This window comes from Pelomonas sp. Root405 (genome assembly GCF_001425165.1).
Lineage (GTDB): Bacteria > Pseudomonadota > Gammaproteobacteria > Burkholderiales > Burkholderiaceae_C > Pelomonas.
This window is the reverse complement of record NZ_LMDU01000017.1, coordinates 113,391-225,052: the sequence shown is the minus strand read 5'-3', so window position 1 is coordinate 225,052 and position 111,662 is coordinate 113,391. Positions and strand designations below refer to the sequence as shown.

General features: G+C 66.7%; 105 protein-coding genes (1 of these 105 only partly in view). 60 read left to right on the top strand and 45 right to left on the bottom strand.

The window, feature by feature from the left end:
* Nucleotides 1–448: 448 nt before the first annotated feature.
* A complete protein-coding gene (gene ychF, locus ASC81_RS25405; protein ID WP_056273936.1) occupies nt 449–1,540 on the bottom strand; it encodes a redox-regulated ATPase YchF in 1,092 nt (363 codons plus the stop codon).
* A gap of 123 nt (nt 1,541–1,663) precedes the next feature.
* Between ychF and ASC81_RS25400 the strand changes: the two genes are divergently transcribed.
* The 11 genes from ASC81_RS25400 to ASC81_RS26775 all read left to right on the top strand — a co-directional run bounded on the left by ASC81_RS25400 (nt 1,664) and on the right by ASC81_RS26775 (nt 11,625).
* A complete protein-coding gene (locus ASC81_RS25400) occupies nt 1,664–2,785 on the top strand; it encodes an FAD-dependent monooxygenase (protein ID WP_056273934.1) in 1,122 nt (373 codons plus the stop codon).
* A 17-nt stretch (nt 2,786–2,802) separates the two neighbouring features.
* The gene (locus tag ASC81_RS25395; protein ID WP_056273931.1) at nt 2,803–3,534 is read left to right on the top strand and encodes a DsbC family protein; all 732 of its coding nucleotides are present in this window, start codon (nt 2,803–2,805) and stop codon (nt 3,532–3,534) included.
* Between the two features lie 4 nt (nt 3,535–3,538).
* The gene (locus ASC81_RS25390) at nt 3,539–3,976 is read left to right on the top strand and encodes a DUF3429 domain-containing protein (RefSeq protein ID WP_056273927.1); all 438 of its coding nucleotides are present in this window, start codon (nt 3,539–3,541) and stop codon (nt 3,974–3,976) included.
* Nucleotides 3,976–5,694, top strand: coding sequence for a M61 family metallopeptidase (locus tag ASC81_RS25385; protein ID WP_056273923.1), 1,719 nt, complete (start codon nt 3,976–3,978; stop codon nt 5,692–5,694). Before ASC81_RS25390 ends, ASC81_RS25385 begins: the two co-directional genes overlap by 1 nt.
* Nucleotides 5,695–5,701: 7 nt before the next feature.
* On the top strand, nt 5,702–6,769 hold the full coding sequence (locus ASC81_RS25380; RefSeq protein ID WP_056273920.1) for a DUF3108 domain-containing protein: 1,068 nt from the start codon (nt 5,702–5,704) through the stop codon (nt 6,767–6,769).
* Nucleotides 6,766–7,554: an enoyl-CoA hydratase gene (locus ASC81_RS25375; RefSeq protein ID WP_056273919.1), complete on the top strand. Its 789-nt coding sequence runs from the start codon at nt 6,766–6,768 to the stop codon at nt 7,552–7,554. The genes ASC81_RS25380 and ASC81_RS25375 overlap by 4 nt, the downstream gene beginning before the upstream one ends.
* A 187-nt stretch (nt 7,555–7,741) precedes the next feature.
* Nucleotides 7,742–8,113 carry a DUF4148 domain-containing protein gene (locus tag ASC81_RS25370; RefSeq protein WP_056273916.1) on the top strand — a complete coding sequence of 124 codons (372 nt, stop codon included), beginning with the start codon at nt 7,742–7,744 and terminating at the stop codon, nt 8,111–8,113.
* 105 nt (nt 8,114–8,218) lie between these two features.
* Nucleotides 8,219–9,244: a substrate-binding domain-containing protein gene (locus tag ASC81_RS25365; RefSeq protein WP_056273913.1), complete on the top strand. Its 1,026-nt coding sequence runs from the start codon at nt 8,219–8,221 to the stop codon at nt 9,242–9,244.
* Nucleotides 9,245–9,252: 8 nt separating this feature from the next.
* Nucleotides 9,253–10,395: a sugar ABC transporter permease gene (locus ASC81_RS25360; RefSeq protein WP_056273911.1), complete on the top strand. Its 1,143-nt coding sequence runs from the start codon at nt 9,253–9,255 to the stop codon at nt 10,393–10,395.
* Nucleotides 10,392–11,135, top strand: a complete 744-nt coding sequence (locus ASC81_RS25355; RefSeq protein ID WP_056273906.1) for an ATP-binding cassette domain-containing protein — start codon at nt 10,392–10,394, stop codon at nt 11,133–11,135. Before ASC81_RS25360 ends, ASC81_RS25355 begins: the two co-directional genes overlap by 4 nt.
* Before the next feature lie 94 nt (nt 11,136–11,229).
* Nucleotides 11,230–11,625 (top strand): DUF2845 domain-containing protein, encoded by a 396-nt coding sequence (locus ASC81_RS26775; RefSeq protein ID WP_082536824.1) that lies wholly within the window; start codon nt 11,230–11,232, stop codon nt 11,623–11,625.
* Nucleotides 11,626–11,680: 55 nt separating this feature from the next.
* On the opposite strand, the gene lysS is transcribed toward ASC81_RS26775, so the two are convergent.
* Nucleotides 11,681–13,186, bottom strand: a complete 1,506-nt coding sequence (gene lysS / locus ASC81_RS25350; protein ID WP_056273904.1) for a lysine--tRNA ligase — start codon at nt 13,184–13,186, stop codon at nt 11,681–11,683.
* Between the two features lie 115 nt (nt 13,187–13,301).
* Between lysS and ASC81_RS25345 the strand changes: the two genes are divergently transcribed.
* Genes ASC81_RS25345 through ASC81_RS25285 form a run of 13 tightly spaced genes read left to right on the top strand, consistent with a single transcriptional unit; the run spans nt 13,302 to nt 25,181 of the window.
* Entirely contained in the window at nt 13,302–14,360 is a 1,059-nt protein-coding gene (locus ASC81_RS25345; protein WP_056273901.1) for a Gfo/Idh/MocA family protein, read from the top strand.
* Between the two features lies 1 nt (nt 14,361).
* Complete coding sequence (locus ASC81_RS25340; protein WP_056273898.1) at nt 14,362–14,949, top strand: acyltransferase; 588 nt, start codon at nt 14,362–14,364, stop codon at nt 14,947–14,949.
* Nucleotides 14,950–14,969: 20 nt separating this feature from the next.
* Entirely contained in the window at nt 14,970–16,076 is a 1,107-nt protein-coding gene (locus ASC81_RS25335) for a DegT/DnrJ/EryC1/StrS aminotransferase family protein (protein WP_056273982.1), read from the top strand.
* Nucleotide 16,077: 1 nt separating this feature from the next.
* Nucleotides 16,078–17,289 carry a lipopolysaccharide biosynthesis protein gene (locus tag ASC81_RS25330; RefSeq protein ID WP_056273896.1) on the top strand — a complete coding sequence of 404 codons (1,212 nt, stop codon included), beginning with the start codon at nt 16,078–16,080 and terminating at the stop codon, nt 17,287–17,289.
* Complete coding sequence (locus ASC81_RS25325; RefSeq protein ID WP_056273894.1) at nt 17,286–17,855, top strand: acyltransferase; 570 nt, start codon at nt 17,286–17,288, stop codon at nt 17,853–17,855. The genes ASC81_RS25330 and ASC81_RS25325 overlap by 4 nt, the downstream gene beginning before the upstream one ends.
* On the top strand, nt 17,852–18,928 hold the full coding sequence (locus tag ASC81_RS25320; RefSeq protein WP_235533782.1) for a glycosyltransferase: 1,077 nt from the start codon (nt 17,852–17,854) through the stop codon (nt 18,926–18,928). The genes ASC81_RS25325 and ASC81_RS25320 overlap by 4 nt, the downstream gene beginning before the upstream one ends.
* Nucleotides 18,925–20,151, top strand: coding sequence for a glycosyltransferase family 4 protein (locus ASC81_RS25315; protein ID WP_056273891.1), 1,227 nt, complete (start codon nt 18,925–18,927; stop codon nt 20,149–20,151). The genes ASC81_RS25320 and ASC81_RS25315 overlap by 4 nt, the downstream gene beginning before the upstream one ends.
* Nucleotides 20,148–20,822 (top strand): class I SAM-dependent methyltransferase, encoded by a 675-nt coding sequence (locus ASC81_RS25310; RefSeq protein WP_056273889.1) that lies wholly within the window; start codon nt 20,148–20,150, stop codon nt 20,820–20,822. The genes ASC81_RS25315 and ASC81_RS25310 overlap by 4 nt, the downstream gene beginning before the upstream one ends.
* A gap of 32 nt (nt 20,823–20,854) precedes the next feature.
* Nucleotides 20,855–21,097: a CopG family transcriptional regulator gene (locus ASC81_RS25305; protein WP_056273887.1), complete on the top strand. Its 243-nt coding sequence runs from the start codon at nt 20,855–20,857 to the stop codon at nt 21,095–21,097.
* Nucleotides 21,097–21,531, top strand: coding sequence for a TA system VapC family ribonuclease toxin (locus tag ASC81_RS25300; protein ID WP_056273885.1), 435 nt, complete (start codon nt 21,097–21,099; stop codon nt 21,529–21,531). The genes ASC81_RS25305 and ASC81_RS25300 overlap by 1 nt, the downstream gene beginning before the upstream one ends.
* Nucleotides 21,528–22,688 carry a DegT/DnrJ/EryC1/StrS aminotransferase family protein gene (locus ASC81_RS25295; protein ID WP_056273882.1) on the top strand — a complete coding sequence of 387 codons (1,161 nt, stop codon included), beginning with the start codon at nt 21,528–21,530 and terminating at the stop codon, nt 22,686–22,688. The genes ASC81_RS25300 and ASC81_RS25295 overlap by 4 nt, the downstream gene beginning before the upstream one ends.
* Before the next feature lie 8 nt (nt 22,689–22,696).
* On the top strand, nt 22,697–23,284 hold the full coding sequence (locus ASC81_RS25290) for a sugar transferase (RefSeq protein ID WP_056273879.1): 588 nt from the start codon (nt 22,697–22,699) through the stop codon (nt 23,282–23,284).
* A gap of 13 nt (nt 23,285–23,297) precedes the next feature.
* Entirely contained in the window at nt 23,298–25,181 is a 1,884-nt protein-coding gene (locus tag ASC81_RS25285) for a nucleoside-diphosphate sugar epimerase/dehydratase (RefSeq protein ID WP_056273877.1), read from the top strand.
* Between the two features lie 4 nt (nt 25,182–25,185).
* Here ASC81_RS25285 and ASC81_RS25280 read toward each other — a convergent pair whose 3' ends face one another.
* Together ASC81_RS25280 and ASC81_RS25275 are read right to left on the bottom strand one after the other, a co-directional pair.
* Nucleotides 25,186–25,938 carry a hypothetical protein gene (locus ASC81_RS25280; RefSeq protein WP_056273874.1) on the bottom strand — a complete coding sequence of 251 codons (753 nt, stop codon included), beginning with the start codon at nt 25,936–25,938 and terminating at the stop codon, nt 25,186–25,188.
* 43 nt (nt 25,939–25,981) lie between these two features.
* Entirely contained in the window at nt 25,982–27,670 is a 1,689-nt protein-coding gene (locus ASC81_RS25275) for a GspE/PulE family protein (RefSeq protein ID WP_056273871.1), read from the bottom strand.
* A gap of 123 nt (nt 27,671–27,793) precedes the next feature.
* On the opposite strand from ASC81_RS25275, the gene ASC81_RS25270 reads away from it, so the two are divergent.
* Nucleotides 27,794–28,741: an FkbM family methyltransferase gene (locus ASC81_RS25270; RefSeq protein WP_082536823.1), complete on the top strand. Its 948-nt coding sequence runs from the start codon at nt 27,794–27,796 to the stop codon at nt 28,739–28,741.
* A gap of 157 nt (nt 28,742–28,898) precedes the next feature.
* Here the strand turns inward: ASC81_RS25270 and ASC81_RS25265 are convergent, their stop codons facing one another.
* The 24 genes from ASC81_RS25265 to ASC81_RS25150 form a co-directional block, all read right to left on the bottom strand.
* Entirely contained in the window at nt 28,899–30,602 is a 1,704-nt protein-coding gene (locus tag ASC81_RS25265) for a hypothetical protein (protein WP_056273865.1), read from the bottom strand.
* A gap of 273 nt (nt 30,603–30,875) precedes the next feature.
* Nucleotides 30,876–33,323 (bottom strand): type II secretion system protein GspD, encoded by a 2,448-nt coding sequence (locus ASC81_RS25260; RefSeq protein ID WP_056273863.1) that lies wholly within the window; start codon nt 33,321–33,323, stop codon nt 30,876–30,878.
* Nucleotides 33,320–33,805, bottom strand: coding sequence for a hypothetical protein (locus ASC81_RS25255; protein ID WP_056273861.1), 486 nt, complete (start codon nt 33,803–33,805; stop codon nt 33,320–33,322). Before ASC81_RS25255 ends, ASC81_RS25260 begins: the two co-directional genes overlap by 4 nt.
* A complete protein-coding gene (locus ASC81_RS25250) occupies nt 33,802–34,497 on the bottom strand; it encodes a hypothetical protein (protein WP_056273858.1) in 696 nt (231 codons plus the stop codon). The genes ASC81_RS25255 and ASC81_RS25250 overlap by 4 nt, the downstream gene beginning before the upstream one ends.
* Nucleotides 34,494–35,555: a hypothetical protein gene (locus ASC81_RS25245; RefSeq protein ID WP_056273856.1), complete on the bottom strand. Its 1,062-nt coding sequence runs from the start codon at nt 35,553–35,555 to the stop codon at nt 34,494–34,496. Before ASC81_RS25245 ends, ASC81_RS25250 begins: the two co-directional genes overlap by 4 nt.
* A gap of 15 nt (nt 35,556–35,570) precedes the next feature.
* Nucleotides 35,571–36,593: a type II secretion system protein GspK gene (locus ASC81_RS25240; RefSeq protein WP_056273852.1), complete on the bottom strand. Its 1,023-nt coding sequence runs from the start codon at nt 36,591–36,593 to the stop codon at nt 35,571–35,573.
* Nucleotides 36,590–37,240, bottom strand: coding sequence for a prepilin-type N-terminal cleavage/methylation domain-containing protein (locus tag ASC81_RS25235; protein WP_156392426.1), 651 nt, complete (start codon nt 37,238–37,240; stop codon nt 36,590–36,592). The genes ASC81_RS25240 and ASC81_RS25235 overlap by 4 nt, the downstream gene beginning before the upstream one ends.
* Nucleotides 37,237–37,677 carry a type II secretion system protein gene (locus ASC81_RS25230; protein WP_056273850.1) on the bottom strand — a complete coding sequence of 147 codons (441 nt, stop codon included), beginning with the start codon at nt 37,675–37,677 and terminating at the stop codon, nt 37,237–37,239. Before ASC81_RS25230 ends, ASC81_RS25235 begins: the two co-directional genes overlap by 4 nt.
* The gene (locus ASC81_RS25225; protein ID WP_056273848.1) at nt 37,674–38,111 is read right to left on the bottom strand and encodes a type II secretion system protein; all 438 of its coding nucleotides are present in this window, start codon (nt 38,109–38,111) and stop codon (nt 37,674–37,676) included. The genes ASC81_RS25230 and ASC81_RS25225 overlap by 4 nt, the downstream gene beginning before the upstream one ends.
* Nucleotides 38,112–38,121: 10 nt before the next feature.
* Nucleotides 38,122–38,580: a type II secretion system major pseudopilin GspG gene (gspG, locus tag ASC81_RS25220; protein ID WP_056273844.1), complete on the bottom strand. Its 459-nt coding sequence runs from the start codon at nt 38,578–38,580 to the stop codon at nt 38,122–38,124.
* 2 nt (nt 38,581–38,582) lie between these two features.
* Complete coding sequence (locus ASC81_RS25215; RefSeq protein WP_235533786.1) at nt 38,583–39,605, bottom strand: type II secretion system F family protein; 1,023 nt, start codon at nt 39,603–39,605, stop codon at nt 38,583–38,585.
* 197 nt (nt 39,606–39,802) lie between these two features.
* Nucleotides 39,803–40,840 (bottom strand): glycosyltransferase, encoded by a 1,038-nt coding sequence (locus ASC81_RS25210; RefSeq protein WP_056273838.1) that lies wholly within the window; start codon nt 40,838–40,840, stop codon nt 39,803–39,805.
* The gene (wecB, locus tag ASC81_RS25205) at nt 40,837–41,976 is read right to left on the bottom strand and encodes a non-hydrolyzing UDP-N-acetylglucosamine 2-epimerase (RefSeq protein ID WP_056273834.1); all 1,140 of its coding nucleotides are present in this window, start codon (nt 41,974–41,976) and stop codon (nt 40,837–40,839) included. Before wecB ends, ASC81_RS25210 begins: the two co-directional genes overlap by 4 nt.
* On the bottom strand, nt 41,973–43,202 hold the full coding sequence (locus ASC81_RS25200) for a lipopolysaccharide biosynthesis protein (protein WP_056273829.1): 1,230 nt from the start codon (nt 43,200–43,202) through the stop codon (nt 41,973–41,975). The genes wecB and ASC81_RS25200 overlap by 4 nt, the downstream gene beginning before the upstream one ends.
* Nucleotides 43,202–44,209 (bottom strand): hypothetical protein, encoded by a 1,008-nt coding sequence (locus ASC81_RS25195; RefSeq protein WP_056273826.1) that lies wholly within the window; start codon nt 44,207–44,209, stop codon nt 43,202–43,204. The genes ASC81_RS25200 and ASC81_RS25195 overlap by 1 nt, the downstream gene beginning before the upstream one ends.
* Nucleotide 44,210: 1 nt before the next feature.
* The gene (locus ASC81_RS25190; protein WP_056273823.1) at nt 44,211–45,005 is read right to left on the bottom strand and encodes an FkbM family methyltransferase; all 795 of its coding nucleotides are present in this window, start codon (nt 45,003–45,005) and stop codon (nt 44,211–44,213) included.
* Nucleotides 45,002–47,059 (bottom strand): glycosyltransferase, encoded by a 2,058-nt coding sequence (locus tag ASC81_RS25185; RefSeq protein ID WP_056273820.1) that lies wholly within the window; start codon nt 47,057–47,059, stop codon nt 45,002–45,004. Before ASC81_RS25185 ends, ASC81_RS25190 begins: the two co-directional genes overlap by 4 nt.
* Nucleotides 47,056–49,047, bottom strand: a complete 1,992-nt coding sequence (gene asnB, locus ASC81_RS25180; protein WP_056273818.1) for an asparagine synthase (glutamine-hydrolyzing) — start codon at nt 49,045–49,047, stop codon at nt 47,056–47,058. Before asnB ends, ASC81_RS25185 begins: the two co-directional genes overlap by 4 nt.
* An 11-nt stretch (nt 49,048–49,058) precedes the next feature.
* The gene (locus ASC81_RS25175) at nt 49,059–50,261 is read right to left on the bottom strand and encodes a glycosyltransferase (protein ID WP_162245966.1); all 1,203 of its coding nucleotides are present in this window, start codon (nt 50,259–50,261) and stop codon (nt 49,059–49,061) included.
* 13 nt (nt 50,262–50,274) lie between these two features.
* The gene (locus tag ASC81_RS27280; protein WP_162245965.1) at nt 50,275–51,228 is read right to left on the bottom strand and encodes a glycosyltransferase; all 954 of its coding nucleotides are present in this window, start codon (nt 51,226–51,228) and stop codon (nt 50,275–50,277) included.
* 72 nt (nt 51,229–51,300) lie between these two features.
* Nucleotides 51,301–52,305, bottom strand: coding sequence for an EpsG family protein (locus tag ASC81_RS25165; protein ID WP_056273812.1), 1,005 nt, complete (start codon nt 52,303–52,305; stop codon nt 51,301–51,303).
* Nucleotides 52,302–53,711, bottom strand: a complete 1,410-nt coding sequence (locus ASC81_RS25160) for a lipopolysaccharide biosynthesis protein (protein WP_056273808.1) — start codon at nt 53,709–53,711, stop codon at nt 52,302–52,304. Before ASC81_RS25160 ends, ASC81_RS25165 begins: the two co-directional genes overlap by 4 nt.
* A gap of 6 nt (nt 53,712–53,717) precedes the next feature.
* Nucleotides 53,718–54,821, bottom strand: a complete 1,104-nt coding sequence (locus ASC81_RS25155; protein WP_156392424.1) for a Wzz/FepE/Etk N-terminal domain-containing protein — start codon at nt 54,819–54,821, stop codon at nt 53,718–53,720.
* A 2-nt stretch (nt 54,822–54,823) separates the two neighbouring features.
* Nucleotides 54,824–56,596 carry an SLBB domain-containing protein gene (locus tag ASC81_RS25150; RefSeq protein WP_056273805.1) on the bottom strand — a complete coding sequence of 591 codons (1,773 nt, stop codon included), beginning with the start codon at nt 56,594–56,596 and terminating at the stop codon, nt 54,824–54,826.
* 465 nt (nt 56,597–57,061) lie between these two features.
* Between ASC81_RS25150 and ASC81_RS25145 the strand changes: the two genes are divergently transcribed.
* Nucleotides 57,062–58,192: a glycosyltransferase gene (locus tag ASC81_RS25145; RefSeq protein WP_056273802.1), complete on the top strand. Its 1,131-nt coding sequence runs from the start codon at nt 57,062–57,064 to the stop codon at nt 58,190–58,192.
* A 27-nt stretch (nt 58,193–58,219) separates the two neighbouring features.
* Nucleotides 58,220–59,701 carry a DEAD/DEAH box helicase gene (locus tag ASC81_RS25140; RefSeq protein WP_056273799.1) on the top strand — a complete coding sequence of 494 codons (1,482 nt, stop codon included), beginning with the start codon at nt 58,220–58,222 and terminating at the stop codon, nt 59,699–59,701.
* On the opposite strand, the gene ASC81_RS25135 is transcribed toward ASC81_RS25140, so the two are convergent.
* Nucleotides 59,698–60,459: an SAM-dependent methyltransferase gene (locus ASC81_RS25135; protein WP_056273797.1), complete on the bottom strand. Its 762-nt coding sequence runs from the start codon at nt 60,457–60,459 to the stop codon at nt 59,698–59,700. The two genes, ASC81_RS25140 and ASC81_RS25135, sit on opposite strands and share 4 nt — an antisense overlap.
* Nucleotides 60,456–61,031: a Maf family nucleotide pyrophosphatase gene (locus ASC81_RS25130; RefSeq protein WP_056273794.1), complete on the bottom strand. Its 576-nt coding sequence runs from the start codon at nt 61,029–61,031 to the stop codon at nt 60,456–60,458. The genes ASC81_RS25135 and ASC81_RS25130 overlap by 4 nt, the downstream gene beginning before the upstream one ends.
* Nucleotides 61,032–61,063: 32 nt before the next feature.
* On the opposite strand from ASC81_RS25130, the gene ASC81_RS25125 reads away from it, so the two are divergent.
* The 22 genes from ASC81_RS25125 to acpS all read left to right on the top strand — a co-directional run bounded on the left by ASC81_RS25125 (nt 61,064) and on the right by acpS (nt 80,129).
* Nucleotides 61,064–61,615 (top strand): DUF177 domain-containing protein, encoded by a 552-nt coding sequence (locus tag ASC81_RS25125; protein WP_056273790.1) that lies wholly within the window; start codon nt 61,064–61,066, stop codon nt 61,613–61,615.
* A gap of 191 nt (nt 61,616–61,806) precedes the next feature.
* Entirely contained in the window at nt 61,807–61,992 is a 186-nt protein-coding gene (gene rpmF / locus ASC81_RS25120; RefSeq protein WP_056204281.1) for a 50S ribosomal protein L32, read from the top strand.
* Nucleotides 61,993–62,103: 111 nt separating this feature from the next.
* Nucleotides 62,104–63,198 carry a phosphate acyltransferase PlsX gene (gene plsX, locus ASC81_RS25115; protein ID WP_056273787.1) on the top strand — a complete coding sequence of 365 codons (1,095 nt, stop codon included), beginning with the start codon at nt 62,104–62,106 and terminating at the stop codon, nt 63,196–63,198.
* Nucleotides 63,195–64,193 (top strand): beta-ketoacyl-ACP synthase III, encoded by a 999-nt coding sequence (locus tag ASC81_RS25110; RefSeq protein ID WP_056273785.1) that lies wholly within the window; start codon nt 63,195–63,197, stop codon nt 64,191–64,193. Before plsX ends, ASC81_RS25110 begins: the two co-directional genes overlap by 4 nt.
* 57 nt (nt 64,194–64,250) lie before the next feature.
* Nucleotides 64,251–65,198: an ACP S-malonyltransferase gene (gene fabD, locus ASC81_RS25105; protein ID WP_056273782.1), complete on the top strand. Its 948-nt coding sequence runs from the start codon at nt 64,251–64,253 to the stop codon at nt 65,196–65,198.
* A complete protein-coding gene (gene fabG / locus ASC81_RS25100; protein WP_056273780.1) occupies nt 65,198–65,941 on the top strand; it encodes a 3-oxoacyl-ACP reductase FabG in 744 nt (247 codons plus the stop codon). Before fabD ends, fabG begins: the two co-directional genes overlap by 1 nt.
* Nucleotides 65,942–66,030: 89 nt before the next feature.
* Complete coding sequence (acpP, locus tag ASC81_RS25095) at nt 66,031–66,270, top strand: acyl carrier protein (RefSeq protein WP_056204266.1); 240 nt, start codon at nt 66,031–66,033, stop codon at nt 66,268–66,270.
* A gap of 34 nt (nt 66,271–66,304) precedes the next feature.
* Complete coding sequence (fabF, locus tag ASC81_RS25090) at nt 66,305–67,549, top strand: beta-ketoacyl-ACP synthase II (RefSeq protein ID WP_056273778.1); 1,245 nt, start codon at nt 66,305–66,307, stop codon at nt 67,547–67,549.
* 204 nt (nt 67,550–67,753) lie between these two features.
* Nucleotides 67,754–67,981: a hypothetical protein gene (locus tag ASC81_RS27450; RefSeq protein ID WP_157581028.1), complete on the top strand. Its 228-nt coding sequence runs from the start codon at nt 67,754–67,756 to the stop codon at nt 67,979–67,981.
* Nucleotides 67,978–68,562 (top strand): sigma-70 family RNA polymerase sigma factor, encoded by a 585-nt coding sequence (locus ASC81_RS25080; RefSeq protein ID WP_056273772.1) that lies wholly within the window; start codon nt 67,978–67,980, stop codon nt 68,560–68,562. Before ASC81_RS27450 ends, ASC81_RS25080 begins: the two co-directional genes overlap by 4 nt.
* Nucleotides 68,556–69,098 carry a hypothetical protein gene (locus ASC81_RS25075; RefSeq protein ID WP_056273768.1) on the top strand — a complete coding sequence of 181 codons (543 nt, stop codon included), beginning with the start codon at nt 68,556–68,558 and terminating at the stop codon, nt 69,096–69,098. Before ASC81_RS25080 ends, ASC81_RS25075 begins: the two co-directional genes overlap by 7 nt.
* A gap of 80 nt (nt 69,099–69,178) precedes the next feature.
* The gene (locus ASC81_RS25070) at nt 69,179–70,648 is read left to right on the top strand and encodes a Do family serine endopeptidase (RefSeq protein WP_056273765.1); all 1,470 of its coding nucleotides are present in this window, start codon (nt 69,179–69,181) and stop codon (nt 70,646–70,648) included.
* A gap of 513 nt (nt 70,649–71,161) precedes the next feature.
* Entirely contained in the window at nt 71,162–72,970 is a 1,809-nt protein-coding gene (gene lepA / locus ASC81_RS25065) for a translation elongation factor 4 (protein ID WP_056273762.1), read from the top strand.
* A gap of 40 nt (nt 72,971–73,010) precedes the next feature.
* Nucleotides 73,011–73,988 (top strand): signal peptidase I, encoded by a 978-nt coding sequence (gene lepB / locus ASC81_RS25060; RefSeq protein WP_056273759.1) that lies wholly within the window; start codon nt 73,011–73,013, stop codon nt 73,986–73,988.
* Between the two features lie 71 nt (nt 73,989–74,059).
* A complete protein-coding gene (locus ASC81_RS25055; RefSeq protein WP_235533780.1) occupies nt 74,060–74,383 on the top strand; it encodes a DUF4845 domain-containing protein in 324 nt (107 codons plus the stop codon).
* A gap of 25 nt (nt 74,384–74,408) precedes the next feature.
* Nucleotides 74,409–75,113, top strand: a complete 705-nt coding sequence (gene rnc / locus ASC81_RS25050; RefSeq protein WP_056273753.1) for a ribonuclease III — start codon at nt 74,409–74,411, stop codon at nt 75,111–75,113.
* Nucleotides 75,110–76,027 carry a GTPase Era gene (gene era, locus ASC81_RS25045; RefSeq protein ID WP_056273750.1) on the top strand — a complete coding sequence of 306 codons (918 nt, stop codon included), beginning with the start codon at nt 75,110–75,112 and terminating at the stop codon, nt 76,025–76,027. The genes rnc and era overlap by 4 nt, the downstream gene beginning before the upstream one ends.
* A gap of 34 nt (nt 76,028–76,061) precedes the next feature.
* On the top strand, nt 76,062–76,814 hold the full coding sequence (recO, locus tag ASC81_RS25040) for a DNA repair protein RecO (RefSeq protein WP_056273748.1): 753 nt from the start codon (nt 76,062–76,064) through the stop codon (nt 76,812–76,814).
* Between the two features lie 126 nt (nt 76,815–76,940).
* On the top strand, nt 76,941–78,392 hold the full coding sequence (locus ASC81_RS25035) for a hypothetical protein (RefSeq protein ID WP_056273745.1): 1,452 nt from the start codon (nt 76,941–76,943) through the stop codon (nt 78,390–78,392).
* A complete protein-coding gene (locus tag ASC81_RS25030; protein WP_156392423.1) occupies nt 78,379–78,900 on the top strand; it encodes a hypothetical protein in 522 nt (173 codons plus the stop codon). The genes ASC81_RS25035 and ASC81_RS25030 overlap by 14 nt, the downstream gene beginning before the upstream one ends.
* A gap of 48 nt (nt 78,901–78,948) precedes the next feature.
* Complete coding sequence (locus tag ASC81_RS25025) at nt 78,949–79,719, top strand: pyridoxine 5'-phosphate synthase (protein WP_056273740.1); 771 nt, start codon at nt 78,949–78,951, stop codon at nt 79,717–79,719.
* On the top strand, nt 79,716–80,129 hold the full coding sequence (acpS, locus tag ASC81_RS25020) for a holo-ACP synthase (RefSeq protein ID WP_056273738.1): 414 nt from the start codon (nt 79,716–79,718) through the stop codon (nt 80,127–80,129). The genes ASC81_RS25025 and acpS overlap by 4 nt, the downstream gene beginning before the upstream one ends.
* On the opposite strand, the gene ASC81_RS25015 is transcribed toward acpS, so the two are convergent.
* The 3 genes from ASC81_RS25015 to ASC81_RS25005 form a co-directional block, all read right to left on the bottom strand.
* Entirely contained in the window at nt 80,117–81,793 is a 1,677-nt protein-coding gene (locus tag ASC81_RS25015; RefSeq protein ID WP_156392422.1) for a hypothetical protein, read from the bottom strand. The two genes, acpS and ASC81_RS25015, sit on opposite strands and share 13 nt — an antisense overlap.
* Nucleotides 81,794–81,912: 119 nt before the next feature.
* Nucleotides 81,913–83,442: an oligopeptide:H+ symporter gene (locus ASC81_RS25010; protein ID WP_056273732.1), complete on the bottom strand. Its 1,530-nt coding sequence runs from the start codon at nt 83,440–83,442 to the stop codon at nt 81,913–81,915.
* A gap of 96 nt (nt 83,443–83,538) precedes the next feature.
* Nucleotides 83,539–86,526, bottom strand: coding sequence for an Rne/Rng family ribonuclease (locus ASC81_RS25005; protein ID WP_056273728.1), 2,988 nt, complete (start codon nt 86,524–86,526; stop codon nt 83,539–83,541).
* Nucleotides 86,527–87,139: 613 nt separating this feature from the next.
* On the opposite strand from ASC81_RS25005, the gene ASC81_RS25000 reads away from it, so the two are divergent.
* The 9 genes from ASC81_RS25000 to ASC81_RS24960 all read left to right on the top strand — a co-directional run bounded on the left by ASC81_RS25000 (nt 87,140) and on the right by ASC81_RS24960 (nt 95,446).
* A complete protein-coding gene (locus tag ASC81_RS25000; protein WP_082536826.1) occupies nt 87,140–88,141 on the top strand; it encodes an RluA family pseudouridine synthase in 1,002 nt (333 codons plus the stop codon).
* Nucleotides 88,141–89,418, top strand: coding sequence for a hypothetical protein (locus ASC81_RS24995; protein ID WP_056273721.1), 1,278 nt, complete (start codon nt 88,141–88,143; stop codon nt 89,416–89,418). The genes ASC81_RS25000 and ASC81_RS24995 overlap by 1 nt, the downstream gene beginning before the upstream one ends.
* An 11-nt stretch (nt 89,419–89,429) precedes the next feature.
* Nucleotides 89,430–90,095: an HAD family hydrolase gene (locus tag ASC81_RS24990; RefSeq protein WP_056273718.1), complete on the top strand. Its 666-nt coding sequence runs from the start codon at nt 89,430–89,432 to the stop codon at nt 90,093–90,095.
* Nucleotides 90,088–90,474 (top strand): Rieske 2Fe-2S domain-containing protein, encoded by a 387-nt coding sequence (locus ASC81_RS24985; RefSeq protein ID WP_056273715.1) that lies wholly within the window; start codon nt 90,088–90,090, stop codon nt 90,472–90,474. Before ASC81_RS24990 ends, ASC81_RS24985 begins: the two co-directional genes overlap by 8 nt.
* Nucleotide 90,475: 1 nt before the next feature.
* A complete protein-coding gene (locus ASC81_RS24980) occupies nt 90,476–91,468 on the top strand; it encodes a S49 family peptidase (protein ID WP_156392421.1) in 993 nt (330 codons plus the stop codon).
* A 9-nt stretch (nt 91,469–91,477) separates the two neighbouring features.
* Nucleotides 91,478–93,091, top strand: coding sequence for a gamma-glutamyltransferase family protein (locus ASC81_RS24975; RefSeq protein ID WP_056273712.1), 1,614 nt, complete (start codon nt 91,478–91,480; stop codon nt 93,089–93,091).
* A gap of 2 nt (nt 93,092–93,093) precedes the next feature.
* Nucleotides 93,094–93,468 (top strand): PPC domain-containing DNA-binding protein, encoded by a 375-nt coding sequence (locus ASC81_RS24970; protein WP_056273710.1) that lies wholly within the window; start codon nt 93,094–93,096, stop codon nt 93,466–93,468.
* A gap of 125 nt (nt 93,469–93,593) precedes the next feature.
* Nucleotides 93,594–94,865: an MFS transporter gene (locus ASC81_RS24965; RefSeq protein WP_056273707.1), complete on the top strand. Its 1,272-nt coding sequence runs from the start codon at nt 93,594–93,596 to the stop codon at nt 94,863–94,865.
* Entirely contained in the window at nt 94,862–95,446 is a 585-nt protein-coding gene (locus ASC81_RS24960) for a GNAT family N-acetyltransferase (protein WP_056273704.1), read from the top strand. The genes ASC81_RS24965 and ASC81_RS24960 overlap by 4 nt, the downstream gene beginning before the upstream one ends.
* 39 nt (nt 95,447–95,485) lie before the next feature.
* Here the strand turns inward: ASC81_RS24960 and puhE are convergent, their stop codons facing one another.
* The 12 genes from puhE to bchF are packed head-to-tail and all read right to left on the bottom strand — an operon-like array spanning nt 95,486 to nt 109,540.
* Nucleotides 95,486–96,253, bottom strand: coding sequence for a putative photosynthetic complex assembly protein PuhE (gene puhE, locus ASC81_RS24955; RefSeq protein WP_056273701.1), 768 nt, complete (start codon nt 96,251–96,253; stop codon nt 95,486–95,488).
* A gap of 26 nt (nt 96,254–96,279) precedes the next feature.
* On the bottom strand, nt 96,280–97,356 hold the full coding sequence (gene acsF / locus ASC81_RS24950; RefSeq protein ID WP_056273698.1) for a magnesium-protoporphyrin IX monomethyl ester (oxidative) cyclase: 1,077 nt from the start codon (nt 97,354–97,356) through the stop codon (nt 96,280–96,282).
* Nucleotides 97,340–97,810, bottom strand: a complete 471-nt coding sequence (puhC, locus tag ASC81_RS24945) for a photosynthetic complex assembly protein PuhC (RefSeq protein WP_056273695.1) — start codon at nt 97,808–97,810, stop codon at nt 97,340–97,342. The genes acsF and puhC overlap by 17 nt, the downstream gene beginning before the upstream one ends.
* Nucleotides 97,811–97,820: 10 nt before the next feature.
* Nucleotides 97,821–98,531 (bottom strand): photosynthetic complex putative assembly protein PuhB, encoded by a 711-nt coding sequence (puhB, locus tag ASC81_RS24940; RefSeq protein WP_082536818.1) that lies wholly within the window; start codon nt 98,529–98,531, stop codon nt 97,821–97,823.
* The gene (gene puhA, locus ASC81_RS24935) at nt 98,528–99,292 is read right to left on the bottom strand and encodes a photosynthetic reaction center subunit H (protein ID WP_056273692.1); all 765 of its coding nucleotides are present in this window, start codon (nt 99,290–99,292) and stop codon (nt 98,528–98,530) included. The genes puhB and puhA overlap by 4 nt, the downstream gene beginning before the upstream one ends.
* A 9-nt stretch (nt 99,293–99,301) precedes the next feature.
* Nucleotides 99,302–100,756 (bottom strand): BCD family MFS transporter, encoded by a 1,455-nt coding sequence (locus tag ASC81_RS24930; protein WP_056273688.1) that lies wholly within the window; start codon nt 100,754–100,756, stop codon nt 99,302–99,304.
* Nucleotides 100,753–101,454 carry a magnesium protoporphyrin IX methyltransferase gene (gene bchM / locus ASC81_RS24925; RefSeq protein ID WP_056273684.1) on the bottom strand — a complete coding sequence of 234 codons (702 nt, stop codon included), beginning with the start codon at nt 101,452–101,454 and terminating at the stop codon, nt 100,753–100,755. The genes ASC81_RS24930 and bchM overlap by 4 nt, the downstream gene beginning before the upstream one ends.
* A complete protein-coding gene (gene bchL, locus ASC81_RS24920; protein ID WP_200946984.1) occupies nt 101,454–102,359 on the bottom strand; it encodes a ferredoxin:protochlorophyllide reductase (ATP-dependent) iron-sulfur ATP-binding protein in 906 nt (301 codons plus the stop codon). The genes bchM and bchL overlap by 1 nt, the downstream gene beginning before the upstream one ends.
* A gap of 2 nt (nt 102,360–102,361) precedes the next feature.
* Entirely contained in the window at nt 102,362–106,174 is a 3,813-nt protein-coding gene (locus ASC81_RS24915; protein WP_056273679.1) for a magnesium chelatase subunit H, read from the bottom strand.
* Nucleotides 106,146–107,708: a ferredoxin:protochlorophyllide reductase (ATP-dependent) subunit B gene (gene bchB / locus ASC81_RS24910; protein ID WP_056273674.1), complete on the bottom strand. Its 1,563-nt coding sequence runs from the start codon at nt 107,706–107,708 to the stop codon at nt 106,146–106,148. Before bchB ends, ASC81_RS24915 begins: the two co-directional genes overlap by 29 nt.
* Before the next feature lie 12 nt (nt 107,709–107,720).
* Complete coding sequence (locus ASC81_RS24905; protein WP_056273671.1) at nt 107,721–109,004, bottom strand: ferredoxin:protochlorophyllide reductase (ATP-dependent) subunit N; 1,284 nt, start codon at nt 109,002–109,004, stop codon at nt 107,721–107,723.
* The gene (gene bchF / locus ASC81_RS24900) at nt 109,001–109,540 is read right to left on the bottom strand and encodes a 2-vinyl bacteriochlorophyllide hydratase (RefSeq protein WP_235533778.1); all 540 of its coding nucleotides are present in this window, start codon (nt 109,538–109,540) and stop codon (nt 109,001–109,003) included. The genes ASC81_RS24905 and bchF overlap by 4 nt, the downstream gene beginning before the upstream one ends.
* 413 nt (nt 109,541–109,953) lie before the next feature.
* On the opposite strand from bchF, the gene ASC81_RS24895 reads away from it, so the two are divergent.
* Nucleotides 109,954–110,844: a B12-binding domain-containing protein gene (locus tag ASC81_RS24895; protein ID WP_162245964.1), complete on the top strand. Its 891-nt coding sequence runs from the start codon at nt 109,954–109,956 to the stop codon at nt 110,842–110,844.
* Nucleotides 110,845–110,938: 94 nt separating this feature from the next.
* Nucleotides 110,939–111,662: the start of a transcriptional regulator PpsR gene (gene ppsR, locus ASC81_RS24890; RefSeq protein WP_082536817.1), read on the top strand. The gene runs 749 nt beyond the window's last position; only the first 724 of its 1,473 coding nucleotides appear in the window; it begins with the start codon at nt 110,939–110,941; its stop codon lies beyond the right edge, outside the window.

Genomic DNA, 111,662 nt, shown 5'->3' with positions numbered 1-111,662 from the left:
TGATAGTGCGGATTCCCGTGTGAAAGTAGGTCATCGTCAGGCTATTTACCCAAGCCAACGCCCAGTCTCGATAAGAGATTGGGCGTTTTGCTTTGCGCGGCGGATTTGATATTTGTGCCGCAATTCGAGAATGTGCGGAGTATCCGAGACGGGTGAATGCGGCGGAAAGTAACCAGGGGCGCGAGCGCCGGAGCGGCGGCTGCGACACAAGCCCACTTGCACCTCACCGCCGGGATGAATCAGTGCCACTCCGTTGGCATGGATGCCGAACTCGGGCGGCAGAAGCGCCCCAGACCTTGGCTGGTTCCATGTGCTGGCTCCTTAGCGCTTTCAGCCATTAGGCGGCGCAGTGAATAGCGCGCGTGCTCGTGGGGGGGCGTGGCCATCGATGCCCTTTGATCGCGGGCGCAATCACAAGCCCGCCGAAGGCCCTGGCGCCCTGCCGAGCTCAGACGTTGAACAAAAAGTGCAGGACGTCTCCGTCCTTGACGACGTACTCCTTGCCTTCCGCGCGCATCTTGCCCGCGTCCTTGGCACCTTGCTCGCCGCGGAACTGGATGAAGTCGTCGTATGCGATGGTTTGAGCGCGGATGTAGCCGCGCTCGAAGTCCGTGTGAATAACGGCCGCAGCTTGAGGCCCGGTGTCACCGATGTGGATGGTCCACGCGCGGACTTCCTTAACGCCGGCTGTGAAGTAGGTCTGCAGGCCAAGCAATTTGAAGGCGGCGCGGATCAAGCGGTTGAGGCCCGGCTCGTCCTGACCCATCTCGGCCAAGAACATCGCGCGATCCTCGTCCTCCATCTCGGACAACTCCGACTCGGTCTTGGCGCAGATCGCCACAACCGGACCGTTCTGTGCCGCCGCGTACTCCTTCAAGCGATCCAGGAACGGGTTGTTCTCGAAGCCGTCCTCAGCGACGTTGCCGACGAACATGGCCGGCTTGGCCGTGATCAGGCAGAGGGGTTTGAGGATGCCCAGCTCTTCTTTGCTGAAGTCGATGGTGCGCACGGGCTGCGCCTGGTCCAGCGCCGCTTGACACTTTTCCAGTACCTTGACCAACGCGATGGCTTCCTTGTCGCCGGCACGGGCAACCTTGCTGTAACGGTGCAGGCTCTTCTCGACAGTGCTCAGGTCGGCCAGACAGAGTTCCGTCTGAATCACTTCGATGTCGGAAATCGGATCGACCTTGCCATTCACGTGAATGACGTTCGGATCCTCGAAGCAGCGCACGACGTTGACGATGGCGTCCGTCTCGCGGATGTGCGACAGGAACTGGTTGCCCAGGCCCTCACCCTTGCTCGCCCCGGCGACCAGACCGGCGATGTCGACAAACTCCACCACGGCCGGTACGACGCGCTCGGGCTTGACGATCTCGGCCAAGGCCGCAAGGCGGGGGTCAGGCAGCTCGACGATGCCGACGTTGGGCTCGATGGTGCAAAACGGATAGTTCTCGGCGGCGATGCCGGCTTTGGTCAAGGCATTGAAAAGCGTGGACTTGCCGACGTTGGGCAGGCCCACGATGCCGCATTTGAGGCTCATGGCAGGGCTTTCTGTGGGGAGGCATCCGGCGGCGGGCCGGTGCCGAAGTGCGTGATTTTAGTCGGCCGGGCTCACGCTCTCCCGCCGCTCTAGGCGTTCGCACCCGCTGCCTACAATCGCCGCATGCAAAGCGTGGATGTATTGGTCAAAGGGCGGGGGGCAGTCGGTAGCTGCCTCGCGCTCAGCCTCGCCGCCCAAGGCTTGACGGTCGGCTTGACTGGTACGGTTGAGGCACCGCGTACTGATGACGTGCGTACTTATGCCCTGAACGCCGCGTCCGTGCAGTTGCTGAGGGACCTGAAGGTTTGGGACGGCTTGCCGGCTGATGCCGTCAGCCCGGTCTACGACATGGTCATCTGCGGCGACGCGGCTGCCGACCTGCCTGCCGGTCGATTGAGCTTTTCGGCTTGGCAGCAAGGACTCCGTGAGCTGGCCGTCATCGTTGACGCCGCCGCGCTCGATGCCCAGTTGGCAACGGCATTGCGGTTCTCGCCCCATGTTCACAACGTCAACACCAGCACGCCTGCCGCGCTGACCGCCTTGTGCGAAGGCCGCGAATCCGCAGCGCGTGAGGCGTTGGGCGTCGAGTTCAAGCCCAAGGCCTATGGCCATCGAGCCCTCGCGACACGACTCGTGGCGGACCGCCCGCATCTAGGCGTCGCCCGCCAGTGGTTCGGCGCTGGCGGCGAAGTGCTGGCCTTGTTGCCATTCGAAAGGCCCAGCTCGTCGCAGTCCTATGGTCTGGTCTGGTCCTGCGCCGAGGAGCGTGCTCAGGCGCTGCTGGCTCTACCGCAGGCGGACTTCGAGCGCGAGCTCAATGCAGCGACGGCGGGGGCGGCGGGCATGCTGTCCTTGGCCGGCGCCCGAGCAACCTGGCCACTCGCGCTGGCGCGTGCCGAAGCGGTCAGCGGACCAGGCTGGGCGCTGCTGGGGGACGCAGCACACCTCGTTCATCCGTTGGCCGGCCAAGGGCTGAACCTGGGCCTTGGCGACGTCGCGGCGCTGTCGCAAGTGCTTGCGGCGCGCGAGCCCTGGCGCCCTCTTGGCGACGAGCGTCTGCTGCGTCGCTATGCCCGCGAGCGCCTCGCCCCGACCTTGGCAATGGGTGAGATGACCGACGCGCTGCAGCGTCTCTTTGCCCATCCTTCGCCTGCCGTCCGTGGTCTGCGCAATCGCGGACTGGATGCGCTCAACCAACTTACCCCCGTCAAGCGCTGGTTGACCCAGCGGGCCCTCGGGCTCTGACTTCTTTCCTGGACGTCATCGTGCTGCACCGTTTCCTTCTGCCCGCCGCCCTGCTCCTGTCTAGCCTCACTGCCGCCGCCAACGAGGCCGCCATCCGCAAGGCCGTTGCCGAGCGCATGCCCAATGCGCCGAAGATCGACGAAGTCAGGCCGGCCCCGATGCCTGGCCTGTGGGAGATCCGCATTGGCAACGAAATCCGCTACACCGACCCGACGGGCACCTACCTCATCGAGGGCGAGCTCATCGACCTCAAGGCCAGGAAGAATCTGACCGACGAGCGCGTCGCCCAGCTCAACCGGGTCGATTTCGCTGCGCTGCCCTTCAAGGATGCCGTGGTCTGGAAGAGTGGCAACGGCAAGCGCCGCCTCGCCGTCTTTGCGGATCCGAACTGCGGCTACTGCAAGCGCTTCGAAAAGTCCCTGCAAGACCTCAAGGACGTGACGGTCTACACCTTCCTCATTCCCATCCTGGGCGGCGATTCAGCGGACAAGACGCGCGCCATCTGGTGCGCCAAGGACAGCACGAGCGCCTGGCTCGGCTGGATGCTGCGAAACGAACAGCCGCCCAAGGCGCCCGCCGCCTGTGATGACGGCGCCATTGAGCGCAATCTCGCGTTGTCGCGCCGCATCCACGTGAACGGCACGCCCGCCATCCTGCTCGAAGATGGCAACCGCATCCCCGGCGCGGTCGGCGCGGTCGAGCTCGAGAAGCGCCTGCAGGCCCTCGCGGCGCCGACCGGCAAATCCTGAGCCGATGAGCGCCGACCATCGCCAACTCGCGCATCGGCTGGCCTACGCCGGACTCATTCCGTTTGTCGTCGGCTGCGCGCTGATCTGGCTGATCGGCGACCGCGACCTCGACCAACACGCCTTTGTCAGCCTCGCCATGTCGGCCTACGCCGGCCTGGTAATTTCATTTCTGGGCGGCATTCACTGGGGCCTGTCGTTCGCGCGCGGCCTGCCTGGCCGGCAGCCGCTGGTCTGGGGCGTTTTTGCGTCGTTGCTCGGCTGGCTGGGTGTGTTGATGGCGCCCTATGCGGGGCTGGCCCTGCATGGCGGTGTGCTCATCGTCTGCTATGCGATCGACCGACGCGTCTATCCGCAACTGGGTGCGGGAGACTGGCTGACGCTGCGCTTTCGGCTCACCGCCGTCGCCGCGCTGAGCTGCTTCCTCGCCGCTGCGGGCAGCTGATGACCGGACCGAGCTACAAGGTCGAGCTGGCCGACATCGCGGCGCATCGTTTTCGCGTCACGCTGACGCTGGCGTCGCCGGCAGCCGAGCAGGACTTCAGCCTGCCGGTGTGGATCCCTGGCAGCTACCTCGTCCGCGAGTTCGCCAAGCACCTGAGCGGGATGACCGCCCGCCAGGGCGACCGCGACTTGGCCATCGAGCAGATCGACAAGGCCAGTTGGCGCGTGCGCTGCATTGGCGGGGCGCGAGCCAAGGCACTGGTGCTCAGCTACGACGTCTATGCCTTCGACGCGTCGGTGCGCACCGCCTGGCTGGACAGCCAGCGCGCCTTCTTCAATGCCAGCAGCGTCTGCCTGCGCGCGCATGGCCGCGAGGCCGAGCCGCATCGCGTGGAACTGGCGGGCGTACCCAGCGGCTGGCAGATCGCGACGGAGATGCGCGAGCAACAGGGCGCTTACGAGGCCGCCGACTACGACGAGCTGCTGGACCATCCCTTCGAGATCGGCCCGCATTGGCAGGGCGAGTTCAAGGCTGCCGGCGTGCCGCACCGCATCGTCGTCGCTGGTGCCTGGCCCAGCTTCGACGGTGAGCGCCTGCTGGCCGATGTGCAGCGCATCTGCGAGGCGCAGATCGCCTTCTGGGGCAGCGCGCCTTTCGAGCGCTACAGCTTCCTGCTGTGGGCCCTGGACGATGGCCATGGCGGCTTGGAGCACCGCGCCAGCACGGCGCTGATCTGCGCGCGGCGCGAGTTGCCGACGGCCGCCGAACCCGCAGCGCCGAGCGACAACTATGTGCGCCTGCTCGGCCTGTTCAGCCACGAGTACTTCCACGCCTGGAACGTCAAGCGCCTGCGTCCAGCGGAGTTCGCCCGCTTCGACTACCAGCGCGAGAACTACACCGAGCTGCTGTGGTTCTTCGAGGGCTTCACCAGCTACTACGACGAGCTGATGCTGTGTCGCGCCGGCCTGGTCGACGCGCCGCGCTATCTGAAGCTGATGCAGGCGTCCGTCAACGGCGTGCTCGCCGCGCCGGGCCGACGTGTGCAGCCGCTCGCGTCCGCCAGCTTCGAGGCCTGGACCAAGTACTACCGGCCCGATGAGAACAGCATCAACTCGACGAGCAACTACTACGCGCAAGGTGCGTTGGTGGCGCTGTGCCTGGACCTCGTCTTGCGCGCGCGCGAGTCCAGTCTGGACGCGCTGATGCAGCGGCTGTGGCTGGACAGCGCGGGCGGCCCCGTCAGTGAGGCCACGATCCTAGGTGCCGTGCGCGCGCTGGGCGGAGAAGAGGCCGCCGACAGCCTGCATGCCTGGGTGCATGGCACCGATGAACTGCCGCTGCGCGAGCTGCTGGAGAGCCACGGCATCGCCTGGCGCGACGAGGGCCGCCAGACGGTCGCTCAGCGCCTGGGCCTGCGGGTGCGCGAGGCGGCGTTGACGGGCATCCATGTCACGCACGTGCTGACCGGTGGAGCGGCCGCAGCGGCCGGGGTCAATGCGCGTGACGAGATCATCGGCTGCAACGGTTGGCGCCTGCGCCGGCTGGACGACGCGCCGGCGCTGCTGGCTGCGGGCGATGCGCGGCTGCGCCTGCTGGTCAGCCGCGACCAGCGCCTGGTCGACCTCGCCGTGGTGTTGCCACCGGCGCAGCCGGCGGCTGTGGCGCTGACGCTGGCCGACGGCGCGCAGGTCATGCGGCGTCGCTGGCTCGGCGCCTGAGCCTGGCATGAAGACGCCGCGGCCACCGTGGCTGATCGTGGCGGCCGTGCTGGCCGTGCACCTGCTGCTCGGCCGCGAGGTGCAGCGCATCCACGATGGCTGGGTCAGCGAAAGCCCGCCGACCACGCCCGCCCGCATGCAAGTGGAATTCGTGCAGGAGATGGCGCTGCAGACGCCGCCCGCTGCGCGGCCGGTCCCGCCGCCACCGCCCGCACCCCGACCCGTGGCCAGTCCGGCAACGACTGCGGCCTCGGCCCCGCAAGAGCCGGCATCCGCACCAGAGCCAGCGCCCGAGCCAGCCCCTGCGCCCGAAAGGGTCGTCGAGGCGGCGCCTGCTGAACTCGCTGCGCCAGCCGCTTCTGCCGCACCGAGTGACGAGCCCGGCCCCGAATGGCCGCTGTCCACCCGGCTGAGCTACGAGCTGACCGGCAATTACCGCGGGCCAGTCACTGGCCAGGCGCAAGTCGAATGGCTGCGCAAAGGCCGCGACTACCAGATACATCTCGACGTCGGTGTCGGCCCCAGCTTCGCGCCGCTGATCACCCGGCGCATCAGCAGCCACGGCCGCCTGACACCAGGCGGCATTTCGCCGCAGCGCTATGACGAGGAGACCAAGCTGATCTTCGGCGAGCCCCGGCGCCTCAACCTCACCTTCCTGGGTGGGGAGCAATGGGCACCTGGCGGACGCGGCGCGCCGCAGGACGCGGTCAGCCAGTTCGTGCAACTGACCTGGCTCGCGCTGACCGGCCGCGAAACCCTGGAAGCAGGGCGCGTCATCCAGTTGCCGCTGCAATTGCCCAGCGGCCCTTACGACTGGCAGTACGAGGTGGTGGGCGAGGAGGTGCTCAACACGCCCATGGGCCCGCTTGCGGCCTGGCACCTGCGGCCCCGCCAGCCGGCTCGTGGCAACGACCTCGCTGCCGAGGTCTGGCTCGCGCCCTCGCTGCAATACCTGCCGGTGCGCCTCGTCATCCGCCAGGATGCCGGCACCTACATCGACCTCATGCTCAAGAGTGCGCCGCTGCAGGCCGCGCCAGAATCAACCGACGGCATCCCAAGGAGACTCTCGCAATGACCTACGAATGCATCATCACCGCCGTCCATGGCGACGGCCCGCGCAAGACCGGACTCATCACGCTGAACCGCCCCAAGGCGCTGAATGCGCTCAATGACCAGTTGATGGACGAGATGGGGGCGGCGCTGCTGGCCTTCGACGCGGACGACGGCATCGGCTGCATCGTGCTGACCGGCTCCGAGCGCGCGTTCGCGGCCGGCGCCGACATCCCCACCATGCTGCCGCACACCTTCGCCAGCGCCTTCAAGAGCGGCCTGATCTCCAAGAACTGGGAGACCATCCTGCAGGTGCGCAAGCCCGTGATCGCCGCGGTAGGCGGATTTGCCTTGGGTGGCGGCTGCGAGCTGGCCATGATGTGCGACTTCATCATCGCGGCCGATACCGCCAAGTTCGGCCAGCCGGAGATCAAGCTCGGCATCGTGCCGGGCGCCGGCGGCACCCAGCGCCTGCCGCGCGCCGTCGGCAAGAGCAAGGCCATGGACATGCTGTTGACGGCGCGCATGATGGGCGCCGCCGAGGCCGAAAGTGCTGGCCTGGTGTCGCGCGTCGTGCCGGCGGACAAGCTGATGGAAGAGGCGCTGGCCGCGGCAGAGACCATCAACGGCTTCAGCGGCCCCTCGGTGATGCTCATCAAGGAGCTGGTCAACCTGGCCTATCAGGCGCCGCTCAGCGACGGCGTGGCGGTGGAGCGGCGCTACTTTCATGCGCTGTTCGGCAGCCATGACCAGCGCGAAGGCATGGAAGCTTTCCTGGCCAAGCGCGCGCCGGACTTCGCGCATCGCTGAACGCATTTCTGTCGCGAATCGATGACGAACTAGGGGTGAATGTTTGCGAAAGTTGAATAGTCAGTTCGTGCGAGCCTAGTGTTTCTACTTAGGATGCCTGCTTACAGTTCAGCCCATGGACACCGCGGTCGCGATGTCCAAGTGAACCGAAAGCAGGACGTTCCTGCAAGAACTGAAGGAGCCCGTCATGAGCAAGCTGTCCACCATCGTCGCCGCCACCCTGTTGATCGCCGCCGGTGCCGCATCCGCCCAAACCGCCCCGCTGACCCGCGAAGCCGTCATTGCCGAGCTGATTGCTGCCCGCAACAGCGGCGAACTGGCCGCCTTCCAAGCTGAAAAAGGCATCGACGCGCCGACACCCGCCGCTGCCAAGGCCGCCGCGATTGCCACCGTCCAGCTGCCCCGCCAGGCCGTTCTGACAATCAAGCCGACCGAAGTCCGTGCTGACCAGAAGCTCGCCGCTGCGCTGGCCGCTGATCACGGCGAGAACGCCGCCCGCGAACTGGGGGATTTCCCTGCACCGGTCGCTCGCCGCGCCTCTGCGCTGGCCAGCCGTTGAAACAAAGCGGTTTCAAGCTGATGAAAGGCGACCCGAGAGGGTCGCTTTTTTGTTGTCTGCGTTCCTAGAATCCGCGGCCCGGACAGAACGGGCGTTGGAGACAAGATGCGAATGCAGCAAATGTGGGCAGCGACGACGCTGCTGATGGCCTCGATGACAGCGTTGGCTGCCGGTCCGGTGGTGGGCGTGAGCTGGTCCAACTTCCAGGAAGAACGCTGGAAGACCGACGAGGCGGCGATCAAGGCCGAACTGGCACGCCTTGGCGGCAGCTACCTGAGCGCCGACGCGGGCGGGTCGCCCGAGAAGCAGATCGGCGATGTGGAGTCCTTGCTCGCCAAGGGCGCCAAGGTGCTGATCATCCTGGCGATGGACAAGGACGCTATTCAGCCGGCGTTGAACAAGGCCAAGGCACGCAAGGTGCCGGTCCTGGCCTATGACCGCCTCATCGAGGCGCCGGAGGTTTTCTACCTGACCTTCGACAATCGCGAGGTCGGCCGCCTGCAGGCCAAGGCCGTGCTGGCAGTCAAGCCGCAGGGCCGCTACGTAATGATCAAGGGCTCGCCCAGCGACCCCAATGCCGACTTCCTGCGTGCCGGCCAGCAGGATGCGCTGGCCGACGCCGTGAAGAGCGGCGCCGTGAAGATCGTCGCGGAGGAATACACCGACGGCTGGAAGCCGGAAGTGGCGCAGAAGAACATGGAACAGATCCTGACGCGCCTCAAGGGCGGCGTCGACGCCGTCGTGGCCAGCAACGACGGCACGGCGGGCGGTGCGATCGCCGCTCTTGCTGGGCGTGGCCTCAGGGGCGTGCCCGTCAGCGGCCAGGATGCCGACCACGCGGCGCTGAACCGTATTGCGCTGGGCACGCAGACCGTCTCGGTCTGGAAGGACTCGCGTGCGCTGGGCAGGGAGGCCGCGGCGGCCGCCGTCCAACTGGCTGCCGGCAAGAAAGTCGATGGTGCGACAGCCTGGGCGGGTGGTGAACGCAAGGTTTCGCTGCAAGCCAAGTTCCTGGCGCCTGTGGCCATCACGCAGGCCAACCTCGACCAGGTCATCAGCGCCGGCTGGGTGCCCAAGGCGGTGGTTTGCAAGGGTGTCGACGCGGCCAAGGCGCCCGCGGCCTGCAAATAGGAGACGGCATGAGCGCCCAGACCCAGCGGCTTGCCGTCATGGCGGCCGTGCTGGTGGCGATTGCCATCGGTTTTCACGTGCTCACCGGCAGCTTCCTGACGGCGGAGAACCTCTACAACATCGCGCAGCAGACGGCGGTGGTCGGCATCGTCGCCAGCGGCATGGCGCTGATCATCGTCGCGCGGCAGATCGACCTCGCGGTGGGCTCGCTGCTTGGCGCGGTCGGCGTGCTGATGGCATGGCTGCAGTACACGCAAGGCTGGTCCGTCGGTGCGTCGCTGCTGGCCGGCCTGGGCCTGGCGCTTCTCGTCGGGCTCTTCCAGGGCTGGCTGTCGTCGGTCATCGGCATCCCATCCTTCGTCGTGACCCTCGGCGGCCTGGTATCGCTTCGCGGCGTGGCCTTCCTGATCGCGGATGGCAAGACCCAGCCCGTCAGCGAACCATGGCTGCTGGCGCTGGGGGGCGGCATCGACGGCTCGCTGGGTGAGCGTGGCAGCTGGCTGCTGGGCATCGGCCTCATCGCCGTGCTGTGGGGCTGGCAGGCCGTGCAGCGGCAGGCGCAGCAGCGCGCTGGCGGCGTGCCGAGCGACATCAGACATGAGCTGCTCAAAGGCGCCATCGCGGCGGTGGCGGTGTTCGGTTGCGTGGCCGTCTTCAACGCCTACCGCCTGGAAGGCCAGGAGCACGGGCAAGGCCTGCCGTTGCCGCTGGTGATCTGGGTGGTGGTCGTGCTGGTGCTGGGCTTCATTGCCAAGCACACGCGCTTCGGCCGCTACGTCTATGCGATTGGCGGCAATCCGGATGCGGCGCGCTTGGCCGGCATCCCGGTCAAGCGCGTAATGATCCAGCTGAACCTGCTGCTGGCGGCCCTTGTGGCACTGGCGGCCGTGGTTGCCATGGCGCGGCTGAACGCGGGCACCAACTCGATGGGCACAGGCATGGAGCTGACCGTCATCGCGGCGGCCGTCATCGGCGGCGTGAGTCTGGCCGGTGGCAGCGGCAGCGTCGGCGGCACAGTGCTGGGCGCCCTCATCATCCAAAGCATCGACAGTGGCCTGCTGCTGACCGATGTCGGCATCGGCTGGCGCATGGTGGTGCTGGGTCAAGTGCTGGTTGCCGCCGTCGTCTTTGATCGCGTGGTGCAGAAATGACGGCTCTGCTCGAAGTGCGCGATGCGCGCAAATCCTTTGGCGGCGTGCACGCGGTCGACGGCATCAGTCTGAGCCTCGCGCCCGGCGAGGTGCTGGCCGTGCTGGGCCACAACGGCGCCGGCAAGTCCACGCTGATGCAGATGATCGCGGGCGCCCTGCCTTTCGATGGCGGTGAATTGCTGCTGAGTGGCGAGCGGGCGAAGTTCGCCAGCCCGGCCGACTCACGCGCGGCCGGCATCGAGACCATTCACCAGAAGCTGGCCCTGGCCGACAACCTCGACTCGGTCGCCAACCTCTTCCTCGGCCGAGAACTGCGCACCCGCTTCGGGCTTCTAGACGACGCCGCCATGCGAGCAGCGGCCGTGCCGCTGTTCGCGCGACTGAACCCCAACTTCAAGAACATCGCCGATCCGGTGATGTCCTTGTCCGGCGGTCAGCGTCAAGTCGTCGCCATCGCCCGGGCGCTGCAGTTCAAAGCCCGCGTGCTGATCATGGACGAACCCTGCGCGGCGCTCGGCCCGGCCGAGACGGCGATGGTCCACGACTTGATTCGCCGCCTGAGCGCCGAGGGGGTGGGCATCCTGCTCGTCACGCACGACATGCCCGATGTGTTCGCGCTGTCGAACCGCCTGGCCGTGATGAAGAACGGCCGCCTGGTGGGCGTCTGCCGCACCTCTGACGTGACGGAGGACGAGGTGCTGGCGATGATCATTGCGGGCAAGGCGCCGTCGGCGCATTGACTGGGTAGGGCCATCGCGCCTGCGCAGGATTGCGTCAACGCCGGAAGACCGAAGGACGTTTCTCGACCTTCGCTCAGGCTTCCGGGAATGCCGTATGAATCGATTGGCTCGCGGGCTTTTCAGCCCTGGTGCTTTGGCCCTGGCAGCATTGCTGACGGCTGGCGGAGCCCATGCTGACTCTCTTCGCTGCGCTGATACCAGCGTCAGCGAAGGTGACGCCAAGGTGTGGCTGCTCCGAGCTTGCGGGCAACCCTCGATCTCCGACGCCTACTGCGTGCGCGTTCTGCAACCCGCTCACCCCGCTCCCTATGGTTCACCGCATGTTTCTCAGGTGACGTGTGTCGTGACTGAAGAGTGGCTATACGACCGAGGACCCGGCAATCTGGTGGCCGTGGTCCGGATCCGCGAAGGAAAGATCGTTTCCATCCGATATGGGAACAAGGGCGATCCGAGCCACGATGAAGGCAAGACGCTGAGCGTCATCAGCTAGCCCGCTGAACTTATCGGCTAACGGCGCCAGCCCGTGGCTCGATCCGACCGTCGTTTCAAGCCTCTCGACGCAGCGCCGGGAACAGGATCACATCCCGGATCGACGGCGAGTCCGTGATCAGCATCATCAGCCGGTCGATGCCGATACCGCAGCCGCCCGTCGGGGGCATGCCGTACTCCAGCGCGCGGATGAAATCGGCGTCGAAGAACATCGCTTCCTCGTCGCCGGCATCCTTGTTAGCCACCTGGGCGTGGAAGCGCGCGGCCTGGTCCTCGGCGTCGTTCAGCTCCGAGAAGCCGTTGGCGTACTCGCGGCCGGTGATGAACAGCTCGAAGCGCTCGGTGATCTGCGGGTTCGCGTCCGACGCGCGGGCCAGCGGCGATACCTCGACGGGGTAGTCGATGATGAAGGTCGGCTCCCAGAGCTTCTCCTCCACGACGGCCTCGAACAGGCCGAACTGCAGCTCGGCGAGGCTCCAGCGGGCGGGGGCTTCCTCGCCGGCGGCGAGGATCCTGGCGCGCAGCACGTCAGCATCGCCGGCCTCGGCCTCGGTCAGGCCGGCGAACTGGATCAGCGAGTCCCGCACCGACACGCGCGCGAAAGGCTTGTCCAGCGCCACCGGCTTGCCGGCATAGGTGAGTGCGGCGCTGCCGGTCGCGGCGATGGCTGCGTGGCGCAACACCGCCTCGGTGAAGTCCATCTGGTCGTGATGCGTCCAGTAGGCCGCATAGAACTCCATCATCGTGAACTCTGGGTTGTGCCGGACCGAGATGCCTTCGTTGCGGAAGTTGCGGTTGATCTCGAACACGCGCTCGAAGCCGCCCACCACCAGGCGCTTCAGGTACAGCTCCGGCGCGATGCGCAGGAACATTTCCTGATCCAGCGCGTTGTGGTGGGTCTTGAAGGGCTTGGCGTTCGCGCCACCCGGGATGGGGTGGAGCATGGGCGTCTCGACCTCCAGGAAGCCGTGGTCCACCATGAAGCTGCGGATGGCCGACACGGCCTTGGAGCGCGCCGTGAAGCGCTTGCGGGCGTCCTCGTCGGTGATCAGGTCGACATAGCGCTGGCGGTACTTCTGCTCCTGGTCGCTCATGCCGTGGAACTTGTCCGGCAGCGGGCGCAGGCTCTTGGTCAGCAGACGCAGCGTGGTGACCGTGATGGTCAGCTCGCCGGTCTTGGTCTTCATCAGCGTGCCTTCGCCGCCGATGATGTCGCCCAGGTCCCAGTGCTTGAACTGGTCGTACAGCTCGGGCCCAAGGTTGTCGACGGTCACGCGCAGCTGGATGCGGCCGGTGGCGTCCTGCAGCGTGCAGAAGCTCGCCTTGCCCATCACGCGCTTGAGCATCATGCGGCCGGCCACCGTCACCTTGACGGCTTGCGGCTCCAGCGCCTCGTTCTCCAGTTCGCCGTACAGCTCATGCAGCGGCTGGGCGCGGTGCTGAGGCTTGAAGTCGTTGGGGAAGGGCACCGCCGTCGTGGCGCGGATGGCGGCCAGTTTTTCGCGGCGCTCGGCGATCAGTTGGTTTTCGTCGAGGGGGCTGGGCGCTTGTGCTTGAGTCATTGTGTCGGTCGGTGTCCAGCGGCGATTTTATGCGGCGCGGCCGGGCCGCCCGACACGCTCCTAGAATGCCGGGCTCCACTACAAAAGGCTGCTGCAAGCGGCCCGGCTCGCCGCAATGACGATCCAGCTCCCGATCTTGGGTCGACCGATTCGCGTGGCTCTCGTGGGCTGCGGGCGCATCTCAAGCAACCATTTCGAGGCGCTGGCCCGCCACAAGGACCAGGCCGAACTGGTGGCTGTCTGCGACACCAACCCGCAGACGCTCATGGCGGCGGCACAGCGTACGGGCGTGGAAGGCTTCAGCAGCCTGACCCAATTGCTGGCCCACAGCGACGCCGACATCGTCGTGCTCGCCACACCCTCTGGGCTGCACTCCCAGCAGGCCATCGAGGTCGCGCGCGCCGGGCGCCATGTGCTCAGCGAAAAGCCGATGGCGACCAAGTTCGAGGACGGCGTGGCCATGGTGCAGGCCTGCCGGGATGCGGGCACCAAGCTGTTCGTCGTCAAGCAGAACCGCCTCAACGCCACCGTCCAGGCGGTCAAGCAGGCGCTGACTGCCGGGCGTTTCGGCCGCGTCTACATGAGCACGGTCAACGTGTTCTGGACCCGCCCGCAAAGCTACTACGACGCGGCGAGCTGGCGCGGCCGCTGGGACATGGACGGCGGCGCCTTCATGAACCAGGCCAGCCACTACGTAGACCTGCTGGACTGGCTGGTTGGCCCGGTGGACAACGTTCATGCCTACACCGCCACGCTGGCGCGCGACATCGAGGCCGAGGACACCGGCGTCATGAGCCTGCGCCTGCGCCACGGCGGCCTGGCGTCGATCAGCGTCACCATGCTGACCTACCCGCAGAACCTCGAGGGCTCGATCACCATCCTGGGCGAGAAGGGCACCGTCAAGATCGGCGGCACGGCCGTCAACAAGATCGAGCACTGGTGCTTCGACAGCGTGCATCCCGACGACGAGGCGATCAAGTCGGCCAGCTACGAGACGCCCAGCGTCTACGGCTTCGGCCACACGGCCTATTACGACAACGTGTTCAAGACGCTGCGCGGCGAGGCCGAGGCGCAGGTGGACGGCTATGAAGGCCTGCGGTCGCTGGAACTGCTGGTGGCCTGCTACCGCAGCGCGCGTGACGCCCGCCGCGTCGGCCTGCCGCTGGTGTTCTGACATGAGCTTCTGGAAGCATGAATCGGCCGTCGTTGACGACGGCGCCCGCATCGGCGACGGCACCCGCGTCTGGCACTTCTCGCACGTCTGCGCCGGTGCGTTGATCGGCGACGGGTGCTCACTGGGGCAGGGCGTGTTCGTCGGCAACGATGTCGTCATCGGCAACAACGTGCGCATCCAGAACAACGTGTCGGTGTACGACGCGGTCGCGCTCGAAGATGACGTCTTCTGCGGGCCGTCCATGGTCTTCACCAACGTCTACAACCCGCGCGCGGCCGTCGCCCGCAAGGACAAGTACCGCCGCACGCTGGTCCGCCGCGGCGCGACGCTGGGCGCCAACTGCACCATCGTCTGCGGTGTGACCGTGGGCCTGCACGCGTTCATTGGCGCCGGCGCGGTCGTGCAGAAGGATGTGCCTGCGTTCGCGCTGATGGTCGGTGTGCCGGCCCGGCAGATCGGCTGGATGAGCCGCTTCGGCGAACGGCTCAATTTCGACTCCGACGGGACAGCCAGCTGCCCGCACACCGGTGACCGTTACCGGCTCGTCGGCGAGCAATGCGAACTGATTTCGGAAGGCCCCGCCCAGTGAACGCCGCCATCAAACCGGCTCTGCCTTTCATCGACCTGCAGGCCCAGTACCAGGCCCTCAAGGTCAGCATCGACGCGCGCATCCAGCGTGTCCTCGACCACGGCCAGTACATCATGGGCCCCGAGGTGCAGGAGCTTGAATCCGCACTGGCCGCCCGCGTCGGCGTGGCGCATTGCGTGACCGTATGCAGCGGCACGGAAGCGCTGCTGATCGCGCTGATGTCCCTGGACATCAAGCCCGGCGACGAGGTCATCACGACGCCGTTCACCTTTGCCGCCACGGCCGAGGTCATCGTGCTGCTGGGCGCCGTCCCGGTGTTCGTCGACATCCAGCCCGACAGCTGCAACATCGACCCGGCCCTGATCGAGGCGGCCATCACGCCGCGCACGCGGGCCATCATGCCGGTCAGCCTGTACGGGCAGGTCGCGGACATGGACGAGATCAATGCGATCGCCGCTCGCCACGGCCTGGCGGTGATCGAGGACGCGGCGCAGAGCTTTGGCGCCACCTACGGCGGCCGCCAGAGCTGTGGCCTGTCGACCTGGGGCGCCACGAGCTTCTTCCCGAGCAAGCCGCTGGGCTGCTACGGCGACGGCGGCGCCATGTTCACCGACGACGCCGGTCTGGCGCAGGCCGCGCGCGAGATCCGCGTGCATGGCCAGAGCCAGCGCTACACCCACACCCGCGTGGGCCTGGGCGGCCGCATGGACACGCTGCAATGCGCCGTGGTGCTGGCCAAGCTGGAGCGCTTTGACTGGGAGCTTGAACAGCGCAGGCTGATCGGCCAGCGTTACCAGCAGGCGCTCGCCAACCTGCCCGTGCAGCGGCTCGCCGTTCGCGAGGACCGCGACTGCGTGTGGGCGCAGTTCACGCTGCTGCTGACCGACGCCGAACAGCGCCAGCGGGTGCAGGTGTCGCTGACCGCCCAAGGCGTGCCCACCGCCATCCACTATCCGCGGCCGCTGCACCAGCAGCCGGCCTACCAGTCCTTCCCGCCCGCCTGGCCGCTGCCGCATGCCGAGGTCGCCGCGCAGCGCGTGTTGAGCCTGCCCATGAGTGCCGATCTGAGCCAGGCGCAGCAAGACGTCGTCGTCGACGCGCTGCGGCACGCGTTGGCCGCCGGCTGACATGGCGCCGTCGCAAGGCGGCATGCGGCGCTCGGCGCTGACGCTGCTGGCCGGCAGCGCGCTGGCTCAAGCCCTGCCGCTGCTGCTGGGCCCCTGGATCGCGCGGCTCTACACGCCGGCCGAGTACGGCCAGTTCTCGCTTGTCTGGACGGTGGCCAGCAACCTGGCCGTTGTCGGCTGTGCGCGCTACGAGTTCGCGCTGGCGCTGGAGACTGGCGACAAGGACGCGGCGTCGCTGCTGGCCCTGTGCCTGCGAATGCTTCTCGCCATGACGGCGATGACCGTCCTCGTCGGCGCCGCCTGGATGGCGTGGGCCGACCTGTCGCTCGCCGCCGCCTTGCCCTTGATCGTGCTCGTCGCGTCCGCCAGCCAGGCGCTGTCGCAATGGGCGGCGCGCGCTGGCCACTTTATGGCGCTCGCCTGGGGGCGCGTCGTGCAATGGGGCGGCGGCGCGCTGGCGCAGGTGGGCTTCGGGCTGCTGCAGGCCGGGCCCTGGGGCCTGATCGGCGGCGCGATGCTGGCGACTGCCGCCGCCGCTGCGTTGCAGGCCCGGCCGGCGCCGGCGGGGGGCTGGGGCGGTCTGCTCGACTCTCAGCCTTTGCGCGCGCTGGCGCATAAGCACCGCGACTTTCCGCTGCTGAACACGCCGCACGCCTTTGCCGGTGCGCTGCAGGACACGCTGGCCATTGCGATGCTGGCCGCCTGGCTGGGCAGCCCGGAGGCGGGCGCCTGGGCGCTGGCGCTGCGTTACCTCAAGGCGCCCGCGTCGCTGGTCGGCGGGTCGCTGTCCCAGGTGCTCTATCCGCGCCTTACGCAGGCCGCCAGCCTCGCCGAGGCGCGTTCGCTGGTGAGGCGCAACATGCTGCTGCTGGGGGCAATAGCGCTGCCGCTGATGCTGGCGCTGCTGGCGCTGGGCCCCTGGCTGTTCGAGGCCGTGTTCGGCCCCGAATGGCGGGGCGCTGGCGAGTTGGCGAGGTCGCTGGCGCCCTACATCGCGCTGCACTTCATCGCTTCGCCACTGTCCGTCGTGCTGATGGCTTGGGGCGCGCAGGCCTGGGGGCTCAAGCTGGCCCTCGTGGGGCAGGTGCTGTTCGTGGGCGGCCTGGCGGCCGGCCTGCATCTGGGCGGCCTGGCCGGTGCCGGCTGGGGCGTGTCGGCGGCGATGCTGCTCTACTTCGGCTACTTTTTCTGGGCACTCTGGACGTGGGAATGAGCCGGGCCTTCATCAACCGCTGCCGCCGCCGCCTCGTGCGACTGCTGGGGTTTCGCATCCTCTTCGGCGAGCCCGGCGCGCCGCATTCGCGCATCGCACCGAGCACTTGCATCGAAGGCGAAGCCGGGTTGCAGCTTGCGGATCACGTCTTCATCGGCCAGTTCAATTTCATCGACGCCAGCGCCGGCCTCGTCATCGAGGAAGGCGTGCAGATCACCAACTTCTGCTCCATCGTGACCCACAGCACCCACAACGCACTGCGCGTCAACGGCCGCCGCACGGCGACGCTGGGCGGTGAGCTGCCCGGCTACCGCAAGGCGCCCATCCGCCTGGGCGCATACAGCTTTGTCGGCCCGCACAGCCTCATCGAGCCTGGCAGCAGCCTCGGCAAAGGCGCCATCCTCTGCGCCTATTCCCAATTGCGCGGCACGGCGCCCGACTTCGCCATCATGGCCGGCCAGCCTGCCCGTCAGGTGGGCGACACACGTGAGCGCGACTCGGCGCTGCTAGCAAAACATCCGGAACTGCGCCAAGCCTATGAAGCCTGGGCTGGACGCCAGCCATGAGCCTGAGCGGTGGCCTCAAACTCGTCCTCATCGGCGACGGCGAAAGCCCGCACCTGCTGAAATGGGCCCGCGCGCTCAACCCGCGCGTGCAGCTGCACGCCATCTCGTCACGCGGCTTCCTGCCGGAGTTCAACCAGTTGCTGCCCGATGCGCGTCGCCTGGCGCTCAACACTGAACCCGACCACGCTGGCGGCAACGTTGCCCTGATCAAGCAGTTGCCCAAGATCGGCGCCTGGCTGGCCGACACCGACGCCGACTGGTTGCACGCCCACTACCTGACCTCCCACGGCAGCCTGGCCTGGGCGGCGCGCATGGGCTGGCGGCTGCGCGCGCAGATCGCCGGCTCGGCCTGGGGCAGCGACATCCTCGTCACCCCGCAACGCGGCAGCGCCTGGCGCTGGATGACGAAGAAGGTATTGCGCAACTGCACGCTGACCACGTCGGACTCGGTCTACATGGCCGAACGCATGCGCGAGCTGGGCGCCGGTGAGGTCATGACTTTCCCCTTCGGCCTTGAAGCCATGCCCAAGCAGAACGCGAAGAAGCAGCCCTGGCTGTGCTTCGCCAACCGAGGTCTGGAGCCGATCTACCGGCCTCAGCGCGTCGTCGAAGCGTTCGCGCGCATTGCGGCGGCGCAGCCGGAGGCGCGGCTCGTCGTGGCGAACGACGGCTCGCTTCGCAACGCCCTGGAAGCCGATGTCGCCGCGCGCGGTTTGGCGGACAAAGTCAGCTTTGTTGGTCGGCTCGATGCCCACGCGCAGGCCAGCCAGTACGCGCGCTCGACCTGGTTCCTGAGCATGCCCGAGAGCGACGCCGTCTCCGTCTCCGTGCTCGAAGCCATGGCCCATGGCTGCGTGCCGCTGCTGTCCGAACTGCCCGCCAACCGCGAGCTGATTGGCGATTCGGCGCGAGGCTTGATCGTTGGGGCGTTGGACGACCTGCCCGCGCGCATGGCCACGCTGGACACGGCCAAGCTCGCCGTCGTCAACCGCGACTGGATTGCCGCGAACGGTCTGTTCGAGCCGCACGTGCAGCGCTTCCTGACCCGGCTGCGCGAGCTGACCCCGGCATGAGGCTCCTCCTCATCAACCATTACGCCGGCTCACCCGCGCACGGCATGGAGTTCCGGCCCTACTACCTGGCCCGCGAGTGGGTGAGGGCAGGGCACGAGGTCACCATCGTCGCGGCCAGTTATTCGCATGTGCGTGCTGTCCAGCCCGAGGTCGGCGCGGAGCCGCGCGAGGAGCTCATCGACGGCATCCGCTATCGCTGGCTGCCCACGCCGCATTACGCGGGCAACGGCGTTGGTCGGCTGCGCAACATCCTGTCTTTTTTGCGCCAAGTGCGTGCCGATGCCTGGCGGCTGACGCGTGAGTTCCGTCCCGATGCGGTCATCGCCTCCAGCACCTACCCCATGGACGTCTGGGTGGCGAAGAAGCTGGCACGGCTGGCCAAGGCCAAGCTGGTCTACGAGGTGCACGACCTCTGGCCGCTATCGCTGATCGAGCTGTCGGGCATGTCGCCGCGCCACCCGTTTGCGCTGATGTGCGGCAAAGCCGAGGCCGATGCCTACCGCGACGCCCAGGTCGTCGTCTCCATGCTGCCGTGCGTGCATGAACACATGGCATCCAGGGGCCTGGACCTGAGCAAGCTGCACATCGTGCCCAACGGCTTTGCGCCCGAGGAATGGCGGGGTGAGTCGGCGCCTTTGGATGCGACGCTGGCGGCTCATCTCGACGCAGAGCACGCCGCTGGCCGTGTCGTTGTCGGCTATGCCGGCTCGATGGGCCTGCCCAATGCCTTGGATGTGCTGCTGGACGCGGCCGCGCGTTTGAAGGGTTCGCCGTTGAGCTTCGTGCTCGTCGGCAGCGGCCACGAAGCCGCGCGGCTGGCTGACCGGGCGGCGACCGCACGGCTGATCAATGTGCGCTTCTTCGCCCCCATCCCGAAGGCTCAGATACCCACGCTGCTGGCGCGCTTCGACATCGCCTACATCGGCTGGCAGCGCACGCCCATCTACCGCTTCGGCATCGCGCCCAACAAGCTCATCGACTACCTGATGGCCGGCCGGGCGGTGCTGCATTCGGTCGAGGCCGGCAACGACCCGGTAGCCGAAGCTGGCGCCGGCTTGACCGTCGCGCCGGAAGACGCCGGCGCCGTGGCCCAAGGGCTGTTGAAGCTCACCATGTTGACTCCCGCGGAGCGCGCGGCTATGGGCGACCGGGGCCGCGCATTTGCGATGGCGCATCACGCCTATCCCGTTCTCGCCGCCCGTTTCATCGAAGCGCTGTCATGAGCGAGCTGGACGAGATCGCTCAGCGCTACGCCCGCCGCGCTGATCGCGGTAAGGCCGACCGCTACAGCCTGCTGCGTCCCGAGGTCTGGCAGATGTGGCAGGAGCGCCAGCGCGAGCTGCTGAAGCTGCTAGCCCGGCGCCCGGGCCATCCGTCCGAATGGCGCGCCACCGAGGTCGGCTGTGGCGCCGGCGGCAATCTGCTGGACCTGCTGCGCTTGGGTTTGCTGCCAAGCCACCTGAGCGGCATCGAGCTGCTGCCTGAGCGCCTGACCGCCGCGCGGGCATCCCTGCCGGAGGGTGTGCGCCTGATCGCCGGCGATGCGTCGGAGGCGGACATCGCACCCGCCAGCCAGGACATGGTGCTGCAGTCCACCGTCTTCTCCTCCATCCTCGATGACGCCTTGCAGCGGCGCGTGGCTGACGCGATGTGGAGGTGGCTCAAGCCTGGCGGCGCCATCGTCTGGTACGACTTCACGATCAACAACCCGCGTAATCCGGACGTTCGCGGCGTACCGCTCAATCGGGTGCGCGAACTCTTCCCGCAAGGGCGCCTCACCGTTCGGCGCGTGACGCTCGCGCCACCTCTGGCGCGGGCGCTGCCCTCTGCCTACCGGGTGCTCAACCTCTTCCCCTTTCTGCGCACCCACCGGCTGATCTGGATTCAGCGCTAACATCTGTGCATCACTGCATCTGATGATTTGTCATGCGGACCACGATCGACATTGATGATGACCTGTTGGCTGCTTCCAAGGAGCTGGCTCGCCATGAGGGCACCACGGCGGGCGCTGTGGTGTCGCGGCTGCTGCGTCAGGCGCTGACGGGCCAAGTCGTGGCCGAGCCGGCGGCTGGCTATGCGGTGCCGGGCTTCCGCCCCTTCGCCGCCAAGGCCGGCGTGGTGGTCACCAACGACATCTTGAACAAGCTTCGCGACGAGGAAGGCACCTGATGCGGGCTCTTCTCGATGTCAATGTCCTTCTCGCGTTGCAAGATCAAGCGCATGTTCACCATGCCGCTGCCATGCAATGGCTCGGCGCGCACTGGGACGGTGGCTGGGCCTCCTGCCCGCTGACGCAAAACGGCTGCCTGCGCATCTTGAGCCGCCCCGGACATCCCAACGCGCAAACGCCCAACGCCGTGCGCGAGCGCTTGGCTGAGGCCACCGCGCACGAGATGCACCGCTTCTACGCTGACGATTTCAGCCTGCTTGACCAGGGCGTGCTCAACTGGAGCCATATCACCGGCTCCCGCCAGATCACCGATGCCTACCTGCTCGCGCTCGCGGTGCGGCACGGGTTGCGGTTGGTCACCTTCGACCGCGGTATCCCTTTGCATGCCGTGCCCGGCGCCCGGCCCGAACACCTCGTCACGCTGGCTTCATGACCGATCTTCCTTTCCTCCCCTTTGCCCTGCCTGATCTTGGTGACGACGAGATTGCCGAGGTCGTCGACACGCTCAAATCCGGCTGGATCACGACCGGTCCCAAGGCCAAGCGCTTCGAGCAGGCCTTCGCCGACTTCCTCGGCGACCCCCAGATCGAATGCATCGCCGTCAACTCGGCGACGGCCGGCCTGCACCTGGCCCTGGAAGCCATCGGCCTGGCGCCGGGCGACGAAGTCATCACGACGACCCACACCTTCACAGCCACGGCCGAGGTGGTGCGCTACCTCGGCGCCGACGTGAAGCTGGTCGACATCGACCCGGCCACGCTGAACATTGACATCGCCGCCATCGAGGCTGCGATCACGCCCAAGACGCGCGCCATCCTGCCAGTGCATTACGCGGGCCTGGCCGTAGACATGCTGGCCATCCTCGACATCGCGCGCCGCCACGGTCTGCGCGTCATCGAGGACGCAGCCCACGCATTGCCGACGACGCTGGAGAAGGAGCTGATCGGCACGCTGGGCAGCGACGCCACGGTCTTCAGCTTCTACGCCAACAAGACGATGACGACGGGCGAGGGCGGCATGCTGGTCACACGCAACGCCGAACTCGCCAAGCGTGCCCGCGTCATGCGCCTGCACGGCATGAGCCGCGACGCTTTCGACCGCTTCACGGCCAAGGTGCCGAGCTGGTACTACGAGATCGTCGCGCCCGGCTTCAAGTACAACCTGACCGACATCGCCGCAGCCCTGGGCCTGCACCAGCTCAAGCGCCTGCCTGGCTTTCAGCTGCGCCGCGAGCAGATCGCAAGGCGCTACCACGAAGCCTTCGCCGACCTGCCGCTGATCCTGCCGCCGGACGCTCCGGCAGGCGATACCCATTCCTGGCATCTCTACGTCGTGCGTCTGTCCGACGATGCGGCCATCACGCGTGATGCCTTCATCGAAGGCATGTATGCCGCCGGCATCGGCTGCAGCGTGCACTACGTGCCGCTGCACCTGCATCCTTACTGGCGCGACCGGTACGGCCTGACGCCCGAGCAGTTCCCGCATTCCCAGAAGGCCTACGAGCGTACGGTCAGTCTGCCGCTGTACACGGCGATGAGCGACGCGGATGTGGAGCGCGTCGTCGCCTCGGTGCGCGGCATGTTCGTTTGAGTACGGGCTTGAGCAAACGCCTGTTCGATATCGCAGCGTCTGCCGTGGGCCTGCTGCTGCTGGCGCCGTTGCTGCTGCTGGCGGCCGCCTGGATCAAGCTCGACTCCCCCGGCCCCGTCCTATTCCGGCAGACGCGGGTGGGGCGTTTTGGTGTGCCCTTCACCATCCACAAGTTCCGCACCATGCGCGCCGAGCCTGGCTCGGCCATCACCGTGGGCGCCGACCCGCGCATCACGCGCGCGGGTCAATGGCTGCGTGATACCAAGCTCGACGAGCTGCCCCAGCTCTGGGATGTTCTGCGCGGCACGATGAGCCTCGTCGGCCCGCGGCCGGAGCTACCACGCTATGTCGAGCTCTATCCCGCTGACCTGCGCGAGCGTGTGCTGTCGGTGCGGCCGGGCATCACCGACCCGGCGTCGCTTGCATTCAGGCACGAGGCTGATCTGCTGGCCAAGGCCGCTGACCCCGAACGCGAGTACCGCGAGGTCGTGCTGCCGGCCAAGTTGGGGATCTCCGCCGACTATGCGGTGAGGGCCAACTTGGCGACCGACCTGCGCTTGATCGTGGCGACGCTAGCGCGGGTACTGCACCGCTGACAATCCCGCCTCAATGAACTGGCAGTTTCTCGACACCCTTCTCACGCGCCTACGCGCTCACCGTGAGGCAATCGCACTCGCATTGGACGTCGCCGTCGTCGTCGTTGCTTGGCAGGCTACCTACCTGTTTCGACTTGGCTTCGAGCGCTGGTTCGCCGCGCGCCCGGCCTACGACGGTGCGGTTTTGCTCGGCTTACTTCTCATCTACGCCATCGCCTTCCGGGCACTGCGCGTGCCGAAGGGCATGTGGCGCTTTTCGGGCTTTGGCGAGGTCAAGCGTCTGGCGCTGGCCTGCGCCAGCGCTGGTCTCGTTGCTGCAACGCTGGTGCAGATGGCCCGGCTCTACGGCGTACCGCGGGCGGTACTGGCCCTGCATCCGCTTTTCACGCTGATGTTGCTGGCCATGATGCGCATGGGCTACCGCATGCTTTACGAACACATGCGTAGCCGCATCAGCGGCAGCGCGCTGGAGCAGCGGCGAGCCTTGGTGATGGGGGCCGGAGACGCCGGGCGGCTCCTGGTGGCCGGCCTGCAGCATACGCAGGGCTGGGTGATCGTCGGCTTCCTGGACGACGCGCCCGAGAAGCAGGGCGCTCGCGTCGCCGGGGTGCCCGTGCTCGGTCGGCTGGCGCAGGCTGCCGAGTTCGCGACGTTGCACGGCATCACGCACGTCATCGTGGCCATGCCAGGGGCCAGCGTGCCCCAGCGCCGCTATGCGCTGGACATGGCCGGAAAAGTGGGACTACCGGTGCTGACGGTGCCGAACAGCGAAGAGCTGCTATCCGGCCGCGCAGTCAACCAGGTCCGCGACATCGAGCCTGAAGACTTGCTAGGCAGGGAGCCGGTGGAACTGGATGAGGGCGGCATCAGCGAATGCCTGAACGGCAAGGTTGTGCTGATTACAGGCGCAGGCGGCTCTATTGGCTCCGAGCTGTGCCGGCAGGTCGCGCGTTACGGCCCATCGAAGATCGTGCTCTATGAACTGAGCGAACTAGCGCTTTACACCATAGAGCAGGAGCTCAGCGAGAAATTCCCTCATCTGCCGCTGCTGCGGGTAATTGGCGACGTGAAAGATCGGCAGCAGCTGCGCTTCATCTTCGGCAAGTACCGTCCGCAGATCGTTTTCCATGCAGCCGCCTACAAGCATGTGCCACTGATGGAAGAGAACGCGTGGGCGGCATTGCGCAACAACACGCTGGGAACGTATCACGCCAGCCTGGCTGCTCTGGAAAGCGGAGCGGAGCGCTTTGTACTGATCAGCACCGACAAGGCCGTCAACCCGACCAACGTCATGGGTGCGACCAAGCGCGCCGCAGAACTCGTCGTCGGCCATATGGCTGGGAAGCAGGGCGCTACGAAGTTCATGGCCGTGCGGTTTGGCAACGTGTTAGGCAGCAGCGGCAGCGTGATCCCGAAGTTCAAGGAGCAGATCGCCCGCGGGGGGCCCGTTACAGTGACCCATCCAGATGTCACGCGCTATTTCATGACCATTCCCGAGGCGGCTCGACTGGTGGTGCAGGCTGGCGCCATCGGTGACAGTGGTCAAGTGTTCGTGCTCGATATGGGCGAGCCGATCAAGATCGTCGACCTCGCGCGCGACATGATCCGGCTCTCGGGCCATTCCTCGGATCAGATTCGCGTGGAGTTCACCGGCCTGCGGCGTGGGGAAAAACTGTATGAGGAACTGCTGGCCGACGGCGACAGAACCTTGGCCACGCCGTTCGCTGCATTGCGGCTTGCACAGTTGGGGGCAGCTGGCGACGCGGCGGCAGGCGCTGTCATCGTGCAATGGCTAGCAGCGCAGGGCGCCGCGGCCGAGCCCCCGATGAGCGAGGCGGAATTGCGCACGCGCTTGAAGCAGTGGCTGCCTGAATACGCCCCATCCGAGCGGCCCTGAAAAATCAGCGCGGCACTGACGCTGGCGCGCCGGGCGCCGGAGCGCCCTTGGGCTCGACACGGTAGTACAGCGTCACGCGCTGTTTGACCTTGGCCCAAACGTCGTCCCACTCGGTTGCAGGCAGGTCGCGCGGCTGAGGGCAGGTGGCGGCAATTTCCGGCGCACAACGGCCCAAGGCGCGCACCCAGCGTGCATCGTAGGCGGTTCCAATGCGCTCGCCATTCGCCAGTTCCAACCCATCTCGCACAAGCTGCGCAGCGCGCTCGGGATGGTCGCGTAGGAAGGCCCGGGACTTCTCTGCTTGCTCCGGACCGACCATGGTCAAAGGCAGGCGCAGAAATCCCTCAACCTGAACCAGGTGGGCCTCACTCAATGTGCTGCCGAAGCGATCAACGTCGTACAGGCCCAATGCCGCCTGCGCGGCAATCAGGGGCAGCAGCTTCTCGACCCCGGCCTGAGGCACAAACACCGCACCGATGTAATCCATCGCCTCCAACGGCGTGAGCGAGAACGGACGCCGCTCAAAAGCGCGCACCTGACGCTCAAAGTCGCGGCGGGCGATCACATCATTGTCTTTGAGCAGTTGGATGGTCTGCAGGAAGCGTTGGCGCCGCAATTCCCATTCCTGCCGTTCGACGGTGGCAGGAGCAGAAGCGGCGGCCTTCACAGGCGCCAGGGTGGTCTGGGCTGAAGCTGTGGAAACGGCGAACCCGGCAGTCAGCCCGGCCATGAACAGGAGAAAGAGATGGCGATACATGGGGTAGCGAATGAGCTGCGCGAGAGCCGCGCGAAGGACGTTTTCAGATCGGTTCGCGGAGTTCAGCCTGGCTGCTGGCCAGTGCTATCACCTCGGCAACGCTTGTCAGGCCGCGCCAGAATCGTATCAGCGCATCCTGCGAGAGATTGCGAAAACCCGGCTGCGCGTGCTGCCGCACCTCGTGATCGGAAATGCGCCCACCCGACAGCGCAGCGCGGAGCCCCGGCGTCACGGCCAGAACCTCGTGCACGGCTGTGCGACCTCGATAACCGGTGTTGTCGCACTCGGGGCAGCCCTGGGGCTCACGACCGGCGTAATCGGAGGCAGCCAGTCCGAGCGTCTCGGCGTGCTTGCGTACGCTGGCAGGCAGCGTCTCTCGAGCCACGGGTGTCGCGCAATGTGGGCAAAGTCGGCGAATAAGCCGCTGTGCAATCACGGTGCGTACGCTGGCCGCCAACAGGAACGGTTCCACGCCGATGTCGATCAAGCGCACGAAGGCCGACGGCGCATCATTGGTATGGAGCGTCGAAAGCACCTTGTGGCCCGTCAAAGACGCCTGGATGGCAATGCTGGCCGTTTCAGGGTCGCGGATCTCACCGATCATCACCGTGTCTGGGTCGTGCCGCAGGATGGAGCGCAGGGCCGCCGGGAAGGTGAAGCCGATATCTGACTGCACCTGAAACTGGGTAATGCCCGGCAATTGGTACTCCACCGGGTCTTCCACCGTCAGTACCCGGGTCGTGGCGGTATCCGTCGCAGCCAACGCGGCGTACAGCGTCGTGCTCTTGCCGGAGCCAGTCGGGCCGGTCACCAAGATGATGCCGTCCGGCTCTGCGAGCGAAGCCTGCAGGGCCGCCAGGTGGTCAGGCTCGAAGCCAAGCACGTCCAGACGGAAGCGCCGATGGGCGGTCTTTGGCAGAAGGCGCATGACCACCGATTCGCCATGGACGGACGGAATAACCGACACCCGCACCTCGGTCTCGATGCCTGCAGCCCTTGTCGAGAAGCGGCCGTCCTGAGGCAGTCGGCGCTCGGCGATGTCCAGTCCGCTCACCAGCTTGATGCGGCTCACCACTGCATCGAAGCGCTCGCGTGCATGGCTCTCCGTGGAACGCAGTTGGCCGTCCACGCGGTAGCGCACATGGAAGACCCCCTCGGCGGGTTCGATGTGGATGTCGGACGCGTGCTGATCCGTGCCCCGCGACAGCATCGTCGCGACGAACTCGACAATAGGTGCATCCTGAGCGAGCTGGCGCAGATCGTTGGACGCGACTGCCGCCGGTGCTGCGTGATCATGAATCTTGGCCAAGGCACGGGCCATATCGGCGCTCTGCGCCAGCCATGGGTGCAAGGGGCGTAAGCCGGCCAAGCCTTGCGCAAATTCCTGCAATTCGGGCAGCAGCGGGTCGCGCGCAATCAGCAGAAGCGAGCCATCGGCGGGTACCGTGAAGGCGCTCCAGCGCCGCGACAGCGCGGCGGGCAACTGGGACGCGGCGGCTGCTGGCGTCAACGCCTGCTCCAGCCACTCCGGCTGCTCTTTGGCATCCCACAGCGGCAGCCCGAGCTGGTGTGACAAAGCCCCGTAGAGGCTTGGCTCCGAGACAAGTCCCATGCGCACCAGAATCGCACCCAGTCGCTGGCCGGCTGCGTTGCCTGCCTGCTGCTGCAGCGCCTGCCCAAGGGCTGCTGCATCAAGCAAGTTGCGTTCAATCAGGAGTTCACCGAGGCGCATGGATACCGAAGAAGATGGGACGTCGCGGCCCGGATCATAGGCGGGGGCACGAATGGACTTCGGTTGCCGGCTGGCCGTTTCCTAGAATCGCGCGTTGCTTCGCGCACCCGCGCCACCCATTGCATGTCTTCCGCTCCCAGTTCCTCTGCTTCCACTTCTTCCGCCCCACGGCAGCGCTTGCTGCGCAAAGGCTTGCGCGAGGTGGCCACAGCGCTGGCGCGTGCGCTGCACTGGGCAGGCTTGCAGCGCAGCGCATCCTGGCGCATGGCGGTATTCGACGCGGCTCCTGCCGGCGCCGTGCTGGTTAGCCAACGGGGCCAGGAGACCTATCTGGTGTCGTCGGCGGACCGGGCCATTGCCCGTGAGCTGTATGTCAAGGGGCAGTTTGATTTCGAAAAATTCGAGAAGGTCATGCATTTGTTGGGGCCGACATTCCGGCCCGCACTGCTGCTGGATATCGGGGCCAACATTGGCTGCATCTGCATCGCCGCGGTGAAGCGTGGGCTGTTCGAAAGAGCCCTTGCCTTCGAACCCGAGGCCTTCAATTTCTCGTTACTGACGGCAAATATCCATCTCAATGGACTGGCGTCCCGCGTCGAGGCGCGCAATATGGCATTGGGAGCACGGGATGGCGAGCAACTTCTGTTTGAGCTGTCGGAGGACAACTTCGGTGATCATCGCGTTAGCTTTGGCACGCTGGACGGTCGGTTCAGTGAAGCGCGACGCGAACGCACCGTGGTGCGTTGCGAAAGCCTGGACAGCCAGATCAACGGTGACCTGCAGGGCTGCTTGATCTGGATGGACACGCAAGGCTTCGAGGGCTTTGTGCTGCAGGGCGCCGCCCGCAGTCTGGAGAGCAGACCGCCGCTGGTCGTCGAATTCTGGCCGTACGGCATGCAGCGCAACGGCTCGTATGACGCACTGAAGCAAGCTGTCTTGCAGGCGGGCTACACGCGCTTCCACGACCTTGAGCTGGATGGAGGCGCAGTACCGGTTTCTGAGGCCGCTTTTGACGCCGTGTGGAAGCGGCTGGGTGTGGACGGCCGATTCACGGATCTTCTGATCCAGTAAAGGCTCGGCCAGCGTCTCCGCGGCGCTGCTACCGCGCGGTATGCCCTGGGGCGCTTCAAGCAAACATATAGAGCTGCCGCAGTTGTCGCCAATACAGCGTCGGCAAAAAAAAACGGAGGGCCGAAGCCCTCCGCTTTAGGTGCAATCTCCGAAGAGATTACTTGTTCACGGAATCGCGAACTGCCAGCGCCGGGCCTTCGTCGCCCTGAGCCGACGAACCTTCGATGAAGTTGCCGTTGGCCGGGTTGAACAGGTAGTTCTGGACGCGGATCGACGAGTTGGCAGCGGTCAGACGCAGGCGAGCGTTCTGGCCAATGTCATCAGCACCGAAGCTGGTGGCGGTCGCGGTAGCGGCAGCATTCAGCTTGGCGTCGATCTGAGCGCTTTGCAGGTACACCACTTCACGCGGCTTCAGGGTCACCAGGAGAGCCGAAGCGCCCAGGTCGCCATTGCGATGCAGAACCGTAGCGTTCACGTCAGCCGTTTGCGATTCGTCCGTGTTGATGATACGGACGATGCTCTTCCAGCCACCCGACGGAGCCGCAGCGACGTCCGGCACGTAGTTGCGCACGTCAACTTGCACGCCATTGGCGATCAGGTTGTACAGGTTACCCGGGCAGGCAACGTTCGGTGCTTCCAGCGACGAGGCAAACTTGTTCAGCTGACCGCTGACCAGCTTGAACTGAGTAACCGGAACCGCCGAGGTGCCAGGCACGGTGTACAGCACGTTCAGGCGGCGAGCAGTCGCCGTGGCGCCGTTGCCGTCTTGCGTGAAGTTGGCATCGGTCAGGTCGCCGGCAGCGACCGTGACGGTGGCTTCCGTGCGGTCTGCATTGAACGTGGTCGTGGACGCGATGGCAGCACCCACAACCGTCTCGCCAGTGGCGGCAATCGAGTTACGCGCAACGGTCACCGTGGCACCGGTAGCGAACTTGCCGGAGACCTTGAAGGTGATGCCATTGGCTTCGACGATACCGACGGCGCTGGCCGGGTTCGTGCCGAAGGCGGCGGTGCCCACGCTGTACGCGTTCGTGCCGTTCAGGTCGAACAGAACGGAACGGTCACGCACGATGACCTGGCCCAGGTTCAGCACGGTGGTGCTGTTCGTGATATCCACCGGGTTGTTCAGGAACAGCTTGCCGCCGGAAGGCTGCAGCACATCGACCCTCGATTGCTCGATGTCGGTGTCCACGGCGCCGAGGGTCGTGCGCGGGAAGGCAGACGAGCTCAGGGCCAGCACTTCGAGCGCGCGACGCGACTGCACGATGGGGGTCGTGTTCAGCAGCGGAGCCAGCGTGAAGTTCGAATCGAATTCGGTGCCAGCAGCGTTCGTCAGCTTGGCCGTCACGTTGACCGAGGCGACTGCATCGCTGCAACCGTCGGTCGACAGGGCGGGAGCACCCAGTGTGGTACCAACCTTGGTGACTTGCACGGCACCGCCACCGCCCAGAACGACTTGCGAACCGGTGGTGAAGTTCGAGGACACGGTGATGACGGCGGTCAGCGTCGTCTTGTCAGCGCTCAGCGTGGGAGCGGCGACTTGATAGGTCGTGGGGCCAGCGACGGGCACCGTGCCATCAGGTTGGGCCAGCACGATCGTGGCGGCAGCGGGTGCAGCGTTCCAAGTAGCGCCACCGGACAGCGTCCAGCTGATGGTGAAGCTGTTGGGGTTGGCTTGCGTGCCGGTCAGCGGCAGAGCCAGCGCGTAACCGATCGTCGGAGCGGTCAGAACAACGGTGTTGTCGCCGAAGACTTCAGCGGCGTAGTTCTTGTAAGAAGACTGGATCACGCCAGCGTTGGCATTGACAGCCATGCCAGCGACAGCGGCCACGACCAGTGCAGAAAGAAGCTTTTGTTTCATTGAAATTTCCTCGATCAAGAGAACGATTGAAGTTGACACCTCAACAAGCATGCCGGACCTAGGTTTGCCGGACACACCGCTGCACCGTTGGTTGATGTGACAGCTACCGAGCAGTATACCCACTGCCCAGGGGGCGGCAATGGCGAAACGTTATGCAATGCTCGTTTTGTTGAAAGTATCGGGTTTGTCTGAGGGGTTTATTCAACCCCTGAAGGGATGGTTGCGGTCTTTACGTCTGTGTGAGACACAACCGAGGCACCGCAGGGTTGGTGGTCATCGCTTGCGGTTCACGGCATCCATGAGCTCCTTCAGTAGCTGTGGGTCTTCTACAGGCTTCCCTGCACCCGAATTCGGCTTGTCACCGGCCCGGCGGGGCTGGGGATCAGAGGCTGGCGTCGCAGGAGCGCCGGCTTGGGAGCGAACGTTAGCGGAAGAGTCGAGGACTCCGGCCGGTCGGGTGGCTGTACCCAGGGGAAAGTCCTGAGCGGATTGTTGTTGCGTGCCAACGCCGGAGGCGGCTGCACTTGGTCTCGAGGGCTTCTCGGCTTCGACGGGCGGTAGCTCATAAGGCTTGCCGACGTTGGCATCGCCGGGACGAATCGCCGCGGGCGGGCGAGTGACGGGGTCGACCAACGGTGGGCGCAACTGTTGCAAAGGCGTGCTGTTGTCCCAGCTGAACTGCCGGCGGAATGCGTCAGTGATGGCACGCGCCTCGAATTCGTCGTTGATGACGTACGGCGTCACGAGCACGACGAGTTCCGTGCGGACGCGCTTGTCGGTGCTGCTCTTGAAGAGATGGCCGACCACGGGGATGTCCTTCAACATGGGAATGCCGCTGTTGGATACGGTGTTGTCCATGCGCATGAGTCCGCCGAGCAGCACGGTTGTGCCGTCTGCCACAGAGAGCTTGGTCGTGAGTTTGCGGCTGGAAAAGGTGGGGGTTGTTTGAACACCAAGGTCGGTGGCCACGACTGCAGAGACCTCCTGGCTCACGTCGAGGTCGATACGGCCACCCGCGTGAATGACGGGCTTGACGTTGAGGATGACGCCGGCGTTGCGGTACTGAATGGTCTGCAGCACATTGGCCGACGAGCCGCCACCAGGCACGCCGGAGCCATTGGTGGCCTGCTGCTGCTGGGTGATGATTGGCACGTCCTGTCCGACTTGGATGGACGCGGTCTCTCCATTTCGAGCCAGGATGCTGGGGTTGGCGAGGATGCGGGCCTTGCTGGCGACGGCGAGCGCGTTCAACAGCGCGTTGGTGCTGCTGGTGCGGCTGGTGATTTGCGCCACCATGCCCGCGCTACTGCCGGTGCTGGTGAGGCTGCTCAGATTGACGTTGAATCCACCGATACGGAACTGGTCAAGAATCCATTTGAAACCCAGGGTCTCGGTGTCGTCCAGCGCGACTTCAGCGACTGTGACAGAAACAAGCGCGGTTCGGGCGGGGCGGTCCAGTTCCTGCAAGAGGCCGAACCATTGCTGGTACTCGGTGGGACTGCCTTGAATGATGAGGGTGTTGCTGGCCGCATTGACGACCACGCGGGACTTGACCGCGGTGCTGTTCGGGCCGGGGGCAGCAGCAGGATTCATGACCTCCTGCAGCGTCTTGGCCAGTTCGCCCGCATCCATGTTGCGTACGGGATAGGTGAAATAGCCGGCCGAGCCACGGCCGCTGGCGGGCTGGTCGAGTTCCGTGGCCCAGCGCAGCACGTGGTTGAGCACGTTGTCTGACGTGGCGTAGACGATGACGGAATTCAATGGGCCGATGGGCAACAGGATGACCGGGGCCTGCGCGGTGCCGCTGTTGCCGACGCTGTAACCCTGGGCCTGAAGAACATCGGTCAGCTTCTTCGAGAGTTCGTCGGCCGACCAGTACAGGGGCGCGATGCGGGCGCTCGTGCGGCCCCGCATCAGGGGCTGGTCCAGCACCTGAATGGCCTCTAGGGCCGCGTTCACGTCATCGGTCTGGCCGCTGAGCAAGACGGCTTGGCGAGCCAAGTCGTCCTGCACGTTGACGCGCTGCCCGAACAACGTTTTGAGCCAGCTGCTCACGTTGCTGGGGCTGACGCTTTCCAGTTCGGCCATGTAGAACACCGGGCGCAGCGATTGCGGCACGTCGGCAGACGCGCGGCCACGTTGCAGTTCGGGCAGGTAGCCGGCGTTGCCGCCCGCGGGTGTAACCCGCACAAGGTTGTCGAACTCAGTAACGGCTATGCCGTAGCTCTTGAGCACCGCCCGCGCGGCCTCGGCCAGCGCCGTTGCGGACAACGTCTTGCCCGACTTGAGCGAGACCAGTTCCTTGCGCGTGGCGATAGCCGGGTCGACCGAAACGTTGCGCTTGAGGATGGTGGCGTAGACGGTGTCGATGAAGACGGGCAGTGGCAGTTGTTCCAGCGCGACCGAAGCTTCGATATCGGGCTCGGCAGGATTGCTGCGCGCAGGGTTTGCGCGCGTGGCACTGCGCCCGCCGGGTTGGGCTGCGGGGGTCTGGAAAAGGCGGACGTTGCCGGCCTGCTCTGCGCCCGCGGCGGAAGCAGGCGCTCCTGCGGGCGCACCCCGGATGGGCAAGGGCTCCGCCGATTCGGCACGACGATCTGGAAGGATGGGGGACGTCAGATGCTGGCAGCCGGCGAGCAGTGTCGCCACCGAGGCGGCCGCGGCCGTGGCGATCAGGCGGCGGGGCAACAGGTGAGGCGTGGATGGGGCGGGCTTGGTCATGGCTCGATCAACTGAATGGTGCGCTTTCGGCCTTTGGCGTCCTGCAGCAGGACGCCGGTAGCGCCGATGGATTTGATGCGTTCGCCGTTGGGCAGCTTGTCCCCGGCCTTCAACAGCAGCGGGGGATGCTCATTGGCGGTCATCACCAGCTGGCGTTGGCCGCGGTTTTCGGTCAGGGCGGCGAAGCGCCAGACTATGTCGTCGCCACCTGCGCCCGCCGTCGTAGCGGTGCCAGGTGTCGGGGCTGCGGCGGTCCGCTTCAGTGCGAAAGGGTCAAGCGCCTGAAGGCGGGAGGCCAACGGGTCGCGCGACAGATCGGCCGTGCCGCGGATTGCGGGCGGCGCGGGCGGCTGCGCGGCAGCCGCTGCCGGCCCGGGCAGCGGTGCAGGCTGGTGCCACCACCAGCCCAGCGCGGCCAGGCCTGCCCAGGCGATCCATGCCGCAGCGAGGCGGGCGAGCGGATGGGTGAGCAAGGCGTTCATCGGGTGGCAGGCTTGGCGACGGCGTTGTCCGCAGGCAAAGCTTCAATGATGACGGGTATGGAGACGCTCATCTCGACGCGGCGGCTGCGCTTGGAGACCGACAACGCGTCGACGCTGGCGAGCTGGCCACCGCGCTCGATGCGCTGCAGCACGGTTTCCAGCGTGCCGGGCGCGAGTTCGAAGCTGATCTGCGCACGCGCACGCACGGCCTCGCGGGCCAGCCGAGCACCCAGGCCAGACGGTGTCGTGGTTTCGGCGGGCTCGCTGGCCGAAGCCGCCTGAGCCGGCGTGGCAGGCTGTACGGGCTGCAGGCGCAGGGTGGGGCGGGCAATGTCCGCCTCCTTCAGCATGCTGCTTAGCCAATCTCGGAGCATGGCCTGGGCCTGCGCTTCGGAGGGCGCGTGCCAAAGCTGTTTCTGCAGCGTCTGCTGCGCGGTGCCGAGCTGGTCGCTCAACTGCACCCAGTCGACGCGGTCGGCCGAGATCTGCAAGGCCTGGACCCGCTTGCGCTGAGCGGCAAGTTCCCGGTCGAGCTTCTGCTGGTACTCCCAGGCCCGCATGCCCAGCTCGCCACCTGCGGCGAGCAGGCCGAGGCCGATCAGAAGCCACAGCGTGCGGTTCTGGGGCGAGGGCCGCAGTTGGGCGCGCAGCTGCCGCCACTGGGACAAAAGTTGAGTGGCGAGCGTGCTCATGGGCCGACGACACGCATGTTCAGGATTAGGCTGGTGTTGGATGAGTCGAGGCCGATGCGCACGTCGCTGAAGCCTTGCAGCCGTTCGATGCGCCGGGTGATGTCAAGCATGACGAGCTGGCCCTCGGGGATGTCGAGCGTGAGCTTGAGCTGGCTGTTGCGGTAGTCCCATTCGGCCAGGCTGGGGGCGACCGGCGCGGCGACCGCGGCATTGGTTGGGGGGGCGGTAATGGCCCCCGGCGTGGCTGGCGGGGCGGACGCCGCTACTGGCGGCACGCCAGGTGGCGCGGCGAGGATGCCGCTGGCGACCACCTTGTCCAGCAGCTCGAGCTGCGAACTGCGTGGAGCGAGTGCGCGAAGTGCATCGAAGTCGTCGCGCAGCGACAGGTAACGGCTGCGCTGGCCCAGGGCCTGCTCCCGCTCGCTGCGCAGTTGCTTGAGCAATGCCTGATCGTCGCGCAACTGGTGCAAGGTCTGCAGGTGCGCGCCAATGCCGAAGGCGATCAGGCCGCCCAGCAGCAAGACGGCGGCCTGCCAGCGCCAGCCGGCCCATGGGTCTGCCGCGGGAAGGTTGTCGCCGCGCAGCCATTGCTGAGAGGGAGCGCCGAGCTTGGCAGGCGCGCTACGCTGCGGAAGCGGGTGATCGTCGGGTTGCAGGCCGGCGGCACGCACGAAGAGGGCCCAGTCCTGCGCTGTGGGCAAGGAGGGCCACCAGCGGGTCAGTCGAAGTTCACCGTCGACCCAGTACTGCGCTTCGCTGCCCGCGCCGCGAGCCAGCAGGCGCGGTCCCTGGCCGGCTTGTTCGAGCAAGGGTTCTGGCCAGTGCTGTCGCAGTTTGCTGGCCTGGACATCGGCAGCTGGCTGCCACAGCCAGGCATGGGTCTGACCGTCGCCCTGCTCTCGATAGACAAAGGCCAGTCGCGCGCCGGCTGGAGCGTAGGGCAGCAGCTGCAGGCGCATCGCAGACTGCAGCGCGCGCCCCTTCAGCGGCGGAAGTTTGAGCGTCACATGGCGCAGCTCACTGCGCTCGATGGGGACAAAGCTGGGGCGGCTGAACATTCCTCGGCGACGGCGTCAGGGCGGAGATGGGGGGCTGGACAGGTCGTTGCTGAAGGGGGACCACAGCGGCGGCGGCGGCGTGTCGGGCAACTGGTCTGGCAGGGCTTGGAGCTGTTTGGGGTCGGGAAGCGGTTGTCGGCGCGGCTGGCGGTAGCTGTAGTTGACATGCCAGGGGGTGAACGCGCTCTCGCCCGTGCTCGACACTGACAGGTGCTGGCACCAGTCGACGCGCAAAGGGCAGATTGTGACCAACACCTCACTGGACGGGACGGTGATGTAACGGCCCATGGCTAAGAAACTGGTTTCGGCGAGCGTCGGCAGGGCGTCAATGTTCAGGAAGGTGCCGGGCACGCGAGCTTTCACGAGTTCGTCCGCCACGGTCCGGTCGAGGCCGGTCATGGCGGAGAGCACCGGACCTACAACGGTGTAGCGGTTCACCGAGCGCACCGGGCCGGTGTGGACGTTGGCGGCAAAGCGTTCCAGGAAATCCTGCGGCAGGTCCCGCCAACCGACAAGCCGCTGCAGCTCGGCCGGGGTGAGCACGCGGCCATTGCGAGGGGGCGGGAGCTTGGCGGGGAGGTAATCGGGCAACTCGGCGCCGTTGAGCCGCTCCAGATCGTCCTTGTCAGTGTAGTCGAGCAGCGCGTCCGTCAGTCTTTCGATCTGGCCGTGGTCGGCCAGGCCAAGGGCGACAAGCAATTGATAAATGTCCTGGCGGGGTGCGCGGCGCAGGCCGAGCAGCGCGCCGGCGTCGGTGTAGCGGACCACGGCGCCGGAGCTGCTGAGATAGGGCCGGCCGTCGAGCTTGATCGATCCCATGCTGTCGCCGCGGCGGTAGAGGGCGCCGCTGAGAAAAAGAGCGTCGGCGCTCGCTTCCGCGACTTGCCGGGTAGCGATCCGGTCTGCCTCGATGGCCAACACGAGCCGGCGCAATTCGTCGCTGCGTTGGGCCATCATCGCTATGCCCACCGCGATCAGCGCGAGGATGGCGACGGTCACGGGCAGCACGAATCCGCTGCAGGCTTGAGGCGCTTTCATGGACTGTTCAAGTCGGCGATGGGCGAGGACGGCTCGCTCAGGCGCCAACTGGAGGCCCGCGGTGCGGCCAGGAGTTCGTGGGAGCGGGTCTCGCCGATGAAGGTGTACGAAAAGGCCACGAGCACCGGTAAATAGCTGTCGCGCTCCATCGGCAGCGGCATGCCGGCTTGCGGCGACGGTGGGGGCCAGGCGTCGTGCCAGGCGCCGGCTTGGTCGAGGTAACGCCAGCGAGCCTGGCTGAAGCGCCAGGGCAGGGGCTGGCTGTCGGCGTCGCCATGGGTGATCTGCAGCCGTCGGCCAGCGTCGGTGGTTTCAAGCTTGACGGAGGTGGGCAGCGGTGCTGCGCCGATGGTGGCGAGGAGCGAGGTGCTGGTCTCGGCGACGAAGCCCTTGTCATCGGCACTGAACTCCACGCCGGCTTGGTAGTCCGGAACAAGTGTTTCGCTGATCAACTGGCGCAGCAAGAGCGCGAGTTGCTGGTGGGTGCGGGCATGTTCGGCGGCAGCACCAAGCTTGGCCTGCGCGTTCAGGCTCTGGTGCCAGCCGAGCGTGAGGACGGCGAACAGCATGGCGAAGATGGTGACGGTAACCAATACCTCGAGTAGCGACAGGCCGAGTTGCCGGTGAAACGGCCGGGAGCGACTCATGGCGGGTTGGCGCCGAAGATGCCAGAGGGCCTTGCGCGCGCGGCCCTGTGTCCCGCGACCTGCAAGTCACGCTGCAGCACGATCACCTCGTCAGCCCGGCGCAGCACGCGCAGGTTGACCTTGTAAAGCGCCACCTGGTAGGGGCTCATGCCCATGGGATGCCGGACCTGGTCCACCAGTGGGCGCAGCGGCTCGGATTGCCAGTCGTAGACGTAGAGTTCGGTCTGCAGCTTGCCTTGCGGCTGATTGGCGGGATTGATAGCCTGGCTCAACTCGATCAGGTTGCGTTCGATCTCGGCCTCGTCAAGCAACTCCACCGCGCGGTTGGCGGTGCGGTAGGTCTGGCCCGCCCAGCTGAAGAGCCCGGCGCCAAAGGTGGCGACGATCACCAGAGCCACGATGACCTCAAGCAGCGCAATGCCGCGGACAGTGTTCACGAACCGCCTCCCAGCTCGGTGACCTGCAGCTCACAGCTCAGTGCGCCGAAATGTAGGCGCCAAGTGCGCACGGGTGTCGGGGCGGTCAACAGCAGGCTGCCCTCAGTGCAGCTACCGGCACGGCCCAAGCGTGGCGGGGGATCCTGCGGCACCAGCGTCCAGCCAGGTGGGAGATCCATCGGCGGCTGACCATCAGCCATCGGGCGGATAAGACCGCTAGCGTCGAGCTTGAGTTCTGCCCCCATCGCAGCAGCCCGCACCGGTAGCAAGCGGGCGCTGCCAACCACCTGGGCTAGGTCAGCGGCCCGGTAGGCGGCGTCCAGCCGCCGCGCGAGCGCGGGTACGGCCACGGCCGCAACCAGGCCGATGATGGCGAGCGCCACGACGACTTCGATCAGCGTGAAGCCGCCGTCAGCACGGAGGCGGCCGGGCATCGTGGCGGGGTCAGTTCGGCGCGTCGGCGCCCGGCTTCTTGGTGGTGCCGACGTCCGCATCGATGCCTTCCCCTCCCGGCTTGCCGTCGGCGCCAAGCGAAATAATGGAGAAGGCGCGGCCATCCTCGCCCGGTACGCGGTACTGATACGGATTGCTCCATGGGTCCTGCGGCACGGCCTCATCGAGGTAGGGACCTTTCCAGCGCTCCCGCAGCTTGGGGTCGGTGGGCGGCGTGCTCAGAAGATCCAGACCTTGCTCGGTCGTCGGGTAGCTGCCGATGTCCATGCGCAGGGATTCGACGGCACCGCGCAGCAGCTTGATCTGCACGCCGGCGGTCTGCACCTTGGAGGAGTCGACCTTAGCGAAAAGACGCGGGCCGACGAGGCCGGCGACCAAGCCAATGATCACGAGGACCACCAGCATTTCGAGCAGCGTGAAGCCGCGGGTGCGGCGGGCCTTGTTGAACATGTTCAGAACTTCACCTCAGACAGGGACGTGAGGGCCAGCACAACGCCCACGACGACGAGCGCAATGATACCGCCCAGCACCAAAATGGCCGCCGGCTCGATCAGCGCGACCAGGCGGCGCCGGGTGCTGCGGTTCGCCTCCAGCGAGTAGGCGGCCACGTGGCCCATCATCTGCCCGAGCTGGCCTGTGCGTTCGCCTACACGCACCATGCTGAGGGCGGTGGCAGGCAGCAGTTGGCGCTCCTGCAGCGAGCGCGAGAGCGGTTCGCCACGGCCGATGTCCGCGACGCACTCGCGCAGCCCGTGCTGGATATCGGGCAGGCTGACGGCAGCGGCCGTGAGGTCGAGTGCAGTCAGGATGGGCACCCGGCTTTGCAGCATCAGCGCAAGCATGCCGGTCCAGCGCGACAGCTCCTGCTGATGCAGCCAGGGACCGAGCAGCGGCCATTGCGACAACATGCTCCTGATGCGCTGGGGCCCCAGCGCTCGGCGTACCGCAATTCCAATAGCAACGGTAGCCGCCATGCCCAACATGACGGCGACGACATGCTCGTTGAAGAACGTGCCGACGGTCAGCACGGCCGCCGACAGCCAGGGCAGTTCGACGTTCTTGCCGGCCAGCAGGCTGGAGAAGCGCGGCACGACGAAAGAAAACACGAAGAGCACGGCCGATACGCCCGCGCCGATCAGGATGCTGGGATAGACCAGCGCCTCGGAGGTCTCCGCCCGGATCTGTTCATCGAAATCGAGTTGCTCGGCAGCGCGGGTCAGCGCGGCGGGCAGATCGCCCGTCGATTCACCGGCTGCAACCAGGGCGAGCACATAGGGTGGCAGTGGCAGGGCGGGAGACCCGGCCTGCTGTTGAAGTGCGGCGGAGAATCGTTCCCCGGACAGCACAGCCGACAGCACGGCAGTGAGCGGCTCGCCTTGGGGAACGTCGCGACGGCCATCGAGCAGGGTGCGCAGCGACTCCTCCAGCGTGACGCCCGCCTGCAGCAGCGAGGCGAGTTCGCGCACCAGCAGCATGGCGGCCACGCGTGGCTTCTCGCGGCGGCCTTTGCGGCCTTGCGCAGTGCGGCGCTTGCGCAATGGTTTCAGCTCGATGGGGCTGAGCCCCTGCCGGGCCAGCGCTTCAGTGGCTTCGTCTTCGGTAGAAGCGTCGAGTTCGCCCTTTTGCAGGCGGCCCTGGGTGTCCAGGGCTTGATAGGCGTAGGGCATGAGCATCAGCGGGCGAGTACGGCGTAGGGCGCGAACCCGACCACCGGCGAAAACCGATTTTCCCATAGCCGCTTCAACCCGGCCCGGTGCTCCGGCGTCGCACGAGTCAACAGCGTGCGCAGCTGGGTATGGAAATCGGTCAAGCGATGGTGGTCGAAGGTCAGGCCCGCGCCCAGCGCGGCCAGCTCCCGATGGACGGCGATGTTGGACAGCAGGCAGGGACAGCCGGCGCGCAGCGCCTCCACGACGACCAGCGGCAGGCCTTCGGTCAGCGAGGGCAGCACCATCGCATCGGCCGCTTCGAGGACGGGGCCGGGTTGGGCGACATGGCCGGCAAGAAAAAGACGGCCGCCGAACTCGGCTGCGGCGGACTCGAGCGAGGCGTGCAGCGGGCCGTCGCCACAAAGCGCCAGTGCCAGGGTGGCATCGGCGCGCAGGGCGGGCAGCAGCGCCGTGACGTTCTTCAGCGTGGACAGCGTGCCGACGCAGGCGAGGACCGTGCGTCCCGCGGCGCGCTGCTCCGCCAGCCACGCGGCGACCGGGCGGGGCAAGGGTGCCGTCGCGACCGGCGCGCGGAAGTTGTAGGCCACGTCGAAGCTCAGTTCCGGCGCCAGCCGTGCGTAATGTCGCTGGCTGGCGCGCGAGACGCAGAAGCGTCGGTCCAGTCGCGCGACGGCGCGGCGCCAGAGCGACCAGGCGATCCGGACTTTCCAACGCGCGTAGCCATGGCGAAGGTCGGCCAGGAAGTTGTTGTGCGCCGTGGTGATCACGCGGCGCTGGGGCGAGGCGGCGAGCAGCGCGCCGAGCAGGTCGGGACGCAGGCAGTGGGTGTGGACGAGACCCCGCAGGCGCCAGAGGTCGGCAAGCCGGAAGCGGCGCACCTCATGCACTCCCGCCAGATCGGCGCGGCCGGGGCCGGATGAAAGATAGAGCCAGCGCACCTGCCAGCCCCTCGCGAGCGCAGCGCGCGCGAGTTCGGCAGCGACGTTGTTGGGCCCGGTGGCGTCGAGCCGCGGCGTGATCAGCGTGTAGATGGGCGTCATCGTCGGGCGCCGGCCTGCAGCAGGACGGCGACGATGCGCTCGCTGGCTCGCCCATCACCAAAGGGGTGGCGGGCCTGGGCCATGGCGGCGAAGGCGGCCGGGTTGTCGAGCAACTGGTTGCTGGCCGCGACCAGCGGTTCGGTGTGCTGGCCGATGAGCAGGGCGGTGCCGGCCTCGATGGCTTCCGGGCGCTCGGTGGTGTCACGGGTGACCAGGACGGGCTTGCCGAGGCCGGGCGCTTCTTCCTGGATGCCACCGCTGTCGGTGATGATGTGATGGCAGCGGCGCATCAACGCGACGAAGCCGAGGTAGTCCAGCGGTTCGATCAGGTGGATGTGCGACGTGCCGGCCAGCAGGGTGGCGACAGTCTCGCGCACACGAGGATTGAGGTGGACGGGGAAGACGATGTCCACATCGCCACGAGCGGCGAGCTGGCGCAGCGCGGCGCAGGTGGCCGCCAGCCCATGGTCGAGATTCTCGCGCCGGTGGCCGGTGACCAGGATGAGGCGCCGCCCTTGGGCCAGCTTGGCGCAGAGCTCGGGGCCCAGCTCCCGCTCGAGCAGCGCATCCAGGTCGGTGCGGCCGCACACCCACTGCAACGCGTCGATGACGGTGTTGCCGGTGATGTGGATGGCCGCTTCGGCAATGCCTTCGCGGCGCAGTTGGGCTGCGGCCCACGGCGTGGGGGCGAAATGCTCGTCGGCCAGCAGCGACAGGGTGCGGCGGTAGATCTCCTCGGGCCAGGGCGAATGACGCTGGCCGGTTCTCAACCCGGCTTCCACATGGGCCAGCGGCACCTGGACATGAAAGGCTGCAAGGCCGGCGGCAAAGGCAGTGGTCGTATCGCCCTGCACGACAACGCGATCGGGGTGCGTGGTGCGGATGAGCTCGCCGATGCCGGTCAGCGTGCCGGCCGTGAGCTGATTCAGGTCGGGTTGATCCTGCATCAGCCCCAGGTTCTCGTCCGGGGTCAGTCCGAAGGCCTTAAGGGCCTGGGCCAGCATCTCCTGGTGTTGGCCGGTGGCGCACAACAGGTGATCGACGTCCGGATGGGCCTGCAGGCGCTGGATGAGCGGCGCGAGCTTGATGGCCTCGGGCCGGGTGCCGACGACAGTGAGGATGCGGACGCGGGTCATGCGGATCGAAAGGGGCGCGAGGTGAGGGCGCAGACGGCGGCAAACAGCAGCAGCGAGGCGACGAGCCGGCCCGCCTGCATGCCCGCCACGCCGCCGAACAGACTGCCCAATCCGAGGAAGACGGCCGCCCACGACAGGCTGAGCAGGGCCGCCGGAGCATAGAGCCTGCGCGCCATCAGTTCGTTGTGAAGCAGGCTGAGTGCGAGCGCAAGGCTGGCATTGCACAGCATCCAGCGCGTGGCCCACAGATCGGTCAGTGCCGGGTTGCCGAGGGCGTGCAGGACCCACTCGGGCCGCCAACCGATCAGGGTGGCCGCCAGCAGGCCCGCTGCGGCGCTGCGGTAGACCCACGGGCGCAGGCTGCGCTGCGCCTCGCTGCCGCGGTCGTGCGCCGCGAGCAGAGGCAGCAGGGCTTGCCCGATCAGGCCGGGTGCGAAGAGCAGCAGCTGATGGACCTGTTCCAGCGCCTGGTATTGCGCCAGGTCTTCGGCAGGCGCGCCATGCCGCGTGACCAGCGCAGCGGCGGCAAAGGCGACGGGGGTCACGGCAGCGTTGGCAAGCGTGCCCCAGGCCACGTCCAGTCGAAACCGTGGCTTCTGGAGCGCGCAGGGCTCAGCCGGCGGCAATGCGCCATGCAGCAAGACGAGCCCCAAGGCGAGCGAAGCGGCGCTGCCCAGCGCCAGCCCCCAAAGCGATGCGCCGAGGCTGTGGCCGGTGACGAAACCGAAGCCCATGCCCAGCGCCTGGCCGATGCCGCCAACGCCAAGCACCAGCGCCGAGCGGCGCACCGCATGCAAGCCGTTGAGCAGGGCGCCGACAAGCAGCGTCAGTGACCAGGCCAGGCCGTGCGCGAGCGCGGGCCAGAAGGCCGCCGGATCGAGGTGATCGCCGAAAGCGCGGACGGCGACCGGAGCGCCGAGGGCCGCGATGGCGATCGTCAGCAGGCCGGACCAGGCCGCGCCCTGGCCCAGCGCCCGCAGTGCCAGCATGCGCCGCCCGGGGCCGGGGTCGGCCGCCAGCCGCTGCGTGGTTACCGCGCCCAGCGCGGCGGTGACGAGGCTGGCCGCCACCGACGCCCAGGCGAATGCGATGGACAGCGAGGCAAAGGCCACGGGGTCAAGCTGCCGCCCGAGTGCAATGAGCACGGCATAGGGCGCCAGGCGGCCGACAACACTGCCGGCGGTGAGCCAGGCCGAGCGCGACAGCAATTCCCGCCACATGGCCATCAAGCGGCTCCCATGCCGGTTCGCGAGAAGAAGTCGCGCAGCGCGGGCCGGTAGCCGGCAGGGTCGAGGTAGCGGTCGAAGGCGGCGCGGTAGGCGGCCAGCACGCTTTCGGCGTCGAGCGGCAGCGCCTCCAGCGCAAGCACCCGCTGACGGATGTGCGCGGCATCAAGGTTATCGAGCCAGACGATGGGTGATGTCGGTTCGAGGCGTTGCGCGAAGTCCTGTGCGGCGCGTGTCATGACCGGTATGACGCCGGCGGCCATGTAGCTCGACACCTTGGTGGGCGTGGCGACGCGGTTGACGACATGGTCCTCGCGCAGCACAAACCCGTATTTGAAGGCGGCGAGCGCCTGGGGCAAATCCGCGACCGGCACGTAGGCGATGCGGGTCGACGGCGTGCCGAGGGACTGCACCAGGGCCGCGGCCTGCTCCTGGTCGGCGGTCAGCAGCGTCAGCGTGGCCTCCGGCAACAGGCGATGGACGGCCGCGAACGCGGTGAGCGTGGCGGCCATGCATTGCCAGCGCTGCAGCCCGCCAGCGTAGACAAAGGCGGGGCGCCGATATTTGCCCGGACTTCGGAAGGCGTCCGGCACCGGCGTGGCGTTGACGCACGGCATGACGACGCTGTCCAGCTGCAGCCTCGGATACTTCGCTGCGAAGTGCTGCTGCATCGCCTGCGACACCATCAGCGCGCCGCGGCTGCGTTGCAGGGCCCAGCCTTCGACCCGGTTCCAGGCGAACTCCCGCAGCGGGCTGTCGAACTGCCATCGAGCCTCCTCCGGATACAGCCCTTGCAGCCATTGCCAGAGCCGCGCCTGTGGCCGGCGCAGGCTGATCCGGGCGGCACTCTTGCACTCGATGGTCAGCACATCGGCACGGTGCGGAATGGCGGCCAGATCGGGCGTGTGAACGAGCTGGTGGCCCAGTTCGTCCAGCACGGCGGACAGGCTGGCCAGGTATTGGTGGGTCGCGTCGTTGAGCTGGGCCGGCGGCGCGAAAAGATGCACCTCAGGCACGGTTCAGTACACCCAGGTCGGCAAGGCGCTGGCGGCTGACGAAGTGGCAGTCGAAGTCGATGAGCAGCGGGAAGAACTTGGCGTCGTGGGCTGGGATCAGCGAAGGGACGTAGCCCAGTGACTCGATGTGGGTCATCAGGTCGAGGTAGTGGGGCTGGCCTTCGTACATCGGCACGACGCTGAGTTCTGCCTGCAGGGCCGCAATGCGCGGCATGCTGGCGATGGCGCCGTCCAGCACCTGGCGTTCGTACCCCTGGACATCGAGCTTGAGGTAGACATTGCGGCTGTGCGGGAAGCTCGTCAGCGCGGCGTCCAGAGTGTCGACGTTGATCTCCAGGGTCTCCCGCACCGTGGTGAAGTCGGAAAGCCGCGACGTCGCTTCGGTGGAGGGCGTCAGCAGCGAACTCATCGGCGAACTCTGGACGACATGGAACGGGCGTGTCTCTGCGCGCGCGCCCAGGGCGCACGCGTGCACGCTCCATTTCGCATCGCGCTCTCCTCGCTGCTTCAGGTCCCGAGCCAGCGCGGGAATGGGTTCGAAACTGACCATCTCGCCGCGGTAGCCGACGCGCCGTCGAATGAAGTCGGCGTACTGCCCGCGGTTGGCGCCGACGTCGATGACGAGGTCGATGTCCAGCCTGTCGAAGAGGCGGCGCAGATAGTCAGCCTGTTGATGCTCGCCGAGCCGGTGCCAGTGCAGCCAGCGGTAGTCCATCGCGTGGCCGAGGCGGCGCATCACGCGTTGCCAGAGAGAGAGCTGGGCGTCGGGCATGGAAGGCGCCGTCATGCGCTCGCGCGGATGCCAAACGGGGAAAACACGGCCAGCAACAAGGCCTCATGGCGGCGTCGCCGGCCATGGCGCAGCAGCTGCAGCGCGTTCAGATGGGCGGGCGGCAGCGGTTGCCGACGCTGCTCGGCGACGATGCGCGAGACGTGGATAGCCTGCCGGATCTGCTGGTGATAGCCGCCACGGGCCAATTCACGCAGTCGCAGGAATGCCGCCTTGACTCCGGCATTGGCGCCCACTTCGTTATGCGGGTGCTGGCGGTAGAACATGCTGCTGGCGTTCTCTACGTGCCACCGGTAACCACTGGAGCGCGCAACGAGATAAAGAAACCAGTCGTGCTTCGGCAATGGCCCGACACCGCTGCGCTCCAGCTGTTCTATCCAGTCAGCGCATTCGCAGGCAAACGCGCGCGTCATCAGGAAGGTGCAGCCCGGGCCGGGCGGCTCGAAAAGGTGATCCCAGCGTCGCTGCGGATGCGACTTGCGGATATAGATGCGGCGGCCATTGGGCCAGAACGCGATGACGTCTGAAGAGACGCCCGCGGCGGCCTGGCTGCGTGCCAACGCGATGTGCCGCGCCAGCTTGTTGGGTTCCCAGACGTCGTCGTGGTCGGCCAGCGCGATGTAGTCGGCGGTGCTGCTGCGGGCGAAGCGCTTGAGCAGGTGATAGAAGTTGGCTGCCGCCGAGCCCAGGCGCTTGTCGTTGACAGTGACGGTGAGGCGTGCGTCCGTGGCGGCCCGCCGCTTCAGGATCTTCAGGGTGCCGTCCGTGGAAGCGTCGTCTCCCGCCGTGACGGCAAGGTTCACGCCCTGCTGGCCCAGCAGGGTGTCGAGCTGGTCGTCCAGCCAAGCTTCGCCGCAATAGGTCGCCAGCAGCACGTGGACCGTCGGTAGTCCGCTGATGTATGGCATCGGCTCTGCGGGGCCCTGGGACGCCACCCGCGGCGGCGTGGGGTGGCTCAACAGGTACAGGTACTGGTCGATGACGCGCCGTTCGTCGAAGGTCGTCTCTGCCAGCGCCCGGCTGCGCAGGCCCATGGCGCGCTTGCCGTCTGCGTCGAGGGCGACGAAGCGATGCATCGCCTGGGCCAGCGACTCCACCGAGCGAGGCTGGCACAGGTAGCCGTTGTCCCCGTCGACGACGGTGTCGCGGCAACCAGGCGCGTCGCTCGTCACCAGGGGCTTGGCCATCGCAGCGGCCTCGAGCAGGCTGCGGGGCACGCCTTCGCGGTAGGACGGCAGCACCACGCAGTCGGCGGCGTCGAGCAAGGGGCGCACGTCATCCAGGTGCTCCTGGTGCTCGATGAGGCCGGCGTCCTTCCATTCGCGCAGCTGATCAGGGCGCACGGCGGTGGGGTTGTCGGAGGTGGACGAGCCCAGCATGGTGAAGCGCAGGCCTGGATGGTCGCGCTTGAGCATGCGCGCCGCCTCAGCGAACTCGACGGCGCCCTTGTCCTTGAGCAGGCGGCCCACGAACAGGAAATGCGTTTGCGGCCCAGGACTAGGCGGACGTTGAGAAGGCAGGAAACGCCGCAGGTCCACGCCGGAGCCCGGCACGCGCACCGCCTGGCTGCGCGGCAGCACGCCTCGGGTCGTGAACACGCCCAGATCGTCCATGTTCTGGAAGATGACCCGGTGAGCCTGGCGCAGCGCCAGCCGGTAGAGCTGCACGACCAGCAGGGTGATGGCCGAGGGCTGGATGAACGCACGCCCGAGGCCGGAGATGTTGGGCAGGAAAAGCGTCTTTTGGCCCCACAGCGCGAGGCCGCTGTAGATGTTGGCTTTCGGGGTATAGGACAGCAGTGCGTCGATACGCTGGTTGACGAGCAGCCGGCGCAGCCGCCACACGGCGCCCAGCTCGGCCAGTGGATTCATGCCGGCGCTGGCAACGTCCCAGTTGAAATGCTCGAAGCCGGCGGCTTGCAGCATCCCGGTGTAGCTGTCCATGGGGCTGATGAACAGCACCTGGTGCCCGGCCTGGCGCAGCTCCTGGGCCAGGTTGAGCCTGAAGTTGTGCAGATACCAGGCCGAGTTCGCAATGATGGCGATCTTCACGTGGTGCAGGCCTCTTCAGCTGCCGGAGAAGCCCCGCACTGCTCGAATCCCGAATCGCGGCTAGTCTCGCGATACCAAGCCTGAAACATCAGCACGTCCCAGATCTGGTATTGCCAGTTGCGCTTTCCGCTCTGGTGTTCCTGCCAGCGACGCTGGACCTCTGCGACGTCGAACAGTCCGCCGCGGTGCAGTGCGCGAGGTTCGATGAGGTCGGCCGCCCAATCGCGCAGGGGCCCGCGCAGCCAGGCGTCGAGCGGCACGGCGAAGCCTTGCTTGGGCCTCTCGATCAGTTCCCTCGGCACATCGCGGTACAGCAACTCGCGCATCAGCCACTTTCCCTTGCCGCCGCGGATCTTCTGATGCATCGGCACGCGCCAGGCGAACTCGACGACGCGGTGATCGAGCAGTGGCGCGCGGGTCTCGAGGCTGGCGGCCATGGCAGCCCGGTCGACCTTGACGAGGATGTCGTCCGGCAGATAGGTGATCTGGTCGAGCAGGCTCATGTACTGGATGTCAGAGAAGCCTGCGAACGATTCACGCTTGAGTTGCAGCAGAGTCGGCGGTTCGGTGGCTCCCAGCACGGTGCGCGCCGGCTCACTCCAGTGCGAAACCAGTGCGCGGTACATCTCGGCCTGCGTCTGCGCGGGCAGCATCGTCTGCGCGAATTTGTGCACCTTGTCGCCAATATTGCCATGCGCACGCGTGGCGGGCAGCAGCCCGCCCAGCGCGTTCCACGCGCCCGGGCTCAGTCCCAGCGCAGCCTTGGCGGCCACTTGACGCACGGCGAGCGGCAGACGCGCCAGGCGATGCCAGACGCGGTCGGCAAGGAGGTAGCGGTTGTAGCCCGCGAACAGCTCGTCGCCCGCATCGCCTGACAGGGCCACTGTCACGTGTCGACGCGCCATCTCGGCCACCAGGAAGGTGGGGATCTGCGAGGAATCTGCAAAAGGCTCGTCGTAGATGGCCGGCAGCTTCGGAATGACGGCCAGTGCATCTTCCGGGCTGACGTACAGCTCTGTGTGATCGGTTCCGAGATGAGCCGCCACAGCCTTGGCATGATGGGCCTCGTTGTAGGCCGACTCGGTGAAGCCGATAGTGAAGGTGCGCACGGGTGCGCTGGCGTGGCGGCACATCATGGCGGCGATCAGTGACGAGTCCACGCCGCCCGACAGGAAGGCGCCCAGGGGAACGTCGGCGACCATTTGGTCCTTCACGGCGGCGCTGAGCACGGCATCGAGCGCATCAACGGCCTGCGCATCGTCAAGACCGAGCGGCGACGCGTGGCCCGAGCGTGCTGCCGTGATGCAGTCCCAGTACTGGCCGCTGCGCGTCGTGCCGTCGCGCTTGACGGTCAGCCATTCGCCCGGCCGCAATTTCCGGACGCCGCGATAGACGCTGTAAGGAGCAGGGATCGCGTTGTGGCGCATATAGAGCGCCAGCGCATCCCGATCGATCTCGCCCTGCCAGCGCGGATGCGCGCGCAGCGCCTTCAGTTCGGAGCCAAAGGCGATGTCGCCGCTTGGCAGCCGGCCCCAGTAGAGCGGCTTCTCTCCCATGCGGTCGCGCGCCAGCGTGAGCTCGCGCCGCTCCCGATCCCACAACGCGATCGCGAACATGCCGACCAGTTTGGACAGCGTCGCCTGCAGTCCGTGGAGCGTGATGCACGCGAGCAGGGTCTCCGTGTCCGAGTGGCCGCGCCAGTTCCAGGCACCGATCTCCGCACGCAGCGCCAGATGGTTGTAAATCTCGCCGTTGTACGCCAGCACATAGCGGCCGCATGCTGACTTCATGGGTTGATGGCCGAGCGGCGTCAGGTCAACGATGGCCAGGCGGCGGTGGCCGAAGGCGATGCCGTTGTCCGCGTCTGCCCATTGCCCATCGTCATCCGGGCCGCGGTGGCGAAGGGCATCCGACATCGCCTTTGCGGTGCCCAGCAGTGACTCTTGGCTGACGTCGGAGATGGACAGGATTCCAGCAATTCCGCACATTGTTCTTGTCCTCAAATGGGCTGGCCGGCGGAGGGCGCGCCGACGAGCTCTGTGTAAAGCGCTAGGTAGGAATTCCAGACCTCGCGAATGTCGAATTCGCGCACGATGCGTTCGCGCTGCCGGGCGCCGAGGGCGCGCCGCTGCGCCGGAGAAAGCATGGCGACCTCCATGATGCACCCGGCCAGCGCTGCCGCATCCTGAACGGGCGCGATGTACGTGTCGTCGCCGAGAACGATGCGCGCATCGCCGCAGTCGGTGGAAACAGCAGGCGTCTCACAGGCCATGGCCTCGCCGAGCACGTTGGGAAAGCCCTCGGCCCGCGAGGACAGGCAGAACACGTCGAGCGCGCTCATGACGCGCGGGATATCGCTGCGCTCCGAATCGAGCACGAAGTGCTTGCACAGGCCGGCCTCGGCAATGGCCTGACGCAGCGCAGTGCTGTCGGGAATGCCGCGCCCGACCAGCACGAAGCGCAGTGCTGGCATGTGGGTGGCAGCGATCGCTGCAGCGCGGACGAAGGTGGCATGGTCCTTCTGCGGATCAAGCCGTGCGACCAGGCCGATCGCCACCTCATCGTCGCGCAGGCCCCAGGCCGCGCGGACCTGCCTGGCGCCGGCTTCGTCGCGCTTGAACACCGTGGTGTCGAAGCCGTTCGGAATGACCTGGAAACGATCCGGGTCGTAGCCCATGCGCGCGTGTGCCGGGATCGCGGCGCTGGCGTTGCACAGGATGCGAGCCGGAATGTGCCTGGAGAGCAGGCCGCAAGTGCGCACAACCGCTCGCGTGGTGCGGCCGATGTCTGCGCGCTCGAGGCCTGTCTGCCGGATGTTCCAGACGACCGTGCGGCCTGCACGCCACGCGGCGAGGCCACCAAGCAGGTCGGCGTGGTAGAGCCAGGTCTGCACGACGGTGGGCGGCGGCGTGCGGGCCAGCAGCGCGGTGAGCTGGCGCAGACAGGCGGGCAGCGACTGCAGCCCTGTCGCACCGAGCGCATCCACTTGGACGCCGGCCGAGTCAAGGCGTGGGCCAACCGTGCCGATGGTGCGCAGCGAGATCACGCGGTGAACGATCTCCGGCGTCACCGCACGCGAGGTGAGGATCAGCTTCTCGAGCATGGCCTCGGCGCCACCCTGCCTGAGATCGGTGATGACATGCAGGACCTCTGGCCTGCTCGGCCGAGCAGGGCCGGTTTGAGCATGCAGGGGCGGCGTCATGGACGGTCCGAGCTCAACGCGCATGCAGGCTCGCGACTGCTTCGCACCACTGGCTGGCAGCGACGGCCAGGCTGAATCGCTCGACGGCCAGTTTGCGCCCCTCGCGGCCCATGCGCTGGCGGCACGGTTCGTCGCCCATCAACGCGTCGAGCGCCTCCACCCAATCATCGGGGCTGCGCACGCCCAGGCCGACTTCCCGCATGCCGAGGATGTCGCGGTTCATGCCAAGGTCGGACACGACGACGGGTATGCCGCAGGCCATGTAGAGCAGCATCTTGTAGCTGCACTTGCCGAGCGACCAGGGACTGTCGTCCAAGGGCATGATGCCGATGTCCATGTCGGCCGTGAGGGCCGCTTCCGTGTCTTGGCTCCAGGCGTGGTACTCGACTTGGGCCGCTGGCAAGCGTTCCAGCGTGGGCGGCCGATCGGAGATGAAGCGCAGCCGCCAGTCCGGGTGGCGCCGCAGCAGCGCGGCCAACGCATCCTGTAGGGGCGCGAAATAACGGTAGCCGCCTGAGGTTCCTGACCAGCCGATCACGCGCGGCGTGGCGTCGCTGCGGGGAGCAGGGTGGAAGCGCTGCACGTCGACAGCCGTCGGAATGACCGACACAGGCTTCCCATAGCGGCTGAAGTGCTCGGCCAAATAGCTGTTGCCGACGACGAATTGGGTAGCCAGCTTCGCCAGGTGATGGGCCGCGTGGCCCCCGCGGTGCAGCCAGATGGCGTCGTCCACATCGGCGATCAGAGGCCGTCGAATCAGGCCCTCGACGGAGGGCAGCGTCGAAATTAGCTCGCGTTGCACGATGACGGCATCGAATGCGTTAGCTCGCAGTACGCGGTGTGTGGCGTCGGCCAAGGCTTGCGGCGCCCAGGCGAGCCGAGCCAGTCGGCCCGCTGGCGGGTAGGCGGAGGGCTGGGCTACCAGTTCACGGACGTTCAGCCCCTGCGCATGCCAGGCGGAGATCAACTGCCTGATCCGAAAACGTGCTGACGGAACATGGGCGCCTTGGGTGAGCGCAGCGATTCTGTTCATTCAAAGCTAGAGCGCCAGGGCAGCTACCCACGTATTGCGCAGCAGATTGGCGAGCACAAGCATGGACAAGAAAGCGCCGAGCGTACTTTTCAGTGGCTTTTGGATCCTTTGGTTCTCTGGAGCCTGCAAGTCAGCAAACATGCCGTAGTGCATCAGACACCAGCCAATCTCGAGCAGCCGGATCGAGATGGTGACCGCGGGCAGTACGGTACCCAACGACAGCGCCACAAATAGACCTGCCAGCGCGTGCACTCGGATGTCACTGGCGCGAGTGAGGCGTAACTGCGCCGCTAGGATCAGCACAGTGATTGTGGGAAACAACAATGCCGTGAGGTTGCCGCGGTTGTTCGTCAAGCCTTCGGCACGGACAAGGTCGGCTAGAAAGTTTGTGCCTACGAGAGTGAGCGCCGCTGCGACCGAGCTGAGCGCCAGGATGCTGACTCGGCTGTTCCATATCCTGCCGAATATCAGAAGGATGGCCGCCGGCAGCACGGAGATGTGCGACAGCGTAGCGAGAATGGCGAGGGGTGCACGCACCCAAACCGATTGTCGATAGGCGAAAGCGCATACCAATAGCGAGATCGCCAGCCCGGCGCGCATGGCAGCGAGTTCCAGCGCTGGCGCCAACAAGAGGATAAAAGTGCCCAAGTAGACGACCGCCCACCGCCCCAAGGGCAGGGCAGAAAAATATCGGCACGCCAGCGACGCTACGGCAAATAGCAGAAGTACCGAGGCGCTGTCCGCTAAGCCAAACAGATTGGTCGCATCGATGAACGCCAAGAACAGGGGATCTTTGGCCACATACAAGCGCACCGCGTATTCCAGTTCCTGGTTGGAACGCAGCGTTTCGATCAGCTCTATGTATTCGTCGTAATCGAACCCTCCCGTGCGCAGGCCGGCCGCGACCGCGAAACTCACCGCAAGGACTGCAAGTGTGGCTCGCGTCTGAAACCGGCTTGTGCTACGCACGAGCATCAGCGTGAAGGTGACAGCGAAGACGACGGCGATCATGCCAGCCTGGTCAAAAGGGTCTTTGCGCTATGAAACGCCAACAAGAACGTCACGACGAGTACCAATGCCTTTGTCAAGCCGATGGCGAAAGCCGCTTCAAAGGGATTGGGCACAGTGTTGGCTACGAGGAGCGCCAGCGCTGCCGCGAAGCTGGCGATAGCAAGCTCCCGTCCAACGCCAGCAAAGAGCCGGTCTGCACGCCCGAACCAAAGGCTGGCCGCCATGCCACAGCCAAAGGCGCAGGCCGAAGCCCACGCCGCACCCAAAGCCCCGAAGCGAGGAATCAGCAGGACATTGAGTGCCAGATTGATGCCAGCCATCAGCGCTGTCGTCAGAACTTGCATTCGCGTTGATTGACGCAGATGCAGCGCAATGTCGAAGCAGAAGGCTCGAAGACAGCTGAACGCCACTGCAAGTGCCAGGGGCGTCATGAGCGCCGCCGACTGATCCGCAACGCTTTCGCCAAGGACAAGGCTTGCAATCTCAGAGGCAAGACCTGAGAACATCACCACGGCGAGCGGTGCGACGAGCAGCATCGCTGACCTCAACGGGCGCAGCAACGTGCTGGCCGCCTCGGCGCCGCCTTGCTCCCACGCCGCGACGATTCTTGGGTAGGCAGCAACATAAAGAACGTTCAGGGTTGCGCCCATGGTGTGCTGGATAAGGTCGAAGGCGGCCCCGTAGGCGCCGACGGCGGCGGGGCCTTGCCAATGATTGAGCATGTATCGGTCCGCGGAATCTAGCGTCACGATCGACAGGTAGCTCAGTGAAAGTGGTAGGCCGAAACGCACGAGTCTGCGGCCGACATCTTGTTCTAGCGTTTGGCAGCCAGTGGCGTCCGCGGAAGGCCGCTGCGCGCCTAGCACAAGCACAGCGGCCACGCTGCCGATCGCGATCCCAGTGAGCGCTCCCGTGGCTTGGCCACCGCACCACACGGCGGCGATCGCCAAGGCAAACGCGAGCCAAGCGCGCGTGGCCAAGAGCCAACCGTAGCGCAACGTGTTCTGCTGCGCATTAAGGAGCTGGAGGTGGAGGTTATGAAATCCCAGTGCGACGCCCAGCGAGGCCGTCGCAATGATGAATGTGAATGGCGTGGAGCCGAATGCTGTGCTGCTTGCCAAGATCAAGGCGCCGAGTAGCACAACCGCACCGATGCTGGCGGCATGGCGGTACGCGGCGTCCAACAACCGATTGGGCGAGACGGTAGGGCTGGTATAGAACCGCCCCACCGAAACGTTTAACCATTGGAACCCAAGCGCAGCGATGACGTTGGCGGTTGAGATGCCCAAGGCATAGTGGCCGTACTGTTCTGGCGTCAGTAGGCGCGTCAGCAGCGTCAGGCTCAGCAAGGCCACGACGCCGTTGCCGGCGCGGAACAGGAAGTAGACGCTGGCCTGGCGCAGCACAACGGCTCAGCTGACGGCAGGTCGCGTTTGGTGCTTCCGCCAGAACCAGCAGCAGGCGAGCATGAAGCCAACATAGGCAACGCCAAGCGCCACGTAGAGCCGCTTAGGCTTGCTCTTGCGCTCCGGCGGCGTCGCCACGTCAATTACTTGGAAGACGTGATCGTCACGCGCCTCATCCACTTTCGCCACCTCGAACTGGCGCGCAAATATGTCAAACAGCGCCTCCTGGTACTTGTACTCGCGATACGCCGAAACGTAGTCCTGGTCGGATTGCGTCGACACCGGACGCTCTTGCCGGAGCAACTGCCCGCGTAGTTCGGTAACGATGCCCATCTGCTGCTGGACCTCAGCCGCGGCGTCGCTCATGCTGCGCCGAAGCGCTTGCAACTTGACCTCGGCAGCCGTCGCGAGAGCTTGCAAACGGGCGTAGGTTTCAGCCGCCGATTTCGGCTCGGACTTCAACGCTGTAGCGTTGAAGCCGCTTTTTTGCAGCGCAAGTTGGGCGGCACTCAGGTTTGCCTGCGTCTCCTTCAACTGTTTCTCAAAGAAGACCCGCCGCTGCTGGGCTTCTGTAAGGCTCAGCGTTTCAGTCAGGCTGCGCAGTTCCTGCAGATAGGTGTTCGCCATGTCGGCTGCGCGCTTGGCGTCGTGATCGTCCACTTCGATCGCGATGATCGTGTCTTTCTTTCCGACACCGAAGCGGGTGTTCATTGCGAGTTTCTTGCGAGCATCTTCCTTGTACTTGACGTCATAGACCTCAATGAGCGCAAATTTGTCGATCACGCGATCCGACAGGTTGACGCTGTGTAGCAAGCTGACGTATTGATCAGCCGGGCTCTTGCCGCCTCCTGTCACTGCGCCCGCCAGACCCGACAGAGCGCCCAAGGACGCGAGTGCTGCCGCCGCGATTCCGCCCTGCTGGGGTTGGGGACTGATAAACGATGTTCGCGCTGTATAGGTCGGAGGAATCAGGAAGCTGCCCGCCGCGCCGATGACGCCGCCGACGAAAGTCGCCGCAATGATCTCGCGCCAGTGCGGAGACAGAATGCGCAGCAGAGAGGGCCCCTCGCTCGGGGCTTCGGGCGTCATGCCAATCAAAGAACTGGTCATGTTCAGTTCCTCAGAGAGTTCAGAGCCGCTGCACCCAGACCGAACTGATAGAGGATTTGCGTCCACTCCCTTGCCTCTTGGCTGAAGGTGACCTTCGTGAGGTCTTCCGGAACGTATATCGTGTCTCCGGGCTGGGCGCTGACCGTCGCCAGGCCGGAGCCGGAACTGAACCAGCCACTGTTCTGCTGCATTGAACTCACTACATTGCCGTTTGCCCGGATGACGAAGGCGCTGCGGGAGTCGGCCCCCCGCGTCGGGCCTCCAGCCAGTCGTAGCATGTCCTCAATGCTGGCCCCTGCGCTATACGCATAGCTTCCGGAGTTGTAGACGCTGCCGAACACGCCGACTGTGGTCGGTCGTGATGGGATAGTCAGACGATCTCCGTCTTCGACCGCCAATTCAGGCAGGCTCGCCGCTGCGGGAGCGATCTGCATCACAACGCGGCCGGTCAGCTTGACCGCGCGTAGCCGTTCGATCAGCCGACCGGCTGTCTGGCCCCGGTTGCTAAGCGAGGCGGGATCCTCTTGAACTGCCGGCCCCCGCGGTTTGAAGGTGGCTCGCGCAAATTCGCTCTCGAGGTCGCGTATCGCGCGGTCGTACTGCGCCTGTTGCGTGAGGCGCACGCTTTCTCGGCTTAGCTCCGAGCCGTAGATAAACGCTGCAGGCGTCAGTCCTCCAGCGGCCTGGATCACATCGTTCAGCGTGCTGCTTGGCGGCAGTATGTATTCGCCGGGGCGTTGCACCTCACCATCGACCTTGACTCGCTTGTTCTGCTTGTGCTGCGGCAACACTGTGTCGAGTGCATTAAAGGCACGCACGATATCGCCGCCCTGTAGTGGCAAGTTGCCTTGCTGTGAAAGATTCAGTTCGATAACGCGGCCGTGGTTGCGCTTCTCGACGCTTTCGATGGCCACGCGTCCCCGGTCGGCTGCAGCACTAAGGCCACCGCCCATCAATATCAAGTCGTTGACGGTTTCGCCCCGCTTCAGCTCAAAAATAGCTTGGCGATTGACACTGCCGATCAGCGCGACTTGCTGCCCGACCGGACCGATGTGGAGGACGTCGTCGGCTTGCAGGAGGCGGTCACTGCTTCGGTCGCCTCGCAGCAGCAATTCGTAAAAATCGAATGTGCTGATGAGCTTGCCGCCGCGGCGGAGTTCCAGGCTGCGATAGCTGCCCGAACCTGACGGGCCGCCGGCTTGAATCACCGCGTTGACAATTGTGGACAGGCTGCTCACGATGTAGGCGCCGGGGCGCTGGGTGAAGCCGGTTACGTAGACACGGATGCTGCGAAGCTTCCCTAGCGACGCGCTGAGGCGATAGTTGCGGAACATTTGGCCGACGCGCTGTTCGATAGCGGCATTCAGATCGCTGTAGCGCACGCCAGCCACCAACACAGGGCCTACCCGCGGGATGTTGATGCGGCCACTACGGTCCACTGTTAACCGCAAATCGGCTTCGACGGTGCCCCACACCGTTACGAGCACTTCGTCCCCAATGCTGATCACGTAGTCTGGAGGGATTTGGCTCGACGTTTCTCCCATCGACGCCGCCGCCGGCCGCTGCCGTTCGTAGGGCTGCTGCAGTTCATAGGGCTGCGGCAAAGCCGGTGTCATCAGATCTGAGCCGAAGCGCCGAATCTCCACATCATCGCCAACCGCGCGCTGCACATAGCGCTCAAATTCGCTCTGCTGTGCGGCGCGGGCAGACAATTGCTCGCGGGTTAACGGCTGGCCGGGTATGGGTTGCAGCAGCATCTGCAATTGCAGCAGCATTTGTTGCTGCTGCTGAAGCACGGTCTCGCGCTGTGAAGGCGTCAGTGGCGCGGCATCGGGGCTTCCGGTCGTCGCAAGCCTATTTGGCGCTGTAAGCCGTACAGGTCCAACTGCGCTGGAATCGGAGTTTTCCTCCGCTGACATTGCCATGCTATGCAGGCCGAGGCAAGCGCACAAGGCGAACTCAGTCACACGCTTGAAAAGCCCGCTCCGGCCTACGCCCGCGTTTAGTCGTCCTGGAAAAAACGGTGTTCGATTTCTGGGCGCTCTTATGTTCATTGGCGAAGCTCATATGGATGGACTGCTTGCACGCGTCACATACACATGAGGACGGACAAGGCGGCGCGGATTCTAGCCAGCGCCTGAGCTCTGCTTCAGTGCGCGAATGCCTGGTGGCTACACTTCGATTTGAGTCGACAGGCGGGTAGGTCGCCGAAGTTTCTGACCCATGACCCGCTAAACCGCATGCTTCCTATCCTTGCACTGAGCTTTGCCATTGCGGCCGCCGCAACGCTGCTCATCATTCGCTCTTCGCACTTGCATGGTGCGCTGTCGGCCGACCACGACCTCTCGGGCCCGCAAAAGTTCCACTCCCGGCCGGTGCCGCGCATCGGCGGCTTTGCGATATTTGGCGGCTTCGCCGTAGGTACCGCCCTCCTGGCCTGGCGCTATCCGAGCATGAGGAACTCGGCGGCCTTGCTGCTGGTCTGCAGTACGCCGGCTTTTATCTCCGGTGTCATCGAGGACCTGACGAAGCGCGTCAGCCCGCTGCGCCGCATGCTTGCCACGCTGTTGGCCGCTGCCCTCGGGGCTTGGCTACTGGGGGCGCAGATCAAGATCACGTCCATTCCCGGCCTTGACCAGATCGCCGCGACTGCAGTGGGCGGCTACGTGCTGGCGCTGTTGGTCGTCAGCGGCGTATCCAATTCGATCAACATCATTGATGGCATGAACGGCCTGGCTTCAATGTGCTCGGCCATCATGCTGGCCGGCCTGGCCTATGTGGCCTTGCAGGCGGGTGACCCGCTCGTTGCCGCTATGGCGATCGCCGTCATTGGAGCGGTACTCGGCTTTTTCATGTGGAACTATCCATTCGGCCTGATCTTCCTTGGCGATGGCGGTGCCTATTTCCTCGGCTTCATGCTTTCGGAACTCGCCATCCTGCTGCTCGTGCGCAATCCCGACGTGTCGCCGATGTTCCCGTTGCTGCTGTGCGCCTATCCGGTCTGGGAGACGGTGTTCTCCATGTATCGCCGCAAGTTCGTGCGTGGCCGCCCCGTGGGCATGCCCGACGGCATCCATCTGCACAGCCTGATCTACCGCCGCCTGATGCGCTGGGCGCTCGGCAGCAAGGACGCGGCAGTGTTGACCCGTCGCAACGCGCTGACGGCACCTTATCTGTGGGTTCTTTGCAGCTTGTCGGTTGTGCCGGCCACCATCTGGTGGGACGACACAGTCATGCTGCAGATCATCCTGGGGCTCTTCGTCGTCAGCTATGTGCTGCTGTACTGGCGCATCGTTCGCTTTCGCACGCCGCGCTGGATGGTCCTCAATTCGCGTCCCGAACCGCAGCCCCCGGTGGCTCGACCAGAGTAGGTTTTCTTCATCCGGGATAATCGCCGGATGCAAGAAACCCCTGAGTCCGCAGTTGCGGTACCCGACGAGGCGCCCGCGCCTGCCCGCTTCGACACCCTGCCGCTGGACCCCAAGCTGCTCCGCGCGGTCGCCGATTCCGGCTACCTGACGATGACACCCATCCAGGCCAAGGCGATTCCCATCGTGCTTGAAGGCCGGGATGTCATGGGAGCGGCGCAGACCGGCACAGGCAAGACCGCGGCGTTCTCCATTCCGCTGCTTCAGCGCATGCTCAAGCACGAGAACCCGAGCGTTTCACCCGCCCGCCATCCGGTGCGTGCGCTTGTGCTGGCGCCGACGCGGGAACTGGCGGACCAGGTCGCCGAGAACGTCAAGAAGTACGCCAAGCACACGAATCTGCGTTCCGTGGTCGTCTTCGGTGGCATCGACATGAAGCCGCAAACCGCTGCGCTCAAGGCCGGTGTCGAGGTGCTGATCGCCACACCAGGCCGGCTGCTAGACCACATCGAGGCCAAGAACTGCGTGCTCAACCAGGTCGAGTACGTCGTCCTCGACGAGGCCGACCGCATGCTGGACATTGGCTTCCTGCCCGACCTGCAGCGCATCCTCAGCTACCTGCCCAAGACGCGCCAAACGCTGCTGTTCTCGGCGACGTTCTCTCCTGAGATCAAGCGCCTGGCGCAGAGCTATCTGCAGGATCCGATCCTTGTCGAGACGGCCCGGCCCAACCAGACCGCGGCGAATGTCGAGCAGCGCTTCATCGCCGCGACCGACGACGACAAGCGGGCGGTGGTCAAGCAGATCCTCAAGGAGCGTGCGATCACGCAGGCCATCATCTTTGTGAACTCCAAGCTGGGCGCGGCTCGCCTGGCCCGCACTTTCGAGCGCGACGGCTTGCGCACGGCGGCGCTGCACGGCGACAAATCCCAGGACGAGCGCCTGAAGTCGCTGGACGCCTTCAAGCGCGGCGAGGTGGACCTGCTTGTCGCCACTGACGTGGCGGCACGGGGCCTGGACATCGCCGACCTGCCAGCCGTCTTCAATTTCGACGTGCCATTCAACGCCGAGGACTATGTCCACCGCATCGGCCGCACCGGCCGTGCAGGCGCTTCGGGCCTGGCTGTCACGCTGGTCGCCAAGTCTGATGCACGCCTCGTGGCTGACATCGAGAAGCTGATCAAGCGCAAGATCGACCTCGACCCCTTCGAGCTGCAGGACAGCCGCCCGCCTCGTTTCGAGCGTCCGCGCAGTGAAGAGGTGATGGAGCGCGCGGAGCCGCAGCGGCCTGCTCGACCTGCCTATCGCCCGCCGGCGCCGGCCAAGGACCCCTTCTTCGACAAGCCCTACGAAGCGAGTTCGCGCGAGGAGCCGCCGACCTGGGAGAAAACCAAGGCCGCCTCACCGGCGGGAGGCATCGGCAAGGGCCTGTCCAGCTACATCAAGCCGAAGAAGCAGGTGGCCGCACTGTTCGGCGGCAAGCCCAGTTCCGCGGCGCCGTCCGATTCTTAAGCCAGGATCGAGAACACCGCCGGGATGCGGTCGGGCAGGGTAGTGCGATTGCTTCGCCAATCCGCCACCGTGGCGGTTTGCGTCCAGCCGTTGGGCAGCGTCAAGCCGACGCTGATTGACAAACGCGTGCCGGGCTTCAAGGCCGCCAGCAGTGCCTGGCGCATCGCCTCGTTGCGGTAGGGCGTCTCGATCAGCAATTGCGTTTGCTGGAACTTCGCCGACAGCGCCTCCAGTTCCCGGATGCGCGCGGCGCGCGGCGTCGCGTCGACCGGCAGATAGCCGACGAAGGCGAAGCTCTGTCCGTTGAGTCCACTCGCGGCGAGTGCGAGCAGCAGGGAGCTCGGCCCGGACATCGCCACCACCTCGATGCCAGCTTCATGGGCCAGCGCGACCAAGCGCGCACCGGGGTCGGCCACCGCAGGCAGGCCGGCCTCCGAGACCAGTCCCAGGTCGTGCCCGGCGAGTACGGGGGCCAGCAGCGACTGCCAGGCCGCTGTATCGTCCGCCGCCTGTTTGCCACCTTTGGGCGGACGCGGCAGTTCCGCGATCTGCATCGACTGCAGCGGCTGGGCCAAGGGTGCGATGGCGTCCACACGCTTGAGCAATGCCCGCGTCGTTTTCGCGTTTTCTGCAGCCCAATGCGTCAGCCGCGCGGCCTGCTCGATGACACGCTGAGGCAGCACCTCGCGCAAATCCAGGGAATCATCCACGCCGAAGTCCAGCGTGTTGGGCATCAGGATCAAGCGCCCGTTCTTCATGCCAGCGGCTCCAGGCCGGCCCGACGCAACAGCGCACAGGTGCGGATCAGCGGCAGGCCGATCAGCGCCGTCGGATCGTCGGACTCCACCGCCTGCAGCAGTGCGATGCCCAGGCTTTCGACTTTGGCGCTGCCAGCGCAGTCATAGGGTTGGTCAGCGCGCAGGTAGTGCTCGATGGCCGCCTCGCTCAACTCTCGGAATCGAACACGCACCTCGGCCCTCTCAATGGCCGCAAGGCCGGGGGCAACGACGGCGACGGCGGTCTGGAAGATGACCTCATGGCCGCTCATTCGCCGCAACTGTGCGACCGCAGCCTCGTGATTGCCGGGCTTGCCGATCGCCTCCCCGCCGAGATCGGCCACCTGGTCCGAGCCCAGGACGATGGCGCCCGGCCGTGTTCCAGCGACGGCGCGTGCCTTGGCCAGCGCCAGCCGTTCGGCCAGTGCCGCCGGCACCTCGCCGGGATGGGCGGTTTCGTCAACTTCGGGTGCGACGGCCTCGAAAGGCAGGCGCAGCCGGGCCAGCAATTCCTGCCGGTAGCGTGAGGTCGAGGCGAGGATCAACTGAGGCATCACGGCATTCTCGCCCGCCTAAACTCCTGGATATGAAATCGCGCGCCTTTGTTCCCGAGAAGCTCGATGTCGCCGCGCTGGCCCAAGACGACGCCAGTCTGGCGGGCGAATGGTCCGCCACGGTGCTTGAGCGCCTGGCCGACTCGGCCGCCCCCGAAGCTCCTGCCGCCGGCTGGCCCGCTTTGCGGTGGAGCCTTCACGGCGAAATGCGGCAACCCAAGGCCGGCAAGCCCCAGACCTGGCTCCATCTGACAGCGGGGGCTCAGGTCGCGCTGACCTGCCAGCGTTGCCTGAAGCCCGTGCACGAAGACATCGCGGTTGACCGCTGGATTCGCTTCGTCGACACGGAGGCCGAAGCGGCCGCGCTGGATGTCGACAGCGATGACGATGTACTTGCCCTACCGCGCCATCTGGATGCGCGTGAGTTGATCGAAGATGAACTGCTGCTCGCGCTGCCTCTGGTGCCGCGCCATGACGTCTGCCCTGAGCCGCTGACCCATGTGGACGACGAGCCGGAGCCCGAAGTGGAGGAACGCCCCAATCCCTTCGCCAAGCTGGCCGCGCTGAAGCGCCGGGACGGCTGAAGCCATGTCCAGGCCAGCCCATGCAGGCTCTAAATCAAGTCAGGCTTGGCGATCTGGTCATCCACTGCTACACTCGCGGGCTTTTCTGCGGCCTGGAGTTCGAGCTTTATTCTCGCTCCCCGGGGTGGTGCCTTCAAAGGGCCCAAGTCCCCATGGTCCGCCCCCAAATCCCGCAGAGTCTGGAGAATTTCATGGCTGTTCAGCAAAACAAGAAGTCGCCTTCAAAGCGCGGTATGCACCGTTCGCACAATGCGCTGGTCACCCCGGGTACCGGCATCGAGCCGACGACCGGCGAAGTGCACCTGCGTCACCACATCAGCCCCACCGGTTTCTACCGTGGGCGCAAGGTGCTGAAGAGCAAGGCCGACGCGGCCTGATGGTGCCGGGTGCCGCTTGCTGCGGCGCCGCCCGACTGAAGAATCTACCGACCCGGCCTGCGTACCGCGCAGCGCCGGGTTTGGTCTTTGTGGCTCACAAAAACCACTGATATGACCTCGCCCCTGCCCGAACCGATCCGGTTGGCCGTCGACTGCATGGGCGGCGACCACGGCCCGTCGGTGACGCTGCCGGCCTGCCGCGCCTTCCTCGACAAGCACCCCGGCGCTGAACTTCTCCTCGTCGGCAAGCCCGACGAGCTCAAGGCTGCCGCGGCCTGGCCGCGCTGCCGCATCGTCGCAGCCAGCGAAATCGTCACGATGGAGGATTCGGTCGAGGTGGCTTTGCGCCGCAAGCGCGACTCGTCGATGCGGGTCGCCATCCAGCAGCTTAAGGCCGACCGGGACGGCAATCCAGCGCTCGCCCACGCCTGCGTGTCGGCCGGCAATACCGGGGCGCTGATGGCGGTGGCCCGCTATCTGCTGAAGACGTTGGACGGCATCGACCGCCCGGCCATCGCCACCGTCATGCCCAACCAGCGCGGGCGCTTCACGACCGTGCTGGATCTGGGTGCCAATGTCGACTGCACCGCCGACCATCTGCTGCAGTTCGCCGTCATGGGCAGTGCCCTGGTGTCTGCGGTCGAGGGCAATGAAGAACCCAGCGTCGGTCTGTTGAACATCGGCGAAGAGGCCATCAAAGGCAGCGAGACGATCAAGCAGGCAGCCGAGTTGCTGCGCGCGGCCGGTGCGGCCGGCCAACTGAACTTCTTCGGCAACGTCGAGGGCAATGACATCTACAAGGGCACCACGGACATCGTCGTCTGCGACGGCTTTGTCGGCAATGTCATGTTGAAAACCTCCGAAGGCCTCGCCACGATGATTGGCGCCTTCATCAAGGAGGAGTTCAGCCGCAATCTGCTGACCAAGGCGGCCGCCGTGGTCGCAATGCCCGTGCTGAAGGCCTTCAAGCATCGCGTCGACCATCGCCGCTTCAACGGGGCAGCGCTGCTGGGTCTGCGTGGGCTGGTGTTCAAGAGCCATGGTTCGGCCGATGCCTTCGCCTTCGAGATGGCGCTGGCCCGCGCTTATGATGCCGCCCGCAACCGGCTGCTTGACCGGGTCCACGACCGCATCGTCGCCATGCTGCAAGCCAAGGTGATCGATGCTGGAGACAACGCGGCGATCACCGTCGCGCAGGCCGCATGAGCCCTACTGGAATCCACACCCCTCGCTATTCCCGCATCCTCGGCACCGGCAGCTATTTGCCTGCCGACCGCGTGACCAACCAGGACCTGGCCGCGCGTCTTGCGGCCGACGGCATCGAGACCTCTGACGATTGGATCGTCGAGCGCACCGGCATCCATGCGCGCCACTTCGCGGCCCCCGACCAGGCTGCCAGTGACCTGGCCTTCCCGGCGGCGCAAGCCGCGCTCGAAGCCGCCGGCATCATTGCTGAAGAGATCGACCTCATCATCGTCGCCACGTCCACGCCGGACATGGTCTTCCCGTCCACCGCCTGCCTGCTGCAGAAGAAGCTGGGCGTGCACGGTTGCGCGGCCTTCGACGTGCAGGCCGTCTGCTCGGGCTTCGTCTACGCCCTCAGCGTGGCCGATTCGATGATCAAGAGCGGTGCGGCCAACAAGGCCCTCGTCGTGGGTGCCGAGGTGTTCTCGCGCATCCTCGACTTCAAGGACCGCACGACCTGCGTGCTGTTCGGTGACGGCGCCGGCGCCGTCGTGCTTGGTGCGAGCGCCGAGCCGGGCATCCTCTCGACCGAGTTGCATGCGGATTCGCGGCATGTCGACGTGCTGTGCACGCCCGGTACGGTCGCTGGCGGCCAGGTTGTGGGCAGCCCGTTTCTGAAGATGGACGGCCAGGCGGTCTTCAAGCTAGCCGTCGGCGTGCTGGAGAAGGTCGCCCGCTCCGTGCTCGACAAGGCCGGCCTGACGGAGGCCGACCTGGATTGGCTCATCCCGCACCAGGCCAACATCCGCATCATGCAAGGCACGGCCAAGAAGCTGAAGCTGGACTTGAACAAGCTCATCGCCACCGTCGACGAGCATGGCAACACCTCCGCCGCCTCCGTGCCGCTGGCGTTGGACGTCGCCGTGCGCAGCGGGCGCATCCAGCGCGGCGAGACCATCATGCTGGAGGGCGTCGGCGGGGGCTTCACCTGGGGCGCGGCCCTGCTGAAATACTAGCCGTCTACGCGCTGCCGCACCGGCAGCTCCGACCGCTGTTGATTTGGAACTGATCTCATGACTGCACCTTTCGCCGTTGTCTTTCCCGGCCAAGGCTCGCAGGCCGTCGGCATGCTCGACGCCTGGGGCGACCATCTGGAAGTCCGCCGCACCCTCGAAGAGGCGTCCGACGCCCTCGGTGAGGACGTGGCCGCGCTGATTCACGCCGGCCCCAAGGAGCAGCTCGACCTGACGACCAACACCCAGCCGGTCATGCTGACGGCCGGCATCGCCTGCTGGCGCGCTTTTGTCGCCGAGACCGGCGCGGTGCCCGTCGCCGCGGCTGGCCATTCGCTGGGTGAGTACACGGCCCTGGTTGCCGCCGGTGCGTTGAGCCTGGCCGACGCGCTGCCCCTGGTGCGCTTTCGCGCTCAGGCGATGCAGGAAGCCGTGCCAGTCGGCGCAGGTGCCATGTACGCCATCCTGGGCCTCGACGGCGACGCGGTGCGCGCGGGTTGTGCCCAGGCGGCGGACGAGACAGGCGAGGCCGTTGAAGCGGTCAACTTCAACGACCCCAAACAGACGGTGATCGCCGGCAGCAAGATTGCAGCAGACAAGGCCGCCGAAATCCTGAAGGCCGCTGGCGCCAAGCGCGCACTGCCACTGTCCGTGTCCGCCCCCTTCCATTCCAGCCTGATGAAGCCGGCGGCCGAGCGGCTCAAGGAGAGGCTGGCCACGGTGCAGTTCCGGCCTGCGGTCTTTCCGGTCATCAACAACATCGACGTCGCGATCACCGGCGGCGACGATGCGCTGCGCGACGCGCTGTACCGCCAAGCCTTCGGCCCTGTGCGCTGGGTAGAGGTCGTGCAGGCGCTCAAGAGGCAGGGCGTGGGCCACATCATCGAGGCCGGCCCCGGCAAGGTGCTGACCGGCATGGCCAAGCGCATCGACGCCGAACTGCAGGCCGCCTGTGTCTTCGATCCCGCCTCGCTCGCCGAGGCCCGTAATCTCCTCGGGGGTGGCTGATGAATGAACCGCTGAGCAAGGGCGTCGCCCTCGTGACCGGCGCCAGCCGCGGGATCGGTCGCGCGATTGCGCTGGCTTTGGCCAAAGAAGGCTGGCGTGTCGTCGGCACGGCCACGTCTGAGTCCGGCGCCGCCGGCATCACCGAGGCGCTGGCTGCGCAAGGCGGCCGCGGCATCGTGCTGAACGTGACCGACGCGGCGGCCAGCCAGGCTGCCGTGGACGAGATCGTCGCCAAGGAAGGCGGCCTGCATGTCTTGGTCAACAACGCCGGCATCACCCGCGACGGCCTGTCCATGCGGATGAAGGACGACGACTGGGATGCCGTCGTCGATACAAATCTGAAAGCGGTCTTTCGCCTCGCCCGCGCGGCCACCAAGCCGATGATGAAGCAGCGTTCGGGCCGCATCATCAACATCACTTCGGTCGTCGGCGCCTCCGGCAATGCGGGCCAGGCCAACTACGCGGCGGCCAAGGCCGGCGTCGCAGGCCTGACGCGTTCGCTGGCCCGTGAACTGGGCAGCCGCAACATCACGGTCAATTGCATCGCGCCGGGCTTCATCGCCACCGACATGACCGAAGTGCTGCCCGAGGCGCAGAAGGCCGCGCTGCTGTCGCAGATCCCCCTGGGCCGCTTGGGTGCGCCCGAGGAGATCGCCGCAGCGGTCGTCTTCCTGGCGTCACCGGGCGGTGCTTACATCACCGGGTCTGAGCTGCATGTCAATGGCGGCATGTACATGGGCTGATTTGGCCCGGGAGTCCTGATTTAGGGACGCCCATCTAGAGCCCTTAGAATGCCGGGCTGTTTTCTGCAAACCCCTCCCGGAGGAGTGTCATGAGCGATATCGAAGCACGAGTCAAGAAAATCATCGCCGAGCAACTTGGCGTGGCGGAAGCCGACGTCACGAACGAGAAGGCCTTCGTTGCCGACCTCGGCGCCGATTCTCTGGACACCGTGGAACTGGTGATGGCCCTCGAAGACGAGTTCGGCATCGAGATCCCCGACGAAGAGGCCGAGAAGATCACCACCGTGCAGTTGGCGATCGACTACGCCGTCAAGCACCAGAAGGCCTAAAGGCCTTTTTTCTCGCAACTCTGATCCGTACCGCATGAGCCGTCGCCGCGTCGTCGTCACCGGTCTTGGCCTGATCAGTCCCGTCGGCAATACCGTTGCCGAGGGCTGGGCCAACATCCTCGCCGGGCGTTCCGGCATTGCCACCGTCACCCGCTTCGATGCCAGCAACATGGCGTGCCACTTCGCGGGCGAGGTCAAGGGCTTCAAGATCGAGGATTACATCCCCGCCAAGGAAGCCCGGCACATGGATAACTTCATCCATTACGGCCTGGCGGCATCCATGCAGGCGGTGCGCGACGCCGGTCTTCCGACCGGTGACCAACTGACGGAAGAACAGGCCGAGCGCATCGGCGTGCTGGTCGGGTCCGGTATCGGTGGCCTGCCGCTGATCGAGGACACCAAGACCGAGCTGGTGAACCGCGGCCCGCGCCGTATTTCGCCTTTCTTCATCCCGGCCTCGATCATCAACATGATCTCAGGCCACGTCTCCATCCAGTTCGGCTTCCAAGGCCCCAACCTGGCGATCGTGACGGCCTGCACAACGGGCCTGCATGCGATCGGTGAAGCCGGCCGCCTCATCGAGTATGGCGATGCCGACGTGATGATCGCCGGTGGTGCCGAAGGCGCGGTGTCGCCGCTGGGCATCGGCGGTTTTGCCGCGGCCCGGGCGCTGTCCACCCGCAACGACGACCCCGCGACCGCGTCCCGCCCCTGGGACAAGGACCGCGACGGTTTCGTGCTCGGCGAAGGTGCCGGCGTGCTGGTGCTCGAAGAGTACGAACACGCCAAGAAACGTGGCGCCAAGATCTACTGTGAATTGGCAGGCTTCGGCATGGGCGCGGATGCCTTCCACATGACCGCGCCGAACGTCGACGGCCCCAAGCGCTCCATGCGCGCGGCGCTGCGCAACTCGGGGCTGAATCCTGACCAGGTCAACTACATGAACGCCCATGGGACGTCCACGCCGCTCGGCGACGTGAACGAGACCAATGCGATCAAGCTGGCCTTCGGCGACCACGCCAAGCAGATGGTCATCAGCTCGACCAAGTCCATGACCGGCCACCTGCTCGGCGGCGCGGGCGGCATCGAGTCGGTGTTCACCGCCCTGGCCATCCGAGACCAGGTCGCCCCGCCGACGATCAACATCTTCAACCAGGATCCCGAGTGCGACCTGGACTACTGCGCCAACGAGGCGCGGCCGATGAAGATCGACGTCGCGGCGAAGAACAATTTCGGTTTCGGCGGCACCAACGGCACGCTGATCTTCAAGCGCGTCTGACGACGCTGCGCCCCGGCGATGCGCCGCACGCCGCCGGTCGCCGTGCAGCTGCAAGCCCAGCCGGCTGTTCAGGGTCTCGTTGCCTTGATCGCGACGCTGGCCTGCGGCGGCCCTGCCGCCGCGGCGATCGGTCACCAACCGCTCGCGTGGCCCCTAATGCTTGCCGCGCCTTTGGCCGCTGTCTGGGCTTGGCGCGCAGCGTCCGTGCTGCCGCGCCGCCTGCGCTGGGATGGCCAGGCGTGGTGGCTGGCCGAGCCCGGCCGCTCTGACGAGGCCGAGGTGCAGCTGGCCGTGCTGATCGACCTGGACACCTGGTTGCTGCTGCGCGCCAGCCCCGGCCCGCGCTGGCTGCCGTTGTCGCGCCGCCAGCAGCGGGCGCAATGGACGGCGCTGCGTGCGACGCTGTTCTCAGCCCCGCAGGCGCCGCAATGAGTGACGCCGACGCCGACGCGCTGCTGGTCCGCGAGGCGCAGGCGGGCAGCCGTGCCGCCTTCGACATGCTGGTGCTGAAGTACCAGCGCCGTGTCGAGCGACTGCTTTCGCGCAGCGTGCACGACCCCGCTGACGTCGCCGACCTTTGCCAGGAGGCGTTCCTGTCGGCCTATCGCGCGCTGCCAGCCTTCCGCGGCGAGAGCGCCTTCTACACCTGGATCTACCGCATCGCGATCAATGCCGCCAAGCGTCACCGCGCCCGGCGGCGGCCGCTCGAATTACTGGACGACGACGGGGGAACTTTCGGCACCGATGCGACTCCAAGCGACGATGCGACCCCTGAAGCCCTGCTCGCAAGCCGCCAATTGGCGCGAGAGCTGGACGAGGCGGTCGAGTCCCTGGCCGAGGACCAGCGCCGGGCGTTGCTGCTGCGAGAGGTGGATGGTTTGAGCTACGAAGAAATCGCCGATCTGCTGGCTTGCCCAGCGGGCACGGTGCGCTCGCGAATCTTTCGCGCCCGCGAGGCCGTCGCTGCGCGGCTGCGGCCGCTGCTAGGCGATAGAGGAGGGCGGCGATGGTGACCGCTGTCGACGACCGCGTGGGTGAGGCCTTGTCCGCCGTCATGGACGGCCGGGCGACGCCGGCGGAGTGGGCGCGCGTCAACGCGGCCTGGGCGACTGATCCGGGCCTGCGCGAGCGTTGGGCGCTTTGGCAGGCGGCGGCAGACGCCCTGCGCTCGGCGGAGTTGCCGGGCCGGCACCGTGAACCGGAGGCGCTGCTTGCGGCACTGCACGCGCAGCTGCCGACGCCGATTGCCGAGCAGCCACGCCGGCGCTGGTTCGCGCCCTTTGCGGTGGCGGCCAGCTTTGTGGCCATGGCGCTCGGCGTCAGTGTGTTGGGACCAACACCCACACCGGACGCCGTCGTCGCTGCAGCGCCCGCCGCGCCACCCCGTGCGCAAGGGCTTAGCGGCCTGAGCTTTGCTCAGACGGCGGCTGGCCGTACGCTGCCGGTGGTGGGTGAGCGGGAGGCCGGCTTGCCCGGCGATCAATCGCCGGAAACCATCGACTGGGGCTTGGCTCTGCCCGAGCCCGCGGCTTCACAGCCGGCCCGTTGAAGCCGCGTCCTTGAAGCGCCGCCCTGCCACCCCATCTGCTGCTTTCGTCCTGCCTCTCGCTGAACCCCTGGAAATCAAACATGCACGCTGAGACCCGCCTCCATCCCGCGCGCGCGCGCTTCCTGCTTTCAAGCACGGTCCTGGCCTTTGCGCTGGCGCTGGGCCAGGCGCCCGCCACGGCGCAGACGCGAGAGTTGCCGGACTTCGCCGCACTGGTCGAGCGTGTCGGCCCGGCCGTCGTCAACATCCGCACTGCCGAGAAGGTCAAGATGACCGAGGGTCAGGCGGAGATGAACGAGCAAATGCAGGAGTTCTTGCGCCGCTTCGGGATCCCCGTGCCCAACCAGCGCCGCGGTGCGCCGCGAGGTGGCGGCACGCCCGACGACGATGGCCCGATGCGCCGCGGCGTCGGCTCGGGCTTCATCCTCAGCGCCGATGGCTATGTGTTGACCAATGCTCACGTCGTGCAGGGCGCCGACGAGGTCATCGTCACGCTGACCGACAAGCGCGAGCTCAAGGCCAAGCTCATCGGCGCTGACCAGCGGTCCGACGTGGCCGTCGTGAAGGTCGAGGCCACCGGCCTGCCATTCGTCAAGGTTGGCGACAGCGACCGGGTCCGCGTCGGCGAATGGGTCATGGCCATCGGCTCGCCTTTCGGCCTCGAGAACACCGTGACGGCCGGCATCGTCAGCGCCAAGCAGCGCGACACCGGCGACCTGCTGCCGCTGATCCAGACCGACGTGGCCATCAATCCCGGCAACTCGGGCGGGCCGCTGGTGAATCTGCGCGGCGAGGTGATCGGCATCAACTCGCAGATCTACAGCCAGAACGGTGGCTACATGGGCATCTCGTTCGCGATTCCCATCGGCGAGGCGATCCGCGTGGCTGACGAGCTACGCACGGGTGGCCGCGTCGTGCGCGGCTATCTGGGGGTGCTGCCCGACGACATCACCAAGGAGGTTGCCGAGGCCATTGGTCTGGGCAAACCGCAAGGTGCGGTGATTCGCTCGGTCATCGCGGGCAGCCCGGCCGAGAAAGCCGGCGTGGAAGGTGGAGACGTGGTCACCAAGGTTGACGGCAAGATCGTCGACAAGGCGGCCGACCTGCGCCGGCTGGTGGCCAATGTGAAGCCCGGTGCCAAGACGACGCTGACGGTGTTCCGCCGAGGTGCGACCAAGGATCTCGTCGTCACCATCGGTGAGGACGAGCGCAGCAGGAAGCCGGGCGGCAGCGCGGAGAGCAGCGCGGAGCCAGCGCCCGCCGCTTCTGCGCCCAGCGCAGCGCTGGGCCTCAAGGTGTCGGAGCTGACCGAGGCGCAACGCAAGGATCTCAAGCTCAAGGGTGGCGTCAAGGTGGATGGCGCGACCGGAGCCGCTGCGCGCGCCGGCCTGCGTGAGGGCGACCTCATCTTGTCGGTGGACAACGTCGAAGTGCCCTCGGTCAAGGTCTTCCAAGCCCAAATTGCCAAGGCCGACAAGGCCAAGGTCATCAATCTGGTGGTTCGCCGGGACGACGTTGTCAGCTTCGTGCTGCTTAAGCCAGGGCGCTAGCCCTGGAGAACCTTTGCTCGAAGGTCGGGCTTTCCGCGATGCGGCAAGCCCGATTCGGACCCTCCACAGGTTGTCCACCGTTTGGCGAAGTTGGCACCGGCTAACTTGAGGGCCGGGTGGCGGATTGTTCGCGCCAGCCGCTAAAATGGGTTCTCGGCTTGTTCGAAAAATGACGTTCCGCGGTTGAATTCCCAGCTTCTCTGGCGGACCTGATTTGATCCACAGGTGATCCACAAGAACTTGTGGATAAGCTGTGGTTAAAGTTCTTGTTGGCAGCCTGCAACGGCCGGAAAACCAATGCTGGTGCGGTTTCCCGGCCGGGCCTTTTGACTACAATGAAGGCCCAACAAGCAGTTGCCATACCTTTTGTTGGAAGGCACGTCGCCTCTTCGACGTGCCTTTTTTTTATGTTCGGCACGGCGCCTTTTGCGCCTTCACATCGCTGCGCGATATGAGCCTTCCATGCAACGGCTCGCGCCGTTGAAGCTTCCGGCCTCGCGCGCTGCAGACTCCATGAATCACATCCGCAACTTCTCCATCATTGCCCACATCGACCACGGCAAGAGCACGTTGGCCGACCGCATCATTCAGCGCTGCGGGGGTTTGAGCGACCGCGAGATGGAAGCGCAGGTTCTGGACTCGATGGACCTTGAGCGCGAGCGAGGCATCACGATCAAGGCGCAGACCGCCGCGCTTCAGTACAAGGCCAAAGACGGCCAGATCTACAACCTCAACCTCATCGACACGCCCGGCCATGTGGACTTCTCTTATGAAGTCAGCCGGTCACTGTCGGCCTGCGAAGGCGCCCTGCTCGTCGTCGACGCCAGTCAGGGTGTGGAAGCCCAGACCGTGGCCAATTGCTACACGGCGCTGGACCTTGGCGTTCTGGTCGTGCCGGTGCTCAACAAGATGGACCTGGCGTCGGCCGACCCCGACAACGCCAAGGCCGAGATCGAGGACGTCATCGGCATCGACGCCGACGATGCCATCCCCTGTTCGGCCAAGACCGGCATGGGCATCGACGAGATCATCGAGGCGGTCATCGCCCGCATGCCGGCGCCTCGCGGCAACCCCGACGGCGCACCGCGCGCGATGATCATCGACGCTTGGTTCGACAACTACGTCGGCGTCGTCATGCTGGTGCGCGTGGTGGATGGTGAGCTCAAGAAGGGCGAGCGCATCCGCATGATGAACACCAACACCGTCTATCCGGTAGAGCACATGGGCGTCTTCACGCCCAAGAGCGAGAACCGCGATGCCCTGAAGGCCGGCGAAGTGGGCTTCATCATTTGCGGCATCAAGGAACTGGCCGCAGCGAAGGTCGGCGACACGGTCACGCTTGAAAAGAAGCTGCCCAACAATGCCGGCCCGGCCACGGAGGCGCTGCCCGGCTTCAAGGAGATCCAGCCGCAGGTCTTCGCAGGGCTGTACCCGACCGAGGCGAGCGAGTACGACCAGCTGCGCGACGCGCTGGAGAAGCTCAGCCTGAACGACTCCTCGCTGCGCTACGAACCGGAAGTGAGCCAGGCGCTCGGCTTCGGCTTCCGCTGCGGCTTCCTGGGCCTGCTGCACATGGAGATCGTGCAGGAGCGCCTGGAGCGCGAGTTCGACCAGGACCTCGTCACCACCGCGCCCAGCGTCATCTACGAGGTGGAGCTGAACACCGGCGAGGTCATCCAGGTCGAGAACCCGTCCAAGATGCCCGAGATCGGCGCCATGCGGGAGATCCGCGAGCCCATCGTCACGGTGCACCTCTACATGCCGCAGGACTATGTCGGTGTCGTCATGACGCTGGCCAACCAGAAGCGTGGCGTGCAGCTCAACATGGCCTATCACGGCAAGCAGGTCATGCTGACCTATGAGATCCCGCTGGCCGAGATCGTGCTGGACTTCTTCGACAAGCTCAAGAGCGCCTCGCGCGGCTATGCCTCCATGGACTACGAGTTCAAGGAATACCGCGCGGCCGACGTCGTCAAGGTGGACATCATGATCAACGGCGAGAAGGTCGACCCGCTGTCGATGATCGTGCACCGCAGCCAGAGCCAGTACCGTGGCCGCGGCGTGGCCGCCAAGATGCGCGAGCAGATCCCGCGCCAGATGTATGACGTGGCCATCCAGGCGGCCATCGGCGCCAACATCATCGCCCGCGAGAACATCAAGGCGCTGCGCAAGAACGTGCTGGCAAAATGCTATGGCGGTGACATCACCCGCAAGCGCAAGCTGCTCGAAAAGCAGAAGGCCGGCAAGAAGCGCATGAAGCAGATCGGCTCCGTCGAAGTGCCGCAAGAAGCCTTCCTCGCCATCCTGCAGGTCGATGACTGAATCCCCACTGCCCGAATCCTCCGCCTTGAAAACCTCCCTGATGAGCGCTCTGACCGGTGTTTTGTACGCGGCCCTGGTGGCCTATCTGGGCGGCTGGTATATCGGTCGATGGAACGGCAATTTCGCGTTGCTGCTTTTCGTTTTGACCTCGGTCACGCTGTTCTATTGGCTGGCCGAGCGCTTCCATTTCGCACCGGCCCGCCGTGCGGCCGCCGATGCCCTGGCGGCCAGCGACGCCAAGCGCCGCGAAACGCTGGCGGCGCAGGGCATCGCCCGCGTCGATGGGGACATCGAGCCAGCCCGACAGCAGATCCTGCAGCAGCCCTGGTGGCTGGATTGGACCGCCGGCCTCTTCCCGGTGATCCTGGTCGTCTTCTTGCTGCGCAGTTTCCTGTTCGAGCCCTTCAAGATCCCGTCCGGCTCCATGGTGCCGACGCTGCTGGTCGGCGACCTCATCCTCGTCAACAAGTTCCACTACGGCATCCGGCTGCCGGTGATCAACAAGAAGATCGTCGCCAACAACGACGTCAAGCGTGGCGACGTGATGGTCTTCCGTTACCCCGAAGACACCAGCACCGACTTCATCAAGCGCGTGGTTGGCATTCCCGGCGACGAAGTGGCCTATATCAACCAGAAGGTTTATATCAACGGCCAGCCGGCGCCTCTGCAGTCGCTGGGCAACTACTACGACGAGGACGGTCGCGTCTACCGGCAGCGCTTCCTCGAAAAGCTCGGTGAGAAGGAGCACCAGATCCTCGTCCAGCCAGAAGCCCAGCGCTATTTCCGCGCCGACCGTGCCGACGGCCCCTTCCCGTTCAACGAGAACTGCCGCTACACGATTGAAGGCGTGACCTGCAAAGTGCCGGCCGGCCACTACTTCATGCTGGGCGACAACCGTGACAACTCCCGCGATTCCCGCTTCTGGGGCTTCGTGCCCGACGAGAACATCGTCGGCAGGGCCTTCTTGGTGTGGATGAATTTCGGTAACCTCAAGCGCGTCGGCACCTTCTTCGATTGATACAGATGAGCCATTGCACTGCTCGCACCATCCCTGCCGCTTCGCGGCAGCATCAACGCGGTCTCTCGTTGATGGGTCTGCTGTTCTGGGGCTGCGTGATCGCCGTGATGGCTGTCGTCGCCATGAAGGTCTTCCCGACCGTGCTCGAGTACTACACCGTGCAGCGTGTGGTCGACCGCATCGCGGCCGGCAACCCCGCCACGGTGCCGCAGGTGCGCCAGCAGTTCGACACCGCCACCCAGGTCGAGTACTCCATCCAAAGCATCAAGGGCAGCGACCTGACAGTCACCAAGGATGGCAACGACCGTGTCGTCATCGAGTTCGCCTGGGACAAGGAAGTCGACCTGGCCGGGCCGGTCTATCTGCTCATCAAGTACCGAGGCAAGTCTCGTTGACTCCGTTGATGGTGCCGCCGCGACGATGAGCGCTGCGCTGGACGACCTGCAACGCCGCCTGGGGCATCGTTTCCAGCGACCCGAGCTGCTGGCGCGCGCGCTGACCCACCGCAGCTATGGCGCCGACCACAACGAGCGCCTCGAATTCCTTGGCGACGCCGTGCTCAGCCTGGCAGTGTCCAGCCTGCTCTACGAACGCTATGCCGGCTCCGACGAAGGGGACCTGACGCGCGTTCGCGCCCACCTGGTGCGCGAGGAAAGCCTGCACAAGCTGGGCCTCGCGCTGGGCTTGCCGGCGGTGCTGAAGATGTCGGACGGCGAGGCCCGCGGCGGCGGTGCGCAGCGGCCCTCCATCCTGGCCGATGCGGTCGAAGCCGTGCTTGGCGCGGCCTACATCGACGCCGGCTACGACGCGGCCCTGGCCATCCTGCGCCGTTTGCTCGGAGAGACGATCGCCACGGCCTCCAGCGCCGGCGACTTCGCCAAGGACGCCAAGACCGCGTTGCAGGAATGGCTGCAGGCTCGCCGCATCGCCGTACCAAGCTACCGTATCGTCGCCACGCGCGGCCAGGCTCACGCGCAGACCTTCGAAGTCGAATGCGCGGTGCCTGCGCTGGACGTGGCCGCATTGGGCGAAGGTCGCTCCCGCCGCACCGCCGAGCAGGAGGCAGCCCGCCGCCTGCTTGATCGCCTTCAGGACCGATTGACCGCCGAACGAGGCAAACCATGACCACCGACGCTGTTCCCCCCGCCGCCGAAGGCCCACCGCAGCGCTGTGGCCTCATTGCCATCGTCGGCCGGCCCAATGTCGGCAAGTCGACACTGCTCAACGCCCTCGTTGGCCAGAAAGTCAGCATCACCTCCGACAAGGCGCAGACCACGCGACACCGCATCACCGGTGTGCGCACCGTGGAGGAGGCGCAGTTCGTCTTCGTCGACACCCCGGGCTTTCAGACCAAGCACAACGCCGCGCTCAACCGCACGCTGAACCGCACCGTGCACGGCGTGCTGGGCGACGTGGACCTGGTGCTCTTTGTCGTCGAGGCGGGCCGCTTCGGCCTGGACGACGCCAAGGTGCTGGGCCTGCTGCCCGAGGACAAGCCGGTCGTGCTGATCGCCAACAAGCTCGACGCCGTGCACCGCCGCGCCGAGCTGGCGCCCTGGCTCAAGGGCATGCAGGAGCGCCGCAACTTCACCGAGTTCGTGCCGCTGTCGGCCAAGAAGGAGGGCGATGTGACACGCCTCTTCAAGATCCTCAAGCCCTACCTGCCCGAGCAGGGCTGGTTCTATGCCGAGGACGCGTTGACCGACCGCAGCGAGAAGTTCCTCGCCAGCGAAATCATCCGCGAGAAGCTCTTCCGACTGACCGGCGACGAGCTGCCTTACACCTCCACCGTCGTCATCGACAAATGGGAAGAGGAGGGCGAGCTGCGCCGCATCAGCGCCAGCATCGTCGTCGAGCGCGATGCCCACAAGGGCATGATCATCGGCCAGGGCGGCGAGCGTCTGAAGCGCATCGGCTCGGAGTCGCGTCAGGAGCTGGAGCACCTGATGGACGGCCGGGTCTTCCTGGAGCTGTGGGTCAAGGTGCGCTCCGGCTGGGCGGACACAGAAGAGCATCTGCGCAGCTACGGCTACGAGTGATCGACCAGTTGGGCTTGTTCCCTGAGCGGCAGGCATGAGGCTGACGAGACCGCCCGCGGTCCAGCCCGCCTACGTGCTGCACCAGCACGACTGGAGCGAGTCCAGTCTCATCCTTGACCTGTTCACCCGGGAGTCCGGCCGCGTGGCTGTGGCGGCCAAGGGCGCCAAGCGCCCTTATTCGCAGTTGCGAGCGGTGCTGCTGCCGCTGCAGCGCATCTCGGTCAGCCTCAGCAAGCCCGCCAAGGCCGACGGTGGTGAGGTGCAGACGTTGCGAAGCGCAGAATGGGGTGGCGGTGCCACGCTGCCCAGCGGTGCCGCTCTGTTTTCGGGTTATTACCTGAACGAATTGCTGCTCAAGCTGCTGGCTCGCCACGACCCGCATCCCCAGCTCTTCGATGCCTATGCCGATGCGCTGGCCCACCTGGCTGAAGGCGACGCGGCGCTGCGCGCCTTCGAGCTCAAGCTGCTGGCCGAGCTGGGCCTGCTGCCCGACCTCAGCGTCGTCACCCCCACCCAGGCGAGCGTCGACCCGGCGCGGCGCTACCAGCTCTCGCCCGAGTCCGGGCTCATCCCGCCGACCGGTGATGCCAGCCTGCCCGGCGCCCTGCTGATCCAGTTGCAAGCCGCCCTGCTGCACGGCAGCCCGGCAGCGTTGCGCCACGCCTGCTTGAGCGACCAGCCCAGCCTGAAGACGACGCTGCGCGGTCTGCTTCACTTCCACCTCGGCCACCAGCCGCTGCGCACGCGCGCGCTGATGGTCGATGTGCAGCAACTGCTCGACAGCTGAGCAGGCCGAACGGACCATGGCTAGGGTCGGCCCCAGCTAGGGTTGCGTCGCGACTAGGGCCAGACGCAGCTTTCGGCCATCTGAGCTGCTGCGAACAATGGGCGGATCCCACCCCGAAAGCGCCCCATGCCGCCGAACACCGTCGATACCGCCGTCAGCAACATCCGCCAGCAGATGGACACCTCCGGCTGGATCAACCCGATCACCAACGGCGAAATCCAGACGGTGAAGTCCATCCTGTCCAACCTCAACGCGGCCGACACCCGTGCGGTGGTCGGCAAGCTGAGCGCCGACGAGCTGCGCCAGATCGCCGACGAGATGAACGATGACTCGTGGTTCGGCAATGGCGGGCTGAGCCAGGGCGAGCGCCGGGACTTCTTCAACGAGATGGCGCGCGACCTCGGCGGCGCAGAGCTGGCCAAGCTGTCGCAGGCCTTCGACCGCACCACAGGGCGCCAGACATCGCGCGACCGCCTGCTCGCTGACGACAACATCACCGCGCTCGGCGCCGCTGTCGGCCAGCATGGCAGCAACCAGACCAAGCTGGACTTCATCGGCCAGCTGGCCGGCGCCTCGACCGATCAGTCGTCCATCGAAACGATGCAGGAGTCGCGTCTGCACGACCCGCAGGCACGCGCCATCGCCGAAGTCATCGGCAGCATGGGCAACAGCCCCGCCACCGCTCAGCAGGCGCTGCAGAGCCTGCAGCCCGAGCAGCGCCAGGCGGTGCTGAAGGCGGCCACCAACGAGGTCCTCCGGGTGGGGGGCGCCATGGGCGGCTCGGGTGCCGTGCTCACCGACACCAAGCCGCTGGAGCAACTGCTCAAGGTCGCCAGCGGCATCGGCGACGCCGACACCAAGGCCCGTGTCTTCGCCGACGCGGCGTCCGTGATGACCGACCTCGCCGGCCGCGGCCGTCCCGAGGCCGCCGAGAACGTGCGGCGCGCCATGGGCCAACTCATCCTCAGCGACACCAACGGCGTGATGCGCGAACTGGCCGCCAATCGCGAGACGGCCAATGGCTCGGCGCTGGCTTCCTACGCCAAGGCCTCGCTGAACGCCGAGGACTTCAACGCCCTCGGCGAAATCCAGGCGCAGATCTCGCTTGGCAATGCCAAGAACGAGAACCCCGTCGCGCGCTTCGAGGCACAGGTGCAGGCGCCCGGCGGCGGCCAGCGCTTCGTCAATGCGGAGACGGCCGGCTACTACGCGGGCGCCGTGAGCGCGGCGGTCAAGGACATCACCCAGGACGCCAAGGAGCAGGGCGACCTGATCAACGCCACGCTGAAGAGCGTGCTCACCATCGTCGACAAGACCGCCGGCCGTGCCCATCCAGCGGTCGGCATCGGCGCCTCGGTGCTGAAGGAATGGACGCAGTTTGGCGTCAAGGCGGCCATGGACGCGAAGATCAGCGGCCAGGTGAGCGCCGACGACAAGCTGTTCTGGGCCTTGGTGCCCAGCGTCGCTTCGCGTACGCTGCCGAACGGTCGCCCTGACCTGGAGCAGGCTGCCAGCAGTGGCGCCGGCTCGGCTTTCAACGGCACCTGGATCGTCACCCGCGAACATGCCAAGCCATGACACCGACTCCGTCGCCCATCCCGCCCATCCCACCCGTCGCGCCCACCTGCTTACGGGCGCCAGCCTGCTCTTGGCTGGTCTGCCAATGATCAGCGGCATGGCCATCGCCGCGCCCGCCATCGCCTTGCCGGCGCCGCTCCCCGGTGCCCAGGCGGTGGACTGGGACCATTTTGGCGAGCCTTCGCTGTCCACGGCGCGCCGCGCCAACGTGGCGGCGAGCCGCGCGCTGCAGGCGCCTGGCGCTGCCTCGGCGGTGGACACCCGGCTCTATCGCCTCCCGGGTGATGTCGGCTGGGAGCAGCTGCTCGATCACTACAAACAGAGCGCTGGTCCGCATTGGCGACCTGAGACCGGCGCTGCCGGTGTCGACACCGCCAATCCGGCCCGGCAGCAGCGCTTCACGGCGGCCGAGGACGCCGGCCAGCGCTTCGCCGTGGTCTGGCTGCCGGCCGCCGGCGAGGTGCGCGACGGCCTGCTGATGGTGCTGCGCACGGTCCCGGCGCGCTGACCCCGCACAGGCCGCGCGGGCGGGCCGGCTCCACTACGATGCCGGCCCATGAATCCCTTCGCCCACGCCGGCGCCCGCTGCGCCCTGTCGGTCAACGTCAACAAGGTCGCGCTGCTACGCAACACGCGCCACCTCGGCATCCCCAGCGTGCTGCGTGCCGCCGAGCAATGCCTGCTGGCCGGCGCCCACGGCATCACGGTGCATCCGCGGCCTGATGCGCGCCACATCCGCGCCAGCGATGTCGACGACCTCGCCGCCTTCCTGAAGGACTGGCCCCAGGCCGAGTTCAACATCGAAGGCAACCCGACGCAGAACCTGATGGACTTCGTACGTCGACACCGACCGCAGCAGGTCACCTTCGTGCCGGATTCCGAAGAGCAGTTCACGTCTGACCACGGTTGGACGCTGCCGGCCGATGCCGAGCGTCTGCGACCGCTGATCCAGGAGGCCCGGGATCTCGGCGTGCGCGTCAGTCTTTTCATGGACCCGAATCCGGCCGCGATGGCTGCCGTGGCCGAGCTGGGCGCTGAGCGCATCGAGCTCTACACCGAGACCTTCGCCAGTGCCTTTGGTACGCCGAACGGCGATGCGGTGCTGGCCGGCTTCACGGCCACGGCGGAGGCTGCGCTGAAGGTCGGCCTCGGCATCAACGCTGGTCACGACCTCAACCGCGACAACCTGACGGTCTTTCTGAGCGCAGTGCCCGGCGTCCAAGAGGTGTCCATCGGCCACGCGCTGATCGCCGATGCGCTGGAGCTGGGCTATGCCGAGACCGTGCGCGGCTATCTGCGCGCCATCGCTGGCGCCTATAACCAGTGATCTACGGCATCGGCACCGACGTCTGCGACATCCGCCGCATCCGCGAGACGCTGGCGCGGCGCGGTGAGCGCTTTGCGGAGAAGGTGTTGGGCCCGCATGAGCTGGCCGTGTTCCGTGAGCGCCGCGGCAAGGTCGAGGCGCGGGGCGTGGCCTACCTCGCGACGCGCTTCGCCGCCAAGGAGGCGTTCTCTAAAGCGATTGGCATGGGCATGCGCATGCCCATGACCTGGCGGGCCATGGAGGTCGTCAAGGCTGCCAGCGGCAAGCCCGAGGTGGCATTGCATGGTGAGCTGGCCGACTGGTTCGTCTCGCGGGGCTTGAGCGCCCATGTGACGGTCAGTGACGAGCAGGACTACGCGGTCGCCTTTGTCGTCGTCGAGCGTATTGCCGGGGCAGCTCAACGCGTCTGAAACACCAAACGCTCGGCCAATTCCCGCCGCGCGGGTGGCTGGGCGGGCAGGCGGTCCAGCGTTGCGATCACCGGCTCACACGACGCGCCCGCAGCGGTGTTGGTCGTGTCCGGCGCATCGGCCCACATTCGGGCCAGCATGCCAAGGGCGTTCGCCCCGACGGTGCGACTCAGCACCTCAACCTCGATGGCGCTGGGTGGACGGGGTAGCCAACGCGGCGGTGCGCCGTTGGCGGCGTCGAGCAGCCACTGGGCCTCGCGCACCTGAAGAGCCAGTGGCAGCTGCTGGCGTGCACTCAGCAGGCCGTCCAGCAGGTCGCGGCAGGGCGGCCGCGTGCCGGGCTTGGCCGGCGTGCGCAGCGCTTTCACCTGGTCGGCGACAAGCTGTACATAGCGCCGGCGCAAGATCGGGTCGCTGCCGTTGACGAGGGCCGGCATCTGCTGGGCCAGCGCTGGCAGTGCGGCGGCCTGCACGTCCTCATCGGCGGCGCCTGCCGAGCGGGCGGCCAACATGCGCTGGGCAACCGCCTCAACGGTGCCCGCATTGCGCCGCGCCAGCGCCTCCCATACCGGGTGCATGCGCAGCGCATCATCGAAATCGGCCAGGCCGGCATTCGCCGCCGGCAACGGGATGGCCAGCGTCTGCGGCGATGGCGCGATCAGCGAATACGCCAGCAGGTCCGCGCGAGGCGCAAACCACATGCTGCGCGACGGCGTGTCCAGGGTCTTGTCGATCATGACCTGCGGCAGGCCGAGTTCGCGATAGGTCTTGGCCAGCTCCTGATTGGCCAGCTCCTCGAACACCGGGTTGTAGGTGCCGGTGGACGCGCGGTGAAAGCCAAGCTGACCCGTGGGCGCCAGCTGGCGCGGGCTGCCGGCCAGGAAGACCAGGGTGCAGGCGCTGGCGCAGGTGCCGACGGCGCGGGCCTCGTGCCGGTGCTCCTTCAAGGCGCTCGCCATGCGCTCGGCCTCACGCACGCGGCCGCCGGGTGATGACAGCTCCACACGCTTGAGCCCACGTGCCGCCTCGCTGCCCAACATCGCTTTCAGGCGCTCGCCGTCGCCCATGCCGATGACGCCGTCCAGCCGCAGGCTGCGGCCGTCGGCCGACAAGCTCATCTTGGCGTGGCCGATGGGGTCGATGCCGCGCGCCATCTGCCAGTATTCGCCGACCTCGGGCAAGAAGCCGAACAACGTGAACAGCAGCAGGTGCAGCACACCCAGGGCGAGCGTGATGCGCGCCAGCCAGCCCCACAGCAGCGAGCCGCTTTCGCGCAGGTAGTTCGTCGCGGCGCGCCATGCGCCGACCTTGCACCACGCGTCCAGCGCCAGCAGCAGCGGCATGCCCAGCAGCAGCACGATGGCGCTGACCTGCAATGAGTCGCCCTTGACGCTGATCCAGCTCATCACGCCTGCCAGCGCCATCGACAGCGGCACCGCGATCAGGAAGTTGTTGACCCAATAGCTTCGAGGCAGGCTCTGCTCGCCCCGCCAGTGCCGCTTGAAATAACTCCCGGTGGCGACTTGGACAACGCGCGGGCGGCGGCTTGGCGCTGGCCGTGGCCGGTGCGAGGCTTGCTGCCAGGCCGCCGGTGGCGCCTGGGTGGGTGGCCGCGGCCCGTCAGCAGCCGCCGACGTGGGATCGATGTAGGGACGCTCAGTCACGCGAATGCCGTCAAGAAGATGCCGCCGATCAGGCCACCGGGCGGCATCGTAGATCGCGGCGGGCAGGGCGCGCCTCAGCGGGCGAAGGTAATTTCACCCTTGCAGCGTCAGCCGTGACATCAGCCGCGGTAATTGTTCTGCATCGGGTAGCGCCGCGCCACCAGCGCGAACAGCGCGGCGGCCACCAGCGCGAAGCCGGCGAAGAAGAACATCAGGCAGGCCGTCTCGCTGTAGCCTGTGGACTGGATCGCGGCCAGCGCCGCCGGGCTCTTGATGCTGACGTTGGACAGCAGCACCCACAGGTTGCCCACCGTCACCGACAGGCTCCAGAAGCTCATGATGGTGCCCTTCATCGTCAGCGGCGCCTGGCTGTAAGCGAACTCCAGGCCGGTGGCCGAGACGAGCACCTCGCCCAGGGTGAGCAGCGCATAGGGCAGTACCTGCCAGACGATGCTCACCGCCGAGCCCTCGTCCAGCCACAGCTGCAGCACACCGGCCGCGATCCAGGCAAAGCCCGCCAGTGCGATGCCAGCGCCCATGCGGCGCAGCGGCGTCACGCGCAAGCCCATGCGCTCCAGCAGCGGGTAGAGCACGAGGTTGTTGACGGGGATGAGGATCATCACCAGCAGCGGGTTCAGCGCCTGCATCATGGACGACTGGAACCATTCGGGCTTGCTCATCTGGTCGGCCTGCAGGACCCAGGTCGAGGCCTTCTGATCGAACAGCGACCAGAACGGCGTGACCAGCGCGAACAGCACCAGCACGCGCAGCACCGAACGCACGCCGTCCACGGCCTCATCGGGATGGATGCCGCGCGCACGGTGCAGTTGCAGTGACGCGCCGACACCGCCGAAGCCCATCACCAGCACCAGCGCCAGGCAGACGGCCGCGACGATGCCGAGGCTGCCGATCTGGCTCAGGCTGAAAGCCGCCAGCAGCAGGCCCAGAGCCGCGACGCCCATGCCCAGCCCACCGGCCTTCAGCGCCGTCCACACCACCCACATGAAGCTGTGCGGGTTGGCGCCGCGCGGCGGCTGGTGCACATACTTCTTGCGGCCGCTCCAAAGGATCACGGTGGCCAGCAGCATCAGCAGGCCCGGCAGGCCGAAGGCGACGCTGGCGCCATAGTGCTTCAGCACAACCGGCATCAGTAGCGACGCAAAGAAGCTGCCGAAGTTGATGATCCAGTAGAAGGCGTCGTAGACCTTTTGCGCCAACGTGCGGTTGCTCTTGTCGAACTGGTCGCCCACAAAGCTGGTGACCAGCGGCTTGATGCCGCCTGAGCCGAGCGAGATCAGGAAGAGGCCGAAGTAGAAGCCCTTGAGGTTGTTCTCGAAGATCGCCAGGCAGGCGTGTCCGGCGCAATAAATGACGCTGAACCAGAAGATGGTCGGGTACTTGCCGAAGAAGCGGTCGGCCAGCCAGCCGCCCAGCAGCGGGAAGAAGTAGACGCCAATGACGAAGGTGTGGAACACCTCCTTGGCCTCGGCCTTGCGAAGGTCCTCGGGGATGGCCAGCAGCAGGCTGGTCATCATGAAGACCGTCAGGATGTTGCGCATGCCGTAGAAGCTGAAGCGCTCGCATCCCTCGTTGCCGATGATGTAGGGGATCTGAGGCGGCATCTTGGCCGCGGTCGTGGTCGTCGTCATGAAAGCCTCGTGGTCGTGGGGCTCAAGAGAAAACGCCGCGCGGCTTTTGGCCGGCGGCGTTCATGGGGAAGATCAAAAGCTGTAGATCAGGCTTTGTCAGGCTTCAAACGGCAGCTTCACCTGGCTCAAGTCCTTGCGGGTCTCGACCAGCACCAGCGGGCCCTCGTCGACGCTGACCACAGCCGCCGGCTCGCGGCCCGGCGCGGTGGGCGCGGGCTCGGCAGCAATGGCGGCCTGAGCGGCGGCAATCTTGTCGGCGTCCGAGTTGACCCACTGAAGGCCTGCGCCCTCGGCGATGGCTTGCAACTGATCCATCGGCAGCTTGAACGCTTCAACCACGGGCGCCGGGGCGGCGACTGGAGCGGGTGCGGGTGCAGTTGCAACCGGTGCCGGTGCAACTGGGACCGGTGCCGGCGCAGGCGCAGCACTGCCAGCCATGGCGTTCTCAATCAGCGAGCTCTGCAGCGGCGCAGTGTCGGCGGCAACGGCAGCTTCCTCGCTGGCCGGGGCGTCCTGGCCGTCGACAGCGCCTTCCTCGCGGCGATTGCGGTTGCGATTGCGGCCACCACGGCGGCTTCTCTCACGACCCTGGCCTTCGCCGCTGTCGTCGCCTTCGACTTGCGGTGCGGTTTCGGGGGCGATGTCGGCAACGCTCGCGGTGGTTTCAGCCGGCGTTTCGGCGCCTGCTTCCGCACCCACTTCGGCGCCACCGTCGGCACCGGCCTGGTCCTCACGGTCACGGCCACCACGGCGGCGGCGGCGGCCACGGCCCTGGCGCTCTTCACCGGCAGGGGTGTCACCGGTCGGCGGCAGGGCGGCCTCGGCCTGGCTGTCCACGAAAGCCGGCGGCGCGTCGTGGACGGCGGCCAGCTCATCGCTCAAGGGCGCGGCAACCGACATTGCGGCCGTCGTCTCGGTGGCCGGGCGTTCCTGGCGCTCGCCGCGCGGGCGGCGTTCGCCACGTTCAGCACGCTCGCCACGCTCACCACCGCGGTCGTTGCGCTCACCGCGCTCACCGCGCTCACCGCGCTCCGCGCGCTCCGGGCGTTGCTGCTGCTCGGGCTTGTCGCCCGCGGCTTCAGGACGCTTGCTGCGGTCGCCGCGCTCAGCGCGGTCCCCACGTTCGGCGCGCTCGGCACGCGGCTCGCCCGGCTTGCCGTCGCGGCGGCCACCTTGACCACCACCACGCGACTCGCTGCGTTCGCCACGTTCGCCGCGCTCACCACGGCGGCCACCGTCGCGGCGGCCGTCGCGGCCGCCTTCGCGCTTGGGCTTGTCGGTTGCGGCCGGTGCCGCGGCAGGGGCCTGAACAACCGGCGCCGGTGCCGCCTCAGACGTTTCGCCACCGCCGAAGAAGCTCATCAGGCGGCTGAAGAAGCCCTTGGCAGCTGGGGCCGGGGGCGCGACCACCGCGACCGGCGCAGGCGCAGCCACCACGGGGGCGGGCGCCACCGGTGCAGGCACGGGCATGGGCGCGGGCTGCTCGGGCAGGATGCCCTTGATGACCGGCTCTTGCTTGTTCTTCTTCTCGACGTCGCCACGGCGCGTGATGCCGACCTCGTCGGTCGGCTCTTCGATCATCGTGTAGCTGGCCTGGAGGTTCTCCAGGCGCGGATCGTCGTGGCGCAGGCGCTCGAGCTTGTAGTTCGGCGTCTCGAGGTGCTTGTTGGGCACCAGCAGCACGGTCACGCGCTGCTTGAGCTCGATCTTGGTGATCTCGGTGCGCTTCTCGTTGAGCAGGAATGAAGTGACCTCGACCGGCACCTGCACGTGCACGGCGGCGGTGTTGTCCTTCATGGCCTCTTCCTGGACCATGCGCAGGATCTGCAGGGCCGACGACTCGGTGTCGCGGATGTGGCCGGTGCCATTGCAGCGCGGGCAAGTGATGTGGTTGCCCTCGCTGAGCGCCGGACGCAGGCGCTGGCGGCTCATTTCGAGCAGGCCGAACTTGCTGATGGAGGCGAACTGCACGCGGGCGCGGTCGCTGCGCAGCGCGTCACGCAGGCGCTGTTCCACGTCGCGGCGGTTCTTGCTCTCCTCCATGTCGATGAAGTCGACGACGATCAGGCCGCCAAGGTCGCGCAGGCGCATCTGGCGGGCGATCTCGTCGGCCGCTTCGAGGTTGGTGCGGGTGGCGGTTTCCTCGATGTCGGTGCCGCGCGTCGAGCGGGCCGAGTTGACGTCGACAGACACCAGCGCCTCGGTGTGGTCGATGACGATGGCGCCGCCGGACGGTAGGGTCACCGTGCGGCTGTGGGCAGTCTCGATCTGATGCTCGATCTGGAAGCGGCTGAACAGCGGCGCGTCGTCACGGTAGCGCTTCACGCGATGGCCCTGGTCGGGCATCACGTGGTTCATGAACTGGTGGGCCTGCTCGAACAGGTCATCCGTGTCGATCAGGATCTCGCCGATGTCCGCGGTGAAGTAGTCGCGGATCGCGCGGATCACGAGCGACGACTCCTGGTAGATCAGGTAGGCGCCCTTGCCGCCCTTGGCCGCGTCGTCGATCGCGGTCCAGAGCTTGAGCATGTAGTTCAAGTCCCACTGCAGCTCGGGCGCCGACCGGCCGATGCCGGCCGTGCGGGCGATCAGGCTCATGCCCTTGGGGTACTCGAGCTGGTCGAGGTTCTCCTTGAGTTCCTCGCGGTCCTCGCCCTCGATGCGGCGCGACACGCCACCGCCTCGCGGGTTGTTGGGCATCAGCACAAGGTAACGGCCGGCCAGCGACACGAAGGTCGTCAGTGCCGCGCCCTTGTTGCCGCGCTCTTCCTTCTCGACCTGGACCAGCAGTTCCTGGCCTTCCTTGATCGCGTCCTTGATCGTCGCGTTCTTGACGTCGGTACCTTCGCGGAAGAACGAGCGCGAGATTTCCTTGAACGGCAGGAAGCCGTGGCGGTCCTCACCGTAGTCCACGAAACAGGCTTCGAGCGAAGGCTCGACCCGCGTCACGACGGCCTTGTAGATGTTGCCCTTGCGCTGTTCGCGGCCTTCGATCTCGGTCTCGAAGTCCAACAGCTTCTGGCCATCAACGATTGCGAGGCGCCGCTCTTCCGGCTGCGTCGCATTGATCAGCATGCGTTTCATGTCATCTCCTCGCGCGCCGGGCTGGCATCGAGCCGCCGCAAAACGCGCACGTTCATCACGCTGCCAAAGGCAGCATCAAGATGCACGGGCGATGGCTGAGAACCGAGGAAGGAATCGCCCTGGACCGAAAGCGCAGCTGACCGTGAGGGTCAGCCTGCCCTCGGCGTTGGCGCGTGCGCCTCAGCAGCACTCAAGCGAGCCGAGCCGCCGGCTCCCGCGCGCACCCGCCCGGCATGCCTGAAGGCAGGCCGGGGCAGGGCGGCCACGCCGGCATCGAGCCGGGGCCGCAGGGGTGCGTGTGGGGGGAGGGGAATGCTCATCCGCGTGGGCTGCTGGACGCTGGTGACAGCTCGCTCGGCCGTGAGGCCTGAGCGTTCTGTCGCCATGGAAACCTTGTTGTCTGTGAGCGCCGCTTGCTGATTCGCAGCGGGACTCACGGGTTCTTGTGTCATCGCTCTGCCGCGTCGGGCAGTGGGCCGTTCACTCACTCGGGGAGGAAACCTGCCGACCGCCTTTCGCGTTGCATCGCCTGTGGTCGCCGCGGCTGAGCCGCGTCGACCACACGTTGCCGCCGCTAAAATCAACCAAATCAAATACTTACGGCAGCAACGTGGTGAAAAGGATTATAGGGGCAGGCCAAGTGCCGCCCGACACCACGCAAACCCCGCCTCCAGCGAGCACGGCACCGGCCGTGCGCCGGGTCACGGTGGACGAGGGCTCGGCGGGCCAGCGGCTGGACAACTTCCTGCTGCGCGAGCTCAAGGGGGTGCCCAAGACCCATGTCTATCGGGTCATCCGGGCGGGCGAAGTACGCGTCAACAAGGGCCGGGCGCATGCCGATACCCGGCTGGAGATCGGCGACGAGGTGCGCATCCCGCCCGTGCGCCTGCCCGAACGCGCGACTTTGCCGGAAGCGCCGGCGCGCGAGTTCCCGGTCATCTTCGAGGATGAACACCTGCTCGTCATCGACAAGCCGGCCGGCGTGGCGGTGCACGGCGGCTCGGGCGTCAGCTACGGCGTCATCGAGGCGCTGCGCCGCTCACGGCCGACGGCCAAGTTCCTGGAACTGGTGCACCGGCTCGACAAGGAAACCTCGGGCCTTTTGATGATTGCCAAAAAGCGCAGCGCCCTGGTTGCCCTGCAGGACCAGTTGCGCGAGCGCGAGACCGGCAAGACCTATGCCGCCCTGGTCTGGGGTGACTGGCCGGCCAAGCTCAAGGTCATCGACGTGCCGCTGGTGAAGTTCGTCGGCAGCGACGGCGAGCGCTGGGTGCGCCCGGGCAAGCTGGATGAAGAAGACGCCAAGCGGTCGATCAGCCTGGTGAAGGTGATGCAGAGGACGCCGCAGTTCAGCCTGCTCGATGTGACCATCAAGACCGGCCGCACCCACCAGATCCGCGTCCACCTGCAACAAGCCGGCCATTCAATAGTGGGCGACCCCAAGTACGGCGACTTCGAGCGCAACCGTGAGCTGGCACGCGGTCCGAAGAAGTTTGATCGGATGTTCCTGCATGCGCGGAGGCTTCAGTTCCAGCATCCGGCGACGGGGGAGGCGGTGACCTGCGAGGCGCCTTTGCCTGAAGCCTGTCTTGTGCTCCTGAAAGTGGGAAGCTGATGCGCCACCTCGTTGCAGCGCTTGCGCTATTGCTGAGCATGGCGCCTGCCGTGGCGCTGACCCTGGCGGAACCCGATCCCATCGCCATCGGCTTCGAAGCAGGACGCGGCCGCCTCACCCGTGATGGCCAGGTGGCTGTGGACAGTCTGGCACTGCGCGTCGCCGAGTGTTCAGCCGACAAGATCAGCATCCAGCTGCGGCACGACGCCTCGCTGCCCGCAGAACTGGCCACCGCGCGGCTAGACAGTGTGCGTCGCCGCCTGTGGCAGCTAGGGCTGCAGCCCACTTACGCGCTCGCACCTGCCAAGTGGGCGGCGCGCAACCGCGAGTTTGTGCGGGCAACGGTGGATTCCGACCAGGGTGTTTGGTGCAGCGGCCACAAGCGGCGCCACTTGGCGGTCTGGGCCGACAGCATGGGCCGCTACGTCGACAACCCCGCCCTGGGAGCGCCCGCATTCTGGCGGCGCATGACACACGAAGGCCGGCGTGAGCTGGCGCTGCCCCTGGCCATCAAGGCCTACTGCCTTCAAGGCGAGGCATGCGCCCGTGGCCAAGCGACTTTCCATTGGCTGGTGGCCGAGATCGCGCGGCGCGAGCTTCCCGCGCGCCGGCGCCAATGGCTGCGGACGAGCTGGCAAATCGGCGACGACGAGGATGTGGAGCGCCTGGAACAAGGCCTGGGTGAGGGGACGCTGACGGTCGACGAGCGCGCCTACGCAGCGGACGCGTTGATCGCGAGCCCTCTCCCGTGGGCCGTGATCGAGCGACGCCTGCTCGAACCGCAGGTGATGAAGGCCTATGGCGACCTTGCGCCTTCCGCCGGCCCGCAGGAGCAATGGCTTGTCGGTGTTGCCGCGGAGCGGGGTGAGCTGGAATCCTTTGGCCGGCTCATCGACGCCGCCGGGCCCGCCAAGGCCTGCCTCGTGGACGGCGCCTTCCGATATATCGGAGCCACCGAAGAGAGGTTCCGGGCCTGGCTGCCCCATGTCTCGAACTGGGTGCGTGGCGTCGACCCGAGTTACAAGCCCCCCAGGGGACCCACCGCTTGCGATCCTTTTGCCACGGTGCTCGTGAGCGCCTACTGCGCCAACTGGCCGGAAGAGGAAGCCGCGCGCTTCGAAAGCCTCTGGCAGTTGCTCAGCCCCTCAGGTGTCATGCCTGAATCGCCTGGCGTGAAGGCCATGACGACGCCAGGCGCGGCGTTGAGCGGCTGGCAATGCCGGCTTGAACCCATGCCGGGGGACCCCTCCCACTTCAGGCAGGTCCCGCAGCGCTGAAAATCCGACCCATGACCTCCCGCCCCCAACGCTTCGACCTGATCGCCTTCGACTGGGACGGCACCTTGTTCGATTCCACCGCGCTGATCGCCCGCTGCATCCAGCGGGCCGCAGTCGACATCGGCCTGCCCGAGCCTGGCTTCGAGAACTGCCGCTATGTCATCGGCCTAGGCCTGCGCGATGCGCTGGAACATGCCGTGCCCGGCTTGGCCGAAGACCGCTATCCCGAGCTGGGCCTGCGCTACCGCCACCACTACCTGGCCTCCGAGCACGAGCTGTCGCTGTTCGAAGGCACCCTGGAAATGCTGGAGGCGCTCAAGGCGCGCCACCACTGGCTGGCCGTGGCCACCGGCAAGAACCGCGTGGGCCTGGACCGGGTGCTGGCGTCCAGCGAGCTGGGCCATCTGTTCGACGCCACCCGCACGGCTGACCAGACGCGTTCCAAGCCACATCCGCAGATGCTGCTTGAGCTGATGCGCGAGTTCGGCGCCGAGCCCGAGCGCACGCTGATGATCGGTGACACGACGCACGACCTGCAACTGGCCGCGAACGCCGGCACGCCGTGCGTCGCCGTCAGCTTCGGCGCGCATGACCATGCAACCTTTGCCGAGTTCAACCCGCTATTCGTCGCCCATTCGACGCGCGAGCTGCACGATTGGCTGATCACGCATGCCTGAGCCAGAGATTGCACCGCTGCAGCGCCTGTGCGCTTCTGATGAACTGCCCGAGCGCGGCAAGGCGGTCAGCTTCGACGTCATCCAGTGGCGCGAGCCCGTGCGCGCCTTCGCGCTGCGCTTCGACGGCCAGGCTGTGGCCTACCTGAACCGCTGCGCCCATGTGCCCACCGAGATGGATTGGCAGGAAGGCGAGTTCCTCGACGGCGACAAGCGCTTCATCATGTGCAGCATCCATGGCGCCGTCTACGACCCGCTGACCGGCCACTGTCTGATGGGCCCTTGCACTCGCGGCCGCCTGACCAAGATCGAACTCAGCGAGCGTGATGGCCAGATCTACTGGCAGCCCACCCGCGACACCAAACCCGCTTTCGAAGATTGACATGACCACCTCGAACGACGACCTGCCGCCCCCCATGCAAGAGCCCGTCGGCGTGCCGCCGCCCGCGGTGGCGCCGCATCAGGAGGCCGTGCTGGCCCAGCTGGCACGCGACTTCCTGCGCGAGCGGCGCGTGGAGCGGCGCTGGCGGACGGTGTTCCGGCTGTTTTGGCTGGTGCTCGCTGCGCTGCTGGTCTACAGCGTGTGGTTGCAGGGGCGGCATGTCACGCCATCCGCGGCGCCGCACACAGCCTTGGTCGAGGTCCGCGGCGAGATCGCCGTCGACACCGAGGCCAGCGCCGAGCTGCTGGTGGCCGCGCTGAAGGACGCTTTCAAGGACGAGGGCTCGCAGGCCGTCGTGCTGCGCATCAATTCGCCGGGCGGCAGCCCCGTGCAGGCCGGCATCGTCTATGACGAAATCAAGCGCCTGAAGAAGCAGTACGACAAGCCGGTCTATGCCGTCGTCGAGGAGATGTGCGCATCCGGCGCCTACTACATCGCTGCCGCGGCGGACGAGATCTTCGTCGACAAGGCCTCCCTCGTCGGTTCCATCGGCGTGCTGATGGACGGCTTCGGCTTCACGGGGTTGATGGACAAGCTTGGCGTCGAGCGCCGTCTGCTGACCGCCGGCGAGAACAAGGGCATGCTCGACCCGTTCAGCCCCGAAGACCCCAAGCAGCGCGCCCATGCCCAGGCCATGCTGGACCAAATCCACCAGCAGTTCGTCGCCGTTGTGCGCGAAGGACGGGGCAAGCGCCTGAAGGAAACGCCCGAAACCTTCTCGGGCCTGTTCTGGAACGGCGAGCAGGCCGTCAAGCTCGGCCTGGCCGACCACCAGGGCAATCTCGATTACGTGGCCCGTGAGGTTGTCAAGGCCGAGGAGGTCATCGACTACACGCCACGCGACAATGTCGCCGAGCGCCTGGCCAAGCGCTTCGGCGCGGGCGTCGGCGCAGGCGCGGTGAAGGCCCTGCGTGAACTGCCCCCCCTTCGTTGAGAGCGCCTCATGAACATGACGTCCCGCTTCGATTGGGCTGCCGGCTATCCGAGCCGTCGCAGCCCGCTGTTCGCGCGCAACATCGTCTCCACCTCGCATCCGCTGGCAGCGCAGGCCGGCCTGCAGATGCTCAGGCAGGGCGGCAATGCGGTCGACGCGGCCATTGCCACCGCGGCCTGCATGACGCTGGTCGAGCCCTGCAGCAACGGCCTGGGCTCGGATGCTTTCTGCATCCTGTGGGACGGGCAGCAGTTGCACGGCCTGAACGCCTCGGGGCCGGCGCCGGCCGCGTGGACGCCGGCGTTCTTCTCGGGTCAAACCATGCCCAAGCGCGGCTGGGGCTCGGTCACGGTACCGGGTGCGGTCGGCGCGTGGACCGCACTGAGCAAGCGCTTTGGCAAGCTTCCGTTTGCCGACCTGATGCAGCCGGCCATCGAGATCGCCGAGCGTGGCTATGCCGTGCCGCCCATCGTCCAGGGCAAATGGGCGATGGCCGCGGCACTGGATGACCTGACGTCCCAGCCCGGCTTTGCCGAAGCGTTTCTGCCGCGGGGCCGTGCGCCGGAAGTCGGCGAACTGTTCCGCTTTGCCGATGCGGCGCGCAGCTTGCGGTTGATCGCCGAATCAGGCGGCGAGGCCTTCTACCGGGGCGAGATCGCGCAGGCGCTGGCCCGTTTTGCGCGCGAGACCGGCGGCGCGCTGACCGAGGCCGACCTGGCCGCCTACCAACCCGAATGGGTCACGCCGCTGGCCAAGGACTTCGCTGGGCACACGCTGCACGAGATACCGCCCAACGGCCAGGGCATCGCCGCGCAGATGGCGTTGGGGCTGCTGGAGCATTGCAATGTCACGGCGCATGCTGTGGACAGCGCGGAGGCCCAGCACCTGATGATCGAGGCGATGAAACTGGCCTTTGCGGACGTCTACCGCTTTGTGGCAGAGCCGGGCGCGATGAAGATCAGCGCGGCGCAGTTGCTGGACCCCGCCTACCTGGCCGAGCGGGTCAAGCTCATCGACCCGGCCCGTGCCCAGGTCCATGGCGCCGGCAACCCCATCAAGGGCGGCACCATCTATCTGACCGCGGCCGACGAGTCCGGGATGATGGTGAGCTTCATCCAGAGCAACTACATGGGCTTCGGCTCCGGCCTGGTGCTGCCGGGCTACGGCGTCAGCCTGCAGAACCGCGGCCACTGCTTCACGCTGGAAGCCGGCCACCCCAACCAGGTCGCACCGGGCAAGCGGCCTTTCCACACCATCATCCCCGCCTTCCTGACCAAAGACGGCGTGCCGGTGATGAGCTTTGGCGTCATGGGCGGCAACATGCAGCCGCAAGGGCATATGCAGACGCTCGTGCGCATGCTTTGCTACGGGCAGAACCCGCAGGCCGCCTGCGATGCACCGCGCTGGCGCTTCAACGACGGCCTGTCGATCAACATCGAGCCGCACATGCCTGCCGCCACCATCGAGGGCCTGCGTGCGCGGGGCCACGAGATCGGCGACATCCACGACAGCTACCAGGACTTCGGCGCCGGCCAGTTCATCTGGCGGCTGGGCGATACCAGTGTTGAAGGCTATGTGGCGGCCAGCGACCCGCGCCGCGATGGCGCCGCCGTGGGCTACTGACAATGCAGGCGCTGCGCCTAGAGCCGGGCGATGACGTGCGGCTGGCTTTGCAGCTCGATGGGCGTACCGGCTTCGTCGTCGCCGGCATCGGCAGCCTGGCCCATGCGCAGCTGCGCTTCGCGGGTGAACTGGCCCCCACCCGCATCGACGGACCGCTCGAAATCCTGACGCTGAGCGGTAGTCTGACGCGCGATGGTGCGCACCTGCACGCCAGCGTGTCCGACGCCTCGGGGCGCGTGCTGGGCGGCCACGTCTGCGCGGGCTGCGAGGTGCGCACGACGGTCGAACTGCTCATATCACCGCTGCCGGCCGGCTCGCTCGGGCGCGAGTTCGACGCCGCCACCGGCCACGCCGAGCTGCGCGTTCGCGACAGCTGACGCTCGGCCGCGCTGCTAGCATGCGGCGCATGACCAAGCTGCTCGACCTCGACTGACGCTTCAACGCGTCGCCCATCCCGGCGGGGCTCTCCCGCCTGTCGAGTCCTGTCGGAGCCTTCAGCGTCATGTTCTCCAAGTTCTTCACCCTCGCGCCCGGCGACCTGCTGCGCGACGCGGTCTACCGGCGGCTGTGGTCGTCCATCCTCATCTCCTCGCTTGGTGGCCAGATCACCATGCTGGCCCTGCCGTTGACAGCGGCCGTGCTGCTCAACGCCAGCCCCACGCAGATGGGCACGCTGCAGGCCATGGAGATCCTGCCGTTCGTGCTGTTCTCGCTGCCGGCCGGCGTGCTGCTGGACCGCATGCGCAAGTTGCCCGTCTACATCTGGGGCGAGACGCTGCTGGCGGTTGCCGTGGCCACCGTGCCGCTGGCGGCCTGGCTGGGCGTGCTGAGCATGCACTGGCTCTATGTCGTCGGCTTCGTGCTTGGCTGTGTCTACACGGTGGCTGGCAGCGCCGCCCAGATCGTGCTGACCCAGGTCGTCCCGCGAGAGCGCTTGGTCGAGGCGCATGCGAAGAATGCCCTGGCGTCCTCGGGTGCCGAGGTGGCCGGCCCTGGCGTCGCTGGCGCCCTGATCAAGCTCTTCGGTGCGCCGCTGGCCCTCGCGGTGGATGCCCTGCTGCTGCTGGTGTCGGCGGCCATCCTGCGCGGCATCCAGGTCAAGGAGACGCTGGCGACGCGCAGCGGCCAGGGCTTCTGGACCGAACTCAAGGCGGGCCTGCGGTTTGTGGGCGAGCGCCCCTTGCTCGTCAGCCTCGCCACGGCCACTGGCGGCTGGCAGCTCTTTCACAACGCGGCCCTGGTCGCACAGATCCTGTTCGCCACGCGCGAGCTGAAACTGTCACCGCAGACTGTCGGCCTCTCATACATCGCGCTGGGAGCGGGCACGGTGCTGGCCAGCATCTTCGGGCATCGCATCAGCCGCCGCATCGGCCCCGGGCCTTGCCTGGTGCTGGGTTACGCAGCCTGCGGCTTGGGTTGGGGCCAGCTCGCCTTGGCACCCGCCGGCGCGGCAGGTGTCGTCAGCTTCTGCGTGATGCTGTTCGCCTTTGGCTTTGGCGCGGTGCTGATCTTCATCAACTTCCTTTCGCTGCGCCAGGCCGTCACGCCCGCGCCCATGCTGGGCCGCATGACGAGCACGATGCGTTGGCTCATCCTGCTGCCGGCGGGGCCGGGCGCCCTGATCGGCGGCTGGCTGGGCGAGCATGTCGGCCTGCGCGCGGCGCTGGGTTTTGCCGGTGCGGGCGGCTGCCTGCTGGCGCTGTGGGCCTGGCGCAATGAGGTCATCCGCGATGTGCGCGAGCTGCCCAAGCCTGTTGAAGTGGTGACGGCATGACGGATCCCCTGTTGATCGACATCCCTGAGCGGCTGGAAGGCGAACGCACGCTGCTGCTCGCCCCGCGCGCCGGTACCGGTGCGGAGATGGCCGTGGTCATCGCGCAGTCGCTGTCGCACCTGCGGCCATGGATGCCCTGGGCGCAGGACGCGCCGACGGCCGAGAGTTCGGAGCTGGTGGTGCGGCGCATGCAGGCCGACTTCATCGCTCGCCGCGACCTGTGCTTCCAGATCTATGCCCGGCGAGCGGACGGCAGCCCCGGCCGGCTGCTGGGCGGCACCGGTCTGCACCGCATGGACTGGGTGGTGCGCAAGTTCGAGATCGGATACTGGATCCGCCCCGAGGCGGCCGGCCGGGGTCATGTCAGCGAGTCGGTGCGCTTGCTGACGGCGCTGGCCTTTGACAAGTTGGACGCAAGGCGTGTCGAGATCCGCTGCGACACGCGCAACCTGAAGAGCCGGGCCGTCGCGGAGCGCTGTGGCTTCGAGCTGGAGGGCGTTCTGCGCTGCGAGGCGCTCGCCGTGGACCGCACACTGCGCGACACAGCCGTGTATTCGCAGATCAGGGCTGGAACAAGCTGAAGGCCTGGTTGCCCATCTCGAGCGGCCGTGCCCTGCGTTTCAGGCGTGAGGCGCCCGCGAGCGCATGCCCCAGTCCCAGAGCTTCTCGCTCGGCAGTGGCAGCACCATGAACCAGTGTTCCAGCAGTGCCAGGCTGAGCAGCATCGCGACGAAGCTGCAGGCGGCTACCTCGAAGGCGCCCAACTGCGTCGCCACCGCGCTGTGCCAGGCCCAGGCCGCCAGCGCGGTGATCGCGATGACGCAGACCGGGAAGAGGGCATTGCTCGGTCGCTGGCGGAAGTAGCTGTGCATGTAGCGCAGGTGCTCGGGCAGGAACTGCTCGTTGAGGTTGCGCACGCCCAGGAAGACGTTGAGCTTGGCCGACAGGCGCATCAGCCACAGCACGCCGAAGGTCCAGGCGCTGAGCTGGTTGGGTTGCTGCCAGGTCAGCGCCAGGATGGCTGCGCCGAGCACGATGAGGGCGAGCTCGTGATACAGGATGGCCATCACCGCGTGCCCGGCGCGGCGCCAGCCGCGCGCGTCAGGTGGGCAGGCCTGCCGGCGCGGACCGGTCACATAGCCGAGCAGGAAGCCGATTTCCTGCCACGCCCAGACCATCAAGGCGGCCGTGAAGGCCAGGTAGGCGCCGGTGACCCGTGTGTCAGACGCCGACACGGCCACGCCCAGCAGCGATACGCCGAGCAGCACGGTCGCTGCGCCCATCGTCCACCGATGGGTGGCCCGCGGCAGGCCGTTCAAGTAGAGGATCACGCCGGTGCTGAACCACCATAGCAGCAAGGTGTAGAGCGCAGGCCAGCCGTGTTGCATCACAGGATTCCGTTGCGCGGCGCGGCCTACCAGCTCGGCGCCACACGCATCTCGCGAGGCAGCTCGTGCTTGTGCGTAGGCAGCAGAAACAGGCGCGCGAAGCACAGCGCAGCACGTGCGGCGCAAACGCCTTGCTGCAGCCGCCCCAGCAAGCCGCCGCGCGCCTTGGCGCGCTCGGCCGCGGCGGAGATGGCGCAAAGCCTGTCCATGCCTGCGCGGAAGACCGGGTGCTCGGTGTCCAGGCTGATCGGGAAGACCTGGCGCGTGATCTCGGTCGTGATCTGGAAGACGCGGTAGTCGTAGTCGGTCGGGTCCATGCCCAGGGCCTCGCTCAGCCACGGTCGCGTGTGGTCGCGCACATACATGGTGGCGTAGACGGCCAGCAGGAAGAAGCGGATCCACAGCTTGTTGCCTCCCTGCAGCAGGCCGGGTTGGGCCCGCATCATCAGCGCGAACGACTCGCCGTGGCGGAACTCGTCGTTGCACCAGCGCTCGAACCACTTAAAGATTGGGTGGAAGCGCTTCTCGGGGTGGCGCTCCAGCTGGCGGAAGATGGTGATGTAGCGCGCGTAGCCGATCTTCTCGGACAAGTAGGTCGCATAGAAGATGTACTTGGGCTTGAAGTAGGTGTAGGCCTTGCTCTGCTTGAGGTTGACCAGGTCGACGGCCAGGCCAAAGTCCTTCAGGGATTGGTTCAGGAAGTTGGCATGCCGCGATTCATCGCGCGTCATGTAGCGCATCAGCTGCTTGATGTCGGGATTGCTGACGTTCTTCTGGATCTCGTTGTAGAGCACGCAGCCCGAGTACTCGCTGGTCAGCGAGCTGACGAGAAACTCCTGGAAGTCCTGGCGGAGCTGCGGCGACCACTGCGCCGACAGCGCCGCCACCTCGGCCGCAAACGCTGGCGTGCGCTGGAAGTGGTCGTGGTTGTTGTCGCCCTCGTACTCGGCCAGCATCGCGTCCCACTCGGCGCGCACGGGACTCATGTCCAAGCGGTCCATGGCGGCGTAGTCGGTCTTGTAGAAGCGCGGCGTCAGCACCGTCTCGGCCTTGGCCAGCTTGGCCGCGTCGTCGGGGGTGTGCAGTTCAGCGCTGGGCGACATGGTCGACTCCTTGCGGGAAGGGAAGCAGCCGCGCGAATACGGCCGAATTTGTGGGGCCGAAGGATTCGAGGTCGATGCGGCGGCCGGTGGCCGGGTCGAGCAACGTCAGCCGGCCATCGGCCCGGCCCAGCAGTTGGAAGGGCAGCTCTGGCCCCAGGCCCTGGCGCTTGCGTTCGCGCACCAGGCCACGCATGGTGCTGCGCAGGAAACCGTTGGTACCGGGCGCTGCGGTATCGAGCAGCTGACCGCTGGCCGCGTCCAGCACGGCAATGCCACCGTCATCGCGGTCTTCAAAGCGCAGTTGCCGGCTGCTTGCCGTGGCAGCGTCGGCCTGCTGCACGGCGCTCTGACCGGACAAGCGCACGGCGCTGACGCCGACCAGGCAGCTCAGCACCAGGGCGGCCATGGCCGTGAGCGGAAACACGGGCAATCGGGCTTGCAGGCTTGTGCTCATGATGCGCGCCTCAGGCGTGGGCCAGCGGCCTGGCGACCAGGGTGGGCACGCCGCTGTGTGCATCAACGCTGCCAACGGCCCGCAACGGCAGGTGCTCGCGGGCCGCTTCGGCCTGCTGCAGCGCGGTGGCCAGGATCTCGGCCACGGCCTTGGCGTTGCTCAGTCCGCGCAGCATCGGCTGGGTGCGCTTGAGCTGCCAGGGCCGTGCGTGGGGCCACAGGTGCAGGTAGGCGATGCGGTCATCGCCAGCCAGATTGAGCACGATGTCGCCACCATGTTCACCGCGCGGGCGCCAGCCAGCCGAGGCGATCTGCGAGAACGGCAGGTTGAAGGTGATGCTGAGCACCACGCCGACGCGCATGACGATGCGCCGGGTGGTGACGGTGTAGACCGTTGTGCGCGCCATCAACCAGGCGATGCCGCCCAGCAAGGCCAGTGCCAACGTAATCAGCGGCAGCATGCCCGCCATCGCCAGCAGTGTCGGGCCGACGCCTGCGCCGTCGTACGCACTGCCGATCCCGCGCCATGCCAGCAGCGTGCCGAAGTAGTACAGCACCAGGTCCAGGTGCAGGGCCTGACGCGCCAGCAGCAGGGCATCGGGACTGCCTTGCCAGAGCTGCGTCTCGTTGGCCGGTAGCGCCTCAGGCAAGCCGTGGGTGGCTTCGAACTCATGTTCGTGTGCTGGAGCCAGCACGTCCACCAGCGTGGATACGGCCTTCACAGCAGCGGCTCCTGGCGGCCCGGCGTGGCGTAGAGGGTGCCGGCGCCGTAGTAGGCCATGATCTTTTCTTCCTCCAGCAGCGTGACTTGGTCGGCGACGCGCGTCTTGGGCACGCGGGCGAACTGGTGGCTGAGGATGGACTTCACGCGGATGCGGCGCTGCTCGACGCGGGCGAAGTTCATCGGCAACAGCACGCGCGCGCCGCCCACGACCTCCAGCTCCAGGTATCGGAACAGCATCTCCGAGCGGTCGACCCACAGGTCCACCACCCGGCCGCCCTCGGCGCCGTCGTCGCCCAGCACCGGCAGGCCGCGCGGGTCGACATCCTGGTGGGCCACGCCAAAGCCGGTTGCAGCGCGCAGCGGCACGATCTTGGGCAGTCCTTCGTAGGTCAGGTCGGCTACGTCGGCGCGGTTGCTCCAGCTGCCTGGCCCCACGCCGGCCAAGAGCAGGTCATCCGTGCTGGCTTCGGGCTGCAGCGGCGCGCCTCGGTAGGCGCCCTCATGCAGCGGCGGCTGGTCGTCGCGGCGCTGGTTGGGCACCTGCACCGTGTCGCCGTTGGCCAGGCGGTAGGTCTTGGGGTCTGGCACGGCCGGCCAGCCCTGCACGGTGATGGACCGCGAGCGGTCAGACTCCAGCGGGTAGCCCTCGCGCTTGTTCTCGCGATGGAGGTAGTAGATCAAGCCCGCGAAGAAGATCCAGAACGCGTAGAGCACGAGCTGGGCAACGTCGACATAGCCTGTGATGGCACCGGTTTGCATAGGGATCTCCTAGCCAGGGAACTCAGCCAGGCCGAAGCGCTGGCGGGATGAATGGGGCGCGCCGGCGGGGCGCACCAGCGGACCGATGGCGATCAGCGTGCCGAACAGCAGCGCGATCTCCAGGTGATAGACGACGCTGTAGGCCACCTGCGGCTCGGACATCGCCGTGCCCAGCCAGCCGTGAGCGGCCAGCGCCTCGAAGCCGTCGCGCAGCGTCCCGCCCAGCGCCACGGCAATGCCGCCCGCAGTGGCCTGCATGGCGCCCCAGGCGCCTAGCGCAAGCCCTGCGCAACCGCTTTGCTCCAGCCCCATCGCGACGACCAGCGTGCTGACGGCGAACAGGCCGCCGCCCAAGCCGATGAGGAAGTTGCCGAAGCGAAACAGCAGCCCCGAATCGAGCGGCGCCGCGAAGATGACGGCGGAGAAGGCGCAGATGCCGACCAGCAGGCCGATGGCCGCCAGGCGGTGCGCGTCGAAGCCGCGCTGCAGCAGCCGCGCCGCGATGGCGAAGCCCAGCAGCGAACCCAGCGCCATGCCCGCCGTCAGCAGGCTGGTGGCGGCCACCGACAGCTTCAGGATGGCGCCGCCGTAGGGTTCCAGCACGATGTCCTGCATGTTGAAGGCCGCCGTACCCAGCGCCACGGCGACGAGGAAACGGCGCGTGCGTGGCTGCCCGGCAAAGCGCTGCCACACATCGGCGAAAGACTCGGGCCGTGCGCCCGCGCCGCGCAAAGCACTGCCCCGTGCCTCCTGCTTCCACAACGCGACGGCGTTGAACACCACGGTGAGGAGGGCCGCACCCTGCACCACGCCGACCAGGCGCGTGGCGCTGAAGTCCTGCAGCACCAGGCTGAATACCGTGCTCGCCATGACCATGCCCAGCAACAGCATCACGTACATCAGGGCGACGACGCGTGGCCGTGTCTCGGGACTCGCCTGGTCGGTGGCCAGGGCGAGGCCGGCGGTCTGCGTCGTCTGCATGCCGGCGCCCACCATGACGAAGGCGAGTGCAGCGGCGAGATGGCCGACAACGACGCCGCCCGGCTGGGCGCTGGCCTCGGCGCCCGGCTGCAGCAGGATGAGGGCGAACGGCATGATCGACAGGCCGCCGAACTGCAGCAACGAGCCGAACCACAGATAGGGCACGCGCCGCCAGCCCAGTGCGGACCGGTGCGTGTCCGAGCGGTAGCCCACAAGCGCGCGGAAAGGCCCGGCCAGCAGCGGCAGCGCGACCATCAGCGCCACCTGCCACGCCGGCACGCCCAGCTCGACGATCATGACCCGGTTCAGCGTGCCCACCAGCAGCGCATAGGCCATGCCCACCGACACCTGGAACAACGCCAGCCGCAGCAGGCGCGACAGCGGCAGCTCGGTGCTGGCCACATCGGCAAAGGGCAGGAACTCCACGCTCAACCGCGACCACTTCAGGGCCAGGCGCTGGTTGAGCTGGAGAACGGATTTCATGACCGCACCAGCTCCATGGCTTGCGAGGTATAGAACCCACTGGAGACGCGTTGGCTGCGGCGTACGTCCCAGGCCAACAGCCCGGGGTGGGCGTCCAGGCGACGGTGCAGTTGGCGCTCGGCCACCGGCACGATCGACGGCGAACGGTTGCCGTGGGGGAACAGCTTGCCGGCCGCCTTGAACAACTGCAGCGCCGGGCTGCTGGGTGCAAAAGTGAACAGTAGCGAACACCGCGTGCGCTGGGCCAGACCGGCGATGACCTCGACCGCATCGGCGGGCTCGTAGTGGATCAATGAGTCCATGCCCACGACGAAATCGAATTCGCCGAGTGCCGGGTCCAGCATGTCGCCCGAGCGGAAGTCGATGCGCCCCCCGCCGTTGAACGCCGGCTGGCGCTGTTGGGCCAGGTCCACCAGCGTGGGCGAGAGGTCGACGGCCAGCACCTCTGCGCCGCGGCAGGCCGCCTCGACGGCCAGCGCGCCGGTGCCGCAGCCGGCATCCAGCACGCGGCGGCCGCGCAGGTCATCGGGCAGCCAGGACAGCAGCGTGGCGCGCATGCGGTCGCGGCCGGCGCGCACGGTGGCGCGCACGCGGCCCACGGGTGCATCGGACGTCAGCCGCGCCCAGGCATCGGCGGCGGTGCGGTCGAAGTAGGTCTCGATCTCGCCGCGGCGCGCGGTGTAGTTGGGGGAGTCCATCAATCGAACCCCAGCAGGTCGAAGATGTCGCGGTCCTTCATCGGCACGCAGTTGTAGGGCTCGCCACCCAACCACAGCGCGGCGGCCAGCCGCAGGTACTCGGCCTGCACCTTCTCCAGCTCGGGCGAATACTCCATCTCGAACAGCGTCGACTTCTTCAGCCGGCTGCGGCGGATGACGTCCAGGTCAGGGAAGTGCGCGGCGAGCTTCAGGCCGATCCTGTCGTTGTACTTGTCGATCTGGTCGGTCGCCGCGCTGCGGTTGGCGATGACGCCGCCCAGGCGCACCTTGTAGTTCTTGGCCTTGGCGCCGATGGCCTGCACGATGCGGTTCATCGCGAAGATGGAATCGAAGTCGTTGGCCGTGACGATCAGCGCGCGGTCGGCGTGCTGCAGCGGTGCGGCAAACCCACCGCAGACCACGTCGCCCAGCACGTCGAAGATCACCACGTCGGTGTCTTCGAGCAGGTGGTGTTCCTTCAGCAGCTTGACCGTCTGGCCCACCACGTAGCCGCCGCAGCCGGTGCCGGCCGGCGGGCCGCCGGCCTCCACGCACATCACGCCGTTGTAGCCCTCGAAGACGAAGTCCTCGACGCGCAGTTCCTCCGAGTGGAAGTTGACCGTCTCGAGCACGTCGATGACGGTGGGCAGCATCTTCTTGGTCAGCGTGAAAGTGGAGTCATGCTTGGGGTCACAGCCGATCTGCAGCACGCGCTTGCCGAGCTTCGAGAACGCGGCGGAGAGGTTGCTGGACGTTGTGCTCTTGCCGATGCCGCCCTTGCCGTAGATGGCAAAGCACTTGGCCGTGCCGATGCTCACGGCGGGGTCCATCTGCACCTGCACGCTGCCGGCGCCGTCGGGCTGGCGCCGGTTGCCGATCTCCTGGATCGGAACTTCGGTGACCATGTTCATGCGGCTGCCTTCTCTTTCGTGGGGATGACGCCTTCAAGGCGGTCTTCCAGTTCGTCGCCGGCCTGGCGCAGGGCTTCGAGCGTGGCGGCATCGGGCTGCCAGTAGTCGCGCTCGTACGCTTCCAGCAGCCGGTTGGCCACACGTGCGGAAGCAGTGGGGTTGAGTTGGGCCAGGCGTTCGCGCATGGCGGGGTCGAGCATGAAGGTGGCGCTGAGCTGCTCGTAGACCCACGGCGCCACCTGACCGGTAGTGGCCGACCAGCCCATCGTGTTGGTCACGTGCACCTCGATCTGGCGCACGCCTTCGTAGCCGTGCTTGAGCATCGCGTCGAACCACTTCGGGTTCAGCATGCGGGTGCGGGTCTCCAGCGCCACCTGCTCGCTGAGCGTGCGCACCGTGCCCCCGCCGAAGCGGTCGCGCGTCTGGTCGCCGATGTAGACCGGTGCCATCTGCGCGCCATCGCCGTCGCGGCGCACCTTGGCTCGCTTGATGGCGCGGCTGACGCCGCCCAGCGTGTCGAAATAGGTGTCCACCGTCGTGACGCCCAGCTCGACTGAATCGAGGTTCTGGTAGGCCAACTGCACATCGGCCAGCACGCTTTGCAGCAGCTCGGCCTGCTGCACCGGCCGGCCGCCGCGGCCGTAGGCAAAGCCCTTGCGGCGGCTGTAGGTCTCGGCGAGCTCGTCGCCGTCTTCCCAGCGGCTGTTGTCGATGAGGCTGTTGATGTTGGCGCCGTAGGCCCCTTCGGCATTGCCGAAGACGCGCAGAGCCGCGGTCTCCAGGTCGCCGCCGTGTTCGGCCAGGTAGGCGAGAGCGTGCTTGCGGATGAAGTTCTGCTCGGCCGGTTCGTCCGCCTGCGCGGCCAGGAAGGCGGCTTCGGCCAGCAGCTTGATCTGCAGCGGCAGCAGGTCACGGAAGATGCCCGAGAGGGTGATGACCACGTCTATGCGCGGCCGGCCCAGTTCGGCCAGGGCAATCAACTCGGCGCCAGCGAGCCGGCCGTAGCTGTCGAAGCGCGGCCGTGCGCCCATCAGCGCCAGGGCTTGGGCGATGGGACCGCCTTCGCTCTTCAGGTTGTCGGTGCCCCACAGCACCATGGCGATGGACTCGGGCAGCGGGTTGCCGGCGGCCATGTGCTTGTCGAGCAACCGTCCGGCCTGGGCGAAGCCGTCCTTGACGGCATAGGCGCTCGGGATGCGGAAGGGGTCGAAGCCGTGCAGATTGCGGCCCGTGGGCAGGATGGCCGGCGTGCGGAGCAGGTCGCCGCCGGGGGCGGGGCGCAGGAAGCGGCCGTCCAGCGCGCGCAGGATGCCGTCGATCTCGCGGTCCTCCGCCATCAGCCGGTCCATGTCGCAGAGCTGCTGCAGCAGGGCCAGGTCTTCCAGGTCGTCGTCTCCGGTCGGCATGCCGTTGGCGACCAGCGCCTCGATGACGGCTCGCTCAGGCTTGAAGCCGTGCGATGCCTCGGCACTGGACATCAGCAGGTCGACCCGCTCAGCCTGGCTCGGCGCCTGGCCGACGACATGCAGGCCGTAGGGGATCAGCGTGTACTCCAGCTCCAGCACGGCGTCGTTCAGCCGCGTGATGCGCGCCTCATCGGCGGCGCCCCAGGCCGGCTCGGCTGCTGCCAGGTCCAGCGTGGCGGCCTGGGTCTGGATCATCGGCACCAGCGCTTCGCGCTCCGCTTGCGCTTCAGGCTCCAGGCTGCGATAGCGCTCCAGCATCTCGCGCAGCTCCACCAGCCCCTTGTAGAGGCCGGCCTCGGTCACCGGCGGCGTCATGTAGCTGATCAAGGTGGCGGCGGCGCGGCGCTTGGCGATGCTGCCTTCGGACGGGTTGTTGGCCGCGTAGAGGTAGAGGTTCGGTAGGTCGCCAATGAGGCGGTCCGGCCAGCAGCGGGCCGACATGCCGGCCTGCTTGCCAGGCATGAACTCCAGCGCGCCGTGGGTGCCGAAGTGCAGCACCGCGTGGGCGGCAAAGTCCTCGCGCAGCCAGCGGTAGAAAGCCGAGAAGGCATGCGTCGGGGCGAAGCCCTGCTCGAACAGCAGGCGCATCGGGTCGCCTTCGTAGCCGAACGCCGGCTGGATGCCGACGAAAACATTGCCGAAGCGCTCGCCCAGCACAAAGATGTGACTGCCGTCGCTCTGCTGCTTGCCCGGCGACGGGCCCCATTGCGCCTCGATCTCCTTGAGGTGCTTTTCGCGGCGCAGATGCTCGTTGGCAGGAATGCGGTGGTGCACATTGGCCATCGCGCCGAAGCGGGCGGCGTTGCCGGTGATGATGCTTTCACGCAGCGCATCGACCGACGCCGGCATGTCCACCGTGTAGCCCTCGCGCGCCATCGCGGCCAGCGTATTGAACAGCGACTCGAACACCGACAGGAAGGCGGCCGTGCCAGTGGCGCCCGCGTTGGGCGGGAAGTTGAAGATGACCGCGGCCACTCGGCGCTCGGCGCGCTCGCTGCGGCGCAGGTCGACGAGCTTGCCCACACGGGCCGCGAGGGCGTCGGCGCGTTCGATGCAGCTGTGCATGTCGTGCGCGTCGACTTCGTTCTCGAAGCGGCAGCCGTGACTGCAGCCGGTGCAGGCGATGTGCGCGGCGTTGGCCCGCCCGCCGAACACCATGGCGCCGGTCGCGCCGTCCAGCTCGGGGATGGCCACCATGATGGTCGACTCCACCGGCAGCAGGCCGCGCGAGGAGCCGCCCCACTGGTCCAGCGTCTGGAACTCGACAGGGTGCACGGCGAGGTAGGGCACGTCGAGCGCGGCGAGCACCTCCTCGGCGGCCTTGGCGTCGTTGTAGGCGGGGCCGCCGACGAGGGAGAAGCCGGTCAGCGACACCAGCGCATCGACGAGGGTGCGGCCGTCCTTCGACTGGAAGTACTTGGCGATGGCGGGCCGCTGGTCCAGCCCCGTGGCGTAGGCCGGAATGACTCGGAGGCCGCGTGCCTCCAGCGCGGTGATGACGCCGTTGTAGTGGTCGGCATTGCCGGCCAGCAGGTAGGAGCGCATCAGCAGCAGGCCGACCGTGCCACGGGTGCCGGTGGTGGCCACCTTGGGCAGGGCCTCGGGCAGCGTGGACATCAGGCCGACGGCGCTCGGGTGGCTCATGCGCGGGTGGTAGAGGCCGACCTCGGGATATTCGATAGGCTGCTGTGGCTGAGCCTCCGCCCGCAGGGACTTGCGCGGGCCGGCGGCGTAGCGCTCCACCAGCAGCCTCACCATGTTGGCGATGTTGTCCTGCGAGCCGGCCAGCCAGTACTGCAGCGTCAGGAAATAGGCGCGCACGTCCTGAGCGGTGCCGGGGATGAAGCGCAGGATCTTGGGCAGCATGCGCAGCGTCTTCATCTGCTGCGCGCCCGCCGTGCCCTTGTTGCCGTCGGCCTTGCCGGGCGGCTTGCCGCGCAGCCGCTTGAGGAAGGCCATGGCGCCGGTGGCCGGCGCCGACATGTCGAACTTGCCCATTCGGGTCAGCTTGGTGACCTCGGCTGCAGACATCGCGCAGACCATGGCGTCGCAGTGCTCGCGGCGCGCCTGCAGGTCGGCCAGGATGGGCAGGAAGTGGTCCTCCAGGAACAGCATCGACGCGATGACGATGTGGGCGCGCGCAATGTCGGCGCGGCAGCGGGCCAGGGCCTCCGTGTTGTCACCCCATTCGGCGGCAGCGTGTACGGTCAGACGCAGGCCGGGCAGGGTCCTGACCAGCGTTGCATTGGCACGCTCTGCCGCGCTGGCGAGGTGGCTGTCCATGGTCACGATGACCACGTTCATCGCCTGGCCCTTAACGAGAGAAATGGGCTTTGGCGTCATACAGCGTCTCGATGGTGATGACCGCCACGCTCTGGCTGAGCGCGTAGGCCTCGGTGTTGCGACGGGCCTTGCCGCGCACGAAGAAGGGGATCTTGCGCAGCTCCTTTTCGGCGTCCGGTGCCCACGCTGCGGCGGTCGGGGTTGCGCTCACCTCCGGCGCCTCCGCTGGGACTTCGATGAGCGCCGGCGCGGCCTGCGGCTTGATGGCCGCGCCGCCAAGGTGGGAGGGCGAGGCGTCCTCGTGGAACTCGAAGTCACCGCGGAACATGCCGATCAGGTGCTCCTCCAGCCCCATCATCAGCGGGTGGACCCAGGTGTCGAACAACACGTTGGCGCCCTCGAACCCCATCTGCGGCGAGTAGCGCGCCGGGAAGTCCTGTACATGCACCGGCGCCGAGATGACCGCGCAGGGCAGACCCAGGCGCTTGGCGATGTGGCGCTCCATCTGCGTGCCCAGTACCAGCTCGGGGCCGGCGGCCGTGATGGCGGCTTCCACGTCGAGGTAGTCGTCGCTGATGAGGGCTTCGACGCCGTACCGCGCGGCGGCCTCGCGCACGTCGCGGGCAAACTCGCGGCTGTAGGTTCCGAGACCCACGACCTTGAAGCCGAACTCGGTGGCGGCCACGCGCGCGGCGGCGATGGCGTGCGTCGCGTCACCGAAAACGAACACGCGCTTGCCAGTCAGGTAGTTGGAGTCGACTGACTTGGCGTACCAGGGCGAGCGGGACTGGGCCTGTGCAGCGGTCAGGTCGGGGTCGAGCCCGGCCAGCGCGGCCACTTCGCGGATGAATTCGCGCGTGGCGGCGGCGCCGATGGGGATGGTCTTGGTGGCGGGCAGGCCGAGGTTGCGTGTCATCCAGCTGGCGGCCTGGTGCGCGACCTCGGGGTAGAGCACGACGTTGAAGTCGGCATCGGCCAGCCGCGCCAGGTCAGCGGGCGACGCGTCTTGGGGCGCAACCACGTTGATCGTGATGCCCATCAGCTCCAGCAGCTGTCGGATTTCGCGCACATCGTCGCGGTGGCGGAACCCCAGGGCCGTAGGCCCGAGGATGTTGCAGCGGGGCTTGTCGCCCTCCACGCGCGGCTGCGAGGGCTTGACTGCCAGGTGGCGCACCAGCTGGTAGAAGGTTTCGGCAGCGCCCCAGTTTTCCTTCTTCTGGTAAGCCGGCAGCTCCAGCGGAATGACCGGCACCGGCAGGCACAGGGCCTGGGTCAGGCCGCCGGGGTCGTCCTGGATCAGCTCGGCCGTGCAGGAGGCACCCACCAGCAGCGCCTGCGGCTTGAAGCGCTCGTAGGCATCGCGGGCGGCGTCCTTGAACAGCTGCGCGGTGTCGCCGCCGAGGTCTCGGGCCTGGAAGGTGGTGTAGGTGACGGGCGGGCGCTTGTTGGCGCGCTCGATCATCGTGAACAGCAGATCGGCGTAGGTGTCGCCCTGCGGCGCGTGCAGCACGTAGTGCACATCACGCATGGCCGTGGCGATTCGCATCGCGCCGACATGGGGCGGGCCTTCGTAGGTCCAGAGGGTGAGTTGCATGGTGCGTTCGATTCAGGCGGCCAGCAGCGCGCGTCGTGTCAGAGGGCGGGTGAACAACCCAGCCAGATCGCCGGCCTGCTCGAAGCCCTGGATAGGCGTGAACACCAGCTCGATGGACCACTTCGTCGTGAAGCCTTCGGCCTCAAGCGGGTTGGCCAGGCCCAGGCCGCACACCGTCATGTCAGGTCGCGCGGCGCGGCAGCGGTCGAGCTGCCGTTCCACGTCCTGCCCCTCGGACAGCGGCGTGCCGGCCGGCAGCCAGGCCAACTCTTCCGCCAGATGCTGGCGGTGCAGATACGGCGTGCCGACTTCGCTCAGCGTCATGCCCAGCTCGCGGCTCAGGAAACGCGCCAGTGGCACTTCAAGCTGGGAGTCGGGGAAGAAGAAGATGCTCTTGCCCGCCAGCGCAGTGCGGTGGGCGGCCAGCGCCTGTTCGGCGCGCCTGCGTGCCGGGGCGATGGCTTGCTCGACCCCATCGGCGTTCAGCCCCATCGCCGCGCCGGCCGCCTGCATCCACGCGGTGGTGCCTTCGGCGCCGAGCGGGAAGGGGCTGGCAACACGCGCGGCGCCGCGCGCCTCCAGCGCCTTGGCGGTGTCGCCGAGGAAGGGCTGGGCCAGCAGGAAACGGGTCTGCGGTCCCACCGAGGGCAGGGCGGTCGAGGTGCGCGACGGGAAGAAGGCGAAGCGCTTCACGCCCATGGCGGTGAAGAGGCGGCTGAACTGGTCTTCCACGACGTCGGCCAGCGCGCCGACGATCAGCAGCTCGGGCTCCTGCCGCTGGATGGAGATGGGCAGCACGGGCACGAGGGCGGCCAGGCAGGCATCCTCGCCCTGCGTGAAGGCGGTCTCGATGCCGCTGCCGGAGTAATTGAGCACCCGGACCTGCGGCATGAATTCCTGGCTGAGACGCGCGGCGGCGCGGGACAGGTCCAGCTTGATGACCTCCGACGGGCAGGAGCCGACGAGGAACAGCAGCCGGATGTCGGGGCGGCGCTCCAGCAGGCGCTTGACGACGCGATCGAGCTCGTCCTGCGCATCAGCGAGGCCGGCAAGGTCGCGCTCGTCGAGGATGGCCGTGGCGAAGCGCGGCTCGGCAAAGATCATCACGCCGGCTGCCGACTGGATCAGGTGGGCGCAGGTGCGCGAGCCGACGACCAGGAAGAAGGCGTCCTGCATCTTGCGGTGCAGCCAGATGATTCCGGTCAGCCCGCAGAAGACCTCGCGCTGACCGCGCTCCATCAGCACGGGGGCATCCGTGCAGCCCGCATCAACGTGGATCGGGATGACGGCGCTCATGCGGAGGCTCCGGCTGGCAAGGCTGCCGCATGGTCGAGCCGTGCAGCGCGCAGCTTGAGGATGAACTGAGCCGCGTTGATGCAGTAGCTGGCGTAGGCGGCGAGTGCGAGCCACATCTGCTGCGGCGTGCTGAGCCAGCCGGTGAGCCAGGCCACCACGTAGGCCGTGTGCAGCGCCAGCACGAGCATGCTGAACACATCCTCCCAGTAGAAGGCGGGGGCGAACAGCCAGCGGTCGAAGACCACCTTCTCCCAGATGCAGCCGGTCACCATGATCGTGTAGAGCGTCAGCGTCTTGATCAACACCGACAGCGCAGCGTCCTGTTCGCCCACGCCGGTGGCCAGGAAGCGCAGCACCAGTACCAGGCTGACCAGGAAGACCAGGAACTGGACGGGGGCCAGCAGGCCCTGGATCAGCGTCCAGATGCTGGCATCGCGGCGGGCGCGCTGCTCAGGGGTGTACAGAGGCGGCCGTGCGGTGCGCTGACGAGCCATGCCCGGACTGAGGACGTCGGGCGAAGCGGCTTGGTTCAGCATGGAGCCGAATCTAGGCCTGCGGCAGCCGACTGTCAATTAGAATTGACGTAAACAAAACTAGACAAATAACCAGAAATCGGGAAAATCAGCTTGACGCAAGTCGGCGGCATCCTCGACATTGCCTCAGCCGCCTGTCAGCCCCCGTTGGCGCGCGACGCCGCAGTCATCAACAAGAACAGATCAACGAACAAAACGGTTAGCAGTAGCGATTTCTGACGCCACCCAGCGCCGAGGACTGGAACAGACGATTCCGGCCGCTCAAATGGAACCCTTGCTGCCAACCAGCCCACGAGGAGACCGTGGTGGCTGGATGGACGATCAACAGGCTGGCCAAGCGCCAGCAAGCGCCGCGTGCCATGGCCGCGGCTTCCCGCGGTGCAGCCAGGGGTCAGTTGCCGATTCAGGCCGACCCCTTGACGCTGGCAGAGATGCTGGCACTTAAAAGCGCCGAGTTGTCAGGTCGGCTGGCGCCGCTCGACGACGGCGAAAGGCCGCGCCTCACTTCACCGCATCTGGTGGCGAGCAACACATCACAGGACATGCAGCTCTCACGCATCGTCGAGCTGGAGATCATCCCGCGCCTGATGTTGATGCACAGCGCGCAGCCCCTGCAGGACCGCCCGCCGCTGCCGCCGCTCACCTTGACGACGGAGCATGTGCACACGTTGGCGCGACTGGCCGCCGAAGGCGATGCTGACAGCGCAAGCAGCTATGTGCGGGCGCTGCTGGATGCCGGCGCGTCGCAGGAGCAGGTCTTCCTGGACCTGCTGGCGCCCTGCGCGCGCTGGATGGGTGAGATGTGGGAAGAGGATCGCTACGATTTCTCGCAGGTCACCATCGGCCTGTGGCGTCTGCAGAGGGTCCTGCACGAGCAGGGCAGCCGATTCAACCAGGTGGCCCGGCCCGATGCCGACAGCCATCGCGCCCTGCTGGCCGCTGTGCCGGGCGCGCAACACACCTTCGGTGTGGTCATGGCGGCGGAGTTCTTCAGCCGGGCCGGCTGGGACGTCGAATGCGAACCCAAGGCCGACTGGACAGATTTGCGGAGCCGGCTGACCGGCAACTGGTTCGACATGTTCGGACTGTCCATCGCCACGGGGGACAGCATTCCTCACGTAGCGTCTGCTATTCTTGACATGCGAGAAGCGTCAGCTAATCGCGATCTTTTTGTGATGGTCGGCGGACCGATGGCCGGCGAATTGGCGAATCTGGCAGCGCTCTGCGGTGCCGACGCCATGGCCAGCGAAGCCTGCAGCGCGGTCGAAGCCGCAAACGCCGGCGTCAGCAGCGTCAGGCCAGCCTGACTGGTGCTGAAATGCATCGCCCCAGCGGTCCCGGCTGTCTTCTATATCTTCCGGCGGCGTCCCTGATGCTGCCTCTCGCAACTCAGGGAGCTCGATGCACAAGCTTGGCACATCGGCCACCAATCAGCTGTTTGAAGCTCCCGAGCTTTATTTTGCTGATCTGAATGCCGACGTCCTTGCCGCCGTGGTCGCGGCTGCCGCTGATCTGGCGTTGGTGCTGGACAGCCAAGGCGTGATCCGCGACATCTCCCTGGGGACCAGCCACACCAAGGAGCTCGGCGAGCTTCGTCAATGGGTCGGCCGGCGCTGGGCTGAAACCGTCACCATCGAGAACCGCGGCAAGGTCACGGCCATGCTGGCTGCGGCGACGGCCGGCAACAGCCCCGAGAACCAGGGCGAGCGGCCGGAGCGCCAGGTCAACCATGCGCTGGCAGGTGGCCTCGAACTGCCAGTCAGCTACAGCATGGTGCCCATGGGCGTTCAGGGCCACGTGCTGGCCCTGGGCCGCGACCTGCGCGAGGTGGCTGCCGTGCAGCAGCGCCTGGTGGACGCCCAGCAGTCCATGGAGCGCGACTACCTGCGCCTGCGTCACACCGAGGCACGCTACCGTCTGCTCTTCGAAGCCGTCGACGAGGCCGTCCTGGTGTTGGACGCCACCTCGCTCGTCGTGTTCGAACACAATGCTGCGGCGGCGCGCGTGCTCGGCGATTCGTCCAAGCGCATCGTCGGTCGCAGCTTCACCGAACTACTGGCCGTGGAAAGCCAGGCCGAGGCCTACGCCAAGTTTTCGCAGGCGCGCAGCGCTGGGCGCAGTACGG

What these genes read in the sequence shown, in the direction of transcription:
- ASC81_RS25125 (WP_056273790.1), top strand. Translation starts at nt 61,064, where the DNA reads ATGAAATCGCGCGCCTTTGTTCCCGAGAAGCTCGATGTCGCCGCGCTG.
- puhA (WP_056273692.1), bottom strand. Translation starts at nt 99,292, where the DNA reads ATGCAAACCGGTGCCATCACAGGCTATGTCGACGTTGCCCAGCTCGTG.
- ASC81_RS25215 (WP_235533786.1), bottom strand. Translation starts at nt 39,605, where the DNA reads ATGCTGCTGGTGCGCGAACTCGCCTCGCTGCTGCAGGCGGGCGTCACG.
- ASC81_RS25300 (WP_056273885.1), top strand. Translation starts at nt 21,097, where the DNA reads ATGCGGGCTCTTCTCGATGTCAATGTCCTTCTCGCGTTGCAAGATCAA.
- ASC81_RS25400 (WP_056273934.1), top strand. Translation starts at nt 1,664, where the DNA reads ATGCAAAGCGTGGATGTATTGGTCAAAGGGCGGGGGGCAGTCGGTAGC.
- ASC81_RS24995 (WP_056273721.1), top strand. Translation starts at nt 88,141, where the DNA reads ATGCGCCACCTCGTTGCAGCGCTTGCGCTATTGCTGAGCATGGCGCCT.
- lepA (WP_056273762.1), top strand. Translation starts at nt 71,162, where the DNA reads ATGAATCACATCCGCAACTTCTCCATCATTGCCCACATCGACCACGGC.
- ASC81_RS25305 (WP_056273887.1), top strand. Translation starts at nt 20,855, where the DNA reads ATGCGGACCACGATCGACATTGATGATGACCTGTTGGCTGCTTCCAAG.
- ASC81_RS24985 (WP_056273715.1), top strand. Translation starts at nt 90,088, where the DNA reads ATGCCTGAGCCAGAGATTGCACCGCTGCAGCGCCTGTGCGCTTCTGAT.
- ASC81_RS25385 (WP_056273923.1), top strand. Translation starts at nt 3,976, where the DNA reads ATGACCGGACCGAGCTACAAGGTCGAGCTGGCCGACATCGCGGCGCAT.
- ASC81_RS25080 (WP_056273772.1), top strand. Translation starts at nt 67,978, where the DNA reads ATGAGTGACGCCGACGCCGACGCGCTGCTGGTCCGCGAGGCGCAGGCG.
- ASC81_RS24965 (WP_056273707.1), top strand. Translation starts at nt 93,594, where the DNA reads ATGTTCTCCAAGTTCTTCACCCTCGCGCCCGGCGACCTGCTGCGCGAC.
- acpP (WP_056204266.1), top strand. Translation starts at nt 66,031, where the DNA reads ATGAGCGATATCGAAGCACGAGTCAAGAAAATCATCGCCGAGCAACTT.
- ASC81_RS25075 (WP_056273768.1), top strand. Translation starts at nt 68,556, where the DNA reads ATGGTGACCGCTGTCGACGACCGCGTGGGTGAGGCCTTGTCCGCCGTC.
- ASC81_RS24915 (WP_056273679.1), bottom strand. Translation starts at nt 106,174, where the DNA reads ATGACGCCAAAGCCCATTTCTCTCGTTAAGGGCCAGGCGATGAACGTG.
- ASC81_RS24960 (WP_056273704.1), top strand. Translation starts at nt 94,862, where the DNA reads ATGACGGATCCCCTGTTGATCGACATCCCTGAGCGGCTGGAAGGCGAA.
- ASC81_RS25150 (WP_056273805.1), bottom strand. Translation starts at nt 56,596, where the DNA reads ATGCTGCTGCAATTGCAGATGCTGCTGCAACCCATACCCGGCCAGCCG.
- ASC81_RS25315 (WP_056273891.1), top strand. Translation starts at nt 18,925, where the DNA reads ATGAGGCTCCTCCTCATCAACCATTACGCCGGCTCACCCGCGCACGGC.
- bchL (WP_200946984.1), bottom strand. Translation starts at nt 102,359, where the DNA reads ATGGTCACCGAAGTTCCGATCCAGGAGATCGGCAACCGGCGCCAGCCC.
- ASC81_RS25235 (WP_156392426.1), bottom strand. Translation starts at nt 37,240, where the DNA reads ATGAGTCGCTCCCGGCCGTTTCACCGGCAACTCGGCCTGTCGCTACTC.
- ASC81_RS25245 (WP_056273856.1), bottom strand. Translation starts at nt 35,555, where the DNA reads ATGTTCAGCCGCCCCAGCTTTGTCCCCATCGAGCGCAGTGAGCTGCGC.
- ASC81_RS25340 (WP_056273898.1), top strand. Translation starts at nt 14,362, where the DNA reads ATGAGCTTCTGGAAGCATGAATCGGCCGTCGTTGACGACGGCGCCCGC.
- ASC81_RS25175 (WP_162245966.1), bottom strand. Translation starts at nt 50,261, where the DNA reads ATGACGCCGCCCCTGCATGCTCAAACCGGCCCTGCTCGGCCGAGCAGG.
- ASC81_RS25005 (WP_056273728.1), bottom strand. Translation starts at nt 86,526, where the DNA reads ATGAAACGCATGCTGATCAATGCGACGCAGCCGGAAGAGCGGCGCCTC.
- ASC81_RS25165 (WP_056273812.1), bottom strand. Translation starts at nt 52,305, where the DNA reads ATGATCGCCGTCGTCTTCGCTGTCACCTTCACGCTGATGCTCGTGCGT.
- ASC81_RS25370 (WP_056273916.1), top strand. Translation starts at nt 7,742, where the DNA reads ATGAGCAAGCTGTCCACCATCGTCGCCGCCACCCTGTTGATCGCCGCC.
- ASC81_RS26775 (WP_082536824.1), top strand. Translation starts at nt 11,230, where the DNA reads ATGAATCGATTGGCTCGCGGGCTTTTCAGCCCTGGTGCTTTGGCCCTG.
- puhE (WP_056273701.1), bottom strand. Translation starts at nt 96,253, where the DNA reads ATGCAACACGGCTGGCCTGCGCTCTACACCTTGCTGCTATGGTGGTTC.
- lepB (WP_056273759.1), top strand. Translation starts at nt 73,011, where the DNA reads ATGAGCGCTCTGACCGGTGTTTTGTACGCGGCCCTGGTGGCCTATCTG.
- ASC81_RS25225 (WP_056273848.1), bottom strand. Translation starts at nt 38,111, where the DNA reads ATGCCCGGCCGCCTCCGTGCTGACGGCGGCTTCACGCTGATCGAAGTC.
- ASC81_RS25055 (WP_235533780.1), top strand. Translation starts at nt 74,060, where the DNA reads ATGGGTCTGCTGTTCTGGGGCTGCGTGATCGCCGTGATGGCTGTCGTC.
- ASC81_RS25275 (WP_056273871.1), bottom strand. Translation starts at nt 27,670, where the DNA reads ATGCGCCTCGGTGAACTCCTGATTGAACGCAACTTGCTTGATGCAGCA.
- ASC81_RS25280 (WP_056273874.1), bottom strand. Translation starts at nt 25,938, where the DNA reads ATGTATCGCCATCTCTTTCTCCTGTTCATGGCCGGGCTGACTGCCGGG.
- ASC81_RS24970 (WP_056273710.1), top strand. Translation starts at nt 93,094, where the DNA reads ATGCAGGCGCTGCGCCTAGAGCCGGGCGATGACGTGCGGCTGGCTTTG.
- asnB (WP_056273818.1), bottom strand. Translation starts at nt 49,047, where the DNA reads ATGTGCGGAATTGCTGGAATCCTGTCCATCTCCGACGTCAGCCAAGAG.
- ASC81_RS25390 (WP_056273927.1), top strand. Translation starts at nt 3,539, where the DNA reads ATGAGCGCCGACCATCGCCAACTCGCGCATCGGCTGGCCTACGCCGGA.
- ASC81_RS24975 (WP_056273712.1), top strand. Translation starts at nt 91,478, where the DNA reads ATGAACATGACGTCCCGCTTCGATTGGGCTGCCGGCTATCCGAGCCGT.
- ASC81_RS25035 (WP_056273745.1), top strand. Translation starts at nt 76,941, where the DNA reads ATGCCGCCGAACACCGTCGATACCGCCGTCAGCAACATCCGCCAGCAG.
- ASC81_RS25365 (WP_056273913.1), top strand. Translation starts at nt 8,219, where the DNA reads ATGCGAATGCAGCAAATGTGGGCAGCGACGACGCTGCTGATGGCCTCG.
- bchM (WP_056273684.1), bottom strand. Translation starts at nt 101,454, where the DNA reads ATGGACTCCCCCAACTACACCGCGCGCCGCGGCGAGATCGAGACCTAC.
- ASC81_RS25140 (WP_056273799.1), top strand. Translation starts at nt 58,220, where the DNA reads ATGCAAGAAACCCCTGAGTCCGCAGTTGCGGTACCCGACGAGGCGCCC.
- bchF (WP_235533778.1), bottom strand. Translation starts at nt 109,540, where the DNA reads ATGCTGAACCAAGCCGCTTCGCCCGACGTCCTCAGTCCGGGCATGGCT.
- ASC81_RS25135 (WP_056273797.1), bottom strand. Translation starts at nt 60,459, where the DNA reads ATGAAGAACGGGCGCTTGATCCTGATGCCCAACACGCTGGACTTCGGC.
- fabD (WP_056273782.1), top strand. Translation starts at nt 64,251, where the DNA reads ATGACTGCACCTTTCGCCGTTGTCTTTCCCGGCCAAGGCTCGCAGGCC.
- ASC81_RS25345 (WP_056273901.1), top strand. Translation starts at nt 13,302, where the DNA reads ATGACGATCCAGCTCCCGATCTTGGGTCGACCGATTCGCGTGGCTCTC.
- ASC81_RS25325 (WP_056273894.1), top strand. Translation starts at nt 17,286, where the DNA reads ATGAGCCGGGCCTTCATCAACCGCTGCCGCCGCCGCCTCGTGCGACTG.
- ASC81_RS25110 (WP_056273785.1), top strand. Translation starts at nt 63,195, where the DNA reads ATGAGCCCTACTGGAATCCACACCCCTCGCTATTCCCGCATCCTCGGC.
- ASC81_RS25255 (WP_056273861.1), bottom strand. Translation starts at nt 33,805, where the DNA reads ATGAACGCCTTGCTCACCCATCCGCTCGCCCGCCTCGCTGCGGCATGG.
- ASC81_RS25310 (WP_056273889.1), top strand. Translation starts at nt 20,148, where the DNA reads ATGAGCGAGCTGGACGAGATCGCTCAGCGCTACGCCCGCCGCGCTGAT.
- wecB (WP_056273834.1), bottom strand. Translation starts at nt 41,976, where the DNA reads ATGACCCGCGTCCGCATCCTCACTGTCGTCGGCACCCGGCCCGAGGCC.
- plsX (WP_056273787.1), top strand. Translation starts at nt 62,104, where the DNA reads ATGACCTCGCCCCTGCCCGAACCGATCCGGTTGGCCGTCGACTGCATG.
- ASC81_RS24905 (WP_056273671.1), bottom strand. Translation starts at nt 109,004, where the DNA reads ATGAGCGCCGTCATCCCGATCCACGTTGATGCGGGCTGCACGGATGCC.
- ASC81_RS25355 (WP_056273906.1), top strand. Translation starts at nt 10,392, where the DNA reads ATGACGGCTCTGCTCGAAGTGCGCGATGCGCGCAAATCCTTTGGCGGC.
- era (WP_056273750.1), top strand. Translation starts at nt 75,110, where the DNA reads ATGACCACCGACGCTGTTCCCCCCGCCGCCGAAGGCCCACCGCAGCGC.
- ASC81_RS24990 (WP_056273718.1), top strand. Translation starts at nt 89,430, where the DNA reads ATGACCTCCCGCCCCCAACGCTTCGACCTGATCGCCTTCGACTGGGAC.
- ASC81_RS25145 (WP_056273802.1), top strand. Translation starts at nt 57,062, where the DNA reads ATGCTTCCTATCCTTGCACTGAGCTTTGCCATTGCGGCCGCCGCAACG.
- ASC81_RS25025 (WP_056273740.1), top strand. Translation starts at nt 78,949, where the DNA reads ATGAATCCCTTCGCCCACGCCGGCGCCCGCTGCGCCCTGTCGGTCAAC.
- rnc (WP_056273753.1), top strand. Translation starts at nt 74,409, where the DNA reads ATGAGCGCTGCGCTGGACGACCTGCAACGCCGCCTGGGGCATCGTTTC.
- ASC81_RS25295 (WP_056273882.1), top strand. Translation starts at nt 21,528, where the DNA reads ATGACCGATCTTCCTTTCCTCCCCTTTGCCCTGCCTGATCTTGGTGAC.
- gspG (WP_056273844.1), bottom strand. Translation starts at nt 38,580, where the DNA reads ATGTTCAACAAGGCCCGCCGCACCCGCGGCTTCACGCTGCTCGAAATG.
- ASC81_RS25155 (WP_156392424.1), bottom strand. Translation starts at nt 54,821, where the DNA reads ATGACCAGTTCTTTGATTGGCATGACGCCCGAAGCCCCGAGCGAGGGG.
- rpmF (WP_056204281.1), top strand. Translation starts at nt 61,807, where the DNA reads ATGGCTGTTCAGCAAAACAAGAAGTCGCCTTCAAAGCGCGGTATGCAC.
- ASC81_RS25200 (WP_056273829.1), bottom strand. Translation starts at nt 43,202, where the DNA reads ATGGCCATGTGGCGGGAATTGCTGTCGCGCTCGGCCTGGCTCACCGCC.
- ASC81_RS25010 (WP_056273732.1), bottom strand. Translation starts at nt 83,442, where the DNA reads ATGACGACGACCACGACCGCGGCCAAGATGCCGCCTCAGATCCCCTAC.
- ASC81_RS25265 (WP_056273865.1), bottom strand. Translation starts at nt 30,602, where the DNA reads ATGAAACAAAAGCTTCTTTCTGCACTGGTCGTGGCCGCTGTCGCTGGC.
- ASC81_RS25330 (WP_056273896.1), top strand. Translation starts at nt 16,078, where the DNA reads ATGGCGCCGTCGCAAGGCGGCATGCGGCGCTCGGCGCTGACGCTGCTG.
- ASC81_RS25375 (WP_056273919.1), top strand. Translation starts at nt 6,766, where the DNA reads ATGACCTACGAATGCATCATCACCGCCGTCCATGGCGACGGCCCGCGC.
- ASC81_RS25380 (WP_056273920.1), top strand. Translation starts at nt 5,702, where the DNA reads ATGAAGACGCCGCGGCCACCGTGGCTGATCGTGGCGGCCGTGCTGGCC.
- puhC (WP_056273695.1), bottom strand. Translation starts at nt 97,810, where the DNA reads ATGAGCACAAGCCTGCAAGCCCGATTGCCCGTGTTTCCGCTCACGGCC.
- recO (WP_056273748.1), top strand. Translation starts at nt 76,062, where the DNA reads ATGAGGCTGACGAGACCGCCCGCGGTCCAGCCCGCCTACGTGCTGCAC.
- ychF (WP_056273936.1), bottom strand. Translation starts at nt 1,540, where the DNA reads ATGAGCCTCAAATGCGGCATCGTGGGCCTGCCCAACGTCGGCAAGTCC.
- ASC81_RS25260 (WP_056273863.1), bottom strand. Translation starts at nt 33,323, where the DNA reads ATGACCAAGCCCGCCCCATCCACGCCTCACCTGTTGCCCCGCCGCCTG.
- ASC81_RS25270 (WP_082536823.1), top strand. Translation starts at nt 27,794, where the DNA reads ATGTCTTCCGCTCCCAGTTCCTCTGCTTCCACTTCTTCCGCCCCACGG.
- ASC81_RS24930 (WP_056273688.1), bottom strand. Translation starts at nt 100,756, where the DNA reads ATGAAATCCGTTCTCCAGCTCAACCAGCGCCTGGCCCTGAAGTGGTCG.
- ASC81_RS25130 (WP_056273794.1), bottom strand. Translation starts at nt 61,031, where the DNA reads ATGCCTCAGTTGATCCTCGCCTCGACCTCACGCTACCGGCAGGAATTG.
- ASC81_RS25210 (WP_056273838.1), bottom strand. Translation starts at nt 40,840, where the DNA reads ATGACGCCCATCTACACGCTGATCACGCCGCGGCTCGACGCCACCGGG.
- fabF (WP_056273778.1), top strand. Translation starts at nt 66,305, where the DNA reads ATGAGCCGTCGCCGCGTCGTCGTCACCGGTCTTGGCCTGATCAGTCCC.
- fabG (WP_056273780.1), top strand. Translation starts at nt 65,198, where the DNA reads ATGAATGAACCGCTGAGCAAGGGCGTCGCCCTCGTGACCGGCGCCAGC.
- ASC81_RS24980 (WP_156392421.1), top strand. Translation starts at nt 90,476, where the DNA reads ATGACCACCTCGAACGACGACCTGCCGCCCCCCATGCAAGAGCCCGTC.
- ASC81_RS25240 (WP_056273852.1), bottom strand. Translation starts at nt 36,593, where the DNA reads ATGAAAGCGCCTCAAGCCTGCAGCGGATTCGTGCTGCCCGTGACCGTC.
- ASC81_RS25285 (WP_056273877.1), top strand. Translation starts at nt 23,298, where the DNA reads ATGAACTGGCAGTTTCTCGACACCCTTCTCACGCGCCTACGCGCTCAC.
- ASC81_RS25030 (WP_156392423.1), top strand. Translation starts at nt 78,379, where the DNA reads ATGCCAAGCCATGACACCGACTCCGTCGCCCATCCCGCCCATCCCACC.
- ASC81_RS25190 (WP_056273823.1), bottom strand. Translation starts at nt 45,005, where the DNA reads ATGACGGCGCCTTCCATGCCCGACGCCCAGCTCTCTCTCTGGCAACGC.
- ASC81_RS25250 (WP_056273858.1), bottom strand. Translation starts at nt 34,497, where the DNA reads ATGAGCACGCTCGCCACTCAACTTTTGTCCCAGTGGCGGCAGCTGCGC.
- bchB (WP_056273674.1), bottom strand. Translation starts at nt 107,708, where the DNA reads ATGCAACTCACCCTCTGGACCTACGAAGGCCCGCCCCATGTCGGCGCG.
- ASC81_RS25360 (WP_056273911.1), top strand. Translation starts at nt 9,253, where the DNA reads ATGAGCGCCCAGACCCAGCGGCTTGCCGTCATGGCGGCCGTGCTGGTG.
- lysS (WP_056273904.1), bottom strand. Translation starts at nt 13,186, where the DNA reads ATGACTCAAGCACAAGCGCCCAGCCCCCTCGACGAAAACCAACTGATC.
- ASC81_RS25320 (WP_235533782.1), top strand. Translation starts at nt 17,852, where the DNA reads ATGAGCCTGAGCGGTGGCCTCAAACTCGTCCTCATCGGCGACGGCGAA.
- ASC81_RS25070 (WP_056273765.1), top strand. Translation starts at nt 69,179, where the DNA reads ATGCACGCTGAGACCCGCCTCCATCCCGCGCGCGCGCGCTTCCTGCTT.
- acsF (WP_056273698.1), bottom strand. Translation starts at nt 97,356, where the DNA reads ATGTCGCCCAGCGCTGAACTGCACACCCCCGACGACGCGGCCAAGCTG.